This window comes from Limnohabitans sp. MMS-10A-178 (genome assembly GCF_003063375.1).
Lineage (GTDB): Bacteria > Pseudomonadota > Gammaproteobacteria > Burkholderiales > Burkholderiaceae_C > Limnohabitans_A.
On the sequence record NZ_NERY01000001.1, the window covers coordinates 1,585,931 to 1,695,647 of the forward strand.

Annotated in this window: 116 protein-coding genes, 3 tRNA genes and 3 riboswitches (2 of these 122 cut by a window edge); of the genes, 52 read left to right on the forward strand and 67 right to left on the reverse strand. The window is 52.3% G+C overall.

The genetic code is table 11. The features are described 5' to 3' along the window. A protein-coding gene (gene rsgA / locus B9Z32_RS07875) for a ribosome small subunit-dependent GTPase A (protein WP_108421079.1) crosses the window boundary here: on the forward strand, positions 1-786 show its 3' portion. The gene continues 153 nt to the left of window position 1, outside the view; the window shows 786 of its 939 coding nt (coding positions 154-939); the start codon falls outside the window, past its left edge; it ends in the stop codon at positions 784-786. 31 nt (positions 787-817) lie between these two features. Here the strand turns inward: rsgA and B9Z32_RS07880 are convergent, their stop codons facing one another. The 3 genes from B9Z32_RS07880 to B9Z32_RS07890 are packed head-to-tail and all read right to left on the reverse strand — an operon-like array spanning position 818 to position 3,400. Beyond that, entirely contained in the window at positions 818-1,783 is a 966-nt protein-coding gene (locus B9Z32_RS07880; RefSeq protein WP_108421080.1) for a CobD/CbiB family protein, read from the reverse strand. Positions 1,784-1,790: 7 nt separating this feature from the next. Continuing rightward, positions 1,791-2,537 carry a CoA pyrophosphatase gene (locus tag B9Z32_RS07885; protein WP_108420691.1) on the reverse strand — a complete coding sequence of 249 codons (747 nt, stop codon included), beginning with the start codon at positions 2,535-2,537 and terminating at the stop codon, positions 1,791-1,793. 32 nt (positions 2,538-2,569) lie between these two features. Beyond that, positions 2,570-3,400, reverse strand: coding sequence for a symmetrical bis(5'-nucleosyl)-tetraphosphatase (locus B9Z32_RS07890; RefSeq protein WP_108420692.1), 831 nt, complete (start codon positions 3,398-3,400; stop codon positions 2,570-2,572). Between the two features lie 110 nt (positions 3,401-3,510). Here B9Z32_RS07890 and B9Z32_RS07895 point away from each other — a divergent pair, with 110 nt between their 5' ends. The 3 genes from B9Z32_RS07895 to uppS all read left to right on the forward strand — a co-directional run bounded on the left by B9Z32_RS07895 (position 3,511) and on the right by uppS (position 6,024). Continuing rightward, the gene (locus B9Z32_RS07895; protein WP_108420693.1) at positions 3,511-4,815 is read left to right on the forward strand and encodes a hemolysin family protein; all 1,305 of its coding nucleotides are present in this window, start codon (positions 3,511-3,513) and stop codon (positions 4,813-4,815) included. Between the two features lie 96 nt (positions 4,816-4,911). Further along, positions 4,912-5,217, forward strand: coding sequence for an H-NS family nucleoid-associated regulatory protein (locus B9Z32_RS07900; RefSeq protein ID WP_108420694.1), 306 nt, complete (start codon positions 4,912-4,914; stop codon positions 5,215-5,217). A gap of 96 nt (positions 5,218-5,313) precedes the next feature. After that, positions 5,314-6,024 (forward strand): polyprenyl diphosphate synthase, encoded by a 711-nt coding sequence (gene uppS, locus B9Z32_RS07905; RefSeq protein ID WP_255416629.1) that lies wholly within the window; start codon positions 5,314-5,316, stop codon positions 6,022-6,024. Here uppS and B9Z32_RS07910 read toward each other — a convergent pair. After that, complete coding sequence (locus B9Z32_RS07910) at positions 6,021-7,319, reverse strand: DEAD/DEAH box helicase (RefSeq protein WP_108420695.1); 1,299 nt, start codon at positions 7,317-7,319, stop codon at positions 6,021-6,023. The two genes, uppS and B9Z32_RS07910, sit on opposite strands and share 4 nt — an antisense overlap. Before the next feature lie 60 nt (positions 7,320-7,379). Between B9Z32_RS07910 and rfbA the strand changes: the two genes are divergently transcribed. Both rfbA and rfbC read left to right on the forward strand, forming a co-directional pair. Further along, complete coding sequence (gene rfbA / locus B9Z32_RS07915; RefSeq protein WP_108420696.1) at positions 7,380-8,258, forward strand: glucose-1-phosphate thymidylyltransferase RfbA; 879 nt, start codon at positions 7,380-7,382, stop codon at positions 8,256-8,258. Further along, positions 8,258-8,815: a dTDP-4-dehydrorhamnose 3,5-epimerase gene (rfbC, locus tag B9Z32_RS07920; protein WP_108420697.1), complete on the forward strand. Its 558-nt coding sequence runs from the start codon at positions 8,258-8,260 to the stop codon at positions 8,813-8,815. Before rfbA ends, rfbC begins: the two co-directional genes overlap by 1 nt. Here the strand turns inward: rfbC and B9Z32_RS07925 are convergent, their stop codons facing one another. Next, complete coding sequence (locus tag B9Z32_RS07925; RefSeq protein WP_233248129.1) at positions 8,816-9,880, reverse strand: adenosine kinase; 1,065 nt, start codon at positions 9,878-9,880, stop codon at positions 8,816-8,818. It abuts the gene before it with no gap. 102 nt (positions 9,881-9,982) lie between these two features. On the opposite strand from B9Z32_RS07925, the gene B9Z32_RS07930 reads away from it, so the two are divergent. Continuing rightward, on the forward strand, positions 9,983-10,897 hold the full coding sequence (locus B9Z32_RS07930) for a hypothetical protein (protein ID WP_108420699.1): 915 nt from the start codon (positions 9,983-9,985) through the stop codon (positions 10,895-10,897). Positions 10,898-10,941: 44 nt separating this feature from the next. On the opposite strand, the gene B9Z32_RS14170 is transcribed toward B9Z32_RS07930, so the two are convergent. The 6 genes from B9Z32_RS14170 to B9Z32_RS07960 form a co-directional block, all read right to left on the reverse strand. After that, positions 10,942-11,310: a hypothetical protein gene (locus B9Z32_RS14170; protein ID WP_199219957.1), complete on the reverse strand. Its 369-nt coding sequence runs from the start codon at positions 11,308-11,310 to the stop codon at positions 10,942-10,944. Between the two features lie 101 nt (positions 11,311-11,411). After that, the gene (locus tag B9Z32_RS07940; RefSeq protein WP_108420700.1) at positions 11,412-11,972 is read right to left on the reverse strand and encodes a lipocalin family protein; all 561 of its coding nucleotides are present in this window, start codon (positions 11,970-11,972) and stop codon (positions 11,412-11,414) included. Further along, positions 11,969-12,976, reverse strand: coding sequence for a class 1 fructose-bisphosphatase (locus B9Z32_RS07945; RefSeq protein ID WP_108420701.1), 1,008 nt, complete (start codon positions 12,974-12,976; stop codon positions 11,969-11,971). The genes B9Z32_RS07940 and B9Z32_RS07945 overlap by 4 nt, the downstream gene beginning before the upstream one ends. A 14-nt stretch (positions 12,977-12,990) precedes the next feature. Beyond that, entirely contained in the window at positions 12,991-15,711 is a 2,721-nt protein-coding gene (pepN, locus tag B9Z32_RS07950; protein WP_108420702.1) for an aminopeptidase N, read from the reverse strand. Between the two features lie 50 nt (positions 15,712-15,761). Continuing rightward, positions 15,762-16,866 (reverse strand): peptide chain release factor 2 gene (gene prfB, locus B9Z32_RS07955; protein ID WP_108420703.1). Its coding sequence is split into 2 segments (ribosomal slippage): positions 15,762-16,784 and positions 16,786-16,866, totalling 1,104 coding nucleotides; the frame shifts between segments, so codons are not numbered across the junction. Positions 16,867-16,933: 67 nt separating this feature from the next. After that, positions 16,934-17,848, reverse strand: a complete 915-nt coding sequence (locus tag B9Z32_RS07960; RefSeq protein WP_108420704.1) for an alpha/beta fold hydrolase — start codon at positions 17,846-17,848, stop codon at positions 16,934-16,936. Positions 17,849-17,874: 26 nt separating this feature from the next. Between B9Z32_RS07960 and B9Z32_RS07965 the strand changes: the two genes are divergently transcribed. From B9Z32_RS07965 to plsY, 3 genes are read left to right on the forward strand one after another with little or no spacing between them, the layout of a single operon-like run. Further along, on the forward strand, positions 17,875-19,632 hold the full coding sequence (locus B9Z32_RS07965; protein WP_108420705.1) for an acyl-CoA synthetase: 1,758 nt from the start codon (positions 17,875-17,877) through the stop codon (positions 19,630-19,632). Positions 19,633-19,656: 24 nt separating this feature from the next. Next, on the forward strand, positions 19,657-20,718 hold the full coding sequence (locus B9Z32_RS07970) for an aldo/keto reductase (protein ID WP_108420706.1): 1,062 nt from the start codon (positions 19,657-19,659) through the stop codon (positions 20,716-20,718). Positions 20,719-20,770: 52 nt separating this feature from the next. Then, positions 20,771-21,406, forward strand: coding sequence for a glycerol-3-phosphate 1-O-acyltransferase PlsY (gene plsY / locus B9Z32_RS07975; RefSeq protein ID WP_369909734.1), 636 nt, complete (start codon positions 20,771-20,773; stop codon positions 21,404-21,406). A 48-nt stretch (positions 21,407-21,454) separates the two neighbouring features. Here the strand turns inward: plsY and B9Z32_RS07980 are convergent, their stop codons facing one another. After that, positions 21,455-21,940, reverse strand: coding sequence for a YajQ family cyclic di-GMP-binding protein (locus B9Z32_RS07980; RefSeq protein ID WP_108420708.1), 486 nt, complete (start codon positions 21,938-21,940; stop codon positions 21,455-21,457). Positions 21,941-21,980: 40 nt separating this feature from the next. Between B9Z32_RS07980 and murB the strand changes: the two genes are divergently transcribed. Next, positions 21,981-23,021, forward strand: a complete 1,041-nt coding sequence (gene murB, locus B9Z32_RS07985) for a UDP-N-acetylmuramate dehydrogenase (RefSeq protein ID WP_108421082.1) — start codon at positions 21,981-21,983, stop codon at positions 23,019-23,021. Positions 23,022-23,024: 3 nt separating this feature from the next. On the opposite strand, the gene argG is transcribed toward murB, so the two are convergent. The 4 genes from argG to B9Z32_RS08005 all read right to left on the reverse strand — a co-directional run bounded on the left by argG (position 23,025) and on the right by B9Z32_RS08005 (position 25,950). Continuing rightward, positions 23,025-24,356: an argininosuccinate synthase gene (argG, locus tag B9Z32_RS07990; RefSeq protein ID WP_108420709.1), complete on the reverse strand. Its 1,332-nt coding sequence runs from the start codon at positions 24,354-24,356 to the stop codon at positions 23,025-23,027. A 26-nt stretch (positions 24,357-24,382) separates the two neighbouring features. Continuing rightward, complete coding sequence (locus tag B9Z32_RS07995) at positions 24,383-24,700, reverse strand: pyrimidine/purine nucleoside phosphorylase (protein WP_108420710.1); 318 nt, start codon at positions 24,698-24,700, stop codon at positions 24,383-24,385. A gap of 92 nt (positions 24,701-24,792) precedes the next feature. Continuing rightward, positions 24,793-25,500 (reverse strand): glycine zipper 2TM domain-containing protein, encoded by a 708-nt coding sequence (locus B9Z32_RS08000; RefSeq protein WP_108420711.1) that lies wholly within the window; start codon positions 25,498-25,500, stop codon positions 24,793-24,795. Between the two features lie 81 nt (positions 25,501-25,581). Beyond that, the gene (locus tag B9Z32_RS08005; RefSeq protein WP_108420712.1) at positions 25,582-25,950 is read right to left on the reverse strand and encodes an arsenate reductase; all 369 of its coding nucleotides are present in this window, start codon (positions 25,948-25,950) and stop codon (positions 25,582-25,584) included. Positions 25,951-25,991: 41 nt separating this feature from the next. Here B9Z32_RS08005 and folC point away from each other — a divergent pair, with 41 nt between their 5' ends. The 12 genes from folC (at position 25,992) to B9Z32_RS08065 (ending at position 34,494) form a co-directional block, all read left to right on the forward strand. Further along, positions 25,992-27,281, forward strand: coding sequence for a bifunctional tetrahydrofolate synthase/dihydrofolate synthase (folC, locus tag B9Z32_RS08010; RefSeq protein WP_108420713.1), 1,290 nt, complete (start codon positions 25,992-25,994; stop codon positions 27,279-27,281). A gap of 11 nt (positions 27,282-27,292) precedes the next feature. Further along, positions 27,293-28,057 carry an SPOR domain-containing protein gene (locus B9Z32_RS08015; RefSeq protein WP_108420714.1) on the forward strand — a complete coding sequence of 255 codons (765 nt, stop codon included), beginning with the start codon at positions 27,293-27,295 and terminating at the stop codon, positions 28,055-28,057. Positions 28,058-28,070: 13 nt separating this feature from the next. Further along, positions 28,071-28,559, forward strand: a complete 489-nt coding sequence (locus B9Z32_RS08020) for a CvpA family protein (protein WP_108420715.1) — start codon at positions 28,071-28,073, stop codon at positions 28,557-28,559. A 12-nt stretch (positions 28,560-28,571) separates the two neighbouring features. Further along, positions 28,572-30,092 carry an amidophosphoribosyltransferase gene (gene purF / locus B9Z32_RS08025; protein ID WP_108420716.1) on the forward strand — a complete coding sequence of 507 codons (1,521 nt, stop codon included), beginning with the start codon at positions 28,572-28,574 and terminating at the stop codon, positions 30,090-30,092. A gap of 42 nt (positions 30,093-30,134) precedes the next feature. Beyond that, positions 30,135-31,346: an O-succinylhomoserine sulfhydrylase gene (locus B9Z32_RS08030; RefSeq protein WP_108420717.1), complete on the forward strand. Its 1,212-nt coding sequence runs from the start codon at positions 30,135-30,137 to the stop codon at positions 31,344-31,346. A gap of 12 nt (positions 31,347-31,358) precedes the next feature. Then, complete coding sequence (gene gltX, locus B9Z32_RS08035) at positions 31,359-32,756, forward strand: glutamate--tRNA ligase (protein WP_108420718.1); 1,398 nt, start codon at positions 31,359-31,361, stop codon at positions 32,754-32,756. A gap of 69 nt (positions 32,757-32,825) precedes the next feature. Further along, positions 32,826-32,901: transfer RNA gene (locus B9Z32_RS08040), tRNA-Ala, on the forward strand. Between the two features lie 56 nt (positions 32,902-32,957). Then, a tRNA-Glu gene (locus B9Z32_RS08045) sits at positions 32,958-33,033 on the forward strand. A gap of 58 nt (positions 33,034-33,091) precedes the next feature. Next, positions 33,092-33,168 (forward strand) — tRNA-Asp (locus B9Z32_RS08050). 158 nt (positions 33,169-33,326) lie between these two features. Beyond that, complete coding sequence (locus B9Z32_RS08055; RefSeq protein WP_108420719.1) at positions 33,327-33,608, forward strand: hypothetical protein; 282 nt, start codon at positions 33,327-33,329, stop codon at positions 33,606-33,608. Beyond that, on the forward strand, positions 33,608-34,012 hold the full coding sequence (locus B9Z32_RS08060) for a type II toxin-antitoxin system PemK/MazF family toxin (RefSeq protein WP_108420720.1): 405 nt from the start codon (positions 33,608-33,610) through the stop codon (positions 34,010-34,012). The genes B9Z32_RS08055 and B9Z32_RS08060 overlap by 1 nt, the downstream gene beginning before the upstream one ends. Then, complete coding sequence (locus B9Z32_RS08065; protein ID WP_233248136.1) at positions 34,009-34,494, forward strand: hypothetical protein; 486 nt, start codon at positions 34,009-34,011, stop codon at positions 34,492-34,494. Before B9Z32_RS08060 ends, B9Z32_RS08065 begins: the two co-directional genes overlap by 4 nt. Positions 34,495-34,512: 18 nt before the next feature. Here B9Z32_RS08065 and B9Z32_RS08070 read toward each other — a convergent pair whose 3' ends face one another. Genes B9Z32_RS08070 through B9Z32_RS08080 form a run of 3 tightly spaced genes read right to left on the reverse strand, consistent with a single transcriptional unit; the run spans position 34,513 to position 35,796 of the window. Then, on the reverse strand, positions 34,513-34,911 hold the full coding sequence (locus B9Z32_RS08070) for a PIN domain-containing protein (protein ID WP_108420721.1): 399 nt from the start codon (positions 34,909-34,911) through the stop codon (positions 34,513-34,515). A gap of 7 nt (positions 34,912-34,918) precedes the next feature. After that, entirely contained in the window at positions 34,919-35,140 is a 222-nt protein-coding gene (locus B9Z32_RS08075; RefSeq protein WP_108421084.1) for a type II toxin-antitoxin system PrlF family antitoxin, read from the reverse strand. 59 nt (positions 35,141-35,199) lie between these two features. Next, positions 35,200-35,796 carry a response regulator gene (locus tag B9Z32_RS08080; protein WP_108420722.1) on the reverse strand — a complete coding sequence of 199 codons (597 nt, stop codon included), beginning with the start codon at positions 35,794-35,796 and terminating at the stop codon, positions 35,200-35,202. Positions 35,797-36,049: 253 nt separating this feature from the next. On the opposite strand from B9Z32_RS08080, the gene B9Z32_RS08085 reads away from it, so the two are divergent. From B9Z32_RS08085 to B9Z32_RS08095, 3 genes are read left to right on the forward strand one after another with little or no spacing between them, the layout of a single operon-like run. Next, positions 36,050-37,744, forward strand: coding sequence for a long-chain fatty acid--CoA ligase (locus tag B9Z32_RS08085; protein WP_108420723.1), 1,695 nt, complete (start codon positions 36,050-36,052; stop codon positions 37,742-37,744). 40 nt (positions 37,745-37,784) lie between these two features. Then, the gene (locus B9Z32_RS08090; RefSeq protein WP_108421085.1) at positions 37,785-38,804 is read left to right on the forward strand and encodes an LLM class flavin-dependent oxidoreductase; all 1,020 of its coding nucleotides are present in this window, start codon (positions 37,785-37,787) and stop codon (positions 38,802-38,804) included. A 2-nt stretch (positions 38,805-38,806) separates the two neighbouring features. Then, positions 38,807-39,826: a methionine synthase gene (locus tag B9Z32_RS08095; protein WP_108420724.1), complete on the forward strand. Its 1,020-nt coding sequence runs from the start codon at positions 38,807-38,809 to the stop codon at positions 39,824-39,826. Between the two features lie 69 nt (positions 39,827-39,895). Here the strand turns inward: B9Z32_RS08095 and bktB are convergent, their stop codons facing one another. From bktB to B9Z32_RS08120, 5 genes are all read right to left on the reverse strand, one after another. Then, positions 39,896-41,080: a beta-ketothiolase BktB gene (bktB, locus tag B9Z32_RS08100; RefSeq protein ID WP_108420725.1), complete on the reverse strand. Its 1,185-nt coding sequence runs from the start codon at positions 41,078-41,080 to the stop codon at positions 39,896-39,898. 122 nt (positions 41,081-41,202) lie between these two features. Next, positions 41,203-41,961: an SDR family NAD(P)-dependent oxidoreductase gene (locus B9Z32_RS08105; RefSeq protein ID WP_108420726.1), complete on the reverse strand. Its 759-nt coding sequence runs from the start codon at positions 41,959-41,961 to the stop codon at positions 41,203-41,205. A gap of 12 nt (positions 41,962-41,973) precedes the next feature. Further along, complete coding sequence (locus tag B9Z32_RS08110; RefSeq protein WP_108420727.1) at positions 41,974-42,612, reverse strand: pseudouridine synthase; 639 nt, start codon at positions 42,610-42,612, stop codon at positions 41,974-41,976. A gap of 3 nt (positions 42,613-42,615) precedes the next feature. After that, positions 42,616-43,959 carry a cytochrome c gene (locus tag B9Z32_RS08115; RefSeq protein WP_108420728.1) on the reverse strand — a complete coding sequence of 448 codons (1,344 nt, stop codon included), beginning with the start codon at positions 43,957-43,959 and terminating at the stop codon, positions 42,616-42,618. Next, positions 43,956-44,645, reverse strand: a complete 690-nt coding sequence (locus B9Z32_RS08120) for a c-type cytochrome (protein WP_108421086.1) — start codon at positions 44,643-44,645, stop codon at positions 43,956-43,958. Before B9Z32_RS08120 ends, B9Z32_RS08115 begins: the two co-directional genes overlap by 4 nt. Positions 44,646-44,843: 198 nt before the next feature. Between B9Z32_RS08120 and B9Z32_RS08125 the strand changes: the two genes are divergently transcribed. Both B9Z32_RS08125 and B9Z32_RS08130 read left to right on the forward strand, forming a co-directional pair. Then, positions 44,844-45,362 carry a GNAT family N-acetyltransferase gene (locus tag B9Z32_RS08125; protein WP_108420729.1) on the forward strand — a complete coding sequence of 173 codons (519 nt, stop codon included), beginning with the start codon at positions 44,844-44,846 and terminating at the stop codon, positions 45,360-45,362. Positions 45,363-45,396: 34 nt separating this feature from the next. Continuing rightward, complete coding sequence (locus tag B9Z32_RS08130; protein ID WP_108421087.1) at positions 45,397-46,386, forward strand: tRNA-dihydrouridine synthase; 990 nt, start codon at positions 45,397-45,399, stop codon at positions 46,384-46,386. On the opposite strand, the gene B9Z32_RS14095 is transcribed toward B9Z32_RS08130, so the two are convergent. Both B9Z32_RS14095 and B9Z32_RS08135 read right to left on the reverse strand, forming a co-directional pair. Further along, positions 46,307-46,693 carry a hypothetical protein gene (locus B9Z32_RS14095; RefSeq protein WP_146179471.1) on the reverse strand — a complete coding sequence of 129 codons (387 nt, stop codon included), beginning with the start codon at positions 46,691-46,693 and terminating at the stop codon, positions 46,307-46,309. The two genes, B9Z32_RS08130 and B9Z32_RS14095, sit on opposite strands and share 80 nt — an antisense overlap. A 3-nt stretch (positions 46,694-46,696) precedes the next feature. Beyond that, positions 46,697-47,482 (reverse strand): NUDIX hydrolase, encoded by a 786-nt coding sequence (locus B9Z32_RS08135; protein ID WP_108420730.1) that lies wholly within the window; start codon positions 47,480-47,482, stop codon positions 46,697-46,699. Between the two features lie 49 nt (positions 47,483-47,531). On the opposite strand from B9Z32_RS08135, the gene B9Z32_RS08140 reads away from it, so the two are divergent. Then, entirely contained in the window at positions 47,532-48,443 is a 912-nt protein-coding gene (locus B9Z32_RS08140) for an SDR family NAD(P)-dependent oxidoreductase (RefSeq protein WP_108420731.1), read from the forward strand. Here the strand turns inward: B9Z32_RS08140 and xth are convergent. The 5 genes from xth to B9Z32_RS08165 all read right to left on the reverse strand — a co-directional run bounded on the left by xth (position 48,440) and on the right by B9Z32_RS08165 (position 52,509). Beyond that, on the reverse strand, positions 48,440-49,225 hold the full coding sequence (gene xth, locus B9Z32_RS08145) for an exodeoxyribonuclease III (RefSeq protein WP_108420732.1): 786 nt from the start codon (positions 49,223-49,225) through the stop codon (positions 48,440-48,442). The genes B9Z32_RS08140 and xth overlap by 4 nt on opposite strands. A 16-nt stretch (positions 49,226-49,241) precedes the next feature. Further along, positions 49,242-49,742, reverse strand: a complete 501-nt coding sequence (locus B9Z32_RS08150) for a dihydrofolate reductase (RefSeq protein WP_108420733.1) — start codon at positions 49,740-49,742, stop codon at positions 49,242-49,244. Further along, positions 49,742-50,575 carry a thymidylate synthase gene (locus B9Z32_RS08155; protein ID WP_108420734.1) on the reverse strand — a complete coding sequence of 278 codons (834 nt, stop codon included), beginning with the start codon at positions 50,573-50,575 and terminating at the stop codon, positions 49,742-49,744. The genes B9Z32_RS08150 and B9Z32_RS08155 overlap by 1 nt, the downstream gene beginning before the upstream one ends. 66 nt (positions 50,576-50,641) lie before the next feature. Then, on the reverse strand, positions 50,642-52,066 hold the full coding sequence (locus B9Z32_RS08160) for an FAD-binding oxidoreductase (protein ID WP_108420735.1): 1,425 nt from the start codon (positions 52,064-52,066) through the stop codon (positions 50,642-50,644). 11 nt (positions 52,067-52,077) lie between these two features. Then, entirely contained in the window at positions 52,078-52,509 is a 432-nt protein-coding gene (locus B9Z32_RS08165; protein ID WP_108420736.1) for a DUF2069 domain-containing protein, read from the reverse strand. Positions 52,510-52,530: 21 nt separating this feature from the next. On the opposite strand from B9Z32_RS08165, the gene B9Z32_RS08170 reads away from it, so the two are divergent. Continuing rightward, positions 52,531-53,754, forward strand: coding sequence for a YihY family inner membrane protein (locus B9Z32_RS08170; protein WP_108421088.1), 1,224 nt, complete (start codon positions 52,531-52,533; stop codon positions 53,752-53,754). Here the strand turns inward: B9Z32_RS08170 and B9Z32_RS08175 are convergent. Genes B9Z32_RS08175 through B9Z32_RS08190 form a run of 4 tightly spaced genes read right to left on the reverse strand, consistent with a single transcriptional unit; the run spans position 53,744 to position 57,639 of the window. After that, positions 53,744-54,082 carry a DUF962 domain-containing protein gene (locus B9Z32_RS08175; RefSeq protein ID WP_108420737.1) on the reverse strand — a complete coding sequence of 113 codons (339 nt, stop codon included), beginning with the start codon at positions 54,080-54,082 and terminating at the stop codon, positions 53,744-53,746. The genes B9Z32_RS08170 and B9Z32_RS08175 overlap by 11 nt on opposite strands. A 25-nt stretch (positions 54,083-54,107) precedes the next feature. After that, positions 54,108-55,496, reverse strand: coding sequence for a cytochrome P450 (locus tag B9Z32_RS08180; protein WP_108421089.1), 1,389 nt, complete (start codon positions 55,494-55,496; stop codon positions 54,108-54,110). Further along, a complete protein-coding gene (locus B9Z32_RS08185; RefSeq protein ID WP_108420738.1) occupies positions 55,496-56,302 on the reverse strand; it encodes an alpha/beta fold hydrolase in 807 nt (268 codons plus the stop codon). The genes B9Z32_RS08180 and B9Z32_RS08185 overlap by 1 nt, the downstream gene beginning before the upstream one ends. Next, positions 56,299-57,639, reverse strand: a complete 1,341-nt coding sequence (locus B9Z32_RS08190; protein ID WP_108420739.1) for an O-acetylhomoserine aminocarboxypropyltransferase — start codon at positions 57,637-57,639, stop codon at positions 56,299-56,301. Before B9Z32_RS08190 ends, B9Z32_RS08185 begins: the two co-directional genes overlap by 4 nt. 110 nt (positions 57,640-57,749) lie before the next feature. On the opposite strand from B9Z32_RS08190, the gene B9Z32_RS08195 reads away from it, so the two are divergent. The 4 genes from B9Z32_RS08195 to B9Z32_RS08210 are packed head-to-tail and all read left to right on the forward strand — an operon-like array spanning position 57,750 to position 61,431. After that, positions 57,750-58,220, forward strand: coding sequence for a CBS domain-containing protein (locus tag B9Z32_RS08195; protein WP_108420740.1), 471 nt, complete (start codon positions 57,750-57,752; stop codon positions 58,218-58,220). A gap of 14 nt (positions 58,221-58,234) precedes the next feature. Then, positions 58,235-59,314 carry a chorismate synthase gene (gene aroC, locus B9Z32_RS08200; protein ID WP_108420741.1) on the forward strand — a complete coding sequence of 360 codons (1,080 nt, stop codon included), beginning with the start codon at positions 58,235-58,237 and terminating at the stop codon, positions 59,312-59,314. 9 nt (positions 59,315-59,323) lie between these two features. Beyond that, on the forward strand, positions 59,324-60,514 hold the full coding sequence (locus tag B9Z32_RS08205) for an MFS transporter (protein WP_108420742.1): 1,191 nt from the start codon (positions 59,324-59,326) through the stop codon (positions 60,512-60,514). After that, on the forward strand, positions 60,511-61,431 hold the full coding sequence (locus tag B9Z32_RS08210; protein WP_233248138.1) for an alpha/beta fold hydrolase: 921 nt from the start codon (positions 60,511-60,513) through the stop codon (positions 61,429-61,431). The genes B9Z32_RS08205 and B9Z32_RS08210 overlap by 4 nt, the downstream gene beginning before the upstream one ends. Before the next feature lie 10 nt (positions 61,432-61,441). On the opposite strand, the gene aroQ is transcribed toward B9Z32_RS08210, so the two are convergent. Further along, entirely contained in the window at positions 61,442-61,885 is a 444-nt protein-coding gene (gene aroQ, locus B9Z32_RS08215; protein WP_108421091.1) for a type II 3-dehydroquinate dehydratase, read from the reverse strand. A gap of 119 nt (positions 61,886-62,004) precedes the next feature. On the opposite strand from aroQ, the gene B9Z32_RS08220 reads away from it, so the two are divergent. From B9Z32_RS08220 to B9Z32_RS08240, 5 genes are read left to right on the forward strand one after another with little or no spacing between them, the layout of a single operon-like run. Beyond that, positions 62,005-62,664, forward strand: a complete 660-nt coding sequence (locus tag B9Z32_RS08220) for a DsbA family oxidoreductase (RefSeq protein ID WP_108421092.1) — start codon at positions 62,005-62,007, stop codon at positions 62,662-62,664. A 3-nt stretch (positions 62,665-62,667) separates the two neighbouring features. After that, complete coding sequence (locus B9Z32_RS08225; protein WP_108420743.1) at positions 62,668-63,057, forward strand: thiol-disulfide oxidoreductase DCC family protein; 390 nt, start codon at positions 62,668-62,670, stop codon at positions 63,055-63,057. Then, positions 63,054-63,758, forward strand: a complete 705-nt coding sequence (locus B9Z32_RS08230) for an SDR family NAD(P)-dependent oxidoreductase (RefSeq protein ID WP_108420744.1) — start codon at positions 63,054-63,056, stop codon at positions 63,756-63,758. Before B9Z32_RS08225 ends, B9Z32_RS08230 begins: the two co-directional genes overlap by 4 nt. A 24-nt stretch (positions 63,759-63,782) precedes the next feature. Then, a complete protein-coding gene (locus tag B9Z32_RS08235) occupies positions 63,783-63,962 on the forward strand; it encodes a hypothetical protein (RefSeq protein WP_108420745.1) in 180 nt (59 codons plus the stop codon). Further along, complete coding sequence (locus B9Z32_RS08240) at positions 63,959-64,546, forward strand: histidine phosphatase family protein (RefSeq protein WP_108420746.1); 588 nt, start codon at positions 63,959-63,961, stop codon at positions 64,544-64,546. The genes B9Z32_RS08235 and B9Z32_RS08240 overlap by 4 nt, the downstream gene beginning before the upstream one ends. Positions 64,547-64,574: 28 nt before the next feature. On the opposite strand, the gene B9Z32_RS08245 is transcribed toward B9Z32_RS08240, so the two are convergent. The 6 genes from B9Z32_RS08245 to B9Z32_RS08270 all read right to left on the reverse strand — a co-directional run bounded on the left by B9Z32_RS08245 (position 64,575) and on the right by B9Z32_RS08270 (position 73,548). Continuing rightward, a complete protein-coding gene (locus B9Z32_RS08245; RefSeq protein ID WP_199219959.1) occupies positions 64,575-66,512 on the reverse strand; it encodes a radical SAM protein in 1,938 nt (645 codons plus the stop codon). A gap of 66 nt (positions 66,513-66,578) precedes the next feature. Next, positions 66,579-67,064 (reverse strand): GNAT family N-acetyltransferase, encoded by a 486-nt coding sequence (locus B9Z32_RS08250; protein WP_108420748.1) that lies wholly within the window; start codon positions 67,062-67,064, stop codon positions 66,579-66,581. Then, positions 67,061-69,964: an aminomethyl-transferring glycine dehydrogenase gene (gene gcvP / locus B9Z32_RS08255; protein ID WP_108420749.1), complete on the reverse strand. Its 2,904-nt coding sequence runs from the start codon at positions 69,962-69,964 to the stop codon at positions 67,061-67,063. The genes B9Z32_RS08250 and gcvP overlap by 4 nt, the downstream gene beginning before the upstream one ends. A gap of 10 nt (positions 69,965-69,974) precedes the next feature. Continuing rightward, entirely contained in the window at positions 69,975-70,343 is a 369-nt protein-coding gene (gcvH, locus tag B9Z32_RS08260) for a glycine cleavage system protein GcvH (RefSeq protein ID WP_108420750.1), read from the reverse strand. A gap of 48 nt (positions 70,344-70,391) precedes the next feature. Next, a complete protein-coding gene (gcvT, locus tag B9Z32_RS08265; protein WP_108420751.1) occupies positions 70,392-71,519 on the reverse strand; it encodes a glycine cleavage system aminomethyltransferase GcvT in 1,128 nt (375 codons plus the stop codon). A 45-nt stretch (positions 71,520-71,564) separates the two neighbouring features. Then, positions 71,565-71,696, reverse strand: a riboswitch (glycine riboswitch). A gap of 17 nt (positions 71,697-71,713) precedes the next feature. Beyond that, a riboswitch (glycine riboswitch) is annotated at positions 71,714-71,816 on the reverse strand. A gap of 34 nt (positions 71,817-71,850) precedes the next feature. After that, a complete protein-coding gene (locus B9Z32_RS08270; protein WP_108420752.1) occupies positions 71,851-73,548 on the reverse strand; it encodes an electron transfer flavoprotein-ubiquinone oxidoreductase in 1,698 nt (565 codons plus the stop codon). A gap of 151 nt (positions 73,549-73,699) precedes the next feature. On the opposite strand from B9Z32_RS08270, the gene B9Z32_RS08275 reads away from it, so the two are divergent. After that, a complete protein-coding gene (locus B9Z32_RS08275; protein WP_108420753.1) occupies positions 73,700-74,122 on the forward strand; it encodes a thioesterase family protein in 423 nt (140 codons plus the stop codon). 11 nt (positions 74,123-74,133) lie between these two features. On the opposite strand, the gene B9Z32_RS08280 is transcribed toward B9Z32_RS08275, so the two are convergent. Beyond that, a complete protein-coding gene (locus B9Z32_RS08280) occupies positions 74,134-74,748 on the reverse strand; it encodes a peroxidase-related enzyme (protein ID WP_108420754.1) in 615 nt (204 codons plus the stop codon). Positions 74,749-74,827: 79 nt separating this feature from the next. On the opposite strand from B9Z32_RS08280, the gene B9Z32_RS08285 reads away from it, so the two are divergent. Genes B9Z32_RS08285 through B9Z32_RS08305 form a run of 5 tightly spaced genes read left to right on the forward strand, consistent with a single transcriptional unit; the run spans position 74,828 to position 79,269 of the window. Continuing rightward, a complete protein-coding gene (locus B9Z32_RS08285; protein WP_108420755.1) occupies positions 74,828-75,535 on the forward strand; it encodes a CoA transferase subunit A in 708 nt (235 codons plus the stop codon). Positions 75,536-75,537: 2 nt separating this feature from the next. Continuing rightward, positions 75,538-76,179: a CoA transferase subunit B gene (locus tag B9Z32_RS08290; RefSeq protein WP_108420756.1), complete on the forward strand. Its 642-nt coding sequence runs from the start codon at positions 75,538-75,540 to the stop codon at positions 76,177-76,179. Further along, positions 76,179-77,246 carry a tartrate dehydrogenase gene (locus B9Z32_RS08295; RefSeq protein ID WP_199219960.1) on the forward strand — a complete coding sequence of 356 codons (1,068 nt, stop codon included), beginning with the start codon at positions 76,179-76,181 and terminating at the stop codon, positions 77,244-77,246. The genes B9Z32_RS08290 and B9Z32_RS08295 overlap by 1 nt, the downstream gene beginning before the upstream one ends. Positions 77,247-77,282: 36 nt before the next feature. Continuing rightward, on the forward strand, positions 77,283-78,260 hold the full coding sequence (locus B9Z32_RS08300) for a tripartite tricarboxylate transporter substrate binding protein (RefSeq protein WP_108420757.1): 978 nt from the start codon (positions 77,283-77,285) through the stop codon (positions 78,258-78,260). 22 nt (positions 78,261-78,282) lie between these two features. After that, on the forward strand, positions 78,283-79,269 hold the full coding sequence (locus tag B9Z32_RS08305; RefSeq protein WP_108420758.1) for a tripartite tricarboxylate transporter substrate binding protein: 987 nt from the start codon (positions 78,283-78,285) through the stop codon (positions 79,267-79,269). Between the two features lie 62 nt (positions 79,270-79,331). Here the strand turns inward: B9Z32_RS08305 and B9Z32_RS08310 are convergent, their stop codons facing one another. Both B9Z32_RS08310 and B9Z32_RS08315 read right to left on the reverse strand, forming a co-directional pair. After that, positions 79,332-80,225 (reverse strand): NAD(P)-dependent oxidoreductase, encoded by an 894-nt coding sequence (locus tag B9Z32_RS08310; protein WP_108421094.1) that lies wholly within the window; start codon positions 80,223-80,225, stop codon positions 79,332-79,334. Positions 80,226-80,274: 49 nt separating this feature from the next. Continuing rightward, positions 80,275-81,753: an NAD-dependent succinate-semialdehyde dehydrogenase gene (locus B9Z32_RS08315; RefSeq protein ID WP_108421095.1), complete on the reverse strand. Its 1,479-nt coding sequence runs from the start codon at positions 81,751-81,753 to the stop codon at positions 80,275-80,277. Positions 81,754-81,862: 109 nt separating this feature from the next. Here B9Z32_RS08315 and alaS point away from each other — a divergent pair, with 109 nt between their 5' ends. Continuing rightward, positions 81,863-84,487: an alanine--tRNA ligase gene (gene alaS, locus B9Z32_RS08320; protein ID WP_108420759.1), complete on the forward strand. Its 2,625-nt coding sequence runs from the start codon at positions 81,863-81,865 to the stop codon at positions 84,485-84,487. 274 nt (positions 84,488-84,761) lie between these two features. Further along, the gene (locus tag B9Z32_RS08330; RefSeq protein WP_108420761.1) at positions 84,762-86,009 is read left to right on the forward strand and encodes an acyl-CoA dehydrogenase family protein; all 1,248 of its coding nucleotides are present in this window, start codon (positions 84,762-84,764) and stop codon (positions 86,007-86,009) included. Positions 86,010-86,034: 25 nt separating this feature from the next. Here the strand turns inward: B9Z32_RS08330 and B9Z32_RS08335 are convergent, their stop codons facing one another. Genes B9Z32_RS08335 through B9Z32_RS08355 form a run of 5 tightly spaced genes read right to left on the reverse strand, consistent with a single transcriptional unit; the run spans position 86,035 to position 90,694 of the window. Further along, positions 86,035-87,018 (reverse strand): pseudouridine synthase, encoded by a 984-nt coding sequence (locus tag B9Z32_RS08335; RefSeq protein WP_108420762.1) that lies wholly within the window; start codon positions 87,016-87,018, stop codon positions 86,035-86,037. Then, positions 86,996-87,733, reverse strand: coding sequence for a tRNA (guanosine(46)-N7)-methyltransferase TrmB (gene trmB / locus B9Z32_RS08340; RefSeq protein ID WP_108420763.1), 738 nt, complete (start codon positions 87,731-87,733; stop codon positions 86,996-86,998). The genes B9Z32_RS08335 and trmB overlap by 23 nt, the downstream gene beginning before the upstream one ends. A gap of 9 nt (positions 87,734-87,742) precedes the next feature. Beyond that, complete coding sequence (gluQRS, locus tag B9Z32_RS08345) at positions 87,743-88,669, reverse strand: tRNA glutamyl-Q(34) synthetase GluQRS (protein ID WP_108420764.1); 927 nt, start codon at positions 88,667-88,669, stop codon at positions 87,743-87,745. A gap of 6 nt (positions 88,670-88,675) precedes the next feature. Further along, positions 88,676-89,740 (reverse strand): NAD(P)/FAD-dependent oxidoreductase, encoded by a 1,065-nt coding sequence (locus B9Z32_RS08350; protein ID WP_108420765.1) that lies wholly within the window; start codon positions 89,738-89,740, stop codon positions 88,676-88,678. A 9-nt stretch (positions 89,741-89,749) separates the two neighbouring features. Then, a complete protein-coding gene (locus tag B9Z32_RS08355) occupies positions 89,750-90,694 on the reverse strand; it encodes a LysR family transcriptional regulator (RefSeq protein WP_108420766.1) in 945 nt (314 codons plus the stop codon). Positions 90,695-90,795: 101 nt separating this feature from the next. On the opposite strand from B9Z32_RS08355, the gene B9Z32_RS08360 reads away from it, so the two are divergent. Both B9Z32_RS08360 and B9Z32_RS08365 read left to right on the forward strand, forming a co-directional pair. Continuing rightward, on the forward strand, positions 90,796-91,503 hold the full coding sequence (locus tag B9Z32_RS08360; protein ID WP_369909763.1) for a pirin family protein: 708 nt from the start codon (positions 90,796-90,798) through the stop codon (positions 91,501-91,503). 41 nt (positions 91,504-91,544) lie between these two features. Next, positions 91,545-92,078 carry a flavodoxin family protein gene (locus tag B9Z32_RS08365; RefSeq protein ID WP_108420767.1) on the forward strand — a complete coding sequence of 178 codons (534 nt, stop codon included), beginning with the start codon at positions 91,545-91,547 and terminating at the stop codon, positions 92,076-92,078. 1 nt (position 92,079) lies between these two features. On the opposite strand, the gene B9Z32_RS08370 is transcribed toward B9Z32_RS08365, so the two are convergent. Continuing rightward, on the reverse strand, positions 92,080-92,832 hold the full coding sequence (locus B9Z32_RS08370; RefSeq protein WP_108421097.1) for a sulfurtransferase: 753 nt from the start codon (positions 92,830-92,832) through the stop codon (positions 92,080-92,082). Positions 92,833-92,877: 45 nt separating this feature from the next. Here B9Z32_RS08370 and dnaE point away from each other — a divergent pair, with 45 nt between their 5' ends. After that, positions 92,878-96,366, forward strand: coding sequence for a DNA polymerase III subunit alpha (dnaE, locus tag B9Z32_RS08375; RefSeq protein ID WP_108420768.1), 3,489 nt, complete (start codon positions 92,878-92,880; stop codon positions 96,364-96,366). A 107-nt stretch (positions 96,367-96,473) separates the two neighbouring features. Here the strand turns inward: dnaE and tolA are convergent, their stop codons facing one another. The 13 genes from tolA to B9Z32_RS08440 all read right to left on the reverse strand — a co-directional run bounded on the left by tolA (position 96,474) and on the right by B9Z32_RS08440 (position 105,541). Continuing rightward, positions 96,474-97,421, reverse strand: coding sequence for a cell envelope integrity protein TolA (gene tolA, locus B9Z32_RS08380; protein ID WP_108420769.1), 948 nt, complete (start codon positions 97,419-97,421; stop codon positions 96,474-96,476). Between the two features lie 36 nt (positions 97,422-97,457). Continuing rightward, positions 97,458-97,877 (reverse strand): biopolymer transporter ExbD, encoded by a 420-nt coding sequence (locus tag B9Z32_RS08385; RefSeq protein WP_108420770.1) that lies wholly within the window; start codon positions 97,875-97,877, stop codon positions 97,458-97,460. Between the two features lie 19 nt (positions 97,878-97,896). Next, on the reverse strand, positions 97,897-98,619 hold the full coding sequence (gene tolQ / locus B9Z32_RS08390; protein ID WP_108420771.1) for a protein TolQ: 723 nt from the start codon (positions 98,617-98,619) through the stop codon (positions 97,897-97,899). Then, positions 98,616-99,026 (reverse strand): tol-pal system-associated acyl-CoA thioesterase, encoded by a 411-nt coding sequence (gene ybgC, locus B9Z32_RS08395; RefSeq protein WP_108420772.1) that lies wholly within the window; start codon positions 99,024-99,026, stop codon positions 98,616-98,618. Before ybgC ends, tolQ begins: the two co-directional genes overlap by 4 nt. Further along, positions 99,023-99,559 carry a transcription antitermination factor NusB gene (gene nusB, locus B9Z32_RS08400; RefSeq protein WP_108420773.1) on the reverse strand — a complete coding sequence of 179 codons (537 nt, stop codon included), beginning with the start codon at positions 99,557-99,559 and terminating at the stop codon, positions 99,023-99,025. The genes ybgC and nusB overlap by 4 nt, the downstream gene beginning before the upstream one ends. Next, positions 99,556-100,050, reverse strand: a complete 495-nt coding sequence (ribH, locus tag B9Z32_RS08405) for a 6,7-dimethyl-8-ribityllumazine synthase (RefSeq protein WP_108420774.1) — start codon at positions 100,048-100,050, stop codon at positions 99,556-99,558. Before ribH ends, nusB begins: the two co-directional genes overlap by 4 nt. 2 nt (positions 100,051-100,052) lie before the next feature. Beyond that, positions 100,053-101,186 carry a bifunctional 3,4-dihydroxy-2-butanone-4-phosphate synthase/GTP cyclohydrolase II gene (ribBA, locus tag B9Z32_RS08410; RefSeq protein WP_108420775.1) on the reverse strand — a complete coding sequence of 378 codons (1,134 nt, stop codon included), beginning with the start codon at positions 101,184-101,186 and terminating at the stop codon, positions 100,053-100,055. A gap of 10 nt (positions 101,187-101,196) precedes the next feature. Then, positions 101,197-101,862 carry a riboflavin synthase gene (locus tag B9Z32_RS08415; protein ID WP_108420776.1) on the reverse strand — a complete coding sequence of 222 codons (666 nt, stop codon included), beginning with the start codon at positions 101,860-101,862 and terminating at the stop codon, positions 101,197-101,199. A gap of 30 nt (positions 101,863-101,892) precedes the next feature. Continuing rightward, complete coding sequence (gene ribD / locus B9Z32_RS08420) at positions 101,893-103,026, reverse strand: bifunctional diaminohydroxyphosphoribosylaminopyrimidine deaminase/5-amino-6-(5-phosphoribosylamino)uracil reductase RibD (RefSeq protein ID WP_108420777.1); 1,134 nt, start codon at positions 103,024-103,026, stop codon at positions 101,893-101,895. Between the two features lie 62 nt (positions 103,027-103,088). Continuing rightward, entirely contained in the window at positions 103,089-103,526 is a 438-nt protein-coding gene (locus B9Z32_RS08425) for a hypothetical protein (RefSeq protein ID WP_108420778.1), read from the reverse strand. Continuing rightward, on the reverse strand, positions 103,513-104,487 hold the full coding sequence (locus B9Z32_RS08430) for a hypothetical protein (protein WP_146179472.1): 975 nt from the start codon (positions 104,485-104,487) through the stop codon (positions 103,513-103,515). Before B9Z32_RS08430 ends, B9Z32_RS08425 begins: the two co-directional genes overlap by 14 nt. Continuing rightward, the gene (locus tag B9Z32_RS08435; RefSeq protein ID WP_108420780.1) at positions 104,484-105,092 is read right to left on the reverse strand and encodes a PilW family protein; all 609 of its coding nucleotides are present in this window, start codon (positions 105,090-105,092) and stop codon (positions 104,484-104,486) included. The genes B9Z32_RS08430 and B9Z32_RS08435 overlap by 4 nt, the downstream gene beginning before the upstream one ends. Next, the gene (locus B9Z32_RS08440; RefSeq protein WP_108421098.1) at positions 105,086-105,541 is read right to left on the reverse strand and encodes a type IV pilin protein; all 456 of its coding nucleotides are present in this window, start codon (positions 105,539-105,541) and stop codon (positions 105,086-105,088) included. Before B9Z32_RS08440 ends, B9Z32_RS08435 begins: the two co-directional genes overlap by 7 nt. Before the next feature lie 110 nt (positions 105,542-105,651). Between B9Z32_RS08440 and B9Z32_RS08445 the strand changes: the two genes are divergently transcribed. Beyond that, positions 105,652-106,236 carry a GspH/FimT family pseudopilin gene (locus B9Z32_RS08445; protein ID WP_158268190.1) on the forward strand — a complete coding sequence of 195 codons (585 nt, stop codon included), beginning with the start codon at positions 105,652-105,654 and terminating at the stop codon, positions 106,234-106,236. Positions 106,237-106,246: 10 nt separating this feature from the next. Here B9Z32_RS08445 and nrdR read toward each other — a convergent pair whose 3' ends face one another. The 3 genes from nrdR to B9Z32_RS08460 all read right to left on the reverse strand — a co-directional run bounded on the left by nrdR (position 106,247) and on the right by B9Z32_RS08460 (position 108,983). After that, positions 106,247-106,696 (reverse strand): transcriptional regulator NrdR, encoded by a 450-nt coding sequence (nrdR, locus tag B9Z32_RS08450; RefSeq protein ID WP_108420782.1) that lies wholly within the window; start codon positions 106,694-106,696, stop codon positions 106,247-106,249. Continuing rightward, the gene (glyA, locus tag B9Z32_RS08455; RefSeq protein ID WP_108420783.1) at positions 106,693-107,937 is read right to left on the reverse strand and encodes a serine hydroxymethyltransferase; all 1,245 of its coding nucleotides are present in this window, start codon (positions 107,935-107,937) and stop codon (positions 106,693-106,695) included. Before glyA ends, nrdR begins: the two co-directional genes overlap by 4 nt. A gap of 58 nt (positions 107,938-107,995) precedes the next feature. Beyond that, positions 107,996-108,160: riboswitch (ZMP/ZTP riboswitch) on the reverse strand. A 67-nt stretch (positions 108,161-108,227) separates the two neighbouring features. After that, complete coding sequence (locus B9Z32_RS08460; protein ID WP_108420784.1) at positions 108,228-108,983, reverse strand: lytic transglycosylase domain-containing protein; 756 nt, start codon at positions 108,981-108,983, stop codon at positions 108,228-108,230. A 120-nt stretch (positions 108,984-109,103) separates the two neighbouring features. On the opposite strand from B9Z32_RS08460, the gene B9Z32_RS08465 reads away from it, so the two are divergent. Beyond that, positions 109,104-109,717 carry the beginning of a DUF349 domain-containing protein gene (locus tag B9Z32_RS08465; protein WP_233248140.1) on the forward strand. Its footprint extends 2,329 nt past the window's final position, so the window shows 614 of its 2,943 coding nt (coding positions 1-614); it begins with the start codon at positions 109,104-109,106; the stop codon falls past the right edge of the window.

The window sequence follows — 109,717 nt, forward strand, 5'->3', positions numbered from 1 at the left end:
ATTGAAAGTGTGCTGGAAAGAAAGAATCTTTTTTACAGACGTGATGAAGTTCGCACCAAGTCTTTTGCCGCCAATCTCGATCAGGTGTTCATCTTGTTGGCTGCCGAGCCAGAGTTCTCTGAAACGCAACTCTCGCGTGCCCTCATTGCTGCCGAGGCCGAGCACATCAAACCCTTGATCGTATTGAACAAAAGTGATTTACAAGTGCCCTTTGCGCAAGCTTGGCATCGTTTGGCTGCTTACCGAAACATGGGATACACAGTGCTGCCGCTTGAATTAAACAGCAGCCAAGCTGACAACCTATCTTTGCAACGACTGCAAACAGAATTGAATGGGAAAACGACCCTGATTTTGGGTCCTTCAGGTGCGGGTAAAAGTACCTTGGTGAATGCCTTGGTGCCCAATGCTCGGGCTTTGACTGGTGAGATTTCTCAGGCGCTTAACTCGGGCAAACACACCACCACCAGCACCTCACTGTATTGGGTTGGCGATAGGCCTGCGAGTGCAAACGATGTTGGAACCGCCATCATTGATTCGCCTGGTTTTCAAGAGTTTGGTCTGCAGCACATTCCCCAAAATCAATTGGTGTCTTGTATGCCAGATCTCAAGCAGCATGTGCAAAACTGCAAGTTTTACAACTGCACTCATTTGCATGAACCAGGTTGTGGCGTTTTGTCAGCATTGCAAATAGACGAGTCTGCTGAGTTGTTGGCGACGGAGGTAAGTCCTAGGCGACACAGAATTTACACCCAACTGTTTGAAGAGTTGGGGCAGCAGCGCTGGTAATTTTGAGGCGCCTAACTTTGTAGCCCAATTTTTAGCCCAATAAATTGGCCAAAGACAACAAAGCCACCAACACCAGCCACATGACGACCGTTCGCCAAACCAAGCCAACAACTTGGGCAAAGTGAGCTAACTCTGGTGGGCGCCCTGGGGTGCTGCTACTGCCTGGCAGTTCTGGCTGCAAAGCAGCGCCGCCGAGTTGAACGTTGATGGCCCCAGCAGTGGCTGCCAAAATAACGCCGTCGTTGTCATTTGGAAATTTTTCAGCATGATGACGCCAGCCATCCATGGCATCTTCAAAACTGCCCATGATGGCAAAACCCATGGCGGTTGCTCTTGCAGGAATCCAATCAATGGCGTGCCAAGAGTCTGTGACCACTTCTTGCAAAGAGGTGCTGGTCCAGTTGCGATGCTCAGGAAGGGTGTTGGATGCCAGAGTCGGTGTTTGTGCCCAATATCTTTTTGCAAATTCTGCAATTCTGTAGACCACTGCACCGACCGGTCCTAAGCCCACGATGGAGAGCAGGGCGTAGCTGAAAAAGACACCAAAAACGTGTCGATGCGCAGACAACACGGAGTGTTCAATGACGTGGCGAACGATTTCGTTGCGGGGCAATTCATTGACTTCAACCTGCTGCCAATCGGCCAGAAGTTGACGCGCCAATGGTTCATCACCGTCATTGAGTGCATCACGAATGCCAGTGAAGTGATGGCTGAACTGGCGAAATCCGAGGGTGACATAAAGCAAGACCACGTTCCAAGCCACAGCAAAGAACCAGCCCAAAAAATAGGCCAAGGCCCAATGAATGAGAATGGCCAGACATGCGGGCGCACCGATCAGGAGGGTCCACGCCAACCAAGCTTGTGATTTGGTGCCGCCATCGACATGCGAAGCCACCCAGTCTGCCCAACGCCTTAGCCACTGATGCAGGAAATGCGAAGAACCCAAAGGACGTGCTTGTTCTATGACCAATGCCAAAAATAGAGAGAAGAAGCTCATGACCACATCATAAAGAATTCGAAGCCAATAAGAAGCGATAAAAGTTTCTGATCATGCCCGCAGTGGCGCCCCAGATGAAATATTCTGTCTCTGGATTGGAAGCATTGGAGGCATTGGAACCATGAGATAGCTTGGTCGTTGCGGGCCGGTAGGGCATGGAGTACCACTGTCTTTGGACCCCATTATTTTCCCATTGATGAAGGCGATGATTCGCGGGGTCCATGAGGAAAGACAAGGGAACTTCAAAGGCAAACTCAACTTCATAAGCGTTGGTTTGAAGGGTGTGATTGGGGGACACCAAAGCAACCACAGGGGTAATGTGAAATGACGTGCCAGTGATATAGCTTGGAAGCTGCCCTAGAACCTCTACATGTTCTGCTGTCAGGCCGACCTCTTCTTCAGCTTCACGCAGCGCAGCATGTTCTACAGATTGATCATCTGGGTCTACTTTGCCCCCTGGAAATGCAATTTGACCTGCATGCGAGGACAGGTGTTGAGTTCTTTGGGTGAGCAAAAGATGAGGTTCATTGCCTTGCTCGCCCCTCATCACAATGGGTACCAAAACGGCCGCAGCTTGGGGAGCACGTTGTCCCAATGATGGCTCGCGTTTCACCTCTGGGGTCCAAACAGGTGGGTTTTTGAAAACCCCTCTCAGGCTCTCAGCATGGAGCGCAGCTGGCGGCAAAGCGGGCCAATGTTGATCTTGAACAGACCACGGAATATCGCGAGGGTCAAAGCCCAAGGCATGTTTCATAAGCTTAAGAAAACCATGTCAGGGATGGATGCTCAAAAAGGGGTTTGGTAAGGCGGGCATTTGATTTGAATTTTGCGCGGCTTCTCATCTGTTGAATCTCTTTGGATGGCAGTGAGGCAACCTCCCCAAACACAGCCCGTGTCTAGCGCCCAAATATCTTCTCTCTCTACTGCCCCCAAGGTTGACCAATGACCAAATGCAATTTGTGTTCCGATGGTTTTGCGATTTGGAATGTCAAACCATGGCAAAAAGCCTTTGGGTGATTTGGCGCTATTTTCTTTGGTTTTAAATTCCATGAGTCCGTTGGTAGAACAAAAACGCAGCCGAGTGAAGGCATTCAAACTGCATCGCAGTCGATCGAGTCCTTGGAGATTCGGGTCCCATTGAGCAGGCTCATTGCCATACATGTGCATGAAAAATTCAGTTGCGTCTGGACCGCGCAGTACTTTTTCAATGTCCTGGGCCAACTCCAAAGCGGTGCCAAGCGTCCACTGCGGCAAAACCCCCGCGTGAACCATCAAGACCTCGTGTTTGTAAATGGCAATGGGTTGATGCCGAAGCCAGTCGAGTAATTCTTGCTGCTTGTCGGCATTCAAAATATCGTCCAGTGTGTCGGTTTTACTTGGTTCACGAGCGCCAGCCGCAAGCGCCAATAAATGCAAGTCGTGGTTACCCAAGACACATTCAACGCTGGCGCCCAACTGGATCAAGCGCTGCAAAACAGACAGGGAAGAGGGGCCACGGTTGACCAAATCTCCCAGAACATACAAATGATCACGGCTGGGTGAAAACCCGATTTGGTCCAACAATTGGCCTAAAGGGGCATCACACCCTTGAAGGTCACCAACCCAATAAACAGACATTTACTTCCAAATTCAGTCAGAAAGCACCATTGTGGACGGTTTTTTGTCTTTTTTGAGCCGCGCAGCCAAAGGCTATTTCATTCGCATTGTGGCCTTGGCACAATGTAGGTATGGATATCTTAATGATTGTGCTTCTCACCCTGATCAATGGCGTGTTTGCCATGTCTGAACTGGCACTGGCTTCAAGCCGAAAAGCAAGACTGGCAGCCATGGAAGAGGCTGGTGACAAAGGTGCAGCAACCGCACTCAAGCTGCTTGAAAACCCCACCCAGTTTTTGTCTACGGTTCAAGTTGGCATTACGTCGATCGGGGTTATGAATGGCATTTTTGGAGAGGCTGCATTCAGCCCTGCTGTCGCCACTTGGCTCATGGGTTTTGGCCTCACTGAATCTATTGCGGGCTCCACAGCCACCGGCCTGGTGGTCACTGCAATCACCTTCACCACCATCATTTTTGGTGAGTTGGTACCTAAAAGAATTGGTCAGTTGTACCCAGAACCTGTAGCCAGAATTGTGGCCAGGCCCATGGCTTGGCTGGCCAGTGTGGCCAGACCATTTGTAGGTTTGCTCTCTATTTGTACCCATGCAGTCCTTAAGTTGTTGCGCATTGATGCCCGCGGCAACCGCGCAGTGACCGAGGAGGAAATCACGGCCAGCTTGGAAGAGGGGGTGGATGCGGGTCTGATTGAAGCGCATGAGCATCAAATGGTCAGGAATGTTTTTCATTTGGACGACAGGCCTCTGACCTCTTTGATGGTTCCACGGCTTGACATTCAATGGTTTGAAGCGGGCATGACCCGAAGCGAATGCTTGGCGCAGGTGGGTCTTGACGACGGCGCAGAGGGCCACTCTTGGTACCCGGTTTGTCGTGGGAATTTGGACGATGTGGTGGGCGTGGTCAGTGTTGCGCGCCTGGTCTCGCTGCCAGCGGAGGATGAATCTCCAGTGGAGAAATTTGTACTCCCCGCCACATTTGTGCCTGAAACCCTGAGTGGCATGACCTTGTTGGAGCAATTACGAGATAAATCAGGTCGGATTGTCTTCGTTGTTGATGAATATGGTGTGGTTCAAGGTCTGTTAACGCCCAGAGATTTACTCGAGGCGATCACGGGTGAACTTAAACCTTTCACTGTTGAAGATGCTTGGGCTTCCCGTCAAGCAGATGGCGCTTGGGTTTTGGATGGCTTGATGCCCGTCAATGAGCTGAAGTCGAGACTCGATATCAAGCAATTGAATGGCGAAGAAAGAGGAATATTTAATACATTAGGTGGATTTATTTTTGCCGAATTGGGTTATCTGCCTAAAGTAGGAGATATTGTGCAAAGTGAAGGGTGGGATTTTGAAGTTTTATCCCTTGAAGGTCGGCGAATAGACAAGGTAAATGCTAAATTTGTTAACCCAATAATGGATTTATAATTTTTATAATATTGATTCGATTGATTTTTATTTAAATTAGGTTATTATCCAAATGCTTGTTTATCAAACAAGCTTATTATCTTTATAGGGAATACGATGACTAACACATACAAAGAATTATTAATACAGCGTGAAGCCTTAGAGCAAGCAATTGCAAGCGCTCGTCAGCAAGAATTAGCTGAGGCAATTCGCAAATCGCGTGAATTGGTGGCTGAGTTTGGATTAACTGTTCAGGATATATTTCCAGCTGGCCGTGGTGCCGCAAAATCCGCAGGTAAATCAAATGGTGGCAAAGTTGCAGCCAAGTACCGCGATCCTGCCACAGGTCAATCATGGACTGGCCGAGGCAAAGCGCCAAAATGGATTGATGGAAAAGACCGCGCTCAATTCCTAATTGCTTGAAGTTTTAACTGAGAGTCCCAAAAGGCCGCTGATTGCGGCCTTTTTCACATGGCAAGAGGTTGTAGAATCAATTTGTCTTTTTATAAGTGAATTTAATTGACTTCGAACACGCTTCCAAAGCACATTGGCATCATCATGGACGGCAATCGCCGTTGGGCCAAAAAACGGCTTTTACCGGCTGCCTTGGGACATGCATCGGGTGCCAAGCGCGTTCGATCCTTGGTCGAAACCTGCATCAGAACCAATATCCCCCACCTCAGTTTGTTTGCGTTCAGCACTGAAAACTGGCGTCGCCCTCCAGAAGAGGTGTCGGTATTGATGAATCTTTTTGCGAGTTATTTGCAAAAAGAAGTTGATGACATGGAAAAAAATGGTGTCTGCTTGAAAATCGTGGGCGATCAATCCAAGTTCAGTGAAGAGTTACAAGACTTGATTTCTCGGGCTGAAAAACAAACGCAGCACAACACCAAAATCACCTTGCGAGTGGCAGCCAACTACGGTGGCCGATGGGACATGGTTCAAGCGGCGCAATCTTGGCAGCGAGCCAATCCCAATGCCTCTCTGGACAGCCTCACTGAGAATTCTCTCGCGCCTTTTTTGTGCACCGCAGATGCACCTGAAATGGACCTGCTCATTCGAACTGGTGGTGAATCTCGCGTGAGCAACTTCATGCTCTGGCAGGCGGCTTATGCCGAAATGTTTTTCATTGACACGCTTTGGCCCGATTTCACTACCAAGCAGTTCAACGAGGCGCTTGAGTGGTTCTCCAAACGCGATCGCCGTTTTGGCTCTGCCGCACCTTTTTAGTTTTCGGCTTTGCCTTTCAAGGCACTTTGCTTAGCAGCCAGTTCCCTTAACTTGTCTTTCTTACTGGGTCGTTTGCCTTTGATGCCGCCATGACTTGGGCCTTGGGGTGCCACGGGTGCAGTGGCTTCAAAGCCCATCAAAGTTTCTAGGTCGAGCTTCACGGCATGGCGTTTTTCGATGAGTGACCAGTGAGGCAAAGATTCAGGGGTGACAAAGCTGATGGCCAAACCCTCTTCGCCTGCGCGACCTGTTCGGCCAATGCGGTGGGTGTAATCGACCGCCGATCTGGGCAAGTCAAAATTGACGACAGCGGGTAATTTTTCAATGTCCAAGCCCCTCGCTGCCAAGTCGGTGGCCAATACCACCTTGACCCGTTGCGCTTTGAAGTCGGCCAAAACCTGCTGCCTTTTTCCTTGACTCAGTTGGCCATGAAAAGGCTCTGCGGCAATGCCGGCCACACGAAGTTTGGCCGCCACGATTTCACTGCTGTGTTGGGTGGCTACAAAAACCAAAGCTTGTTTGAGAGGAGTCTCTTTGATGAGGTGCTTCAAGAGTTGGGTGCGTTTGCCAACATCTGTATAAATGGCACGTTGCACAATGACAGACGGCTGCGGCGCTTCGCCTTCGATGTGAATCACCAGCGGATCTTGTAGCATCGCTTGCGCCAAGGGATACATGCTGGCTGGTTTTGTGGCAGAGAGCAACAAGGTTTGCCGATGCTTGGGCAGTTGTCGCAAAATTGTTTGAAGCTCCTCTTGAAATCCAAGCTCCAACAATTTATCGGCTTCATCCAAGACCAGGGTTTGAACCTGAGAGAGATGCAGAGCGTTGTGGGCCATCAGATCAATCAAGCGACCTGGGGTGGCGATCAAAATGTCGGTACCACCTCTAAGTCCCATCATTTGAGGGTTGATGGACACGCCCCCAAAAACGACCGTGATCTTGCAAAGTCGCCCCCATTGAGCCGTCAAACCCATGAAAGTTTGACTGACTTGAATGGCCAATTCGCGGGTGGGAACCAAAACCAAGGTTCGAATCAATTTGGTGTTTCTGACATCACCCAAAGACCTTGTTGCATGCGCATTATCAGTGGGAAATGTGCGCGCCAGCTTCTCAATGAGGGGCAAGGTGTAGGCCAAAGTTTTGCCAGAACCTGTGGGCGCGGTAACCCACGCATCTCGCCCAAGCAGAACCCCTGGGATCAGCTCAAGTTGGACTGGCGTAGGCGCAGGGTAAGTTTTGGGTTTAAGTGCTTTGAGCAACTCGGGCGAAAGGCCCAGATCTTTGAACGGCATAGTGTGCAAGCATAAGTGCTTATGGCTTGATCTGGACGCAAGTCATGGCAAAATTGCAGGATGAATACACGCAGAGGCATTATTTTGGCGGGTGGGAGTGGTACCCGCTTGTATCCCGTGACACAAGCGGTCTCCAAGCAATTGATGCCTGTCTACGACAAGCCCATGGTCTACTATCCATTGACCACACTCATGTTGGCCGGTATCAAAGATATTCTGCTCATCAGCACCCCGCAGGATACGCCTAGATTTTCAGATTTGTTGGGCGATGGCAGCCAGTGGGGGATGAACATTCAGTATGCGGTTCAGCCCAGTCCTGATGGCTTGGCGCAGGCCTTCATCATTGGCAAAGAATTTGTAGGCAATCAACCCAGTGCCTTGGTCCTTGGCGACAATATTTTTTACGGGCATGACCTCGTTAAGTTGATGCAAAGGGCAGCTTCACAAACACAGGGTGCCAGTGTGTTTGCATACCATGTGCACGATCCTGAGCGCTATGGTGTGGTGTCCTTCGACAGCCAGCAGCGTGCATTGAGCATTGAAGAAAAGCCAAAGCAACCCAAAAGCAATTTTGCTGTCACCGGACTTTATTTTTACGATCAACAGGTGTGTGACATTGCTGCCAGCATCAAGCCTTCGGCAAGGGGGGAATTGGAAATCACCGATGTGAATCGATGCTACCTAGCGCAAGAGCAGTTGAATGTCGAAATCATGGGCCGAGGCTACGCATGGTTAGACACTGGCACGCATGACAGCTTGCACGAGGCAGCAGCCTTCATTGCCACCTTGCAAAAGAGGCAAGGCCTGATGGTGGCTTGTCCAGAAGAAATTGCATTCGCCCAAAAGTGGATTGATGCATCTCAGGTGCAAAAACTGGCTCAGCCCTTGGCCAAAAATGGCTATGGCCAATATTTGTTGAGTTTATTGAAGGCGTATTGATGGCCTACACAGTGACGCCAAGCAGACTCCAAGATGTCTTGCTCTTAGAGCCCCAAATTTTTGGTGATTCAAGGGGCTTTTTTTATGAAAGTTTCAATGCCCGCGACTTCGCATTAGCCACAGGTTTGAGCGTCGAGTTTGTTCAAGACAACCACAGCATGTCCTCGCAGGGTGTATTGCGCGGATTGCATTACCAAATTCAACACGCCCAGGGAAAGTTAGTGAGAGTGGTTCGTGGCGAGGTGTTTGATGTGGCTGTAGACCTTAGAAAGAATTCCTCCACTTTTGGCCAATGGACGGGATTTCACTTGAGTGCAGAAAACGCCAAACAGGTTTGGGTTCCACCTGGCTTTGCGCATGGCTTCTTGGTTCTCAGTGAATCTGCCGAGTTTTTGTACAAAACCACCGACTATTGGTATCCAGAGTTTGAGCGCACCTTGCTCTGGAACGACCCCTCACTGGGCATTGATTGGCCCTTGCCTTCAAGCTTGACCGCGCCTTTGTTGGCAGCCAAAGACGCAGCGGGTTTGCCGCTGTCTAAGGCTGAAACTTTCTAATTATTTGTGAGCTGGCAGAGCGTAAGCCTTGATGGTGCTGAGCTGGCCAAGGGTTAAGCGGTTGCCATGCTGGCTGACCACAGCAGCTGCCGCATGGTTGCCCAAGTTGGCGGCTTGATCGGGAGAATAACCTCTTGTGATGGCATACAAAAATGCGCCTGCAAACATGTCGCCAGCGCCATTGGTATCGATGGCCTGAACCTTTTCAGCGGGAACGTGCCATGAGTTTTGCGCCGTGATGATTTCTGAACCATCAGGGCCGCGCGTGAGACACACCATTTTGGCTAATTTTTTCAAAGTCTCTTTGACCACATTCAAGTCTTGTGAGCCACACCAAACTTGGGCTTCTTCTTGATTGCAGAACAAGTAATCGACGCCATCACCCAGCATGGCATCTAGGCCCGCTTTGCAAAATTGAATCATGCTGACATCACTCAAGGTGAGTGCCAAAGCCACACCGGCTTCACGTGCAATTTGTCTGCCCTTTAAAGCGGCCGCAAGGCCGGTGGGTGAGGCCGCCAAATAGCCTTCCATGTAATAGATTTTTGATTTCTCAATGTCTTTGGGATGCAGCGCTGCATCGTCCAGTTCAGCGGAGACGCCCAAAAAGGTGCACATGCTGCGTTCTGCGTCGGGTGTCACCAAGACCAAACAACTTCCCGTTTGCCCTTCGCTTGCCCGAGTGTGGTTGAGGTTGGTGTCGACACCACGAGCTTGCAAATCTTTGACATAAAAATCACCCAAGGCATCGTGTGCCACTTTGCAAGAATAGAAAGCCTTGCCGCCAAGTTGCGCCAAGGCAACGACGGTATTGCCCGCAGAGCCACCGCCAGTTTGTCTGGGGGTGAGGGCTTTGACATGCTCAAGCAGTTGGGCTCTGCGAGGCGTGTCAATGAGAGTCATGTGTCGCTTATCGACCCCCATAGATTTGAGCTGAGCGTCGCTGACTTCGTATTCAGAATCAACCAAAGCGTTGCCAATGGCATAAAGATCGTAGTGAGACATAGAGGACTGGGTTTTGAGTTCAATAAGCCCTGAGTTTAAACCTGAGAGATGTCGGTTCATGGCTTAGGTTCGTTAAAATATCATTGGGTTCGCAGACCCGCTACGACGCAGAAGGCTCTTTAAGCCTTCTGATTAACTTATCTTAAAACCTCAAAGGCTGCGATGAAACGCGATTATTTTTCTAATTCTTCCAAAGACGGACACCGTCAACCGGCAGACCAACAAGGCGGGTCCTGCATTGCTTTGATCGACGCCAGGTTTCTGGTTTGGTTGGCGCAACATACCCAGTCTGGCCCAAAGCAAGACGCTTTGAATCGGTATGGCATTGTGCATTTTTTGACTGGCGCCTTGGCTCACGCAGGTTTGGACGTGAGCATCAAGCGCATTTACTGGTATTCGGAAGAAAATGAAAGCATGGATGTTGACGGTCAAATTGTGCGCAAAGTTTTGTCACACGACACAGACGGCGGCATCTCCTTGTTAAAGTCTCTGGGCCAAGATTTGCGACGCTTGGCAGAAAGCAGGGCTTGTGACCATGTGCTGCTGGCCACGGACGATGAACGCTTTTTAAGCGGCATTGACGATGCGCAGCTGGCTGGTTTGCAGGTTCACATTTTGGCCGACGATGCGGCCAGCAACATGCAGCAATTGCACCAAACCGATCCAGGCTGGGGGCGCTTGATGTCTCAGGCCGATCGCCGTGTCGTTGTGCAATCTAAATCGCTGGCTGAAATGTTACAAAGCGCAGCCAGCAAAGAACTACCTCAGGTCCAAGAAGACCCACAAGTTGTGAAAGATTCCATCACGGATGTCATAGTGTCGTGGTGGGATGATGAACCAGAAGATCGAAGAGACGAGCTGCGAGACGCTTTGCACATTAGCCGCGGTATTCCTCAAGAGGTTGATCGCCAACTGTTGCTGCGCATGCGCCATCGCCTGACGCGCGCATTGACATTGCCGGAAAAGAAATTGTTGCGCGAAATTTTCAGGGCCGTAGCCCTGGGAACTCATTTGCAAGATCCATCGGGCCCTGTCGATTCAGCCGCTTCTTCGTCTTTGATTGACGAGCCCAATTAAAAAAGTGAAGCCCGCGAAATGCACCTTGAGAGGTGCATTGAGTTTTATTTCTTCGGCAAAGCGCCGCCACTTTTCACACACTCATCCAATGATTTGAAGGGTGTGAATTTTTGAGTTTTCTCAAAGCTAGGGCTGTTCTTGTCGTGGCAAATGCCACTGTCAGATTTCTTCACCACAACGGCTTCTGGCGCAGCGGCGTTGGCAGGCAATCTGCCGCCACTTTTGGTGCAGGCATCGATGCTGGCAAACGCTTCAAATTTCTTAGTGGCAGCATAGCTAGAACTTGATTTGTCGTGACAAATACCTGACTCAGATTTTTTGACAGCTGGATCTGCGGTTTGTGCATGGACCATCAAGGGTGAACCCAAATACACAGATGCAAAGACCAGTGCTGTTAGAACGCGATGCTGCATAAAAGTCTCCCAAAAGTTGAACGTGCATGTCGGACATATTCTTGCAATGAAATGACAGTCCTACATTGCTGATGGCATGCTATCGCAACTGAGATGCAATTTCAATTTTGGCGTGTTTTTTCTAACTTGCTGATGTCAAAACCCATCACCTTCAAACGCAGCAGGAGGCGCTCGTATTGACTGGCAGAAACCGCAGGGGTTCGAGACAAAATCCAAAGGTAGGATCTGGTGGGGTCGCCCACCGCGGCCAGTTGGTATTCCGAGTCTAAATCTAGCACCCAGTAGGCACCCCAAACCAAAGGCAGCCAAGCCGTCCAATCGGGTGCAAATCGGACTTCCAATTGTGCAACTTGACCGCTGCTGTGAGGTCTCGCAACACCCACAGCTTTGATTTCTTCACCCGTAGCAGTGGTGCACTTGTTGGTCACTTCAATTTTCTGAGGCCCCAAAATTTTGTACTGAGCTTGGGTGCCTTGAACACATTTGCGCTGAAACCAATTGGGCAACTTGGCGATTTCGTACCAAGTTCCCATATACCTCGAAAGATCAAGATCTGCGATGGACTTGACAGGCTGCTCTGCAAAACTGGCCAAAGGAAACAGTGCTGCCCAAAGGACAACAAAGAACCCTCTGCATATTGCCAATGATGCGTTGAAGATCATTTTTCGAGGTGATATCGAGTCACACGCTCAACTTCATTCTTTGAGCCCAAAATGACACTCACACGTTCGTGCAGTTGCGTGGGTTGAATGTCCAAAATTCTTTCGCGGCCGTTGGTTGAAGCACCCCCAGCTTGTTCAATCAACCAACTCATGGGGTTGGCTTCGTACATCAAACGCAATTTGCCTGGCTTGTGGGGCTCGCGCTTGTCCCAGGGGTACATGAAAATACCGCCGCGGGTGAGGATGCGATGCACATCGGCCACCATGCTGGCAATCCAGCGCATGTTGAAATCTTTGCCACGAACGCCGTCTTTGCCCTGCAGACATTCGTCAACATAGCGCTTCACAGGGGCATCCCAATGGCGCATGTTGCTCATGTTGATGGCAAACTCTTTGGTGTCTTCGGGTACCCTCACGTTCTCTTGCGTGAGCACAAACGATCCCTGTTCGCGATCGAGAGTGAACATGGCCACGCCATCGCCCAGCGTGAGAACCAATGTGGTTTGGGGGCCATACACACAATAGCCTGCTGCCACTTGTTGGGCGCCAGACTGGAGAAAATCTTTTTCGCTGATGGCATCGCTGTCTTCGGGTTTTTTGAGGACGCTGAAGATGGTGCCAATGCTCACATTGACATCAATGTTGCTGGAGCCGTCTAGAGGGTCGAACAACAAAAGATATTCACCTTGTGGATATCGGTTGGGAACCAAGTGAATAGATTCCATTTCTTCTGATGCCATGGCTGCCAAGTGGCCGCCCCATTCGTTGGCTTCGATCAAAACTTCATTGGCAATGATGTCGAGTTTCTTTTGGACTTCGCCCTGCACATTTTCAATATCGGCACTTCCCAGTACACCCCCTAAGGCCCCTTTGTTCACAGCATGGCTGATGCTTTTACAAGCCCTTGCCACCACTTCGAGCAAAAGTCGAAGTTGTGCAGGAATGTGTCCTTTGCTTCGCTGCTGTTCTACCAAATAGCGCGAGAGCGATACTTTTTGAGTCATGTTGATCTCCAGATTTATTCGGCCAAGGCGCGCGTCACAACTTCACGCACGTCTTTGCTGAGGTCAGATTTTGCAGCCACACGTTCAATGGCTGTCTTGGCCGCTTGGCGATAGGGCTCGGCCAATTTTTTCCAGCGATCAAGGGCTCTAGCTAAGCGCGCTGCAACTTGTGGGTTGATGGCATCGAGTTCGATAACGCGTTCACTCCAATAAACGTAGCCAGCTGCGTCGGTTCGGTGGAAGCCGCCTGGGTTGGCACTGCAATAGCTGAATATCAAGCTGCGAGCGCGATTGGGGTTGCGCAAGTTGAAGTCGGGGTGCTGCATGAGCTGGCGCACGATGGGCAGGATGTTGCCACCACGATCTGGCGTGCTGGCCTGCAAGCCAAACCACTTGTCAATGACAAGAGCTTCATTTTTGAACAAGGCGTGAAATTGCGCTAGGGCTTGCGCGGCCAACTCATGACCACTGCCCACCAGTGCAACGAGCGCATTGAAGCGATCTGTCATATTGTGGGCATCTTTGAAAGCTTGCAAGGCTTTGCCAGGCCAAATGGATGTGCCGTCGTGCACTGCTGCCAAGCAAAGCATGCTCAATGCCATACCAGACAAGGCTCTCTTGCCGCTGGACTTGGCGTCTGGAGAATAAGCGCCTGTCACTTTATTTTGCGTGTAGCAAGTTTGCCATTCTGTTTGCAAAGATTGAGCCAATTGAAGCTTCATGGCTTCTCGAACGGCGTGCACTTGTTGCGGATCGACCGACTCAAGTTGCTCGGAGATATAGGTTTCAGAGGGCAAGGTGAGTACCAACTCTTTGAAGGCTGAATCTAAATCAGGATGATTTAGAACGGCCTTCATTGCTTCCAGGTAGTCTGCGCCTAAAACCGGTTCTGTTTGCGGGTTGTGATTTCCGCGAATGAAGCGAAGTGCCGCTTGAACCGCCAAGCGTTGACCCGCTTCCCAACGGTTGAATGAATCCGTGTCGTGGGCTAGCAGTGTGAGCCATTGCTCTTCCGTGAGTGCGCAGTCCAGGTTGACTGGTGCTGTGAAATTTCGAAGCAGTGACGGCGTTGGCACTGACTCTATGTTTTCAAACACAAAAGTTTGCGTAGACTCACTCAAAACCAAGGTCTTGCTAAATTCTGGATGGGCTTGCCCCTGAGTGTCACCCTGCAAGCGAACAGCCATGGGCGTACCGCTTGCATTCAGCAGACCCACTGAAACGGGAATCACGAACGGCTCTTTTATGGCTTGATCGGGCGTTGGCGCACAAGACTGAGACAAGGTGAGCGTGAAGCTTTTGTTGTCGCTGTTGTAGGCGCCCTCTGCCAGCACTCTGGGCGTACCCGCTTGGCTGTACCAGCGTTTGAATTGGGGAAGGAGTTGAGCCAAAGGGGAGCCTGGGTTGGCATCTGAGATGGCTTGCGCAAAATCGTCACAGGTAACGGCTTGTCCATCATGACGCTCAAAGTAAAGCTTCATGCCTTTTGCAAACCCTTGCTTGCCATCCTCGTCGCCTGGCGCACTGACCAAGGTTTGCATCATGCGCACCACTTCAGCACCTTTTTCGTAAATGGTAACGGTGTAGAAGTTGTTGATTTCAACGTAGCTGTCTGGCCTGACAGGATGAGCCATAGGGCCTGCATCTTCAGGGAACTGAACCGTGCGCAAGACGCGTACATCTTCAATGCGTTTGACTGCGCGCGCACTTTGAACGCCAGCCATGTCTTGGCTGAACTCTTGATCGCGAAATACGGTCAAACCCTCTTTGAGAGACAGTTGGAACCAGTCTTGGCAGGTGATGCGATTTCCCGTCCAGTTGTGGAAATATTCGTGACCTACCACGCTTTCAATGCCGGCAAAGTCATTGTCTGTGGCCGTGGCTGGATTGGCGAGAACAAATTTGGTATTGAAAATATTCAAGCCTTTGTTTTCCATGGCGCCCATGTTGAAATCGCTAGTGGCCACAATCATGAAGCGCTCAAGATCGAGCGGTAAGCCAAAGCGTGCTTCGTCCCAAGCCACACTGGCCATGAGTGAATTCATGGCGTGTTCAGTTTTGTCTAAGTCGCCGGGGCGAACAAACACTTGCAACAAATGCTCTCTGCCAGAGCGCGACACAATGCGCTGTTCGCGGGCCACCAATTGACCTGCCACCAAAGCGAACAAATAGCACGGCTTTTTGTGGGGGTCTATCCATTTGGCAAAGTGGCGTCCATCTTCGAGTTTGCCTTGCTCCAGCAAATTGCCGTTGGACAATAGGACAGGGTACTTTTGCGCATCGGCGCGCAAGGTCACGGTGTAGCTGGCCATTACATCCGGGCGGTCTAAAAAGTAGGTGATGCGCCGAAATCCTTCTGCTTCACACTGCGTGAAAAAGGAGTCGTTGCTCACATACAAACCAGAAAGCTGGGTGTTCTTGGAGGGGTCGCAAGTTGTGAAAATTTCCAAATCAAAGGCATCGTTGCCTTCCGGTAAATTTTCCAGAACCAGTTGGTTGCCGTCTATTTTGAAAGAGGTGCCACCGCCGTTGACCATGACCCGAGCCAAGTTCAACTCTTCTCCATCCAGTCGCAAAGATTGTGCAGCCACATCTGGGTTTCGGCGCACCCTCATTTTGTTGAGGACTCGTGTTTTGGTGGGGTCCAAGTCGAATGTCAAGTCGACGGTATCGATCCAAAAAGCGGGCGCTGTGTATTCAACACGGCGAATGGCTTTGGTTTGTCCTTCAAGCATCACAAAAAATCTCCATGGGTTGGTTTTGTCAAACTGGCAATGCCAGTTCTTCAGACACCTTGTTTGAGCGAGGCTTCAATGAAAGCATCCAAGTCGCCATCCAACACTTTTTGGGTGTTGGACATTTCAACGTTGGTGCGTAAATCTTTGATCCGACTTTGGTCAAGCACATAACTGCGAATTTGGTGACCCCAACCCACATCGGTTTTGGTGTCTTCCAATTTCTGCTGAGCTTCCATGCGTTTGCGCATTTCAAAGTCGTACAAGCGTGAGCGCAGGCGTTTCCACGCCACATCGCGGTTGCTGTGTTGGCTGCGTCCGTCTTGGCACTGCACCACAATGCCAGTGGGAATGTGCGTTAGGCGCACGGCAGAGTCGGTCTTGTTGATGTGCTGTCCACCCGCGCCGCTGGCACGGAAGGTGTCGGTGCGAACGTCAGAAGGATTGATGTCAATCTCAATCGAGTCGTCCACTTCGGGGTATACAAAAATACTGGCAAAGCTGGTGTGACGGCCGCCGGAAGAGTCGAACGGTGACTTGCGTACCAAGCGATGCACACCGGTTTCGGTGCGAAGCAAACCAAAAGCGTAATCACCTTCAAACTTGAGCGTGGCGCCTTTGATGCCAGCCACGTCACCCGGTGATTCGTCTTCAACAGTAATTTTGAAGCCTTTGCGCTCGGCATATTTTAAGTACTGTCGCATCAGCATGCTGGCCCAGTCACAAGCTTCAGTACCCCCGGCCCCAGCTTGAATGTCAACGAAGGCATTGCAAGAGTCGGCTTCGTTGTTGAACATGCGGCGGAACTCTAGCTGCTCTACGATGGCAGACAACTTATTGGCTTCAATTTCAATGGTGAGCAAGCCGGCTTCATCGCCTTCCTCTTTGCTCATGTCAAACAACTCACTGTTGTCTGAAAGCTCAGATGTGAGGGTGTTGAGTGTGACCACCACACCGTCGAGGGCTTTTTTTTCTTTGCCCAACTCTTGGGCTTTTTTAGGGTCGTTCCAGACCGTGGGATCTTCGAGCGATGCGTTAACGGTTCTTAGGCGTTCTGATTTGGCATCGTAGTCAAAGATACCTCCGTAAATCTTCGGTGCGGGCGGCCAGGTCGGCCAATTTCGCGCCAATTTGATTGATGTGTTCTGCTTCCATGAGGGCTTGTGTCCGAATCTGATAAAGATGGGATTTTCTCACGCTTAGGGGTCAGTTGCGAACCTCATTAGTCCAAAAAGTCTTCCAATAGCTTGGCAAGGGCCTCCGCTTGGTCATGGTGCAGCATGTGACCGGCATCTTGAGGCGTGGCTATTTTCAAATTCTCAACCGATTTCAGCCGTTCGTGAAACTCTTCAAGGGTGAATTTCCCTTTCCACCACTGTGACAAAGAATCATCGGATGCTTCAATCACCAAGCAAGGGGCTTTGATTCTTTTGTAAATTTCCAGGACCTCATCGACTCGGTAAAGGTAAGGGTTGACCACTTTGTGAGCGGCATCGCCCAAAATTCGCCATTGGCCTTGTGCGTCTGGTTTGGCCCACTGCAAAGCCAACCAGTCGGCCTTGTCTTGCGACAGTCGGTGGTTGGTTTTCATCAGCCTTTGAGCAACTGCGGCAGCGTCGGGGTAAGGTTTGAGGTTCAATTCACCTTTGTCAAAGGCTTGCAACTCGTCAAGCCATTGACCCAAACGGCCTGGGGCTTGGGAGGGGCGCGTGCTTGCCATGCCAAAACCCTCCAAATTGACCAAGCGCCGAATGCGATCGGGCCGAGCACCTGCGTACATCATGACCACATTGCCTCCCATGCTGTGGCCCACCAAGTCGATCCTTTGGGAGGGACACAACTTGTGCAGTAGGGCATCCAAGTCGCCCAAGTAGTCGGGTAGCCAGTAGCTGTCTGTGGCGGGTCCTTCGGTAAGACCGTAGCCGCGCCAGTCGGCTGCCAAAATACGGCGGTGCTGTAAAAATGAGGGGGTTAGGGCGTCAACCATGAATTGCCAAGAAGCGGCCACGTCCATCCAGCCATGCGCCAGAACCAAAGGCGGTAAATCGGATTGTGGGTTGCCCCATTCTCTGACGTGGTATCGGTGACCCCGCAAAGAGACGAAATGGCTAGTAGAGTGCTGTTGAACTTGGTACATACTTCGAGATCATAAGGAGACAGGGAATGCGTGTCAGTCACCCGAACGACGCTTACGAGGCTGTGCACCGCCAATTTGCTTGGCATGTGCCTGTGCATTTCAACATAGCTGAAGTCTGTTGCAGCCGTTGGGCGCGCGCTCGACAGCACCAAAATGCCACCGCCATTGTGGCTCATCATCCAAGCCCTCAAGCCAGTCAGTCGTGGACCTTCCGTGATTTACAAAGCGCCGCCAACCGATTGAGCCATGAACTTCAAAAACGAGGCATCAAGAAAGGCGATCGGGTGGCCATTGTCATGCCCCAGCGATTTGAAACCGCTGTGTCCTATATGGCTGTCTTGCAAATGGGCGCGGTGGCCATGCCTTTGTCAATGCTGTTTGGGCCAGATGCTTTGGCCTTCAGGGTGAACGACAGTGGTGCCAGCATGGCCCTTTGTGATGAAGCTTCAGCGCCGGTGTTGACTGAATTGCGCAAAGATTGCCGGGCTTTAAAAGTGGTGTGCCAGGTGCCTGAATTTCTGTCGCGCCCCAATGCAGAAAAACAATTGACTCACAAGTTCAAGGCTGAAAAAACACTCGCCGAAGACCCTGCTGTTTTGATTTACACCAGTGGCACCACCGGCAATCCAAAGGGCGCATTGATTCCTCACCGGGCCATGATTGGTAACCTCACCGGCTTCTTGTGCAGTCAAAATTGGTTTGGCTTTGAGCCCTTGAAAAGCAAGTCAACTTCCAAGTTGGCAAGCAGCTCGTTGCCTTCGGGTTCTGATGCCATTTTTTGGTCACCTGCCGACTGGGCTTGGACGGGTGGCCTCATGGATGCGCTGCTGCCAGCCTTGTATTTTGGGCGGCCGATTGTGGCGTTCCAAGGACGCTTCAGTCCAGAGATGGCTTTTGAAATACTCCATCAACACGCCATCACACACAGTTTTTTATTTCCAACGGCCTTGAAGGCCATGATGAAGGCAGAGGCTCAACCGCGCAAGCGATACAAGCTGGTTTTGCAAGGCTTGATGAGTGCGGGTGAGGCTGTGGGCGATGCCGTTTTTGCTTATTGCCGTGACCAACTGGGCGTTGTGGTCAATGAAATGTTTGGGCAAACAGAAATCAATTATGTAGTGGGCAATTGCCATATTTTTTGGCCTGCAAAACCGGGTAGCATGGGCAAGGGCTACCCTGGCCACCAAGTGGCTGTTATTGACGAGAAGGGTCAAATTTGCCCACCGGGTGTGCATGGCGAAGTGGCAGTGAACCGCTACGACCGGCATGGCCACCCCGATCCGGTGTTCTTTTTAGCTTACTGGAAAAATCCCAAAGCCACCCACGAAAAATACACAGGCGATTGGTGCCGAACAGGTGACGTGGCCGTTCAAGATCAAGAAGCTTATCTTTGGTACCAAGGACGAACCGATGACATGTTCAAAGCTGCGGGGTATCGAATTGGGCCGGGCGAAATAGAAAACTGCTTGATCAAACATCCAGCTGTGGTGAACGCGGCAGTCGTGCCCAAGCCAGATCCTGATCGGGGTGCCTTGGTGAAGGCCTATGTGGTGATGTCGCCAGAGTTTTTATCGCAAAAAGCTGTGTCAAAAAACGCCAACAGCTTTGACCAGAAAGTGATTGAAGATTTACAGCAGCACGTGAGAGGTTTGCTCGCGCCTTACGAATATCCCAAAGAAATTGAATTCATTGACCAATTGCCCATGACCACTACTGGTAAAGTACAACGAAGATTTTTGCGCTTGGAAGAGGAGCGACGAGCTGGCCTTTTGCGCAAATTGTGAACTTGATCATTCAATTTTGAAATCATGAAAAAAATAACATTGGGTCAATCTGATCTGCAAGTGACCCCCATTTGTTTGGGCACCATGACCTTTGGTGAGCAAGTGACAGAATCAACCGCGCATCAAATACTCAATCGTGCTCTCGATTTAGACCTGAACTTTTTGGATACGGCAGAAATGTATTCGGTCCCTGCCAAAGCAGAAACCTGTGGGGCCACAGAAACTATTTTGGGAAATTGGTTTGCCAGCCACCCTGGCGCGCGCCAAAAAGTGGTGCTGGCCACCAAAGTTGCCGGTCCTTCACGCGGAATGCCCTGGGTGCGCGAAGGCGCTGGCCTGACATCGCAAGATATATTGAAATCTTGCGATGCCAGTCTCAAGCGCTTGCAAACAGACGTGATTGATCTGTATCAAATTCATTGGCCTGAGCGCCATGTGCCTGTGTTTGGCATGATGTATTTCGATCCCAGCAAAGACAAAATCGAGACCAGCATTCACGAACAGTTGGAGGCCTTGGGCCAGTTGGTCAAGGCTGGCAAGGTTCGCCACATTGGCCTGTCCAATGAATCGCCTTATGGCATTCACGAATTCATTCGTTTGGCTGAGCAGCATGGTTTGCCGCGCGTTAGCACTGTTCAAAACCCATACTGCTTGACCAACCGAACTTTTGACAACGCCATGGACGAAAGCTGTCATCGCTTGCAGGTGTCTTTGTTGGCTTACTCACCTTTGGCCTTTGGCGCTTTAACTGGCAAGTACGATCAAACTGGCTTTGAAGGTGATGGCGCACCGGCCAATGCGCGCATTGGCAAGTACGAGTCTGTGCGCAAGCAACGTTGGGGTCGTGAGAGCTCATTGACCGCAGCCAAACTTTACAACCAACTAGCCCGCGACAATGGCATGAGCCCCACCCAAATGGCACTTGCTTTTTGCTACAAACGTTGGTGTGTGGCCAGCACCATCATCGGTGTCACTTCGGTGGCGCAGCTTGAAGAGAACGTCAAAGCTTGGGACACCACTTTGTCTGCTGAAGTTTTGGCTGCCATTGATGCCATTCGTTTGGTCCATCGCGATCCTGCAACCTGATTTCTAGCTTCAGTGCTTCGTCTTTTTTAATTTCCCAATGCCTGAAAATTCATTGAATCTCCTCTTGCACCCTATTTCGGTGGTGCTTGTTTCTTATCTGCTTGGCTCCTTGAGTTTTGCCGTCATTGTCAGCAAGTTCATGGGTCTGTCAGATCCCCGTTCCTACGGCAGTAAAAACCCAGGCGCTACCAATGTTTTGCGCTCAGGCAATAAAAAAGCCGCCGTTTTGACTTTGCTTTTCGACGCTGTGAAGGGTTGGATTCCTGTGTTTTTGATCTTGCAGCAGGGTGGGGCTTGGGGCCTGACCGAAGGTGTAGCTGCCGCGGCTGGCTTGGCTGCTTTTTTGGGCCATCTTTATCCCATCTTTTTCAAATTTGAAGGTGGCAAAGGTGTTGCAACGGCCTTGGGCGTCTTAATGGGTGTGTCTCCCGTGTTGGGCTTGGCCATTGCCCTCACCTGGATCGGTGTTGCCTGGTTCTTCAGATACTCTTCTTTGGCGGCACTTTTGGCAGCACTTTTAGCGCCAGTTTACTACGCGCTGGCATCTGACGTGCTGTGGTGGAGTTTCAATGGTCCCATCTTTGGCATGTTGTGTGTGATGGGCATCTTGTTGGTTTGGCGGCACCGCGACAATATCAACCGCTTGCTGGCGGGCACTGAATCTAAATTGGGCGCTAAAAAAAGTTAAGGCACGGGTTAGACGGGCCGTAAAAAAAAGCGCCCTTGGGCGCTTTTTTTAATCACGAAAGTTGTTGAAGCTGATTGGAATATCGGTGATGTCTTTGCGCAGCAGGGCCATGGCCGCTTGCAAGTCGTCGCGCTTGGCACCTGTCACGCGCACAGCATCGCCTTGAATTGAAGCTTGAACTTTGAGCTTGCTTTCCTTCAGTACTTTCTGAATTTTTTTGCCGTCTTCAGTGGCAATGCCATTGCGCACTTTCAAGACTTGCTTGACTTTGTCGCCGCCCATTTTTTGCACGTCGCCTTTGTCTAGGAAGCGCACATCCACACTTCGCTTGGCCAGCTTGTTGAGCAAGACTTCGTCAATTTGGGTGAGTTGAAAATCGGCATCGCCAAACAAAGTAATTTCTTTGTCTTTCAATTCAATGGCTGCCGACGTGCCTTTGAAGTCAAAGCGCGTGGCAATTTCTTTGGCGGTGGTGTCGACCGCATTTTTTACTTCAACCAGGTTGGGTTCGCAAACGGTGTCAAAAGATGGCATGGATTTTCACAATCAAGTCAGAGAATGCGACAATTCTCCCATGAACGTGACCCAAAACGTAGCCCTTCAGTCGTACAACAGCTTTGGCATTGTGGCCAAGGCCTATTCTTTGCTGCGAATTGGCTCTGTGGCAGAGGCTGTAGAGGCTCAGCAGACCCTAAAAAACCACCCAGAGGGGCACTGTATTTTGGGCGGTGGCAGCAACATAGTCTTGACGGGCGACGTGAGACCTCTCGTCCTCAAAATGGAGATTTTGGGCAAGCGCTTGGTGTCCGAGACAGACAAAGCTTGGATTGTGGAGGCGGGTGCAGGCGAGGACTGGCATGAGTTGGTCACGTGGACCTTAGACCAAGGGTGGCCCGGATTGGAAAACTTGGCTTTGATTCCAGGCTCGGTGGGCGCCTCGCCAGTGCAAAACATTGGTGCTTATGGGGTAGAGCTGCAAGACCGCTTTGATTCTCTCGATGCCCTAGATCTGGTCACTGGCCAAGTGTTCAGTTTGAATGCCGCGCAATGTGCCTTTGGCTATCGAGACTCAGTTTTCAAGCACACCAGCAGCGGGCCCAATGGCATTGGTTTGGCGGGGCGAGCTTTGATTTTGCGTGTGCGCTTTCATCTGCCCAAAAAATGGAAGCCTGTGTTGGGTTATTTGGATTTGGAAAGAAAAATGACCGAGACCGGCATTGCCCATCCCACAGCACAGCAAATTTACGATTGGGTGTGTGCCATCCGTCGTCACAAATTGCCCGATCCCAAAGTTTTAGGCAATGCGGGGAGCTTCTTTAAAAACCCCACGGTCTCCCCAGAGCAATGTGCCGACATCATTGCGCGTGACCCTAAGGTGGTTCATTACCCCATGCCCGATGGCAGCATTAAACTGGCCGCTGGCTGGTTAATCGATGCCTGTGGTTGGAAGGGCAAGAGTGTGGGCAATGCGGCTGTGTATGAAAAACAAGCCTTGGTGTTGGTCAACCGAGGTGGCGCAACGGGCGGTGAAGTGGTCACGCTGGCCAAAGCCATTCAAACCAGCGTGTACGAGCGGTTCGGCATTCGCTTGGAACCCGAACCGGTCGTGATTTAAAACTTATTTGCCACCTTCAAGCTTGAGCATTTCGGCGCCTTCGCCCAAAGACAACAAACCTGTTTGTGCATAGATGCCCAATTTGGCACGTGTGTCCACGATGTCCAAGTTGCGCATGGTAAGTTGACCGATGCGGTCGAGCGGTGTGAACATAGACTCGCCCTTTTCCATGGTCAAACGCTCGGGGTGGTACGTGAGGTTGGGCGAGGTGGTGTTCAAAATGGAGTAGTCGTTGCCACGGCGCAGTTCAATGGTGACCTCGCCTGTGATGGCGCGTGCCACCCAACGCTGGGCTGTTTCACGCAGCATCAAAGCTTGTGAGTCAAACCAACGGCCTTGGTACAACAAGCGGCCTAGCTTGCGGCCATTGTCGCGGTACTGCTCAATGGTGTCTTCGTTGTGAATGCCGGTAAGCAAGCGCTCGTAAGCAATGAACAACAAAGCCAAACCAGGCGCTTCGTAAATACCGCGGCTCTTGGCTTCAATGATGCGGTTTTCAATTTGATCGCTCATGCCCAAACCATGACGACCGCCAATGCGATTGGCTTCCAAAATGAGTTCAACAGGATCGGAAAAACTCACGCCATTCAAAGCCACGGGTTGGCCTTCTTCAAAGCGCACCGTCACTTCTTCGTGTTTGATCACACAGTCTTCACGCCAGAAGGGCACGCCCATGATGGGCTGCACAATTTTCATGCCGCTGCTCAGGTGCTCCAGGTCTTTGGCTTCGTGGGTGGCACCCAACATGTTGGAGTCAGTAGAGTAGGCTTTTTCGGCCGACATCTTGTAGCCAAAACCGTGTTGCGTCATGAACGCCGACATTTCGGCGCGGCCACCCAATTCGTCAATGAACAACTGGTCTAACCAGGGCTTGTAAATTTTGAGAGAAGGGTTGGTGAGCAAACCATAGCGGTAAAAGCGCTCAATGTCATTGCCCTTGAAGGTGCTACCGTCGCCCCAGATGTTGACGTCGTCTTCTTTCATAGCAGCCACCAACATGGTGCCAGTAACGGCGCGGCCAATGGGGGTGGTGTTGAAGTAAGTTACACCCGCTGTGGAAATGTGGAAAGCACCGCACTGCAAAGCAGCAATGCCTTCGTGGGCCAATTGTTTGCGGCAGTCAATCAGTCGAGCCAGTTCTGCACCGTATTCCTTGGCTTTGCGAGGAATTTCTTCGTAGTCTGGCTCGTCGGGTTGACCCAAATTGGCGGTGTAGGCGTAAGGCACAGCGCCTTTTTGGCGCATCCACAACAAAGCGGCACTGGTGTCTAAGCCACCAGAGAAAGCGATGCCAACTTTTTGGCCTGCAGGAATGTGTTGAAGGATGGTAGCCATGGAAGTTCTTTCAGATGCGAAGGGGATCAACCGAAATGGCAGATGTAGTGATACGGCTCGGTGACGCGAATTTCAAAACTGGATTGGCCAGGCACGTTGAATTTTTCGCCGGCTTTTGACACAAGCCACTCTGAGCTTCCCTTGAGTTTGTACTCGCAAGAACCGCCCACGCACTCCATCACCTCGGGCGCGCCTGTGTTGAAAGTGAGGGTGGAGGGCAGTACCACGCCCACTGATTTCTTGGTGCCATCCGCGAAAGTGATGTTGTGGCTGACGCACTTGCCGTCAAAGTACACGTTGGCTTGGGTGGTGACGGAAATATTGTCGATTTTTTCGGTGGTCATAGAGAAATCAAGGGTAGGGTGTCGTGGCCACACAGGGGCGGCTTATAGACTTGGCACAAAACCCATGATTTTAGGCCATTGCAGGCCCTTTTTTAACGCCAGTGGCGATGACGGGGTGCCGCCCCAATGTCCAAGTTAACGTGCGTGAACACAGGGTAGGGTGAGTAAATATTGGGACGGAAATAGGGAGAAAACACACGAACCACTTGGGGTGATGCGGTGAAAATTTGGTGCGGCACGATGGGTAAATTGGAAGTTTCTGCCATGACTGTGGCTTCAGAGCCGGGCACTTCCAAGGGGGCCGCACTGATGGGTGTGACTTGCAACTTGATAGTAGGGCCTGGGTCTTTGGGCAATTGCACGTTGTACTGTTTGCCAGCAAACTCATAGACCACGTTGTAACCCATAAGGCGGTTTTCGAAGACTTGCTGGGTGGTGCAGGTTTGTTGAGTTTGGGTTTGGGCTGCTTGAGGTCCTTCAACCTTTTCGCCAGCAATGGCGCCGCCAATCACCCCAATCATGGTGGCCAAAGCTCGGCCTTCGCCTTTGCCAATGGCATTGCCAATTGCGCCACCAGCGATAGCGCCCATTGCCGCTCCAGCACCAGAAGTCTGACCTGGCACAGTGATTTGCGTTTGGGTGCAAACTTGGCGAGGCACAGAAACTTGTTGGTAAACAGGGGTGCGGCTAATGACATTGCCAATTTCTTGGGCTTGCGCGGGCAGGCAAACAGCGAGTCCAGCCAACAAACCGCCGGAGAGCGTGGAAGTTAGTGCACGGTTAAAGACTGAGTTTGTCATGGTGTTCAATTCCGATAAAACAAAACAATGGCCAGATTTTAGAGTTTAGATTCAACAAAATTTGAAAGCCTACTTAAATACTTAACGCAGCAGCCACTGATTTGGTTGAAAGCCTATTGTGATTTCAATGCCTTTGCTGGATTGCCACTCAATAACGGGCCGTTTGACCAGGCTGGAATTGGCCAAGAGAAAAGGCCGAGCCGTAGCCGCATCGATCACGCTAAGCTGTTCTTCTGGGCTGAGTTTGCGCCAACTGGTGCCTTTCCGGTTTAAAACTGCCTCCCAGCCTGCCTCTTTTAGCCAAGAATCAAGATTTTTTTCAGGCAAGCCTTGTTTTTTGAAATCATGGAAAACATGCTCGATGCCTTGCTCGCTCAGCCAAGTACGTGCTTTTTTAACCGTATCGCAATTGGGAATACCATAAACAGTGATCAAGGTGTATTTCATCATTTGTCATTGAAAGAGCTGGACTCAGCGACAATCTTATCCTTATGAAAACATTGAGTGAATGGCTCGCACATTGCGAGAGCTTGCATCCCCATGCCATTGACATGGGTTTGGACCGGGTCCGCCTAGTTGCCCAAAAGCTGCAATTGGCCCTCAAAGTGCCTGTGATTACCGTGGCGGGCACCAACGGCAAAGGCTCAACCTGCGCCATGCTGGAGGCCATTTATTTGCAGGCTGGTTACAAAACAGGGGTCTACACATCGCCCCATTTGGTGCACTTTGAAGAGCGCTGTCGCTTGCAAGGGGAGTCGCCATCTGCTGCTGTGTTTGCAAATGCTTTTGAGCAGGTTGAAAAAGCCAGAGGGGAGATATCCCTCACTTATTTTGAATTTAGCACCTTGGCCATTTTAAAAATGATGGCAGACGCTAATTTGGATGTGGCCATTTTAGAAGTCGGTTTGGGCGGCCGCCTAGACGCCGTCAACTTGGTTGATGCCGATTGCGCCATCATCACCAGCATCGACCTAGATCACACAGCTCTTTTGGGGAACGACCGTGAAACCATCGGTTTTGAAAAAGCTGGCATTGTTCGCTCAGGCAAGTCGGTTGTTTTGAGCGACCCAGTTCCCCCCAATTCCATCATTCAGCACGCCAAGGACCTGGGCTCAGACCTTTGGTTGATGGGCCGCGACTTCAACTTTTCAGGCGATCCCTTGCAGTGGTCTTGGGCCGGCCGGGGGCGCCGCTACAGTGGTCTGGCCTATCCCGCGCTCAGGGGGGCCAACCAATTGCTCAATGCCTCTGGTGTTTTGGCAGCTTTGGAGATCATGCGACCCCAATTGCCAGTCACAGCGCAGGCCATTCGCAATGGCTTGGCCATGGTGGAATTAACGGGCCGGTTTCAAATTGTGCCGGGCGAGCCGGTGTTGGTCCTTGATGTAGCGCACAACCCGCATTCTGTGGCGGCTTTGGCGGCCAATTTGGATGCGATGGGTTTCTACCCTTGCACCCACGCGGTATTTGGGGCCATGGCCGACAAAGACCTTGCCAGCATGCTTCAAAAAATTCTGCCAATGGTTGATGCGTGGTATTTCACAGATCTGCCATTGCCCAGGGCGTCTACGGCAGCCCAACTGGAAGACGCTTGGCGGCAGATGAATACACGCCAAGACGTGAAAACCAGCCAGCACATCTCGCCTCAAAAAGCCCTCGAAGCAGCCATTACAGAAGCAAGACCCGCTGATAGAATCTTGGTCTTTGGTTCGTTCTATACGGTGGGCGGCATTTTGCACAATGGCATTCCCAAATTGCATGCCAAACACCTGAGTAATTGAGACTCCACCTCATGGCATTCTTCAAGCTACGACTTCCTGGACGACTTTCATCGGGCCCCACTGGCGCCGATGCGTTATCCAACACCCCCGCAGAAAGTGTCGAGGTTATTCGCAAGCGTGCTCGCCACAGGCTCATGGGCTCTGTGGTCTTGGTTTTGGGCGCAGTGGTTGGATTGCCGCTGTTGTTTGACAGCCAACCCAGACCTGTGGCCATCGATACACCTATCGTGATTCCCGATCGAAATCAGGTGGCGCCCTTAACGGCAGCAGTGGCCCCTAAAACAGGCACGGTCAAAGAGCCAACGCCGGTACAGGCAGAACCAGCACCTCCCGAAACTGCAACTGTTGCAAAAAGTGCAGTTGCCAATCCGGCAGGACTTGATCCTAACGAGGAAGTGGTTTCCAAGACCACCAAACCTGAGCCCAAATCTGAGCCTAAATCTGAGCCCAAACCTGAGCCCAAACCTGAGCTCAAAGTTGAAGCCAAGCCCGAGGTGAAAACAGATCCCAAGCCGGATGGCAAAGAAGCGCCTAAGTCAGAACAGCCAGTTCGTTCTGTGGTTCAAGTGGGCGCGTATGCTGAATTGGCCAAGGCCAGGGAAGTGCGTGCCAAGCTTGAAAGTGCGGGCTTTAAAACCTATACCCAGGAAGTAGAAACCAAAGACGGCAAACGAATTCGCGTTCGAGTAGGTCCTTTCCCGTCTAAGGAAGAAGCTGAAAAAACAGCTGAAAAAATTCGGAAACTGAATTTGCAGACTTCGGTGTTAAAACTTTAAGGAGGTCAAACACATGGCTTCCACCGATTGGATTCTTCTGGCCGTGCTTGCAGCATCCCTATTGTTGGGCGTATGGCGAGGCTTGGTCTACGAAGTACTGTCTGTCATAGGCTGGATTGCTGCATTTTTGCTGGCGCAGTGGTTTGCCCCCGATGTTGCAGAAAAATTGCCTATGCAGAGTTCAAGCGAAACACTTAAGTTTGCCGCTGCATTTGTGTTGGTTTTTGTAGTGAGTGTTTTTGCGGCGGGCCTCATTTCTACGCTCATGAAAAAAATCATTTCTGTGGTGGGGCTCAGGCCTGTTGACCGAATTCTGGGCGCTGTCTTTGGATTGTTTCGAGGTCTGATTTTGTTGCTGGCCTTGAGCGTTGTGGTGCACATGACGGCTTTGCAAGAGAGCGATTGGTGGCTTGAGTCCAAGGGCGCACCCATGCTCATGACCTTGCTCAAGGGCTTGAAACCGATGTTGCCTGAAAAATTTGGGGCTTTCTTGCCCAACTGACTGGACTAACTTATGTGTGGAATTGTTGGCGTTGCAAGCAACGCACCGGTGAATCAGCTGATCTATGACGCGCTGTTGCTCCTGCAGCATCGTGGGCAAGATGCTGCGGGCATCGTCACACAACTCGACCGCAAGTTTCACATGCACAAAGCCAAAGGCATGGTGAAAGATGTTTTTAGAACGCGCAACATGCGCTCTTTGCCGGGCAACTGTGGCTTGGGGCAAGTGCGCTACCCCACTGCAGGCAATGCCTTCAGCGAAGAAGAGGCGCAGCCTTTTTATGTCAATGCACCGTTTGGCTTGGTACTGGTTCACAACGGCAACTTGACCAATGCCAAAGCCTTGAAGGCTGAGCTTTTTTCGACCGACCATCGCCATATCAACACAGAGAGTGACTCTGAAGTTTTGCTCAATGTGCTGGCCCACGAGTTGGAAAAAACCACACGCGGTTTGCCTTTAACTCCCGCCGATGTTTTCAAAGCCGTGCAAGGTGTGCATCGCCGTGTGAAAGGCTCTTATGCAGTCATCGCCCTCATTGCGGGTCATGGATTGCTGGCCTTCAGAGATCCCTTTGGTATCAGGCCATTGTGCATTGGCAAAGCCAAGGACGGCACCTACATGCTGGCCAGTGAATCGGTGGCGCTAGAAGGAACTCTGCATCAGTTTGAGCGCAATGTGGCGCCAGGTGAGGCGGTGTTCATCGACATGCAAACGCAACTTCACAGTCAGCAATGTGCAGACCAACCGCAATTGAATCCTTGCATTTTTGAATACGTCTATTTGGCTAGACCAGACTCTACTTTGGACGGTATCTCTGTATACCAGGCGCGTTTGAACTTGGGTGAAACATTGGCCAAGCGGGTCATTTCAACCGTTCCCCCAAGTGACATTGACGTGGTCATTCCTATCCCTGAATCAAGCCGCCCAAGTGCTGCGCAATTGGCGCAATTGTTGGGATTGCCGTACCGTGAAGGGTTTGTGAAAAACCGCTATGTGGGCAGGACCTTCATCATGCCGGGACAGGCTGTTCGCAAGAAATCGGTCAGGCAAAAACTCAACGTCATTGCCAGCGAGTTCAAAGGTCGCAATGTGCTGTTGGTGGACGACTCCATTGTGCGAGGCACCACCAGCCGTGAAATTGTGCAGATGGCGCGAGAAGCGGGTGCACGCAAGGTTTACATGGCCAGTGCTGCGCCGCCTGTGCGTTATCCCAATGTGTATGGCATTGACATGCCCACCAAAGATGAGTTGGTGGCGCACAACCGATCGGTGGATGAGATTCGCCAAATCATTGACTGCGATGCGCTCATTTACCAAGATGTTGATGCCATGAAATTGGCCGTTGCCAATGCTGTTTTGCCAGGTTTTCCAAAGGTTCAAGGTTTCGACGCGTCTTGTTTTGACGGCGTTTATGTCACCGGCGATTTGTCTGCTGAAGACATTGTGCGCTTGAATGAAAACCGACCCTCCCAACAAGATGACTCAGAGGCCGAATCTGACCTCTCGCGTTTGGCACTGCCGAATGCATCTTGAGCACCATCGGAAAAATATTCGTGAAAAGAATTTGAGATCCATATGAGCCAGCATCCATTGCCCGACAACTTGCACATTGACACCCTGGCGGTGAGGGCGGCAGTTGACCGCAGCCAGTACGGAGAAAATTCTGAGGCCTTGTACCTTACCAGTGGCTATGTTCAGCCCGACGCAGAAACAGCCGCACGGCGTTTTGCTGGTGAGGAGGAGGGCTACACCTACGCTCGTCTTGGCAATCCCACAGTGGCCAGCATGGAGGCGCGCTTGGCAGCCCTTGAAGGCTCAGAGGCTTGCATTGCCACTTCCACCGGCATGTCGGCCATTTTGCTCATGTGCTTGGGCTTGCTCAAAAGTGGTGACCATGTCATTTGCTCCCACTCGATGTTTGGCTCCACCATCAAATTGATTGGCAGTGAGTTTGCCAAGTTTGGTGTGCAATCTACTTTTGTGTCGCAAACCCAAGTGTCTGAGTGGCAAGCGGCCATGCGGCCCAACACCCGATTGTTGTTTGCTGAAACACCGACCAACCCCTTAACGGAAGTGTGTGACATCAAAGCACTGGCCGACATTGCCCATGCAGGCAATGCATTGCTGGTGGTGGACAATTGTTTTGCAACGCCTATTTTGCAGCGACCCATTGCCATGGGCGCAGATTTGATCGTGCACTCAGGCACCAAATATCTAGATGGCCAAGGCCGCGTGATGGCAGGCGCCTTGTGCGGCTCCAAGGCATTGATTGACGATGTGTTTGGCCCCGTCATGAGAAGCGCAGGCATGACATTGGCGCCTTTCAATGCATGGGTGGTTTTAAAAGGTTTGGAAACTTTGGGCATTCGCATGAAAGCCCAATCTGAACAAGCCTTGGCCTTGGCGGAGTGGCTAGAAGCGCAAGGCCCTGTGGCGCGTGTTTATTACCCCGGCCTCAAAAGTCATCCTCAACATGAACTGGCCATGCTGCAACAATCGGGCATGGGTGGCGCGGTGTTCTCTTTTGAAGTCAAAGCCCAGTCGGCAGAACAGGGCCGCGAAAATGCATTCAAAGTGATGAACGCCATGCGCACAGTTTCTTTGTGTACCAACTTAGGTGATGTCAAAACTCTTGTGGCTCACCCGGCCAGCACCTCCCACGGCCGCCTTACGGAAGCGCAGCGTCAAGTGGCGGGTATTCAGCAAAGCTTGATCCGTGTGGCGGTAGGCCTTGAAAATCTGGAAGACTTGAAAGCTGATTTCTTGCGTGGTTTTCAGGCACTCTAATTCGAATTACAAATGTCTTCTATTCAAAAACAAGTTCGCACACGATTTGCACCATCCCCCACTGGATTCATCCACTTGGGCAACATTCGATCTGCTTTGTACCCTTGGGCCTTTGCCAAGTCACAAGGCGGCACTTTTATTTTGCGCATTGAAGATACCGATTTAGAGCGGTCGAATCAGGCGTCTGTGGATGTGATTTTGGAGGGCATGGCTTGGTTGGGCATGAACCCCGATGAAGGTCCTTTTTATCAAATGCAGCGCATGGACCGCTACAAAGAAGTGTTGGCCAAACTGCAAACCACAGGTCAGGTTTATCCCTGCTACATGAGCATTGAAGAGCTTGATGCCCTGCGTGAAAAACAAATGGCAGCCAAAGAAAAGCCGCGCTATGACGGCACTTGGCGGCCAGAGCCTGGCAAAACACTGCCGCCCATTCCAGAAGGCGTGAAGCCTGTGTTGCGATTTAAAAATCCGCTGGACGGTGTGGTGGCTTGGGACGACAAAGTGAAGGGCCGCATTGAAATTAGCAACCAAGAGCTAGACGACTTGGTCATTGCAAGACCTGACGGCACACCCACTTACAACTTCTGCGTGGTGGTGGATGACATCGACATGGCCATTACCCATGTCATTCGCGGCGACGACCATGTGAACAACACACCGCGTCAAATCAATATTTTCAAGGCCTTGGGGCACGAAGTGCCTGTGTACGCGCACCTTCCTACCGTGCTCAACGAGCAGGGCGAGAAATTGAGCAAGCGCAATGGCGCCAAGCCCGTCACGCAGTACCGTGATGAAGGCTATTTGCCTGATGCCATGGTGAACTACTTGGCGCGCTTGGGCTGGAGCCACGGCGATGATGAAATTTTTAGTCGTCAGCAGTTTTTAGATTGGTTTGACCTCGACCATTTGGGCCGAAGTGCTGCGCAGTTTGACGATGCCAAACTGCGCTGGGTGAACGCCCAACATTTGAAGGTCTCTGACGATTCGCAGCTGGCGCTTTGGGTCAAAGACATCTTGAGCCAACGAGGCATTGCCTCAGACGACCGTTTGCCAGCCATCTGCGGACTGTTCAAAGACCGATGCGACACCCTGTGCGTGTTGGCCGATTGGGTGGCCGTTTTCTATGGCGATGTAACGCCCAAAGCCGATGAAAAAGCCCAACATGTGACCGACGCAGTTAAGCCGGCATTGGCGCTGCTGGTTGAAAAACTCTCGGTATGTGACTGGGACAAGGCTGCTATTTCGTCGGTGATCAAAGAGGTTTTAACGGCACAAGGTTTGAAGATGCCGCAGTTGGCCATGCCCGTTCGGGTTCTGGTGATGGGTACGGCTCAGACCCCTTCGCTCGACGCGGTACTTGCACTTTGTGAGAAGCAAAAAGTTTTAGAACGCTTGAAAAACGCTTGAAAACCTGTCTATAATCCATATCTCGACACCAACGAGGGTTGCCTTCCAAGGCTTCACAAAGTTGCCAAGGGGGGTATAGCTCAGCTGGGAGAGCGCTTGCATGGCATGCAAGAGGTCAGCGGTTCGATCCCGCTTACCTCCACCAAAGTGTCGAAAATGTTTTGATTTGCTTGCGAAGCATTTCATAACAGTCCAGGTTATGACCCTATCGTCTAGAGGCCTAGGACATCACCCTTTCACGGTGAGTACCGGGGTTCGAATCCCCGTAGGGTCGCCAAGTTTTGTTGCACTTGGTGCTGTTGCTAGTTCAACAGTACAAAAGCTTCAAGCTACCAGGAGTGGTAGTTCAGTTGGTTAGAATACCGGCCTGTCACGCCGGGGGTCGCGGGTTCGAGTCCCGTCCACTCCGCCAAAAAAGCATGTAGAAACGCGCCTTCGGGCGCGTTTTTCATTTCTGCAATCACTTTATGTGCTCATGAAAGCAAAAGTAGTAGCCGCCAGCCCAGTTTGCTTGACAATGAATGCTCCTGTTGATATCTTAAAGATATCAATTCAATCGAGCCATTCACTATGAGTTCAGCACCTGCCCAAATTGCTTTTCGCTTCAGACCTTACGACAGTGCCAATGGCGTGACACGCATCACCACCAAAAGGTTGGCTGAGACGCTGGGTGTAGATGAAACACAAGTTATCCATTTGGCGCTTCGTGAGTTGGCAGTCAAATTGCTGCCTCAGTATGAAGCCGACGAAGGTGCTCTCACCCAGACGCAATTGAATCAAATTAAAAAGTTGGCCCCCAAAACCAAGCTGACCAAAATTCGCAGTACCCTTTTCGACAGGGAAAATGCTTGATGCAGAGGTGGCCAGAGCCTGATGCAGGAGACATTGTGTGGTGTCGTTTTCCAGACTTGATTCACGCACAACCCAAACCCATGCCTGCCCTTGTGATTGATGTACAAATGGATAACGCAGACCTTATTTTTGTGAGCGTGGCCTATGGTACGAGTCAAAAATTAAACCGGATTTACAGCGGTGAATTTCAAATCACCCAAATAGACAACCCGGCAGCCTATGCAATGGCTGGACTCAGTTTTGATACAAAATTCGATTTGAGAACCATTCTTTCTTTGCCATTCAATCAAGAATGGTTTTCCGTGCCGCCTCATGCACCTCACGGACAAAATCCCAAGCTGGGTACCTTGCATCCATCCATGGTTAAAGTTGCATCAACCGCTTACAAGGCAACAACACAATGACACTTTTTCGAACGCCATCTTTCCAAAAAATTGTTTATGTTTGCTTTGCTCTTTTAGCGCCATGTGCCGTTCTTGCAGAAACAAACTTAAGCAAGATTTGGGTGAACGCTGGGTTTTATTCAGCTCACTTCGATACCCAGAAAGGTTTGCGAAATGCCAACCCGGGTCTTGGTCTTGAGTACAAACTAGACGACACTTGGGCTCTCACAGCAGGTCGCTTTATCAACAGCAACAACGCGCACTCCAATTATTTAGGCACTTATTACCAACCGTGGCGCGAGGGCAATTTTAAATTTGGCGTGGTGGGCGGGGTGTTCAATGGCTATCCCAAAGCCTTTGACGGTGGCTGGTTTCCTGCTGTGTTGCCAGTCGTGAGCTGGGAGACTCAGCAATTGGGCCTGAATGTGATGTTGGTGCCGCCCCTGAAAGACAGGTTGTATGGTGCAGTAAGTTTTCAGCTGAAGTATCGGTTTGAAAATTAATTTTCTCAAAGACTCTGTTTATTTCAATAGCTTGGCACCAAGTACCTTGGATGCCGTTTTATCAAAAGTCCAGAGCGGAGAATGGCCAGCTCGATGAGCCAAAGAAATGTGCAAACAATCCGCAAAATCTGCGGGATGATTTCTAAAGAGCTCCAACGCAATTTCGACAGATGATTCTGATTCGAATTTCAACTCTTGAGTGGAAAGCAAATTGGACAATAGTTCAATAATTTGTGATTTGTTGAATAAAAAATTTGAGCGTAAAACCCATTCAAGCTCTAGCAGCACAGTGACAGCAATAAACAGAGTTTCACCCTCTGCCAATAATTGGTGGATAAGACTTTTTGCTAAGTGGCCCTGTTGTTCATCATCTTGAATGAGGAATCTCACAAGTACATTGGTGTCTATGGCGGCCATTCAAAAATTATTTCCAAGGATTCATATCTTGCAGGGTGATTTTTTTGCCATCTGGGAGTTTGATAGCTCCCGCTAGAGACTCGATTGACTGTGACTTAACTCTGACGATGAGTACGCCATCTGGTGTGACACACCATTTGAGTTTTGCGCCTGTTTTAAGACCTGCGGCTTCACGAATATCTTGGGGGATGGTGGTTTGCCCTTTGCTAGTGAGTGTTGAGTTAGCCATTTTCATTCCTTACTTTATAAAGTTTGGTAATGATAATGTTGGAATTTGTGTCTGTCCATCTATACCCAAGCCTGAGGCGCCAGCAAACCCAGCAGATACCCGCGCAGCCATCCCAAATCGACTGGTTTGGCAATAAATTGTGAGCCTTGGGGCGGGCCTCCTCGGCTTTGCAGTTCGTTTTCGCTAAGGGCAGAGAGGGTGAGGATTTGAAGCTTGGCGAATTTTTTTTGCTGTTGAACCCGCTTGACCAACTCCCAGCCATCGACCTCTGGCATGAGCAAATCGATCAGCATGACATGCGGATTGAACACGGGCAATTGGAGCAATGCATCGATGGCGGAGGCCATGGCACAGCAGTCGATTTGGGGGTGAACAGACAGGCAAGTATCTTGCAGCAGATGGCGGGTGACGGCATCGTCGTCGACCACCATGACGCGAAGCCTGTCGTTCATGAGGCGCTCGACAGCGGGCAACTTTTGCTGCTGTGATTGGTAAATTTGAATGGATTCGAGGGAGATGCGGCGATGACCGCCCTGCGTGACCCAGGCATGAAGGATGTTTTTGTCGACCAAACTTTGGACCGTGCCGACTGACAGTTGAAGAAGTTCAGCGGCTTTGCTGGTGCCACAGCAAGCGGGGGTGGTTTGATGTGCCATGCATATCTTCTTTGTAAAACCCCAATTTAGCGTGAATTACCTTCATGCACGCTTGCAAACGCATACATTCACTTTCATTCGAAGAATTTACAAGTTTGGCCCTAAACCGTCTCCTTAGGGACTCTGGGGATGTTCCATCCGCTCATACCCGTATAGCATCCCTTGTGCAAAATGGCTTTTGCCAATGCACTGACCTGACTTTCACCTTGCACTTGCCCATGCCCATTTAAGTATTCTGTTGGAGACACACTGAATGCCCGCCCACCATGCTTTTTGGCCTAAGAGACTGCCGAACCAACTGACGGCGCCGCAAACATCTTTGTGGATGAATTTGCAGATCAGCGCTTTGCGCTACCCGCAAAAAGTGGCTCTGGTGTTCATGGGCAGAACATGGACTTATGCGCAATTGCAGCTTGAAGCTGAAATTGTGGCATCAGCTTTGCGCAAGATGGGAGTGCAAAAGGGTGACCGTGTGGTGTTGGACATGCAAAACTGTCCCCAACTGGTGATCACGCACTTTGCTATTTTGCGACTCGATGCCGTGGTGGTGCCAGTCAACCCCATGAACCGCATAGAAGAGTTGAAGCATTACATCCTAGACCCCGATACCAAGGTGGCTGTGACCACAGCAGATTTAGCCCCAGAATTGGCGGCTGCCAGCAATGCCCTAGACCCAGCTCAGCGCCTTCAGCATTTGTTGGTGACCCAATTCTCTGATGCTTTTGACCCCGTCAACACCGGGCCCGAAGAAATGCCGGCCAATTGGCACGACTGGCTCACCACGGTGCACCCTTTGCCAGCGCTTGAAGGTGGGCAAGTGCATGCTTGGGCGTCGGCCTTAAAGGGTGAAGTGTCTCTTGGCCCCGTCACGGCCCAATCGGAAGATTTGGCTGTGTTGCCCTACACCAGCGGCACCACAGGCTTGCCTAAAGGTTGCATGCACACGCATGGCACCATCATGCACAACGCCATGTCCAGTGGCTTGTGGGCCAATGGCACACCTGAAAACAAATGCTTGTGCGTTGTGCCCATGTTTCACATTACTGGCATGGTGAGTGTCATGCATGCCACTATTTTCTTGGGCGCAACGCTCATTTTGATGCCACGCTGGGACAGAGATTTGGCTGGGCGGCTTATTTCCAAATGGAAGGTGACGCACTGGACCAACATTCCCACCATGGTCATTGACTTGTTGGGCAGCGCCAACTTGGAGCAGTTTAATTTGAGCAGCTTGCAAAACATTGGCGGCGGCGGTGCTGCCATGCCAGAAGCTGTTGCACAACGCCTGATAGAACAATTTGGCCTGCGCTACATTGAAGGCTATGGGCTCACAGAAACGGCGGCACCTTCGCACTCCAACCCGCCCGATGCACCCAAAAAACAATGTTTGGGCATTCCGTTCATGAGCGTCGATGCACGGGTGGTCGATCCAGAAACTCTGAAAGAGTTGCCGCAAGGCGAGTCGGGTGAAATTGTGATGTCGGGGCCGCAAATTTTCAAGGGTTATTGGAAGCGCCCCGAGGCAACTGCCAGTGCCTTTTTTGAGCGCGATGGCAAATCGTTCTTCCGCTCGGGCGACATGGGCCGCATCGATGAAGAAGGCTATTTCTTCATGACCGACCGCTTAAAGCGCATGATCAATGCCAGTGGTTTCAAGGTTTGGCCTGCCGAAGTGGAGGCCTTGATGTTCAAGCATCCCGCTATTCAAGAGGCCTGCATTATTTCCACCAAAGACGCCTACCGAGGTGAATCAGTCAAGGCGGTGGTGGTACTGCGCAGCACTCACAAGGGCCAAGTGAGCGAGCAAGATATCATCGACTGGTGCCGAGACACCATGGCGGTTTACAAAGTGCCGCGAGTGGTAGAGTTCATCGATGCGCTGCCCAAAAGTGGCAGTGGCAAGGTAATGTGGCGCGCATTGCAAGAAGCAGAAATGACCAAGGTTTGATGTATTGTTTGTTGATGTTGCGAAAGACGCCAGCATGGGTCTGAAGCTCACTGTGTTGGATCAATCGGTGGCCATGGCCGGCCGAGGGCAAGATGAGTCTATTCGGCAAACCTTAGCGCTTGCCATTGAGGCGGAGCGCTTGGGCTATTCGCGTTTCTGGGTCAGTGAGCATCATGCGCACCCCAGCATTGTGGGCACGGCACCTGAAGTGCTCATGGCCGCCATTGCCACCCAAACTCGCAGCATTCGCATTGGCAGTGCGGGTGTCATGCTGCCACACTACGCCGCCTTGAAAGTGGCCGAGCAATTCAGGGTGCTCGATGCTTTGGCGCCAGGACGAATAGATTTGGGTGTGGGCCGTGCGCCTGGCAGTGATGGCAAAACAGCGCAGCTCTTGAACCCCGATCGGTATGCCAGTGAAAACTTTCCCCAGCAGGTGATGGAATTGCAAGCGTGGGTCAAAGGGCAGCCTTTGCCTGCGGGTCACCCCGGACATGGTGTATTTGCATACCCACAATCATCAACATCGCCTGATGTTTGGATGCTGGGCAGTTCTGACTACGGCGCTCAATTGGCAGCACATTTGGGTCTGCCTTATGCATTTGCTTGGTTTATTACCGACGGGCAGGGTGCTGACCAAGCCATGCAAATTTACCGTGAGACTTTCAGACCCAGCGCGGGACTTGAGCGGCCCAAGGCCACCTTGTGTGTTTGGGCTTTGGCAGCAGACACTGACGAAGAAGCCTGGCATCTTTTCAAGAGCCGAGCACGTTGGCGCATGGACCGAAATTTGGGTCGCATTGGCCCCATGCTGCCCCCCGAGCAAGCAGACCGCGATTACTCACCCGCTGAACAAATGGCGCTACAGTCACTGAAGGCCAATGCCTTTGTGGGAAGCGCCAAAACAGTAGCCGAAAAGTTAAGAGCCGTTGCCACACGGCTTGAGTTGGATGAATTGGCTGTCATTACCTGGACCTATGACCCCAAGGCACAGACGCATTCTTACGCACTGTTGGCCCAAGAATTTAATTTAAAACCCTCAATATTTTCAGGAGCATAAGCATGTTTGAAACCGCAATAGCAGGCAGTTTGCCTAAACCCGAATGGCTGGCCGAGACCAACAAGCTTTGGCCCAAATGGATGGCGCAAGGCGATAGCCTGAAGCAAGCCAAAGCCGACGCCACCTTGCTTTGGATCAAGGCGCAAGAAGATGCAGGCCTCGATGTGGTGGGCGATGGCGAGCAATCGCGCCAACACTTCGTGCATGGTTTCCTAGAGCAAGTAGAAGGCATTGACTTCGAAAACAAAGTAACCATGGGCATTCGCAACAATCGCTACGACGCGCAAGTGCCGCAGGTGGTTGCACCCTTGCGCTTAAAAGGTCGTGTGCATGCCTTTGAAGCGCAACTGGCACGCGCACACACCAAGAAGAAATTGAAGTTCACCTTGCCGGGCCCCATGACCATTGTCGACACGGTGGCCGATCGCTTTTATGGCGACAAAGTCAAAATGGCCATGGCCTTTGCTGAGTTGCTGAATCAAGAAGCTTTGGCACTGCAAGCCGACGGCGTTGACATTGTTCAATTCGACGAGCCAGCTTTCAATGTTTACATGGAAGAGGCAGCCGATTGGGGTGTGAAAGCCTTGGAGCGTGCTGCGCAGGGCCTCACCTGCACCACAGCTGTTCACATTTGCTACGGCTACGGCATTCAAGCCAACATCGATTGGAAAAACTCTTTGGGCCATGAGTGGCGCCAATACGAAAAAGTATTTCCAGCCTTGGCCAAGAGCAGCATTCAACAGGTTAGCTTGGAGTGTTTCCAATCGCACGTGCCCATGGATCTGATGGCTTTGCTGGAAGGCAAAGATGTGATGGTGGGTGTGATTGATGTGGCCAGCGATGTGATTGAAACGCCCGAGCAAGTGGCAGATACCATTGGCCGCGCGCTTCAGTTTGTGCCCAAGGCTCGCATCATTCCTTGCACCAACTGCGGCTTGGCACCTATGAGCCGTGAAGTGGCTGAGAAAAAACTACAAGCTTTGGCCGAAGGTGCACGAATTGCACGTGAGCGCTATCGCTGAAAAGTTTGAAATTGCATGAATAAAAAAGGCCATCGCAAGATGGCCTTTTTGTTGAACGCACACCAGTGATTACATGCGTTCAAAAATGGCTGCAATGCCTTGCCCACCGCCAATGCACATGGTGACCAAGGCATACCGGCCCTGGATGCGTTGCAGTTCGTGCAAAGCTTTGACCGTGATCAAGGTGCCTGTGGCCCCAATGGGGTGCCCCAAAGAAATACCGGAGCCATTGGGGTTGACCTTGGCGGGATCTAAACCCAAGTCGCGTGTCACGGCGCAGGCCTGTGCTGCAAAGGCTTCGTTGGCTTCAATCACATCCAAATCGTTCACACTGAGGCCTGCTTTTTTGAGGGCCAGATGTGTGGCGGGCACTGGGCCAATGCCCATGTACTTGGGGTCTACGCCGGCATGTGCATAGGCTACCAAGCGGGCCAATGGCTTGACACCGCGCGCTTTGGCAGCGCCTGCTTCCATCAGCACCACAGCGGCGGCGGCATCGTTGATGCCTGAGGCGTTGCCAGCTGTGACGGTGCCGTTTTCTTTCAGAAACACAGGCTTGAGTTTGGCCAGCTCTTCCATGGTGCAAGCAGGGCGAAAGTGCTCATCGGTTTCGTAGGCCACTTCGCCTTTGCGAGTTTTGAGCATGACCGGCATGATTTGATCTTTGAAATAGCCGGCTTGTGTGGCCCGCTCTGCGCGGTTGTGGCTTTCAACCGCCAATTTGTCTTGGTCTTCACGCGTAATGCCCCACTTGGCTGCAATGTTCTCAGCAGTGACGCCCATGTGAATGGTGTGGAAGGGGTCGTGCAGTGCACCCAACAACATGTCAATCATTTTGGTGTCGCCCATGCGTGCGCCAAAACGGTTGCTCAAGCTGGCGTAGGGCGCACGGCTCATGTTTTCTGCACCAGCGCCAACAGCAACGTCTGCGTCGCCCAACAAGATGGACTGGCTGGCTGAGATGATGGCTTGCAAACCAGAACCACACAGACGGTTTACGTTGAATGCAGGTGTGCCTTCGGAGCAGCCCGCGTTGATGGCGGCCACTCGCGACAAGTAAAGGTCTTTGGGCTCGGTGTTGACCACATGGCCAAACACCACATGACCTACATCTTTGCCTTCTGTATTGGCACGCTTAAGGGCTTCACGCACCACTTGTGCGCCCAACTCTGTGGGCGCAATGTCTTTCAAGCTGCCACCAAATGTACCAATGGCGGTGCGCACACCGCTGACAACGACTACTTCACGGCTCATTTAATTCTCCTTCGATTTCAAAAAATAGAACCCCAAACTCTGATGAAAAATGACGACAGGGGGCTGATAAAAATTCGGTCTTAATCGTATCAAGAACGTATCAAGAACGTATCAAGCTAAATTTAAGCATCGCGAACATCGCTCACAGGGTTGCTGCCAAAGTCGGTACGCGCAATGTAATTCAAAATTCTGCTTGCGGCCTCCTCTGGGGAGGTCAGTAGACCTGTTGACTTGAGTTGCTGGAAGCCATTTTGATCTGGAAATTTTTCAGGGTCTGCACTGCGCAATTGAATTTGCATATCGGTATCAATGACGCCGGGTGCCAAGGATGTCACCTTGGCGCCATGGGGTTTAAGCGCTTCATCGAGCGCTAGGCAACGTGTGAAGTGGTCCATGCCTGCCTTGGCGGCGCAGTAGCCGGCCTGAGAAGCCATAGCGCGCCGGCCCAGACCGGAGGAAATATTCACCACTTTGCGCGGCATGATCCAGTTTTCTGTAGCGCCTAAAAAGGCAGCGCACAACTGCATGGGCGCTTCTAAGCCAACGCGCAAAGCCATGGCCAAGTTGTGAGGGTCGGCTTGACTCAATGGGCCAATATTGGGAATGACGCCCGCATTGTTAATCAGGGTGGCGCTGGCGTAAGTTTTGGCGTCTTGTGCCTCTAGCCACTTCTGCAGGGCCAAACTGGCCGTGGCACCATCGGCCAAATCGTGCGTCCATTGTTCCAAATGTGCGCCTGCTTTTTGCGCGCTTTCATGCAGGCTTGCTTGTTTGTTGCGAGAAATGCAAATGAGCGTGTTGCCCGCTTGCAGCAGCTGCTCTGCAATGGCCAAGCCCATGCCGCGAGAACCACCAGTAAGGATGTAGAGATGCTGAGACATGATTTCTTTCTTTTAAAAAGGAACGCTACTTTCGAAAGCCATCCATTTTGCCGTAACTGGGTGTTTCAATTGCAATTCACGGGCATGCAGCAGCAAGCGGGGGGCTTTGGCTATTTCTTCGGGGGAGCCGTACAAGGCATCGCCCAAAATGGCGTGCCCGATGGCCATCATATGAAGACGGAGTTGATGGGTTCGACCCGTGATGGGTTTCAACTCAACTCGGGTGGCGTGATCAAGTGGCAAATGACATTTGACGCGCCATTGCGTGTGACTTGGTTTGCCTTGTTCCCAATCCACTTTGCTTCTTGGTCGGTTGGGCCAATCGATGATCAGCGGCAATTGAATGTCGTGCCAGGTTTCTGAAACATTGGGCAAACCTGCCACGATGGCTTCATAGGTTTTGTGCACCTCTCTGAGTGCAAAAGCTTGGCTTAAAACGCGTTGAATCTCGGGGCCTCTGGCCATCACCACGAGACCCGACGTCGCCATGTCGAGGCGGTGCACGGTAAGGGCATCGGGCCATTCTTGTTGGGCTCTGGTGATCAAGCAATCTTGTTTGTCTTCGCCTCGTCCTGGCACACTCAGTAAACCTGAAGCTTTGTTCAGAACGATGATTTGATCATCCACATAAACCAAATCCAAGGCAGACACGGCTCATCGACCTTGGAGTGAGCGAATCCGATTGACTTGCAGAGGCGTGACTTCTGCCGCTTGGTTGCCCCATTGAGTTCGCAAGTGGGTAAGAACGGCTGCAATTTCACGATCGTCTAAGTCGAGGATGTAAGGCGGCATGCCATAGGGTCGTGGGTTGAGTTGGGTGGCGGCAGGGTAGCCGCCATACAAAACGCTTTGAACCAAATTGGTGGGGTCATTCAAGAGAATGGCGCGGTTGTTGGCGAGTGCAGGATAGGCGCCAGGAACGCCTTGCCCTTGGGCTTGGTGGCACTGCTCACAATGCTGTTCGTAAATTTTGGCGCCCTGGCTCAACACTCTGGCTGAAGTGCTTGGTTTCTTCATTGATTCGGAGGAGGCCTTGAGTGCAATTTGCGGCGCTTTGCTGGCCATGTCTTTGAGGTAGGTGGCTACCGCATTCAGGTCTGAATCGAGCCAGTACTGCGTGCTGTGCTGCACCACCTCCGCCATGGGGCCACTTGCGATAGCTTGGTCGTTTTGCCCTGCCTTTAAAAAAAGTGCAATGTCTGCCACACTTTGGCTTGCCAAGCCAGTTTCTTTGGCGCTTGTGAGCGAAGGCGCATACCAATTGAGTACTGGCAAAAGCCCGCCTGAAAAATCATTGACTGCGCTCAATGCGCCCCATGAATTGCGTTCGCTGTGGCAGGCTGCGCAATGTGCCAAACCTTGCGCAATGTAAGCACCGCGGTTCCATTCAGCGCTCTGACGAGACTCTGGCACATAGGTGCCAGGTGTGAAAAACAAACTCCGCCACACAGCAATGGCCACAGCGGTGCCGTAGGGCCAATCTAAAGTCTCTGAAGGTTTAGGAATGGGTTTGGCATTGGCTGCAGCGGGCAATTTTTTCAAAGCTGCCAGCAGGGCATCACTGTCTTCGCGCGTGATGAGGGTGGTGTGTTGGTATGGAAAAACGGGCGTGAGCAATCGTCCATCTTTGGATTTGCCGTGGTGCAATGCACGCCAAAAATCTTGGGTGTCCCATTGACCGATTCCGTGCTGTGAATCGGCGGTGATGTTGCTGCTGTAGACCTTGCCAAAAGGCGTCTCAAACGCACGACCGCCTGCCCCAGGTGCTGCGCCTCGATCTGTATGGCACGCAATGCAATTGCCAAGAATTAAAAGCTCTTGGCCTTTGGCAACCAGCGCGACCTCACTGAGGTCGCTGCTGCTGATGTTGCTTTTGGGTGTTGTGGCGCTTGTCCAAATGTCTTGGTGGTTGTCGAGCAAGATGGCGGTGCCCAAGAGCCCCACAATGGCCACCCACAGGATGGCAAAGTTTCGCCAAAAATGAGCTGGAAACATCATGGCTGCACCTTTGAGAGTTCAGGGGCGCTGCCGCAACGCCAAGGTGCTTTGAGTGGCTCTGCCATTTTGAGGGCAGGTGAAGAATTCAAGGGCATGTTTTGCGTGGACAGCCAAGTGGCAACAGCCACCAAATCTTCTGAATTAAGTTGCTTGACAATGTCGCGCATGCAATCGGGAGATGCGGCTTTGCGCTGAAGGGTTTGCCAAGCGCCGAGTTGGGCGTTTAAATAATCGAGTGGCAAACCCAAGAGGCCTGGCACATTGGCTTGCACGCCTGTGAGTTGGGCACCGTGACAAGTGTTGCAAGCCGGCACGCCGCGGCTGCTGTCGCCTTCTAAGGCCAATTTTTTACCTTGCTGCAAGACGCGATCCGATGCGCGTTCTTTGGGTTGCACGGCTGGCGGATAAGGCAACTTGAGGTTGGCAAAATAAACCGCCATTTCTTGCAGGTAGGCATCTGACAGGGGGTCGACCAGGCGGGTCATGAGGTTGTAGTGGCGCCTGCCTTCTTGAAAGTTTTTCAGTTGGTTGAACAAGTACCCCGCAGGCTTGCCAGCAAGCCGAGGGTAATAACCATCGGGGCCTGCGCGGCCCTGTTCGCCATGGCAGGCCGTACAGGCTCGGGTTCGTTCTGCCATGTCGTCTTTGAAAGATTTGCCCTGAGCGAAAGCAGTTTGGGCAAGCATAAAAAGAAGGACTGCTAAGAAACCCAAGAACAAGACCTTGGGTATTTTTGGCAGGTGCCAAGAGAGAAATGCAAAATTCAAGGACATGCCTAAAGATACCCTGAAAAGAGCCCTCTAATGGCTCTGCCTCGATTGAAATCCAGAGATTTTCAGTTCAGGCGACAATCTAGGGTTTTGTGACTCTTTATTTCATTGCTTATGTCTGATTTTGAAGTTCGATTTGCCACCAAAAAAGAGGCGGCTGAAGTTGCGAACCTGCATTTGATCGCCAGTCGTGCCGCCTATGCAGGCCGGGTACCTGATGCACACTGGGATGCCACGCCCATGGCCAAGCGGGTGTCTTACTGGAAAGAGGCCATTGAATATGGTGAGCCTCAAGTGTTGGTGGCCTTGGAAGGCGACAGCATTGTGGGTTTTGTGGGATACGACCGCTCGCGCGATCCCAAATCTAAAAACACCACTGGCGAAATTTGGGCTATTTACGCCGACCCCGATCGTTTGGGTGAAGGTGTGGGCTTGGCTTTGTGGGATGCTGCTCGCGAAGGTTTGCTCGAAGAAGATTGCACCGATGTAACCATTTGGGTGCCTTTACTGAACGAACGCACAGTGCGCTTTCATGAACTGGCCGGTTTCAAGCGTGAGATGAACACTGCACGCACTGTGCCCATGGGCACGGTCAAGGTCGAAGAAGTTCGAATGAAGCGTTCGTTGACATAAAACCTGGGCCGCTGTGAAAATTTTGCTGGCTCCCATGGAAGGGCTGTTGGACCACAGCCTGCGAGACACGCTCACGCGTGTGGGCGGCATAGATTTGTGCGTGTCTGAATTCATCCGTGTGACCGATGCGGTGCTTCCGAGAAGGGCCTTTTACCGAGTGGTGCCAGAGTTGTTGAATGAAGGCAAAACTCACGCGGGTGTTCCTGTTAGAGCGCAATTGTTGGGCTCTGAGCCTGAAGTCTTGGCTGCCAACGCAGCGCGCTTGGCCAAGCTCAACCCTGCAGGCATTGATCTCAACTTTGGCTGCCCGGCCAAAACTGTCAATCGTCATCGCGGGGGCGCTGTGTTGTTGGACGAACCCGAGCTGATAGGTCAAATTGTGGCGGCGGTGCGTCGTGCTGTGCCGCCCCATGTGCCTGTCTCGGCCAAAATGCGTTTGGGTTTTAACGACGACTTGCGTGCTGAAGATTGTGCCCAAGCCATTGAGGCTGCCGGTGCCGATCAGTTGGTGGTGCATGCACGCACCAAGGCCCACGGTTACCGTCCGCCAGCGTATTGGGATCGCATTGCCGATTTGAGGCAGTGCGTCAAATTGCCCATGGTGGCCAACGGCGAAATTTGGACAGTGGCAGATGCAATACGCTGCCGTGAGGTGACAGGTTGTAATGACATCATGATTGGCCGCGGCATGGTGAACAACCCAGGGCTGGCGCTAGAAATTAAATTTCACGATGCCCAAGCTCAGGGTCTGTCTGTGTCCGACATGGCGCAAAGGTTTTCTTGGGAACAGCTGTGGCCTTTGATGAGTATTTTTTGGCGGCGAATGAGCTTGCATGTTGCACCTCGACATCGCGCTGGACGACTCAAGCAATGGCTGAATTACTTAAGACGACATTACCCTGAAGCGCAGCAGGCATTTGACACACTCAGGCTGATTCAAGACCCTAAGGTGATGGAGGCTTGGTTGTTGCGGCCGCTGCCAACATTTGCGCCGCAACCTCCGCTTGAAGTGCTCTCAAGCTAGTTTGCAAAGTGGCACTGGCATGCAGTGCCGCAAGCCTTTCTTCTGGCGCTTGAATTTGTTTGCAAAGCAACTCTGTTTGCGCAATTTCTTCGATCAATGATTCTTGGCAAAACACCGGGGCAAAGCCTTTGAGTTGATGCCATATCTTTTGCAACACATCAAATTGACTCGATGCAATGGCGCTGGATATCTCGGGTTCATCGCGAAGAAGGGTGCTGTTGAGCGTGTTCAAGAGTTGATGCGCACTTTGGACATCGCCCAAGTAGGCAATGGCTTTTGACATCGATAAATAGCGATGTGCCGTCATGCGCTACAACTTGCCATGAAGAAACTCTGACAACCCACCCTCAGGCTCAAAGCGATCGTTTCTGAAGTGCAGCCGAGACGGCCCTGGAAGTGCTCTCACCTGAACCGAGTGTCTTGGATCGCCAGGGTAGCAAATAACCCGCATGCCCTCGACATCAAAGGACTCTGGTTGGATCACGGGGGGTGTTCTTTGCGCAGCATCCTCGAGCGCATGGTCGACACCTTGGTAAAGACTCAAGTGAGACAAACTCATAATTTGAGGCGGCGCTAACAGAATGTCTCCCGCCCAATATTGCATCAAAGCTTGCCGCGGGCTTGCCCACAGAATTTCTGTTGTCTCGTGATTGTCTTGAATCGCAATTTGTGCGCTTGGGGCTCTTGCCAAAAAGAATCGTGTGTCGAAACGTTTGGACATCATGGCTGGCCTACGAGGCGTGATCCAACGTGACCAGGGCCTCAAGTCTGTGCAGCGCAGTTGCAGGCCGCATTCCTCTTGTGCTTCTCGCAAGGCCGCAACAAACAAACTGCCAGCATGCTCAGGCGCGATGTCGGGTTCTCCCAATTGAGCATGCAAAGCAGACAGGGGTTGATCTAAGCTGGCCAAGGCACTTGGGCTGGCATCTGCATCATCGCGTTTGCCGCCCGGAAATACAAAAGCGCCTCCCAAGTCCTTGGAGTCGGTATGCCGTTTGAGGAGTAAAACTTCCAAGCCCGATGAGCCTTCACGCAGCATCAATACGGTGGCGGCATCGCGCGGCGGGGTGTCAATGATTTTGGAGGAGATTTCCATGGCGCTTTAAATTGAGTAACATTGCAAGGCTATCAGATTGAGGTAAAAAATGAGCATTGATTTTCAAGGACGTGTCGCCATTGTCACAGGTGCAGGTGGTGGATTGGGCAAGCAACATGCGCTGGCGCTGGCCAAGCGAGGCGCTAAAGTGCTGGTGAATGACCTGGGCGGCAATGTGCATGGTGAGGGCGGCTCGGTCAGTGCGGCGCAGGCCGTGGTGGACGAAATTATCAAGGCAGGCGGCGAAGCCATTGCCAACGGCGCATCTGTAACCGACTATGAGGCGGTGCAGGCCATGGTCAAACAAGCCATGGACAAATGGGGCCGCGTTGACATTTTGGTCAACAACGCTGGCATTCTGCGCGATAAAAGTTTTTCCAAAATGGAAATTTCAGATTTTCGTTTGGTGATGGAAGTTCATGTGATGGGGGCCGTTCATTGCACCAAAGCAGTTTGGCCCATCATGCAGGCGCAAAACTATGGCCGCATTGTGATGACCACTTCTTCCAGCGGTTTGTACGGCAACTTTGGGCAGGCCAATTACGGTGCAGCCAAAATGGCATTGGCCGGCATGATGCAAACGCTTTCCATTGAGGGCGAGAAATACAACATCCGCGTCAATTCCTTGGCGCCCACTGCAGCCACGCGCATGACCGAGGGCTTGATGCCCGAAGCCGTCTTGAAAGCACTTGAGCCCCAGGCCGTGGTGCCCGCCATGTTGGTCATGGCGTGTGAAGACGCGCCCAACAGAACCATCATTTGCGCAGGTGCGGGCAGCTTTGAGGTGGCCAACATCACGCTCACGCAAGGCGTACATTTGGGCATGTCAGAAGACACACCCGAGCAGCTGTTGGCCGCTATGGCTCAAGTGAAAGACCGCCAAGGTGAGTTGGTGCCAGGATCAGGTTCAGGGCAAGGCAGTTTGGAAGTGGGCAAGGCCATGGCCGCCCACAAGGCTTAACTGAGCGTGAGCACCACGGGCGTGTGATCGCTGGGCCGCTCGTTTTTGCGAGGCAGTTTGTCGATCACACACGCTGAGGCGCGGGCTTTCAATGCAGTGCTGATGAGAATGTGATCGATGCGCATGCCTCTGTTGCGCTTGAAACCAAAGTCGCGATAGTCCCACCAACTGAAACTTTTCTCTGCTTGTTCAAACAATCGGAAACTGTCGTGCAAGCCTAAATCAATCAGGCCTTGAAGGTGCTCGCGTTCTTCGGGGGTGCAGTGAATGGTTCCGGCCAAATCCACAGGATCCCACACATCGAGATCATCAAAGGTGATGTTGTAGTCGCCCATCAGCACCAAATTTTCGTGCTTGGCCATGTCTTCTTTGACCCATTGTCTCAAGGCAGTTAGCCAGCGCATCTTATAAATAAACTTGTCGCTGTCGGGGGCCTGGCCGTTGGGGAAGTAAGCGCCAATCACGCGCACATCATCATAAGTGGCTGCAATGACGCGCGACATGTCGTCTTCAAAGCCAGGAATGTTTTTGACAATGTGAGTGCCTTCTTGTCTTGAAATGAGGGCCACGCCGTTGTAGGTCTTTTGTCCAAACCATTGAGAGTGGTAGCCAGCTTCCGTGAATGCAGCGTGCGGAAACTTGTCGTCCGTCATTTTGAGTTCTTGCAAAGCAAGCACATCGATGGCGTGCTCTGGACCCAGAGACTCTTGTGCTTTCAACCAGTCGATCACCTGTGGTAGTCGTACCGTGAGAGAGTTGACATTCCAAGTAGCAAGTTTCATGAGAATCGACTGACTTTCAAGCAGCGCGTTGGTAGCAGACAAAACTGAATTTCAAGCCAGACGCTGCAGTGTGTGACTCGCGCGATGTTTCATGCCAAGAAGCACCCAGCTTGGGCGCAAAGGCATCGCCTTCAAAGTCCTGCTCAATTTCTGTGACTATGGCTTCGTCGGCGATGGCTGCAGCTTGGGCATAAATGTCTGCGCCACCCATGACCCACAAGTCTTTGTCAGTGGGGCAATGTGCCAGTGCCAAAGTGATGCCTTCCTCCAAAGAGTGGACCACCAGAGCGCCTTCGGCATGCCAATTTGTTTGACGCGTCAAAACCAAATTGGCCCTGCCAGGTAGGGGTCTGAATTTGGCGGGAATTGATTCCCAGGTTTTTCGGCCCATGAGCACAGGCGAGCCCAGTGTGGTGCGTTTGAAATGGGCCAAGTCTTCAGGCAGGTGCCATGGCATTTGGTTGTTCAAGCCAATGACGCCATTGGCAGCTCTGGCGTAAATGAGCTTGAGCTTCATCAGACGGCTACCGGTGCTTTGATGGCGGCGTGGCACTCATAGTCCAAAACCTCGAAGTCTTCGTATTCGTATTCGAAGATAGACGCGGGTTTGCGCTTGATGTTCAAAGTGGGGTAAGCATAAGGCGTGCGGCTTAGCTGAAGCGCAACTTGTTCTTTGTGATTGCTGTAAATGTGGCAATCGCCACCCGTCCAAATAAAGTCACCCACTTCCAAATCGCACTGCTGCGCCATCATGTGGGTGAGCAAAGCGTAGCTGGCAATGTTGAAGGGCACACCCAAGAAAATATCGGCACTGCGTTGGTAAAGCTGGCAGCTGAGTTTGCCTTTGCCACCCGCCTCTTGAGGGGGCGCCACATAAAACTGAAAGAAGGCATGGCAAGGCATGAGTGCCATTTTGGACAGCTCGGCCACATTCCAGGCGCTCACAATGATGCGGCGTGAATCCGGATTGGTTTTCAGCGTGCGAATGACATCGCTGATTTGATCAATGTGACCGCCGTCTGGGGTGGGCCAGCTGCGCCACTGCACGCCATACACAGGGCCAAGATCGCCGTCTTCACGCGCCCATTCGTCCCAAATGGTGACGCCGCGTTCGCGCAACCAGTTGTTGTTGCTAGAACCCGTGAGGAACCACAACAGCTCTTGGATGATGGAGCGCAAATGCACTTTCTTGGTGGTGACCAGTGGAAAGCCTTCATTCAAATCAAAGCGCATTTGGTGCCCAAACACGCTGGTGGTGCCAGTGCCTGTGCGATCGGCCTTGAAGACACCATGGTCGTTCACGTGGCGCATGAAATCTTCGTATTGCGAGCGTATGGGGCGTGTTGTCATGGGCGTGTGGTCATGGGCTGATCAATGGGTTTGTTCGGGAGCTACAAATGCAATCTGGCTCAAAGGCTAAATTTTAATCACTCGGCCAGGGTTCATGATGTTTTGGGGATCTAGGGCCAATTTGATGGCCTTCATCATGGCCAAGGCCGTAGGATCTTTGTAGTGGGGGAGTTTGTCAGCTTTGAGGCTACCCACCCCATGTTCTGCGCTGATAGAACCGTTAAAAGCTTTGACTTGGTCAAACACCCAAGTGTTGACTTCGTCTTCATGCTCACGCAAAAAAACTGCGCCATCTGCACCTTGCGGTGCTTGCACGTTGTAGTGCAAATTGCCATCGCCCAAATGGCCAAAATTGACCAAACGGATGCCAGGAATTTTGGTTTGCAGCAAGGCATCGGTTTCAGCCACAAATTGTGGAATGAGCGAGACAGGGATGCTGATGTCGTGTTTGATGTTCAAGCCTTCATCGGCTTGAGCCAGAGGAATGGTTTCGCGAATTTGCCAGAGCACTTTGGCTTGCGCCAAACTTTCAGCCACCACCGCATCGCTTACCCAGCCATTCTCCATGGCTGCTTCCATCAAGGCCTCAAAGCCTTCTCGGGCATGCGCCTCTGACTCGTGGTCGGAGTTCTCAAGCAACACGCACCAAGGCGTGTCTTTGAACAAGGGAACCCGAAGGTGCGGGTGGTGTTTGTCAACCAAACCCAGTGCAAATTGGCCCATCACTTCAAAGCCAGTGAGGCCAGCCCCCAACCGCTCGTGCGCCAAGCCTAAAAGAGACACAGCTGCTTCCATGCTGGGCACGGCAGCCCATGCTGTGAGTTGTGCAGCGGGCTGAGGATAAAGCTTCATGCAGGCCGCGGTGATGATGCCCAAGGTGCCTTCACTGCCAATCATGAGATTGCGCAAATCGTAGCCCGTATTGTCTTTTCGCAAACCCGACAATCCGTGCCAAATTTCTCCTTGGGCAGTAACTACTTCTAGGCCCAAGCAAAGCTCACGCGTATTGCCAAATCGAACCACTTGAGTGCCACCCGCGTTGGTGCCCAAATTGCCACCCAAGGTGCAGCTGCCCTCGGCGGCCAAGCTCAGCGGAAACAAATAGCCTGCTTTTTCAACATGGTCTTGAACCGTTTGCAAAATACAACCCGCCTCGGCCACCACGGTGAGATTGGCAGCATCCAAAGAGCGCACTTTGTTCATTCTTTGCAAGCTCAACACCACTTGCTGACCAGATTCATCGGGCACCGACCCAACCACCAAACCGGTGTTGCCACCTTGCGGCACGATGCTCACTGTTTCTTTGGCGCAGGCCTTCACCACATCCGCTACCTCTTGCACGTTGGCAGGCCGCACAACCGCCAAGGCCTTGCCATGAGAGCGTTTTCGCCAGTCTTGTTCCCAAGCGCTGAGATCGGTTTGGGGATCGTCGTGCGTTAGCACGTTGGCATGGCCACAAATGCGGCGCAAGGTTTCTAGCAAAGCACTCATTTTTTCAAATCTCAGGCTGAGGGTTTGGAATCTTCAGTTTGTTCTGTATTGGTATTTTCGCGTGCCATTTGAAAGCGCCACCGCACATGCAAAGCGCAAGCTGCAAACAAGACAACGCAAAGCATGGTTTGAGTCAGGGCCAAACCTGAAGACCATCCTTTGTCGCCCCAAGCTCGCACCACACCTTCTGTGAAATAAAGCCAAATCATGAGGCTCACCCAGCGGTAGGTGTACATCCGATTTTTAAGCAAACCCGCCAGTGGCCAGCACAAGGGCAGCACTTTCAGGGCCCACCATGACCCACCTTCACGCAAAGGCGCTAGCCACAATTCCCAGAGCAAACCCACCAAAATGAGCGCCAGCAGGCTTGCCACCGCAATCCATCGGGTGGTTTCGATGGTCTTTGGGGTCAGAAATGGGGTTTGATGTGTAGAGTTGTTCATGGCGATGGCATCATACCGGTCATGAAGCCAATTGAATCCCTCCAAGCCACTTTGAACGACATTCTGCAGTTCCCGTGGCGTCAAATGCTGCGCATGCTGTGGCAACGTTTTCGGGAAGTGCGATTGGGCATGACAGCCAGTTCTTTGACTTTCACCACTGTTTTGGCCTTGGTGCCCCTGTTTACGCTGGCTTTGGCCATTTTCACGGTTTTTCCCATCTTTGCTCAGGTGCAAGACCAGCTGCAGCGCTGGCTCTTTGAAAGCTTGGTTCCAGAAAGCATTTCCCGTCAGGTTTTGGGGTCTTTGACACAGTTTTCCCGCAAGGCCAGCCGACTGGGATTGGTAGGTTTGATTGCAGTGGTGGTCACTTCTTTGGCCTTGTTGGTCACCATTGACCGCACTTTGGGTCAAATTTGGCGCGTCAATCGGCAACGCCCTTGGGGCCAGCGCGTTCTTCTTTATTGGGCTGGCCTCACATTGGGGCCGTTTCTGTTGGGGGGAAGCCTTGCCATCTCCTCCTATTTGTTCACCGGATACTTGTCTGGCTTGGGTGACTGGTTGCCCGTATCGGTGCGCAATTTGCTGGATGTGGTGGAGTTTTGTATGTTGGTCGCCTGCGTCACAGGCTTGTATTACTACCTGCCCAACACCCGCGTCGATTGGCGGCATGCCCTCACCGGTGGCGTCGTGGTGGCATTGGGCTTGGAGTTGGCCAAGAAATTACTGGCGGTTTATTTGGCACAAATGCCAAGCTACTCAACGATCTACGGCGCCTTTTCTGCTGTGCCCATTTTGTTGGTCTGGATTTATGTGGCCTGGGTGGTCGTGCTTTTGGGTGCTGTGGTCACAGCCAGCCTGCCTGAAATGGGCCGACAGGCCAAACGGCAAGCAGATGGCCCGGGTTGGTCATTTAGATTGGCTTTGGAAGTCTTGCAAAGTTTGTCGCTTGCGCGCTTGAGTTCACCTCAGGGGCTTGGTATCGCGGCCATTGCCAACGAGCTTCACATCGAGCAGCGCCATGCGCAGCCTGTGTTGGAGGCCTTGCAAGAGTTGAATTGGGTGGGGCGCTTGGAACAGGCCAGTACCCTGCAAGAGAGTGCGTGGGTTTTGTTGGTCGACATGGACAGCACGCCGCTTGAGCCTTTGGTTCAAAAACTTTGTCTGCATGCCTCAGATGCTACGACCTTGCTTTGGGAAAAAGCCCAATTGAGCCAGCTCAAGCTGGCCGATGTGATCAAAACTTGATCTTGCCCGTCCACATGTCTTTGTACATCACCCAATCGCCCATGAAGCTGTAAAGCGGGCGTTTGAAGCTGGCAGGTTTGTTTTTCTCAAAAACGAAATGGCCAATCCAAGCGCAGCCATAACCGCACAACAAGCCGTATAAAAAGTATTGTGGCTTCCCAGTGATCGCCAACATGGCCAAGCAAATGAGAGACAAAGTTGAGCCTAAAAAGTGAAGGCGACGGCAAGTGGTGTTGCTGTGCTCTTTCAAATAAAAAGCGTAAAAGGTTTCAAAGCTGGTGAAGCTTTTTGCATCGGGTGCAATGTTCAGTTCTTCGGTGCTGTTCATGTGGGCTCCAGTCAGTCGAACAAGTTCAAAGAGGGCTCGTTTGGAACGGCGCTTTTAAAAAGCCTCTAAACCGAGCCCTGCCGCCCCTCACTGGGGCATCGCTCAGATCATAGTTCGGAAACCGGTCTAAGAAACGACCAATGGCAATCCTGCCTTCCAGTCTAGCCAGACTCAGCCCAGCACATTGATGCACACCAAAGCCAAAGGACAGATGCTTATTGGGGGTTCGTCTTAAATCAAGTTGTTCAGAATTGCTGAATTGAAGAGGATCGCGGTTGGCAGCGCCAATGCACAAGGTGACCAGCGCACCTTCTGGTAAATCGATGCCGCCAATCTGAGTTGCTTTCACGGCGCGTCGATTGCTCAGCTGATTAGAGGCTTCAAATCGCAAAAATTCATCCACGGCCACATTGAGAATGTGCGTGGCTTGTTCGCTTTGCGAATTGGCTTGTGCGCTTTTGAGGTCAGACCTTAATTGCGCATGTTGCGAGGGATGTTCTATCAAACTGATCAATGCATTGCCAATTAAATTGGTGGTGGTTTCATGGCCTGCATTCAAAAGGAAAACGCAGTTTTGCAGCAATTCAACTTCACTCAAACTTTCAGCATTGTGTGAGTTTGATGGCGTGTCTGGGTCCCCCAAAATCAAGCGCGTTAAAACATCTTGTTCTGGATTGCCAGGGTGCTTGCGGCGATCGGCCACCAATTCACGCAAATAGCTCAGAAACTCTTGCACGCTTCGATGGCCCAACGCTTCTTGCTCTGGTGTGAGGCGAGGTTCTAAGGCGCCCAGAATGGCCAAAGACCAAGCCCGAAGTGGGCCGCGGTCGGCATGCGGCACATTGAGCAAATTGCCAATCACTTCAACAGGTATGGCAGACGCAAAGTCTTCAATCAAATCGCCTTTTTGCTGATCTTCCAGTTTGTCTAGAAGCTTGTCGACCAGTTCTATCAAACCTGTTTCCATGGCGTCGATGGCGCGACGCGTGAGGGCTCCCATGATGAGTTTGCGAACACGGGTGTGCCTAGGCGCATCATTGAACACCAGACTGTTGGTGTGATGTTCGTAAAGTGGGGCATCTTGTCCGGGTAAGGCGAAGGGTGCTTGGTTGAATGGTGCGTGGTTGTATTTGGGTGCAAATTCAACACGCTTGTCTGAGCTGAAAGTTGCGGCATCTCTGTAGACCGCAGCCAAATCTTCGTGCCGGGTTAAAAAGTAAGAGCCATCGGGCATGCGTTTGATGGGCTCGTTCTGGCGCAGTGCCGCATAGACGGGATAGGGATTGGCCAAAAAATCTGCGGGCAAATTGCGCAGATCAAAATGGCTGCAAATTTCTTGTACACGCTGCGCTGAGAGCGCAGGTGTGATCAGTGAAGGCGGAATGCGTGAAGACAGAAGGCGAGAAGCACTCATCATTTTTTGCAAAATGCCAGCATGGCGCTCAAGCATTCTTCTGGCGCTTCGACCATGAGCTGATGCCCTGCGTTGACCATGGCCACGTGGCCATCTTGGGCCAATTTGATCAAGCCCTGTGCTGCTTTGGGCTGTGTCATTTGATCTTTTTTGCCTAGCAAAAACAAAGTGGGGCAAGTCACTTTGCGCATTGAAACTTCACCCTGGTCATAGCTGTCGCAAGCTTTGAAACCGATGTTGAAAATATTTTCATGCGGATTGCTGGCCAAGACGCGGCGCATGAGTGCTTTGCTGCCACCCAGTAACCATGTGCCAGGCCCCAAAGCGCTGGGGGGTGGTGCCAAGGTGGAGTGAGAAAACACATTGACCATCTGAATGGCTTTTTGCGGATCGTTCAATGAGCTTTCGAGCAGAGCAGGAGAGACGCGCATGGGGTAGGCGGTGCCCACCATCATCAATTGCGAGACTCGACCAGGATTTTCGGCAGTGGCATGCAGCGCAATGAGTGAGCCAAAGCTGTGGCCGATTAACACGGCTTCGGCAACGCCAGCTGCATCCAACAAGGCCATGATGCTTTGCGCTGCCTCTTGCACTGACGCCGGTGCTTTGCCGCCGCTTCTGCCGTGTCCGGGCAGATCGACAGCCATGACGTTCCAGCCATGGTTTGCAAAGTAACGCGTTTGCAGAATCCAAACACTGTGATCGTTGAGTACGCCATGAATGAACACCGCGGTGGGCTTGGTTGGATCAAAGGTTTTGCCGCCGGTGTAAACATAAAGTGGGGCGCCTTGAACGTCGTAAATCATGCGGCACCTCCATTTTGGGTAGCGGCTTTATCTGCGGCTTTCTCGGCTGCTTTCAAAGCCCGTTTCAAGTCTTCCACCAAATCGTCAGGGTCTTCCAAACCAATCGAGAGGCGCACAGTGCCAGGACCGATGCCAGAGGCCTTCAGGGTTTCGTCGTCGACCCTAAAGTGTGTTGTGCTTGCGGGATGTATGACCAAAGATCGGCAATCGCCCACATTGGCCAAATGACTGAAAACTTGCAGGGCTTCAATGAAGGCCTTGCCTTGCTCGCGCGTGCCTTGAATGTCAAAGCTGAACACAGAGCCTGCACCGCGTGGCAATAATTGTTGTGCCAATGCGTGGCTCGGATGAGTCTCTAGCATGGGGTGGCCCACGCGGCTCACCATGGGATGTGCCGCCAAGAAATTCACCACCTTTTCGGTGTTGCTCACATGGCGTGCCATGCGCAGCGGCAAGGTTTCGATGCCTTGCAAAATGAGCCAAGCCGTGTGGGGGCTCATGCATGCGCCAAAGTCGCGCAGGCCTTCGCGGCGGGCGCGAAGAAGGAAAGCCCCAACGGTGCTTTCTTCCGTGAACACCATGTTGTGAAAACCTTCGTAGGCTTGTGTGAGCTCGGCGAATTTGCCTTGTGTGTTGGGGCCTGACCAGTCAAAGCTGCCACCGTCCACCACCAATCCGCCAATCACGGTGCCATGCCCCGATAAGAATTTGGTGGCAGAGTGAACGATCAAATCTGCGCCATGTTCTAAGGGTTTCATGAGCCACGGCGAGGTGAGGGTGGCATCGACCAACAGCGGCACGCCCGCAGCATGCGCAATTTGACTGACTGCCGGTAAATCGAGCACATCCATGCCCGGGTTGCCGACGGTTTCACCAAAGAACAATTTGGTGTTGGGTTTGACAGCAGCTCGCCACGCATTTAAGTCGCCTGGCTTGACGAATGTGGTTTCTATGCCAAACCGGCTCAGGGTGTAATGCAGTAAATTGTGTGAGCCGCCATAAAGGGCGGAAGAAGCCACAATGTGCGAGCCAGCGCCCATGAGAGTGGTAATGGCCAAGTGCAAGGCGGCTTGGCCACTGGCCGTTGCAATGGCCCCAATACCGCCCTCTAAAGCCGCAATGCGTTGCTCCAAAACTGCATTGGTGGGGTTGCTGATGCGGCTGTAGACGTGGCCTGCTCGCTCTAAATTGAAAAGCGAGGCAGCTTGATCGCTCGATTCAAAGACAAACGAGGTGGTGAGATGGATGGGGACTGCGCGCGCACCTGTGGTGGGGTCGGGGGCTGCGCCTGCATGCAAAGCAAGGGTGTCAAAACCAGGGTCTGAGTAGCCGGGCATAGGTTCTCTCCGAAGAAAAGACTGAAAGTTTCGGGCAAGAGCTTAGGGTAAGCTTTTACTATTCTTTGCCAACATTGTGGGCTATATTAAGTGCTCATTAGGAGAATCTCATGAAAGTCAGTGACATCCTTCGCGTCAAGGGTCATAGCCTGATCACCGTCACCCCCGACGAAAGTCTGGCCACAGCCGTTCAAATCATGTCTGAAAAAGACATCGGTTCTTTGGTGGTCATGGCTCACGGTGATTTGGTGGGCATGCTCACATTCCGAGAAGTGATGCAAAGTTTGGCTCAAAACGGAGGTTCCATCAGCAACTTATCAGTTCGCAAATCGATGGACGATGCCCCCGTCACATGCACCAGTGAAACCGAAATGGACGAGGTCAGGCGCATGATGCTCAATCACCATACGCGCTACATGCCCGTCATGGACAAACGCATGCTCATGGGCGTCATTAGCTTCTATGATGTGGCCAAAGCGGTGGTTGACAGCCAGAATTTTGAAAACAAAATGCTCAAAGCCTATATTCGCGACTGGCCAGATGGCTCTGAGAAAGATCAGAAAGATGCGCCCACCCTCTGAGATAATGGGTGCCTATGATCGGCAATACCTTCGGCACCCTATTTTCGGTCACCAACTTTGGTGAATCCCACGGCCCAGCCATTGGCTGCGTGATTGATGGATGCCCGCCAGGCATGCCCTTGTCAGAGGCAGACATTCAGCCAGACCTTGATCGCCGCCGCCCTGGCACCTCCAAATTTGTCACTCAACGCAACGAGCCCGATACCGTTCAAATTTTGTCGGGCGTCTATCAAGGTCTGACAACAGGTACGCCCATTGCCTTGCTCATTCAAAACACCGACCATCGCAGCAAAGACTACGGCGACATTGTTCAAACCTTTCGCCCAGGCCATGCCGACTTCACTTACTTGCGCAAGTACGGCTTGCGAGATCCTCGCGGCGGTGGTCGTTCGTCTGCGCGTTTAACTGCGCCCATGGTTGCGGCAGGTGCCGTGGCCAAAAAATGGTTGGCAACCCACCTGGGCACAACCTTCAAGGGTTGCATGACGCAAATTGGCGAACTGCCCATTGGCTTTGAGAGCTGGGAACACGTTCATCACAACCCGTTTTTTGCGCCTGTGGCCGACGTCTCGGCGCTTGAGGATTACATGAATGCTCTGCGCAAGTCAGGCGATTCATGTGGCGCTCGATTGCGAGTGGTGGCTCAGGGCATGCCTGTTGGCTTGGGCCAGCCTTTGTTTGACAAATTGGATGCCGACATCGCTTACGCCATGATGGGCATCAACGCGGTCAAAGGTGTCGAAATTGGTGCAGGCTTTGCATGCGTCACTCAAAAGGGCAGTGAGCATGGCGACCCTCTTACGCCCTCAGGCTTTGTGGGGAACAATGCTGGCGGTGTGCTGGGCGGTATCAGCACAGGCCAAGACCTTGAAGTGTCTATTGCCATCAAACCCACCAGCTCCATCCTAATTCCTCGGCCCTCTGTAGATATCCAAGGCAATCCTGTTGAAGTGCTTACCAAAGGCAGGCACGACCCTTGTGTGGGCATTCGTGCCACGCCCATTGCTGAAGCCATGTTGGCATTGGTGGTCATTGACCATGTCATGCTACACAGAGCCCAGTGCGGCGACGTTGTTCAACCTGCCAAGACCTAAGGGCCTTCGATGCCCAATGCTGCAGCGGCCAACCGCCGTCAATTGATTCCCTTTGCGGCTGTTTCTGCCAGCTACTTTGCGCACATCGGATTTTTCAATCCCTATCTGCCGCTCTGGTTGAAAGAATTGGGATTTGGTTTGGTGGCCATCAGTATTTTGACCTCTGTGCAGGCGGCGACACGTTTGTTTGCACCCTATGCTTGGGGTTGGCTCAGCGATCACACAGGCGAGAGGGTAACTTTACTTCGATACGGCGCCACCGCCGCCATGCTGTGTGCATGTATTTTGTTTTTTGATTTAGGCCCCATCGGCTTGGGCTTGGTGCTGTTGGTCATGTTCACGCACACCAGTTCCATGATGCCCATGAGCGAGGCGGCCATGGCCCATTTGGTCAGTCAGGGGGGCGCCTTTGATGCCAAACGTTATGGCCGTGTGCGTTTGTTTGGCTCGATTGGGTTTTTGTTAACGGTGTTTTTGGCGGGTGCCTGGTTTGAGCATTTCGGCATGCACCATTTTCCTGGTTGGACCGTCCTGAGTTTGGCGGCTGTCACGGTCAGTGTTTGGATGTTGCCTAATTTGAAGGAGGCCGTGTCCTTGCAAGAAACCAAGGTGGCTGTTTGGCCAGTACTGCGTCAAAAGCCTGTGAAGTGGTTCTTCATTGCGGCGTTTTTTCATGTGTTGTCGCACATGGGCGTGTATGTTTTCTTCTCCCTGTATTTGGACTCCTTGGGTTACAGCAAAGTTTGGATTGGCATGCTGTGGGCGGTCTCAGTCATTGTTGAAATTGGCTGGTTTTTTACCCAAGCCAAATGGATGCCCAAGCTGTCCTTGACCGCATGGTTGGTGGTTTGTTCAGTCGCCATGGTCTTGCGCATGGGCATGACTGCGCAGTGGGCCGATGTACTTTGGGTCTTGCTGCTGGCGCAAGCCATTCATGCGCTCACATTTGCAGCTCACCACACTGCGTGCATTGCCTTGTTGTCACACCATTTTCCGGGTCGCTTGAGAGGTCGAGGTCAAGCGCTTTACACCGTGGTTGCTTATGGCTTTCCTGGCGTACTGGGTGGCTTGGCGGGGGGCTTGTTAAGTGATCGATTTGGTTTGCAAAGTGTCTTCTGGCTTTCCTTGATTGCAGCCCTGGTTGCCACTGCGGCAGCCTACCGGGTTTGGCGTTTAAGGTCTCCTCAGAGTTTGTCATGAACCTGCTTCAACAACCTATTCAACAACCCATTCAAATAGCGCCCGAAGTCTTGAGATGTTTGCCGCCTCAAGTGGCAGCCTCTTTGTTGTCTGGCTGTCGACTGCAGTTGCCAGGGCCCATGGTTTGGCATGAGTGGGGCCGTGAGTGTTTAGACCAAGGCGCTTCCACACTGGTGTTGCTGCATGGGGGCAGTGGCAGTTGGATGCATTGGATTCGCAATATTGCACCGCTGGTGGCAGATGGCTTTCATGTGTTGGCTGTCGACTTGCCAGGCTTTGGCGACTCGGCTTTGCCCGAGCAGGGTATCGATGTGGATGCTCTCATTGAGCCTTTGCATGCAGCTTGGCAAGCGACCGTACAAGGGGCTTTTCAATTGCCGCGATCATCTAAACAGGTGAGCTTCATTGGCTTCTCCTTTGGCGGCATGGCTGCCGCACTGTGGTTAGCGGCTTACCCTCAGGATGCAACAAACTTGGTCTTGGTGGGATCTCCTGGCCTAGGCATTCAATCGCCCCACAGAGTGCCCTTGAAGGGTTGGCGGCACTTGGCAACAGAAGATTTGCAAGATCAAGCGCACAGGCACAACCTTTTAACCTTGATGCTGCACGATGAGCGCAAGCTCGATGATTTGGCCATGTCAGTACACCGATTGAATGTGGCGCGCGACCGAATGCCTCGCAGGCGCTTATCGAGCACGCCCATTGTGGCCAACGCCCTGCCTCGCATTGAATGCCCTGTGCATGTCATTTATGGTGAGTGGGATGCCCTCTACCAAGCTTGCATGTCAGAGGTGGAGAAACTTTTCAAAAACACCACGCCTCGCTTGGCTTCTTGGCAGTTGGTTGAGGGCGCAGGGCATTGGGTGCAGTTTGAAGCAGCAGAGGCTTTTCAGCTTGCCTTGAAAAAAACCTTGTAGTTGTCTTGGTTCAGGCCTTGGTTTGAACTGCAGAAATTGCAGCCCTTAAACCCAACAAGTAACTGTCGACGCCAAAACCTGCAAATTGGCCTTTGGCAATTTCTGCAATGACCGATTGGTGCCGAAAAGCTTCTCGTGCATGGATATTGGACATGTGGACTTCGATGATGGGGCACTTCAAAATGGCCAAGGCATCGCGAATGCCGTAGTTGTAGTGCGTCCATGCACCCGCATTGATCATCACGGCGTCAATGCCATCGGTATGTGCTTTGTGAATTTTTTCAACCATGTCTCCTTCGAAGTTGGTTTGAAAGCATTCCACATCGGCCCCTAATTCTTGTCCGAGTTGTTTCACTTGTGCGTCAATTTCAGCCAAGGTGATGGTGCCATATTGGGCAGGATCACGTTTGCCAAACATGTTCAAGTTGATGCCGTTCAAACACAAAATTTTCATGATCATCCTCAAAGGTGGGGCTTGGAAAGATCCCTAGTGGAATCATGGAATCTGGGCCCATTAAGCCGATTTTCCAATATTTGAGGCAATATCACGCCTTTATTCCAAAAACTTTTGCCATGTCTGCTACTTTAAAAATCGATTTTGTCTCTGACATTGCCTGCCCATGGTGTGCGGTGGGCTTAGGCGCACTAGAGCAGGCCTTGAGCAGGCTCGAGGGTGAGGTGACCGCAGATTTGCATTTTCAGCCCTTTGAATTGAATCCCAACATGGGCCCCGGCGGCCAGGATTTAAGTGAACACCTGACTGCAAAATACGGTTCAACCCCCGAGCAGCAAGCCCAGATTCGCGCCAACATTTCAGCGCGAGGCGAAGAGGTGGGCTTCAAATTCAACCCGGCTGGCCGCGGTCGTGTTTACAACACCTTCAATGCACACCGCTTGCTCCATTGGGCTGGCGTCAAAGGGCCAGCGGGAAGTCAGCACGCTTTGAAGAAAGCCTTGCTCGAGGCGTATCAGGGCCGTGCAGAGCGTGTTGAATCAGATGAGGTTTTGTTGAATGTGGTGGCTTCGGTCGGATTGGATGTGACGGAAGCAAAAGGTATTTTGGCCTCTGACACCTATGGCCAAGAAGTGCGCGAGGTCGAGCAGTTTTACCAACAAGCAGGCATTCATTCTGTGCCTGCCGTCATCATCAATGACAAGCATCTGATTTCGGGCGGTCAACCTGCAGAAGTGTTTGAGCAGGCCCTCCGAAAAATCGCTGCTGGTGAAGTTTGAAACATGCCTGCACTGACTGTTTACTACGATGGCAGCTGCCCGCTGTGCCGGCGTGAGATTGCCTTTTACCAAGGCAATCCAGATGCGGCTCAACTGGCTTGGCACGACGTCAGTGTGAACTTTCAGGCCAACGACGATTCAAGCCTTGGAGATGGCCTCAGTTGCCAAAGAGCCATGGCCTTTTTTCATGTGCGCGATGCGCAAGGCAACTTGTTTGAAGGCGGTGCGGCATTTGCCCGACTTTGGTTAGAGTTGCGTGGTTGGCGCTTGGCCGGTCGGGTGTTTTCGGTGTGGCCGTTCAGTTGGGCCATCAATGTGGGCTACAAAATGTTTTTGCCCATCAGGCCCACTGTGCAAAAGTATTTGCTCAAATGGGATGCACGTCATTCATGAGCCAATACCAAGCCTTGGTTCTGGGTGCAAGTGGCGCTATTGGCAACGCCTTTGTTTCGCACTTCCAACAAGACCCTGATTGCGCCTTGGTGGTGGGCTTGTCCCGCCAAAGCGAGTTGCATTTTGAATTGGAAAACGAAGCCAGCATGGCCCATTGCGCTGCGCAATTGCAAAGTCCAACGGGGCCTTATGGTGTTTGCCAGTTCAAGTGGATCATCGATGCAACAGGCGCATTGACCATTGATGCCCAAGGGCCCGAAAAGCGAATCGAAGCATTGAATGCCCAGCAACTTTTGAGGCAGTTTGAGGTCAATGCGGTAGGTCCGGCTTTGCTGATGAAGCATTTTTTCCCATTGCTCCTTAGCCAAGAGCCATCATGCTTTGCTACTTTGTCAGCACGCGTTGGCAGCATTGAAGACAATCACAAGGGTGGTTGGTATGGCTACCGTGCAGCCAAGGCCGCTAGAAACATGTTGCTGCAAACTGCAGCCATTGAAGTGTCTCGGAAAAAGCCACTCTGTGTTTTTGCAGCCTTGCAACCTGGCACAGTTCAGTCCAAACTGTCTTCCAATTTTGTGGCAGCCCCAGATGCCATGGCGCCAGAAGAGTCAGTGTCCAAGTTAATGGCTGTTTTGTCAGGCCTAAAGCCCAACGGTCGTGCACAATTTGTCGACCACGCTGGGCAAGTGATTCCATGGTGATAAATTGAATAGGAGGGGAGAAATATGAGCGAAGATCCAAGATGTTGTGGCACCGGTACTTGCATCATTGACCCTGAGGGTCGTTGTTGGTGCGGTCAGCAATGGGACGGCGAGAAAATGGCCATGCCCAAACTAGAACTTTCGGCAGATGATGCACAAAAGCCGCCGCCTAAGCAAAATCAATCTTCTGCACCATCCCAATGATTCAGGCACTTAAAACCGGCTTTTTCAAACTCTTGTTGATTGGCCTCACATTCACGGGCGGCTTTCAAGCTACTGCCAGTGAACTGTCTGATTTGCTCAAAAATCCAGACCATGTGTTACTCATGAGACATGCTAATGCCCCTGGCGTTGGTGACCCTGCTGGCTACAAACTTCAAGACTGCAAGACGCAGAGAAATCTAGATGCCAGAGGCCGCGAGCAAGCGCAAAAAACAGGTCAATGGTTGAGAAGCCAAGGTGTTGGCAATGCACTTGTGTTTAGCAGTGCTTGGTGTCGTTGCAAAGAAACAGCTGAAAACTTAGCCTTTGGCACGCCAGTGCCAGAAGCTTCTTTGAATTCATTTTTTGACAATATGCGTCAAGGCCCGCAAAGCAATTTGAATTTGCAAAAATTCATTGCCACTCAGCTTAAAACCAAAGGTGACAAGGCTTTGGTTTTGGTCACACACCAAGTCAACATTACCGAGTTCACGGGTGAAACCGTAGGATCTGGCGACATGGTTTTGGCCAAAGTGAATGCAGCTGGAAAAATGCTGTCATTCAAGGTCTATCCTAGCCCCAATTGATGTTCAGGGGCATTCAGCCAAGCACCTCTTATCGGTTCAAGGCCTTTTCAATTTTGTGTCTCGGCACGGTACTTTTTGGAATTTTGAAAGCAGGGCTTTTGCCACCCGCATGCTCAATCAGGGCGTCCTGAAACCACGAGCGCACATCCTCTTCAAGGCCAATGCCGTGCATGAAGTTGTAGATGGCTTTTTTCAAACCCAATCCTAAGAGATCGTGATCGACACCTGTGGGATCTGTGAAAGCAATGTCGTTTTTGCCAAAGCTCACGGGCGGTAAAGGAATGAGTTTGATGCCATATTCTTCGGGGTTCAAGCCCACTGGCGAGTGAACCGTGCAGGCAAATCTGTGGAAGAAGCCACTTTGAATGCACCCGTTTTCAAATAGCTGGCGCACGTATTCAAGTGCGTCAACGGTGTCTTGTACGGTTTGTGTGGGGAAGCCATACATGAGGTAGGCATGCACCAAGATGCCCGCTTCAGAAAAGCCTTTGGTCACTTGCGCCACTTGCTCTACCGACACCCCTTTTTTCATCAGCTTGAGCAGGCGGTCGGAGGCCACTTCAAGGCCGCCCGACATGGCAATGCAGCCACTTTCGGCCAGCAGCTCTGCCAATTCTGGCGTGAAGGTTTTTTCAAAGCGAATATTGCCCCACCATGAGATGTGCACATTCCTGCGAATGAGCTCTTCCGCCAATGCCTTGAGAGCCTTAGGCGGTGCGGCTTCATCCACAAAGTGAAAACCAGTTTGGCCCGTCTCTTTCACAATCTGTTCAATGCGATCGACCAGCAAAGAAGCAGAAGCAGTCTCGTAACGCGAGATGTAATCGAGGCTCACATCGCAGAAGCTGCATTTTTTCCAGTAACAGCCGTGCGCAACGGTGAGTTTGTTCCAGCGGCCATCGCTCCACAATCGGTGCATGGGGTTGAGCATGTCCAGCAAAGACAGGTAGTCCTGCAAAGGCAGGCCGTCCCATGTGGCAGTTCCCACTTCTTCAAATGGCACATCGGGTTCGGACCAATTGATGAGTTGAACGCGCTGCGAATTGCTCGGCGCATTGCCACTTTGAATTGAATCGGCCGATTTGCGAATGAAAGTTCTGACCAAACGAGAAGCAGATCTTTTGCCTTCTAAGTGCTCGAGCAAGGCAAGTAGCGGCCGCTCGCCTGAGTCGAGTGTGACGAAATCAACATAATCAAAAACACGAGGTTCGGTCAGTTCACGCAGTTCGGTGTTGACAAAGCCGCCGCCCAGCGCAATCTGAATGTGCGGATGATGCAATTTGATGTACTGCGCAATTCTGAATGCTGCATAGACGGCGCCAGGGAAGGGGACAGAAAGCAAAACCAAGGTGGGTTGGTGCTTTTCGATGGCTTCGAGCGTTAGAACTTTGAGCTTTTCATCCATCAAGGTGTGTGGTGCAGCGAGTGCTTGCGCCAAGGGCTCAAAGGTGGCTTGGCTACCCGCCAAGGATTCTCCGTATCGCACAAATTCAAACCGTGAGTCGACTGCATCGCGAAGCACATCGGCCAAATCGTTCAAATACAAAGTGGCTAAATGGCGCGCCCGATCTTGCTGACCCAAAGCGCCAAAGGCCCATGAAAGTGGGTCACCCGACTCGCTGTCGTCGTAGGCGTCTAAAGCAGCGAAGCGTGGGCCTTCAGGCAGAAATCCGCGACCTGCAATGCGGTGACTCAGAGTGCTGTCCTTGCCTTGCAAAAAAGCAATGGTGGGTTCGATGGTGTGCTCGTATCGCGGGAAAAAATCGAGAAAGAAGTTAACGCTGGCACTGCGTTCCACTTCAGGCCATTGAAGTGCACGAGCCTGGATCTCTTTCAAACCCTGGGCTGTGAACAAACTCAACACCAGTTTGAGCGCCAAATCTTCTTGAACTGCAGAGACCCCACGTGAGCGCAAAAAGCCCGTCAGGTAGGCCGTGGACGGGTAGGGTGTGTTGAGTTGCGTCATTGGCGGAATGACGCTTAAGACTCTCAAAGGTAATAATTTGGAGCTGGGGTTCATGCACCCCTGACTTTACAGCCACTTTTGCATGAATTGCGCTTGTCCTGCCGCAGGATCGAGTTCGTATTGGGCAAATCCAAAGCGTTTGTAGCTGGCCATGGCCTGAGCGTTGCCGCTCAGCACCTCGAGTGTGAGCTTGCAGCAGCCGCGAGACTGCGCGTAGTCTTCTGCAGCCTTCAGGAGAGCTTGACCCACGCCTTGGCCACGATGGCCCGCTAGCACGGCAATGTCATGCACATTGAGCAAGGGCTTGGCCTTGAAGGTGGAGTAGCCTTCAAAACAGTTGATCAGCCCCACCGGTTTGCCTTCAAGCCAAGCAATGAAGCTGGCGGCGCCAGCAATGCGGGCCATGTCGCTGCACAAGCGGGCTGAATTCTCTGGGTTCAGTGCCTCACCACCGCCCATGGGGTCTTGGGCGTAGGCATCTAGCAAAAAAACCAGCGCTTGTGCATCTTGCGTGTTCAAATAATCAACGCGCTTGATTTGCAACGCGCTCATGAAGCGTAATCACTCAGAGGCACGCAACTGCAGAACAAATTGCGATCGCCATAGACGTTGTCAACGCGGCCTACTTGGGGCCAGTACTTCACGCTGCTCAAGGGACGACCCGCTTGCGCAGCACCCACTTCACGTGAATAAGGGCGATCCCAATCTGCTGCCATCAAACTGGCTGCGGTATGCGGCGCATGCTTCAAAGGATTGTTGTCTTGCGGCCAAACACCGTTTTCAATTTGACGCACCTCTTCGCGAATGGCAATCATGGCATCGATGAATCGGTCAAGCTCTGCCAATGTCTCGCTTTCGGTAGGCTCCACCATGAGCGTGTTGACCACGGGGAAGGACAAAGTAGGCGCATGGAAACCATAATCCATGAGACGTTTGGCCACGTCTTCGGCCATCACCCCACTGCTGTCTTTGAGGCCACGCAAATCCAAAATGCATTCGTGAGCCACATGACCGGCTTTGCCATCTGCGCCCACGCTGGCATACAGCGTGGGATAGTGATCGGCCAAGCGATGGCTGATGTAATTGGCCGCCAGAATGGCTGCCTCGGTAGCGTGTTTCAAACCCTCGGCGCCCATCATGCGGCAATACATCCAGCTGATAGGCAATACGGCGGCATTGCCCAAGGGCGCTGCTGATACAGCACCCACGCCGTTCACTTTCAAACCGCCGGTGGCATGTCCTGGCAAGTAAGGCACCAAATCTTCCACCACGCAAACAGGGCCAACACCTGGGCCGCCACCGCCGTGCGGAATGCAGAAGGTTTTGTGCAAATTGAGGTGACTCACATCGCCGCCAAATTCACCGGGCGCAGCCACGCCCACCAAAGCATTCATGTTGGCACCGTCGACATACACACGACCGCCATGTTGGTGCACCAGTTCGCACAATGCTTTCACTTGTGTTTCAAACACACCATGCGTGCTGGGGTAGGTAATCATGACTGCTGCCAAATTGGCGCTGTGTTGTTCACACTTGGCTTTCAGATCGGCCATGTCCACATTGCCTTGCGCATCGCAAGCCGTGACCACCACTTGCATGCCCACCATTTGCGCACTGGCAGGATTGGTGCCGTGTGCGCTAGAAGGAATGAGACAAATGTTGCGATGGCCTTGGCCCTTGGCTTCATGGAATGCTTTGATGACCAAGAGGCCTGCGTACTCGCCCTGCGAACCTGCGTTGGGTTGCAAACTAATGCCTGCATAGCCTGTAGCTTGGCACAACCACTCGCGCAGTTGTTCATCGAGCATGGCGTAGCCCTTGAGCTGGTCTGCGGGTGCAAAGGGGTGCATGTTGGCAAACTCAGGCCAGGTGATGGGAATCATCTCACTGGTGGCGTTGAGTTTCATGGTGCATGAGCCCAGTGGAATCATGCTTCTGTCGAGTGCCAAATCTTTGTCGCTCAGTTGGCGAATGTAGCGCAGCATGCCCGTTTCGGAGTGGTAGCGATTGAAGACGGGATGTGCCAGAAAGTTGCTGGTACGACGCAAGCCTGAAGGAATGAGGGAGTCGCGGCCTTTTTCAAAAGGCGTCCAATCTGGCAGGGCTTGGCTGCTTTGGGCAAAGCAAGACCAGAGGGCTTCGATATCTTCGCGCAGAGTGGTTTCATCGAGAGAGACGCCAATGCTGTTAGCACTTAACTTGCGCAAGTTCAAGCCTTTGTGCAATGCATTTTGCATGATGGCATCGGTGCGATCGCCGGTGATCACTTGCAAAGTATCAAAGGCAGATTTGTGAGCCAGTTTGCAACCGAGTTGTTCCAAGCCTTCGGCCAAGATGGCGGTGAAGCTGGCCACGCGTTGTGCAATGCGCTTCAAACCCACAGGGCCGTGATAGACCGCATACATGCTGGCCACGACGGCTGGCAACACTTGTGCGGTGCAAATGTTGGAGGTTGCTTTTTCGCGGCGAATGTGTTGCTCGCGGGTTTGCAAGGCCAAGCGATAAGCGGGGTTGCCATGTGCATCCACGCTGACGCCTACCAAACGACCAGGCATGGAGCGCTTGTATTCGTCGCGGCAAGCAAGGTAGGCGGCGTGCGGGCCACCAGCACCCATGGGCATGCCAAAACGCTGGGTGGTACCCACCACAATGTCGGCATCGTATTCGCCAGGTGGCGTAAGCAGCGTCAATGCCAGCAAATCGGCGGCCACAATGAACGCGGCTTGAACGGCATGGGCTTGCGCGATGACATCTTTCAAATCGTGCGTCATGCCGGAGGTAGATGGGTACTGCGCTACCACCGCAAAGTAGTCGTTTTGCTTCATGAGTTCGGGGGCAAAACCGACCAATACATTCAAGCCCAAAGGCGCGGCCCGCGTTTGAATGACTTCAATGGTTTGCGGATGGCAATCGCCCGCCACAATGATGTTGTTGCTTTTTGATTTGACAGAGCGCTTGGCCAAGGTCATGGCTTCGGCCGCAGCAGTGGCCTCGTCCAACATGGAAGCGTTGGCAATGGGCATGGCCGTCAAATCGCAAATCATGGTTTGGAAATTAACCAAGGCTTCCATTCGGCCTTGGCTGATTTCAGCTTGGTAAGGCGTGTAGGCGGTATACCAAGCGGGGTTTTCCAAAATGTTGCGCAAAATCACACCCGGTGTGTGATTGCCATAGTAGCCCTGACCAATGAAACTTTTGAGAATTTTGTTTTGCTGCGCCATGGCCTTGAGTTCTGCCAACGCCCCTGCCTCAGTGACGGCTGCGGGCAACTTCATGGCCTGACTGCGTGCAATAGAAGCGGGCACGATGCTCTCAATCAGAGCACGCCTTGAAGCCAGACCTATGACCGACAGCATGTGCTGCTCATCTGTTTCACTGATGCCAATGTGGCGTGCAATGAACTCGCTTTCGTTTTCGAGTTGGCTCAAGGGGGTAGCGGAGGACATCAACATGGAGTGGCCTTTAAGATGCAGAAAAAGCTGTGTAAGCGGTCTCATCCAACAATGCATTCACTTGGGAAGCATCAGACAGTTTCACTTTAAAAAACCAACCGGCACCCATGGGATCGGTGTTGGCCAGTGAAGGATCATCCCGCAGGGCTTCATTGACTTCCGTAATTTCGCCACTGATGGGCATGTAAACATCGGCAGCGGCCTTCACAGACTCCACCACGCCCGCCACCGCCTTTTGTTCAAAACTGCTGCCCACGGCAGGCAGTTCGACAAACACCACATCCCCCAACGCGTCCTGCGCATGGTGTGTGATGCCCACAGTGGCCACATCGCCCTCAACCAAAATCCATTCATGCTCTTCGGTGTACTTCAAACTCATTTTTATCTCCTAATTAATTGGGGTCAGATCAGAATTGTTTTGCTTGCTTTAGCCGCGGTAATAGCGATTGGGCACAAAAGGCATAGCGCTGACGGTCATGGGCACGGCTTTGCCTCGAACCATGGCGTGGATCACGGTGCCTAGCGCAGCGCTGGCAACATCCACGTAGCCCATGGCAACGGGAATGTTGGTACTGGGCCCGAGCAAGCCACTGGTCACCTCGCCAATTTTGACGCCTTGTGTGTTTTGCAATTCAACATGTTCACGCACAGGCACGCGCTCTTGCGCAATGAGACCAACGCGTTTGCGCATGAGGGCATGGGTACCATCCATTTGACCCAACACAATGTGTGCGCCAGGAAACCCACCTGCACGCAAGCCACCTGTGCGGCGAACTTTTTGAATGGCCCAGTTCAAGCCAGCTTCTATGGGTGTGGTGGTGGTATCAATGTCGTTGCCATACAAACACAAGCCAGCTTCTAAGCGCAAGGAATTGCGTGCACCCAAACCAATCGGTTTGACTTCTGATTGCGCCAACAAGGCGCGGGCAAATGCATCAACATGCTGGTTGCCCACAGAAATTTCAAAGCCATCTTCACCGGTGTAGCCAGAGCGCGTGATAAACAAATCGGTGCCTTGCCATTCATAAGAAGCACCTGTCATGAATACCAATTTTTCAACCCCTGGCACCATGCGAGCCAAAGCATCAACAGCTTTAGGCCCTTGCAATGCCAAGAGGGCAAGCTCTGGCATGGGTATCACTTGGCAACGCAAACCAATGCGCGCTTGAATGTGCGCTATGTCATTGACTTTGCATGCGCCATTCACAATCACAAAAATATCGGTACCGCGGTTGATAAACATCAAATCGTCGATGATGGTGCCTTCATCTGTTAACAGCAAACCATAGCGCTGCTTGCCCACAGGCAAATCAATCACGTCAACGGGCATCAAGGATTCAAATGCTGCAGCGGCATCGGGGCCGACCAAGCGCAACTGGCCCATGTGTGACACATCAAACAAACCAGCTTCAGCGCGGGTATGGTGATGCTCTGCCATCAAACCCATGGGGTATTGCACGGGCATGCTGTAACCTGCAAAGGGCACCATGCGAGCGCCAAGCTCAATGTGCAAAGCGTTGAGGGGTGTGTTAAGCAAAACGGTATCAGCAGACAATTGAAATCTCCAAGGGCAATATAAACACCATGACCGAAATCATGGCTTGCCCTCGCTGTCCGCTTTACCTGAGCGATTCGCCGGTTGAGACTTTCAAACAGAAAGACCCAGTGCGGGTTGCGCCTTCGGTGGAGGGTTCGACCGGATGGTCCGCCCTCTCTCTCCAGTGAGGAAGCGCCAAAAACAAATGCTGATGGCGTTTGTCAGTCCTGGGTACCTGAGCGTTCAGAAACTTTGACATTTCCTGCGCCTTCGGTGGCGGGCTAATTGAAGTCCGCGCTCTCCTGACGAGTCAAATTATAAACAGGTCTTGAAGACCCCAAAGCACTATTTACATGCCTGAATAGTTAGGACCACCGCCGCCCTCTGGTGTGACCCAGACAATGTTTTGGGTGGGGTCTTTGATGTCGCATGTTTTGCAATGGACGCAGTTTTGCGCATTGATTTGCAGACGATCACTTTGGTCTTCATTTTTGACATATTCGTAAACACCGGCAGGGCAGTAACGTGCCTCTGGTCCTGCGAATTTGGCCAAGTTGATGCCCACGGGAACGCTGGCATCCTTCAAGGTGAGGTGAGCCGGTTGGTTCTCTTCGTGGTTGGTGTTGCTGATGAACACACTCGACAAACGATCGAAAGTGAGCTTGCCATCGGGCTTGGGATATTGAATGGGTTGGCACTCAGCTGCAGGCTTGAGGTAAGTGTGGTCTGCCGCTGCACGGCGCAGGGTCCATGGCACATGGCCACGCAACACGAATTGCTCGACACCCGTCATGAGGGTACCCACGGTGCGGCCTTTTTTAAACCACTGCTTGAAGTTGCGTGCCTTGTTGAGCTCGGTGTGCAACCAGCTGTTTTCAAAAGCTTCTGGATAAGCGCTGAGCTCATCATGCGAACGGCCAGTTTGCAATGCGTCAAAAGCGGCTTCAGCAGCCAACATGCCCGTTTTGATGGCGGCATGGCTCCCTTTAATGCGGCTGGCATTGAGGTAGCCGGCCTCACAACCGACCAGTGCGCCACCTGGGAACACGGTTTTAGGGAGCGACAACAAGCCGCCTGCCGTAATGGCGCGTGCACCATAAGAAATGCGTTTGCCTGGCGCAATGCCCTTGGCCTCATCGCCTTCAAAGTACCAGCGAATGTTGGGGTGTGTTTTGAAGCGTTGGAATTCTTCAAAGGGGCTGAGGTAGGGGTTGGTGTAGTCCAAGCCCACCACAAAACCCACGACCACTTTGTTGTCTTCCATGTGGTACAGAAAAGAGCCGCCGTAGGTGTTCTCGTCCAATGGCCAGCCCGCACTGTGCAAAGCCAACCCTGCTTTGTGACGTGCAGGGTCAATTTCCCAAAGTTCTTTGATGCCGATGCCGTAGCTTTGCGGATCTTTGCCTTGGTCTAGTTTGAATTTGGCAATGACTTGTTTGCCCAAATGGCCGCGTGCGCCTTCTGCAAAAACGGTGTACTTGGCGTGCAGTTCCATGCCCAGCTGGAAGCTGTCAGTGGGTTCGCCATCTTTGCCAATGCCCATGTTGCCTGTGGCCACGCCTTTGACAGAGCCGTTGTCGTTGTACAAAACTTCTGCAGCTGTAAAGCCTGGAAAAATTTCAACACCCAAGGCTTCGGCTTGCTCACCCAACCATCGAGTGAAGTTGCCTAAGCTGATGATGTAATTGCCATCGTTGTGAAAGCAGGGGGGGAGTGCGAAATTGGGTACGCGTGTTGCGCCGTTTTCGGTGGTCATCAAGAAGATGTCATCCGTAACCGGTTGATTCAGTGGCGCGCCCATTTCTTTCCAATTTGGAAAGAGTTCAGTGAGGGCGATGGGATCCATGATGGCGCCCGACAAGATGTGTGCGCCGGGCTCGGACCCTTTTTCCAACACCACCACGGAAACGTCGGTGCCTTTTTCTTGGGCCAGTTGTTTCAGGCGAATGGCCGTAGACAAGCCTGCAGGACCGCCGCCCACAACGACGACGTCGTATTCCATCGATTCGCGAGGGCCGTGGGTGCTCAAAATTTCTTCGGGTGTCATGGGTGACTCATCTCAAGTTGAAATTCAGGGTGCCAAATGTTGGACTGTTGGAGCATTTTAAGCTCGGAACAGGCAGAATCCGTCATGGTGCAGCCAATGAAGGCCCTCAGCAAATTTGTCGCTGATTGCCAAAAAATCAAAGTCAGAACCCATGAAGATTGAAATACCTGAAATCAAGAAAAAAGTTCACGAACTGATCATCCCCATTCGCTGGGGCGACATGGATGCCATGGGGCACGTGAACAACACTGTTTATTTCAGGTACCTCGAAACGGTGCGCATTGATTATTTTCAATCGATTGGCTGCGAGCCCAACCCTAAGGGTCAGGGGCCCGTGATCGTGAATGCCTTTTGTAATTTTTACAAACAGCTTGAGTACCCAGGCGATGTGTTGGCCAAAATGTATGTCAGCGACCCTGGGCGCACCACCTTTGAGAGTTGGTGCACCTTGGAATTGGTTACTCAGCCTGGGGTGATTTACGCCGCGGGAGGCGCCACAACCATATGGGTAGATTTCCCAATGCAAAAGGCGGTGTCCTTGCCGGACAATATCAGAGCCTTGGTCTCGCCCTAAGGCCTATCAAATTACTTTTGCTTTGGCACTCTGCCCATGAGATAAAACTCTGGATTGGGCATCATGTTGCTGAAACTGGCCATGCGGTTGGAGAGGCCAAAAAACGCCGTGATGGCTGCAATGTCCCAGATGTCTTCGTCGTTCAAACCATGCGCATGCAAAGGTGCAAAGTCGCCATCTTCAATTTGGTCGCTGCGCAAACAAACTTTCATGGCGAAATCGAGCATGGCGCGCTGGCGCGGTGAAATATCGGCTTTGCGGTAATTGATGGCCACTTGGTCTGCCACCAAGGGCTTTTTCTCATAAATTCGCAAGATGGCCCCGTGAGCCACAACACAATACAAGCAATTGTTGGCTGCACTGGTGGTGGTTACGATCATTTCGCGGTCGGCTTTGGTCAGATTGCTGGTGCGACCGACCGATTCGGGCAGCATGAGGGCGTCATGGTAGGCAAAAAAGGAGCGCCACTCGGCTGGGCGCCTGGCTAAAGCCAAAAAAACTTGGGGTACGAAACCCGCTTTCTCTTGAACTTCCAGAATCTTGGCCCGAATGTCTTCTGGCACGTCTTTGATCTCTGGCGCAGGGTAGCGCGTTGCTTTGGTGCTGGAGGTTTCGGGATTGTTCATGGGAGTCCTTGTGAGTTCACAGATTCTAATCACCTATTACACTATTACTTTTTGAGAATTTCCCTCTTAGGAGAGCCCTGTGAACAAGATTTTTCCCTCTGCAGCTGAAGCGCTAAAAGGTGTTGTGGCTGATGGTCAATTGATGGCGGTCGGTGGCTTTGGCCTCTGCGGCATTCCTGAAGCCCTCATTGATGCACTGCGCGACTCTGGTGTTAAGAATCTCACCGCCATTTCCAACAACGCAGGCGTTGATGGCTTTGGTCTGGGCAAGTTGCTTGAAACACGTCAAATCAAAAAAATGATTTCGTCTTATGTGGGTGAAAACAAAGAGTTTGAACGTCAATTTTTGGCAGGCGAGTTGGAGTTGGAATTCACACCCCAAGGCACCTTGGCAGAGAAGCTTCGCGCTGGCGGTTCAGGCATTCCTGCCTTCTTCACCAAAACCGGTGTGGGCACAGTGGTGGCCGATGGCAAAGAGCTGCGTGAGTTCGATGGCGAGACCTATGTCATGGAGCGTGCATTGGTCCCCGATGTTTCTTTGGTCAAAGCTTGGCGCGCCGACAAATCGGGCAACTTGCAATTCCGCCTCACAGCTCGCAACTTCAACCCCGCTGTGGCCATGGCTGGCAAGGTTTGCATTGTGGAGGTGGAAGAGATTGTTGAAACAGGCGACATGATTCCCGATCAAATTCATTTGCCAGGCATTTACGTTCACCGCTTGGTGCTCAACAAGCACCCCGAAAAACGCATTGAGAAACGCACCATCACAGAGAAAGCAGGAGTCTAAGCATGAGCTGGAATCAAGATCAAATGGCAGCACGCGCTGCGCACGAATTGCAAGACGGTTTCTATGTGAACTTGGGCATTGGCATTCCCACTTTGGTGGCCAACCATGTGCCCAGCAACATTGAAGTGTGGTTGCAATCTGAAAACGGCATGCTGGGCATTGGCCCATTTCCCACAGAAGATGAAGTCGATGCCGACCTGATCAATGCTGGCAAGCAAACTGTGACCACCATCAAAGGTACCTCCATTTTTGGCAGCCACGACAGCTTCGCCATGATTCGCGGCGGCAAAATCAATCTGTCCATTTTGGGCGCCATGCAAGTGAGCGAAAAAGGCGATCTGGCCAACTGGATGATTCCAGGCAAGATGGTTAAAGGCATGGGCGGCGCCATGGATTTGGTGGCGGGCGTGAAGCGCGTGATTATTTTGATGGAACATGTGGCCAAGAAGAAAGATGGCACCGAAGATTTGAAAATCTTGAAGCAGTGCAATTTGCCATTGACAGGGGTGGGCGTTGTCGACCGCATCATCACAGACCTTGCTGTGATGGATGTGGTGCCTGAGGGCTTGAAAGTGATTGAGTTGGCGCCTGGCGTGACGCAAGAATTTTTGCAAAGTAAAACAGGTTGCCAGCTGATCTTCTGATGAAAAAATTTAAAATTGCATGCATTCCCGGCGATGGCATTGGGAAAGAAGTAATCCCTGCATCTCAAGTGGTTCTGGAGGCGCTGGCTCAAGGACAAAATGAGTTTGGTTTTGAATTCACTTTATTCGATTGGGGTGGTGATTACTACCGAAAACACGGGATCATGATGCCTGCAGACGGACTGGATGCGCTGCGGCCCATGGATGCCATTTTGTTTGGCTCTGCGGGCGATCCGCAAATTCCTGATCACATCACCCTTTGGGGCTTGCGTCTGAAAATTTGCCAAGGCTTTGACCAGTACGCCAACGTACGCCCAACCCGCATCTTGCCCGGCATTGACGCGCCCTTAAAGCGCTGCACGCCAGAGCAACTCAATTGGGTCATTGTTCGCGAAAATTCCGAAGGTGAGTATGCGGGTGTAGGCGGCAGGGCCCATCAAGGTCACCCCATAGAGGTGGCCACCGATGTATCCATGATGACCCGCGTTGGCGTTCAGCGCATCATGCGCTATGCCTTCAAGCTGGCCCAATCTAGGCCGCGCAAGTTGCTCACCGTGGTCACTAAATCCAATGCGCAGCGCCATGCCATGGTCATGTGGGATGAAATTGCCAAAGAGGTGAGCGCCGAGTTTCCCGATGTGCATTGGGACAAAGAGTTGGTCGATGCTTGCACGGCGCGCATGGTCAATCGGCCTGCAACGCTAGACACCTTGGTGGCAACCAACTTGCATGCCGATATTTTGAGTGATTTGGCTGCCGCTTTGGCTGGCAGCTTGGGCATTGCTCCCACGGGTAACATTGATCCAGAACGTCGATATCCCTCTATGTTTGAACCTATTCACGGTTCTGCCTTTGACATTATGGGAAAAGGTCTCGCAAACCCTATTGGCAGTTTTTGGAGTTGTGTGATGATGTTGGAACACATCGGTTTGGACCAGCAAGCACAGCGCTTGATGCAGGCCATTGAGGCTGTAACCGCCAACCCCAAATTGCACACGCGCGATCTGGGTGGCGAGGCCAATATGCAGCAAGTGACCGAGGCGGTGTGTCAGATGCTTCGGCATTGAATTTTTTAACACCATTGCCAAGATGCAGGAGACAAAATGAAAAAGAAAACAAAGTTTTGGTTGAGTGCAGTGGGACTCAGTTTGGCAAGTTTGTTGCCGCAGCAAGCAGCTGCGCAAGCCATGCCTGCTTGTCCCGAGAAAAACGTCATGTATTGGCAGGCGTTTCCGCCCGGTGGAGAATCAGATTTGTCCGCCAGACACCAGCAGATGGTGCTGAAAAAGAGATGCGCCGCCATTGACACCATCATTCAATACAAAGCTGGCGCGGGTGGTGGCCTCATGTGGGCCCAAATGAACAACCTGCCCGGCGATGGCCTCAATGTGGTGGGCATCAATTTGCCGCACATTGTGTTTCAGCCTATTGAAGGTGAAGTTCAATACAAAACCGCCGACATCACGCCCGTTTTTTGGTTCCACTACACCCCCGATGTGTTGGTGGTGCCTGAAAGCAGTCCCATCAAAAATTTTGCTGAGTTCATTGCAGCGGCCAAACAGTCGCCCGGCAAAATGAATTTGGGTGGCTCCGGTTTGAACTCTGCCAACCATGCCGCCCATGAACGTTTGAATGCAGCCTTTGGCATCAAGAGCACTTATGTTCCCTACAAAGGAACAGGCGACATGTCGTTGGCCGTGGTGGGTGCGCAAATTGATGGCGCTGTCACTTACACGCCCTTTGCCATTGCCAATCGCGGCAAAGTTCGTGCCTTGGCTGTGGCCATGGAAAGACGCCACCCGCTCTTGCCCAATGTGCCCACCTTCAGAGAGTTGGGTGTCGATTGGATTGACGGCGCCTACCGCGGTGTGGGTGTGCCAAGGTCAACCTCGCCCGAGGCCCGCAAGAGACTGTCTGACATGTGGATGGCTTTGAACAATGATCCAGAAATGAAAGAGCTGGCTGCAAAAAGTGGCTTTGAGCTGGTCAACATTGGCACCGATCAAATGGACGCCTTCATGAAAGAGCGCATTGCTTTGTACATTGAAGGCGCTAAGCGTTTGGGTTTGGGTAAAAAATAAAGCTGTATATCAAGGAGATACTATGCGTTCTGTTATTTCGAAGTTGAAACAAGTTTGCACTGTCACAGTGCTCGCCATGGCATTGCCACTCAGTGCTATGGCACAAGCCTACCCGTCCAAGCCCATCAAAATGATTGTGCCGTTTCCAGCAGGCGGCACCACTGACATCGTGGCCCGCATCATTGCTCAAAAGATGACGGAGTCGATGGGGCAACCCGTGACTGTTGACAACAGGGGCGGTGCGGGTGGCAACATCGGTGCAGACCTCATGGCCAAAGCGCCGCCCGATGGTTACACCATCATGATGCACAACCTGTCTTTTCCATTGGCGGCGGTAGCTCAAGCGCTGGCAAACCGTTCCCCCTTCAATGTCGACACCGATTTTGCGGGTGTGTCTATTGCGGTGTATGTGCCTTTCATTTGGACATCTAGCCCATCCGTACCAGCCAAAGACCTCAAGGAACTTGCCAACCTTTTGAAGAGCAACAAGTCTTTGCAATACAACTATGGTTCAACTGGGCCAGGCTCTACCATGCACGTGCTGGGTGAAGCCTACAAAAAAGAAGCAGGCATCAACATGGAGCACATTCCCTTCAAAGGTGCTGCGCCTCTGAAGCAAGAGCTTTTGGCAGGCAGGTTGCAAGTGGGCGGTGATCAGTTGTCTTCTTCCTTGGCAGAAGTGAAGGCAGGCACCTTGAAAGCCTTGGCCACAACAGCTTCCAAGCGCATTCCTGGTTTGCCCGATGTGCCTACTGTGAAAGAGTTGGGTTTTCCCAATTTGGAATTAGAAGGCTGGAATGGTGTGTTTGCTCCCGCCAAAACACCCAAAGACATCATTGACCGCTTGAACAAAGAAATCATTGCGGCAGTGAGGCACCCCGATGTGGTGAAGCGGCTCAATGAATTGGGTGCTGAAGGTGTGGGCTCAACACCTGCTGCGCAAGATGCCATGTTGCGCAAGCAGATGGATCAATTCCGAGGCATCATTCGTGAGATGAAGCTCGACTAAATCTCAACTAAGCTTCAATTCAGCTTTAACTAAGCTTCAACTAAGCTTCATCCTCCAAGGCGTCACTTAGAGTGACCGCCTTGGCCAAGCCACCACACTGGCAATTGTGTGCAGTCTTTGCCATCCAGGCCCGATTCAGCGGCTTGGTTGAACTTCTCCAAAGCAATGCTGGTCAAAGGCAACTCTCTGCGGTTTGATTGACCCAAAGCAAGCATGGTTCGCATGTCTTTGCGCATGGTGGCAACGTCCACCGTGACTGTGTCATTGCCCTGATGACCTAAGGCTTGTACCAGCAGGGGGCCGCGCACCTTCAGCATGTTGGGGCCGCCTGAGCTTTCAGACAAAATGTCGACCACCCTTTGCGGGTCAAGTTTAAGGTGATCAATTAAAGACAGCGCCTCGCCCAAGGTTTGCCAGTAAACCATGAGTGGCAAATTGACGGCCATCTTCATGGTCGAACCAGCCCCGTAGGTGCCTACGTGTTCAACCCGTTTGCACATTTGGTCGAGCAAAGATTGAACCTTGGCCAGATCGGCTGCAGCGCCTCCCACAAATCCCAGCAATTTGCCTTCCTTGGCCGGCCCGATACTGCCGCCCACAGGACACTCCAAATAGGCGGCACCAACCGCTTGCACTCGCAAAGCCAACTCAGGCGGTTTTGTGGGGCTGACGGTGCTCATGTCAATGAAGGTGACGTGTTTGATGGCACCAGACAAAAGGCCGTCTGTGCCTGCATAAACATCATCGATGGCCGCTTCGTTGGTAAGCAGTGTGATGACGGTGTCAACAGACTCGGCCAACAATTTGGGAGAACTGGCCCATTGCGCGCCTGCATTCAGTAGTGCGCTGGCTTTGTCTGCCGATCGATTCCACACCGTGACCGAATAACCCAGGCCCAACAGACGTGAACCAATGGCATTGCCCATTTTGCCAATACCAGCGATGCCAATTTTCATTCTGCGCTCCATTGAATTTTAAAAAAGATTGAAAACAAGTAGGCAGGATTTATTTCAGGATATCGCCCATGCACAAGTACTTCATTTCAAGGTACTCATCCATGCCGTGGCGCGAGCCTTCGCGGCCCAAGCCCGATTGCTTCACGCCGCCAAAGGGAACGTGCTCGGTGGCGATGATGCCCACATTGATACCGACCATGCCGTATTCCAAACCTTCACTGACGCGGAAAATTCGGCCAACATCGCGGCTGTAAAAATAACTGGCCAAACCAAACTCTGTGTTGTTGGCGGCATCGATGGCTTCTTTTTCGGTTTTGAACTTGAACACAGGTGCGAAGGGACCAAAGGTTTCCTCGCGTGCGCACAGCATGTCTGAAGTGGCATTGCCAATGACTGTGGGTTCGAAGAACTGGCCATTCAAGGCCTTGCCGCCGGCCAACACCACACCACCCTTGGCTTTGGCATCTTCCACGTGGCGTGTGACTTTGTCAATGGCGGCGGGCTCAATGAGCGGGCCTTGCACCACACCGTCTTCAAAGCCATTGCCCACTTTCAAGGCCTTCACTTTGGCTGCAAACTTTTGCACAAATGCGTCATACACAGACTCTTGCACATAGATGCGGTTGGCGCACACGCAGGTCTGGCCGGCGTTGCGGTACTTGCTGGCCATGGCGCCTTCAACGGCGCTGTCGATGTCGGCATCGTCAAACACAATGAAAGGAGCATTGCCGCCTAGTTCGAGGGACAGTTTCTTCACGGTGGGTGCTGATTGCGCCATCAAAATTCGGCCCACTTCGGTGCTGCCCGTGAAGCTGATGTGGCGAACGATGTCGCTAGAGCAGAACACTTTGCCTGCGGCAATGCTGTTGTCTGAATCGGCGGTGAGCATGTTAATGACGCCAGCAGGAATGCCAGCGCGAATGGCCAATTCGGCTGCAGCCAAAGCGGTAAGGGGTGTGAGCTCAGCAGGCTTGATGACCACAGTGCAGCCAGCCGCCAAAGCGGGGGCTACTTTGCGCGTGATCATGGCCAAGGGGAAATTCCAAGGCGTGATTGCCGCACAAACACCAATGGGCTGCTTGACGACCATAAGGCGACGTGTGTTGTCAAACTGGGGCAAGGTTTCGCCATTGACGCGTTTGGCTTCCTCGGCATACCACTCGACAAAGCTGGCGCCGTACATCACTTCACCTTTGGCTTCCGCATAAGGCTTGCCTTGCTCGGCGGTCATGAGGCGGCCTAAATCGTCGACGTTGGCCAACAACAAGTCGTACCATTTGCGAAGCAAGATGCTGCGCTCTTTGCTGGTTTTGCCGCGCCAAGCGGGCAGGGCGGCGTTGGCGGCTGCAATGGCAGCTTCTGCTTCGGGCGCGCCTAAATTGGCAACATCGGCCAATTTAATGCCTGTTGCTGGGTCACTCACATCAAAACGGCTTGAGCCCTTGACCCATTGGCCATTGATGAGGGCATCTGTCTTGAGAAGGCTGGGGTCTTTGAGCAGCGCCAAAGGTGATGTTTTCATGTCCATGAGGGTCTCCTTGATGGGAATCTGTTGTTGGTTGGGCCTATTTTGCACTTTCCGCAATCTTATAATGGAAAGTTGAGCCCCGTTTGGCTTTCACAAAGATACCCCTGCCATGAGCACACCTGTTATTTCTGTTGCTGATATTCGCAAAACCTTTCTCGACTTTTTTGCGTCCAAAGGTCATACCGTGGTGGCGTCCAGCCCCCTGGTACCAGGCAACGATCCCACATTGATGTTTACCAACTCTGGCATGGTTCAGTTCAAGGATGTGTTCTTGGGCACGGACAAGCGCAGTTATGTAAGAGCAGCCTCGGTTCAAGCCTGTTTGCGCGCTGGCGGCAAACACAATGATTTGGAAAACGTGGGGTACACCGCGCGCCACCACACCTTCTTTGAAATGTTGGGCAACTGGAGTTTTGGCGACTATTTCAAGCGCGACAGTTTGAAGTGGGCCTTTGAATTGCTCACACAAGTTTACAAGTTGCCTGCCGACAAACTGTGGGCCACCGTTTACATCGAAGACGACGAAGCCTACGACATCTGGACCAAAGAGATTGGCCTGCCCCCCGAGCGCGTGGTGCGCATTGGCGACAACAAAGGCGGACGCTACATGTCCGACAATTTCTGGATGATGGCCGACACCGGCCCATGCGGTCCTTGCTCTGAAATTTTTTACGACCACGGCCCCGAAGTGGCAGGTGGCCCGCCCGGTAGCCCCGAGCAAGATGGCGACCGTTACATTGAAATTTGGAACAACGTGTTCATGCAGTTCGACATGCAGCCCGATGGCAGCTTGAACAACTTGCCCGCACCTTGCGTTGACACGGGCATGGGCCTTGAGCGTTTGGCGGCCATTTTGCAGCACGTGCACAGCAATTATGAAATTGATATTTTTGATTCACTGATTAAAGCGGCTGCTCGAGAAACAGGCTGCGCCGATTTGCAAAACAAATCACTGCGCGTCATTGCCGATCACATTCGCGCTACCGCATTCTTGGTGAGCGATGGCGTCGTGCCCAGCAACGAAGGCCGAGGCTACGTGCAGCGCCGCATTGTGCGTCGCGCCATTCGCCATGGTTACAAGCTGGGCAAAAAGACACCGTTTTTCCACAAGCTGGTGCCTGATCTTGTGAAGTTGATGGGCGATGCTTATCCTAATTTGGCATCCCAAGAAAAGCGCATCACCGACATTTTGAAAGCCGAAGAAGAGCGCTTTTTTGAAACACTGGAAGTGGGCATGCAAATTTTGGATGCCGCGCTTGAAGGGGGTGTCAAAGTGTTGCCCGGTGAAGTGGCTTTCAAATTGCATGATACCTATGGCTTCCCATTGGACTTGTCTGCAGACGTTTGCCGCGAGCGCGATTTGAGTGTGGATGAGGCTGGTTTTGCAGCGGCCATGGAACGCCAAAAAGCCCAAGCGCGTGCGGCAGGCAAATTCAAAATGGACCGCGCCCTGGAATACACCGGTGCTGGTAACACCTTTGTGGGCTACGACGAACTGCAAGCCACTGCCAAAGTATTGGCCTTGTACGTCGACGGCACACCCGCCACAGAACTCAAAGCTGGTCAAAACGGTGTGGTGGTGCTGGACACCACGCCCTTCTATGCAGAGTCAGGCGGCCAAGTCGGCGATCAAGGCTTGTTGCAAACGGCTGGTGCCAAATTTGAAGTGGAAGACACTTTGAAAATCAAAGCCGATGTGTTTGGACACCACGGTGTTTTGACAGAGGGCAGTTTGAAAGTGGGTGACGCTGTGCAAGCGCAGGTCAACACCGAGATGCGGACCGCTACCGTGCGCAATCATTCCGCTACCCACTTGATGCACAAAGCTTTGCGTGAAGTATTGGGCGACCATGTGCAACAAAAAGGTTCTCTGGTCAACGCCGAACGCACCCGTTTTGACTTTGCACACAACGCTCCCATCACAGATGAGCAAATCTTGGCCATTGAAGCCAAAGTGAATCAAGAAATTTGGGCCAACCCCGCGACGCAAGCGCGCGTGATGGACATTGAGTCTGCGCAAAAAACCGGCGCCATGATGTTGTTTGGTGAAAAGTATGGCGAGACCGTGCGTGTGCTCGATATCGGCTCTAGCCGTGAATTGTGCGGCGGCGTTCATGTGCATCGCACCGGCGACATTGGCTTGTTCAAAGTGGTGGCCGAAAGTGGCGTGGCTGCGGGTGTGCGCCGCATTGAAGCGGTGACAGGTGGCAACGCCTTGGCTTACTTGCAATCTTTAGAAGCGACTGTTTCGAAGGCGGCCGGCAGCTTGAAAGCATCACCCTCAGAGCTGAATAGTCGCATTGCCCAAGTCTTGGACCAAGTGAAAACTTTGGAAAAAGAAATGGCTGCGTTCAAAGGCAAATTGGCTTCTTCACATGGTGATGAACTGATCACGCAGGCGATCGATGTGAAAGGTGTCAAAGTACTGGCCGCATTGCTACCAGGTGCTGATGCCAAAACATTGCGTGACACGATGGACAAGTTGAAAGACAAACTGAAAACCGCCGCCATTGTGTTGGCGGCTGTCGACGGCAACAAAGTGCAACTGGCTGCAGGCGTCACGGCTGACACCACAGGCAAAGTCAAAGCCGGTGAGTTGGTTAACTTTGTGGCTCAGCAAGTGGGCGGCAAGGGCGGCGGCAAGCCCGACATGGCCATGGCCGGAGGGACGGATGCGACGAACCTCCATGCAGCATTGACCAGTGTGCAGGTTTGGGTGACTGAGCGTTTGTAAGTGGCCATAAGCCGACGAGTGCACTCGCGCTTAGGTGGCCTTACCAAAGACAAAGTTTCGGTCAACGACGGTCAAAGATAATTTTTTTTGATCCTAATTTTCACTGGCTGGACATCCAAGAAGTTCCAAAAGCCTTCGCCAAAAAAAACGGCCGCGTGCATTCGGTTGGCGCAGAAGGCAATGTTCGGGTGTCTCTTGTGCGATATCATTTTTTTCTGAAGTTGGTCTAATCCAAGCTTGACGTGTAATTTCGTGCGCGTATAAAAGGATTGGAATGTTTGCAGATTTGTCCCCAAAATCACAAGACTTGGTCGACCGCTTGAAGGTGTTTTTTGACACCTATATCTACCCCAACGAAGAGAGACATCATCATGAAATGGCAGAGATGCGTCGTGAGGGAAACCCATGGCGCCCTGTGCCGCTGGTAGAAGAGCTCAAAGTGATTGCCAAATCACAAGGCCTTTGGAACATGTTTCTGCCCCATCCCTATGAAGGGCAAGGCGGTATCTCCAATCTGGACTATTCGCCATTGTGCGAAATCATGGGGCGTGTTTCATGGTCTGGCGAAGTCTTTAATTGCTCTGCCCCCGACACTGGAAATATGGAAACCATTGAGCGATATGGTACGGCCGAGCAAAAGAAGGCCTGGCTGGAGCCTCTTCTGGAAGGCAAAATTCGCTCTGCATTTTTGATGACTGAGCCAGCAGTGGCATCTTCTGATGCCACCAACATTCAAACTTCGATTCGCCGCGAAGGTGACGAATATGTGATCAATGGTCGCAAGTGGTACTCGTCAGGCGCTGGTAGCTCTAGTTGCAAAATTTTCATTGTCATGGGCAAAACAGACGTGACTGCGGCAAGACACGCTCAACAATCGATGGTGCTTGTACCGCGTGATACCCCTGGTGTCACGGTCATTCGTCCTTTGTCAGTTTTGGGCTATGACGATGCGCCGCATGGCCACATGGAAGTTCTTTTGGAAAATGTGCGTGTGCCGGTTTCCAACGTTTTGTTGGGTGAAGGCCGAGGTTTTGAAATTGCACAAGGCCGCTTAGGCCCAGGTCGCATTCACCATTGCATGCGATCCATTGGCGCAGCAGAGCGCGCACTGGAAATGATGTGCGATCGTCTGCAGAGCCGCGTCGCTTTTGGAAAGCCACTTTCTGAACAATCTGTTTGGCACGAGCGTATTGCTGAATCTCGGTGCATGATTGATCAAGCACGACTTTTGACTTTCAATGCAGCTTGGAAAATGGACACTGTTGGCAACAAAGATGCCAAAGCTGAGATTGCCATGATCAAAGTCGTTGCGCCCAACGTGTCTTGCAAAGTAGTTGATTGGGCAATTCAGGCCTTTGGTGCTGCCGGTGTCAGCCAAGATTTTTGGCTGGCTGAAGCCTATGCACACCAGCGGACAGTTCGCTTGGTGGATGGCCCAGATGAGGTCCACCGTAACGCCATTGCCAAGTTGGAGTTGGCCAAGAGAGCCAAACTCTCAATTGCCAAGGCTGGCGCAAACTAAGTTGAGGGATTTCATTTCGAATTCATCAATGCTGGAGTTTCAACTCACTTTTAAATTCTCTAGTTTGGCCTGTGAGTGGATCTAAAAAAGCAATGGATTTAGCGAGCAACTGCAAGGGCTGCTCGAAATCGTCTTCTTCCGTGGTCAGTTTTTTCACAGTTGGATAAAACTGATCATGCAAGATGGGCAAGCCTAATGCATTCATGTGCACGCGCAATTGATGTCGCTGGCCGGTGACCGGCTTCATAATGTACTTGGCCAAAGACTTCAGTGATTGCTTGCTTGCTGATGAGGCAGAGACATCAGGTTCAAGGGACTCAACGCAGTCAATCCAAGTCTCGCTGTTAAATGGATTCGATGGATCGCACTCGGTCGCAGCCAACTCACGCATCTTGAAAAACTGCGCGTCAGTCACCATCATGCTTCTGTAAGTGATGGGAAATTGAAGTTTCTGCTTTGAGGACGCTGGCGCATCTGCGATCGCTTCATAGGTTTTTTGAACTTGCCTCAATCTAAACTGTTCTTGATAGGCGTTTCGATCTTGCGCCCGAACACTGAATAGCACTAAGCCTGCCGTTTCTCGGTCAATTCGGTGCAAGGGCGAGAGATCCGGTAAATTCAATTCTTGTTTTAATTGAACCAATAAACTTTGCTGCAAATATTTCCCGCCGGGTGTCACTGGCATGAAGTGCGGCTTGTCGGCCACCACCAAGTAGTCATCTCGATAAATCACGTTTGCCTTGAAGGGCAAAGCGGGTTCATCAGCCACATGCCTAAAGTACAGCAAGTGGGTCTCGTCAAGAAGACAGTGCTCTGGGCCCAGCTTGCGACCCAATGCATTGAAGACACTGCCTTCTAGAAAGCGCTGAAGCCAGACCTCACGTGAAATAGCTGGAAATCGATGCGCTAGAAATTCAAGGGCTGTGGTGTCTGTTTTTGCAGGAACGCCCACCTTGCTGGGGCTCACGCCATTGCGCAGCAAAGGCTTAGATGCGCTTGAAGACGACATCCCACACACCGTGTCCCAGTTTCAAGCCGCGATTTTCAAACTTCGTCAGCGGGCGGTAGTCTGGTTTGATGGCATAGCCGCCTTGATCGTTGGAGGCCGTGTTTTGTAGCAAAGGTTCAGCACGCAGTACTTCCAAAATTTGAACGGCGTAAGGTTCCCAATCGGTGGCACAGTGAATGTATGCGCCAGGCTTGAGGCGTGCTGCCAGCTTGGCAATCAGAGGCGTTTGAATCAGCCGACGTTTGTTGTGCCGCGACTTGTGCCACGGATCTGGAAAAAATATGTGCACACCATCCAGCGATGCCAAGGGCAACATGTTGTCAATCACTTCCACCGCATCGTGCTGCAAAATGCGGATGTTGTGAATGTCTTGTTCGCCAATGCGCTTGAGCAATGCACCCACGCCAGGTTCGTGAACTTCGCAACACAAGAAGTGATCAGTGGGGCGTACCTTGGCAATGTGGGCGGTGGCTTCGCCCATGCCAAAGCCAATTTCTAAAATGACTGGGGCAGGGGCAGCGTCTTTTCCATCCAAGGCAAACGCTTTGGCCATGTTCAAGGGCTCTGGCGCATAGGTCAATAAAAATTGTGGCCCCCACACCTCAAAGGCTTTGGCTTGACCCGTGGTGGTGCGGCCGGCTCGCTTGACAAAGCTTTTGATGTTTTTGGGAAAAGCGACCGTAGCCGGTGCTTGGTTGGATGCGTCAGAAGTCATTCGCTGATTTTAAGGGCTGGCAGCTGGGTACTTCTTTGCCCATTCTTGAGTCCATGCCGCAAGGGCCGCTTGAACGCTGATGTGATTGTTTTCAACGGGCTGTGTCAGTCTGCTCAAGCCCAGTGCGCTTGCGGCCGCCTGCAAGGCCACCCAAACGCTACTGGCGGAACTTAAATCAAGAGCCTGAGCACCGTTTTGCTTGGACAACTTTTCACCGTTGGCACCCAATACCAAAGGTGTGTGAAGATACTGAGGTGGCTCCAAACCTAGCGCTTCTTGGAGCAAGCGCTGCCTGGCCGTGTTGTCCGCTAGGTCTTCACCGCGCACCACATGCGTGATACCTTGCGCTGCATCGTCGACCACCACGGTCAGTTGGTATGCCCACAAGCCATCGGCACGCTTTAAAACAAAGTCACCGACTTCTTCTAAGACGTTTTGTGACTGAGGGCCAAGACGCCTGTCCTGCCAATGCACGTGGGCACTCCCTCGCAGTGCACTCCATTGTGAAACGTTAAAGCGCCAGGCCCTGGCCTCTTTGCCGTTCAAACCGTTGCGACAAGTGCCAGGATACACAGCGGCTTTGTGTCTTTCTAGACTCAAGCCCATCGCAGCTTGTTGTTCTTCAATTTCTTTGCGCGTACAAGCGCACGGGTAAGCCAAACCCTTGGCCACCAATTGGTCTAAGGTTTGCTGATACAGCCTCGTTCGATGCGATTGAAACACCACTTCGCCGTAGGCATGCAGGCCGCACAAAGCAAGCTGGTTCAAGATATTGGCGGCTGCACCTTCAATGCATCGAGGCCCGTCGACATCTTCAATCCGCACCAACCATTGGCCTTGGAGAGCGCTTGCATCTAAGCAACTGGCAAGTGCCGCTACCAAGGAGCCTGCGTGCAAAGCACCCGTAGGTGAGGGTGCAAATCTTCCGCGATTCATCCCAAATTAAAGTGCGTCCAGCGCCAGTTCCAAGCCAGAAATAAACGCATCTTCAACACGGTGACCCAGACACCAGTCGCCACACAAACCAATGCCTTGTTTTTTACTCAGCATGTGCGTGGCACCCAAGGGCTGTAATGTTTTGGCATAGCGCCAGCGATGCACTTCTGCGTGCGCAGGCGTGGCACGGATGCCAGTGATTTCAGAAAACGCCTTGAGCAATTTGGCTTGAGCGCGTTCGGGTGCGTCTTCCAAATGTTCTTGTGACCAAGCTGCACTGGCTTGAACGGTCCAGCGTTCAATGTGACCCCGGCCAGGTTTGGAGGACTCGCGCGCTAACCATGCCACGCGGTGGTGCACACTTCGAGCCGCATTCCATTGCGGGCCCAAGGTAATGAGCCCAGGCTGCGCAGCATTGGGGAAGGCGACCATCAGAGTCCAGCAAGGGGCGACTTGAACTTTGTTGAGAGCCGCAGCTTTTTCCATGTTGATGTTGGAGTTGCGCAGCAAGTCGATGGCTTGGTCTGAGGGAATGGCCAACAACACTTGGTCAAAACCGCTGAACACCGATTGAGCACCTTCGGGCTCTTCGCTGTGCAGTTGCCAGAGCGATGGCTGCAGTGTGTCGCGTTCAATTTTGAAGACCTTCGATTCAAAGTGAATGCTGTCGGTTTGCACCAAAGGCTGTGCCCAAGCTTTGACCAAGGCATTCATGCCGGGTGTGGCTACCCAGTGCTTGTCCTCTGAGTGTCGCGCGGCTTCCAAGACGCGGCCCATGGCATCGAGAACGCGGACCGCATTGGCACTCCAGGGTTTGCAAATGTTGGGGGTGGTAGCCAATGCTTGTTCAAATCGGGCGTCGCGCACCGTGAAGTACTGTGCGCCATGGTCAAAGGTGCCAAATGCTGAGGTGCGTGTTGACATGCGGCCGCTGGTGCCTCTGCTTTTTTCAAAGACAGTAACGCGGTGGCCAGCTTGCATGAGGGTTCTGGCGCAAGCAATGCCTGCCATGCCAGCACCGATGATGGCAAATTTTTGAACAGGTTTTGTTGTTGTGTTGGTTTGGTTCATAGGGCTACTCTACACGCGATGGTGGGGTTGGAGCAATGCTTCTTGTGTTCGCGGTTGTTTTAACTGAGACAGCCACCAACTTAATGCATGGCCCACACTTTGGCCATGGGGATTACGCCATGCATATTCAACTTGGCTGATGCGTTGTATTCGACTCACTTTTTTGGCCACCAACCTGCCGCTTTCTAAATAGGGCTGGGCCAAGCTTTCTGGCAAAAATCCACCCCCCAGACCTCTCAATTGAGCCTCCAGTTTGCTGGGCATGTCGGGTACAGTGAAAACGTCTTGACCTCCCAGCAGGCCAATGGTGAGTCCCTCGCCGCGCGGCACAGAGTCGGCTACTGCCACGGCGCGGTATTTTTGTAGAACCGCATCGCTTAGGGGCTCGGGGGCATTGGCCAAAGGGTGATGAGGCGCTACGGCATAAACAAAACTGACCTCACCTAGCGTTTCGTGCAACAACTCGGCGTGGCTTGATGGCGAAATAAAAACACCAATGGCCAAGTCGGCCTGACCTGACTTGAGAGCGGCCAAGGTCCCCGAAAGCGTTTCGTAGCGGATGCGCAAGCGGGTGGGTGGGTTGAGTGCCAAAAAGCCTTCGCAGAGTTCCATCACCACCGACCTGGCAATGATGCTGTCGACGGCCACTGTCAAGACGGCTTCCCAGCCGGTGGCCACTCGCTTCACGCGATTGGCCAAAGCATCCACGTCTTGCAGCAAGCGTTTGGCCTCGCGCAGCAACTCTTTGCCGGCTTCTGTAGGCTTGGCTTGGCGGCTGCTGCGGTCAAACAACAAGACGTCGAGGGCATCCTCAATTTGTCGGACCCGGTAGGTGAGGGCGCTGGGCACCAGGCCACGTTGCCTGGCAGCCGCGGCAAAACTGCCTGTTGCCTCAATGGCCAGAAGCATACTGAGGGCATCAGGTGTGAGAAGGTCGCTGGCGGCGTTGGACATTTTGAATATTCAAATAATTTGAATGATAGCGTCAAATTTCGTGCATGAAATTGAAATGATTGCAATATAAAGTTACTTCATTGTGTTGACCTAAGTAGGAGATGTTTGTGATTCAAATTCGCCGTTCCGCAGAACGTGGCTATGCCGACCATGGCTGGCTCAAATCGTTTCACAGTTTTTCATTTGCTGGCTACTACGACCCTGCATTCATGGGTTGGGGCAATTTGCGCGTGATCAACGAAGACCGCATTGCGCCTGGCACCGGCTTTGGTACCCATGGTCACAAGGACATGGAAATCATCAGCTATGTGTTGTCGGGCAACTTGGCTCACAAAGACAGCATGGGCAATGTGAAAGGCATTCCGCCTGGGGATATTCAGCGAATGAGCGCTGGCAAAGGCGTGATGCACAGTGAGTTCAACCATGCCGAAGGTCAGAGCACGCACTTTTTCCAAATTTGGATTGAGCCCAATGTCATGGGCATTGCACCCAGTTATGAACAAAAGACGGTGCCAGCGGCTACCAAACGCGGTGCCTTGAAAGTGGTTGCATCGCCCCAAGGTGAAGGCAATGCTGTGCAAATTTCTGCAGATGCCACTTTGTATGCGGGTTTGTTGGATGGCTCAGAACAAGCTGAATTGACTTTGAACCCTGCGCGCAAAGCCTATGTGCACCTTATTCGAGGTGAGTTGCAGGTGAATGGACAAGTTTTGAAAGGCGGCGATGCGGCGCTTATACAGGCGGAATCGAACCTTGAACTGACACATGGCAAAGATGCCGAGGTCTTGGTTTTTGACTTGGCTTCTTAATTTTTTACACATATTTTTTTAATTTCTACAGGAGAATTTTCATGGCTCAAACAGTTGTTATTTATCACTCAGGTTACGGTCACACACAGCGCGTGGCGCAATTTGTGGCGCAAGGCGCCAATGCGGCATTGATCGCCATTGATGCCGAAGGCAATATCTCCGATGCCGATTGGGCTGCATTGGACGGCGCTGACGCCATCATCTTTGGTTCACCCACTTACATGGGCATGGCTTCTTGGCAGTTTAAGAAATTTGCAGATGCATCGTCCAAGCGTTGGTTCAGCGGCGCTTGGAAGGACAAAGTGGCTGGTGGTTTCACCATTTCCGCCAGCCCCAGCGGCGACAAGCTGTCGACCCTGCAATACTTCATCACATTGTCTATGCAGCAAGGCATGATTTGGGTGGGTCAGCCAGCCATGAACGATGGCACGACCAATCGCATTGGCTCCAACTCTGGCGTGATGGCGCAAGTGGGTCCAACCAGCCCCGCAGAAGACATTCCACAAGGCGACTTGGACACTGCCAAAGCTTATGGTGCGCGTGTGGCGGCAATCGCTGCCAAATTGCGCGGTTAATTTAAACAAGCCCTTCGGTGGGCTTGACTGTTTCTAATTCCAGATCTACAGCGCGGCGTTCGTCGAACACGAAGCAGCCGCCCTGGTAGTGCGAGCCGTCGGTTTCTTCAAAGTATTTCAAAATGCCGCCTTCTAACTGGTAAGTGTGGGGCAAGCCATTTTGTTGCATGAAGATGGCGGCTTTTTCACAGCGAATGCCGCCTGTGCAAAAACTGATGATAGTTTTGTCTTGCAGCTCATCTTTGTGCGCCCTCAAGGCATCGGGAAACTCCGTGAATTTGGTGAGGCGCCAATCGATAGCGCCCTTGAAAGTGCCTTCGTCCACTTCGTAATCGTTGCGGGTGTCCAAAATGACCACGGGGCGTCCGTTGTCGTCAAAGCCTTGGTCTAGCCATCTTTTGGCCGTGGCAGGCGTGACAGCGGGGGCGCGCCCTTCCGCGGGTCGAATGGTGGGGTGGTTCATGCGAATGATTTCGCCCTTCACCTTGACCAGCATTTTTTTAAAAGGCACCTTATCCGACCAACTTTCTTTGGGGTGGATGTCGGAAAACCTTGGATCTGTCTGGAGTTCAGCCACAAAACCTCGTACGGCCTCGGCGGGGCCTGCCAAAAATAAATTAATGCCTTCCTCGGCCAGCAAAATCGTGCCTTTCAGGTCGCGCGCCTGGCAGCGTTCTAAGAACAAAGGACGCAGTTCTGCCGCATCGGGCACTGGCACAAACTTGTAAGAAGAAATATTCAAAATATTGTTCACCCCCGTATTGTAGAAAACATCTGTAGCAGCTTCTACAATGGCTCCATGTTTGTTCATTTGCGCCTTCACACCGAGTTTTCCATTGTCGATTCCACCTGCCGCATTGACGATGTGGTGCAGGTGGCGGCAGACGATCAGCAACCTGCTTTGGCCATCACCGACCTCAGCAATTTGTTTGGTGCCATCAAGTTTTACAAAGCTGCGCGCGGCAAGGGCGTCCAACCCATTTTGGGCGCAGAGATTTTTTTGGAAGGTTTGGGTGCCGATCCGCTGGCTTTGTCGCGCGTCATGTTGCTGGTGCAAAGTTCGCAAGGCTATTTGAACCTGTCTGAATTGCTGGCGCGTGCCTGGACGCAAAACATGGTGAAGACCAACGCTGTGGTCAAGCTGGCGTGGCTGCAGGAGTTGTCTGAAGGTTTGATTCTTCTGTCTGGTGCCCAAGCCGGACCCGTGGGGCAAGCCTTGGTGCAGGGTGACACGTCGCGTGCCGCCGAAATTGCCTTGCAATTGGCGTCCATTTTCACGCACCGTTTCTATTTGGAAATTCAACGCGCAGGTCGCCCTGAAGACAATGCGCATGTGGTGGCGGCCGTTAAGTTGGCATCGCGCTTGAGCTTGCCCGTGGTGGCCACGCATCCCGTTCAGTTTTTGAAGCAAGACGACTACGAATCGCACGAAGCACGCGTGTGTATTTCTGAAGGCGAAATTTTGGGCAACCAACGCCGTGTTCGCAAGTTCACGGAGGATCAATACTTCAAGACAAGCGCTGAAATGCAGGCCCTGTTTGCCGATGTGCCCAGTGCCTTGGCCAACTCGGTTGAAATTGCCAAGCGCTGTAACCTGTCATTGGTCTTGGGCAAACCGCAATTGCCCAATTACCCCACGCCCCTCACCGATGGCAAACCCATGCCCATCGCAGATTATTTTCGTTTGTTGTCGGTGGAAGGCTTGGAAGAGCGCTTGGTGCACTTGTACCCCGATGCCGCCAAGCGCGAAATCGAGCGTCCGCGCTATGCCGAGCGTTTGGAATTTGAGATCAACACCATTTTGAAAATGGGCTTCCCCGGTTACTTCTTAATCGTGGGTGATTTCATCAACTGGGCGAAGAAAAATGGCTGTCCAGTGGGTCCCGGTCGAGGTTCAGGCGCGGGCTCCTTGGTGGCTTATTCTTTGAGAATCACTGACCTTGACCCCCTGCAATACAACTTGCTATTTGAGCGATTTTTAAATCCAGAGCGGGTTTCCATGCCTGACTTTGACATTGACTTTTGCCAAGCCAATCGCGATCGCGTGATTGACTATGTCAAAGACAAATACGGTCGCGATGCGGTGAGTCAAATTGTCACCTTTGGCACCATGGCGGCGCGTGCAGCCATTCGCGACGTGGGTCGTGTGCTCGATATGAGTTACACGTTCTGCGATGGCATCAGCAAGCTCATTCCCAATAAACCTGGCCAGCACATCACCATCGATGGCGCCATCAAGGTCGAGCCTGTTTTGGCCGAGCGTCTGGACAAAGAAGACGAAGTCAAAACTTTGCTGGCGCTGGCGCAAAAACTCGAAGGCATGACCCGCAATGTGGGCATGCACGCCGGCGGTGTGCTCATTGCGCCTGGCAAGCTTACCGATTTTTGTCCTTTGTACCAACAACCTGGCAGCACATCGGCTGTCAGTCAGTACGACAAAGACGACGTGGAAGCCATTGGTCTGGTGAAGTTTGACTTCTTAGGTCTGGCCACCTTGACCATTTTGGAATTGGCGCGCGAGATGATTGTGAAGCGCCACAAGGGTCAAGAGAATTTTGCATTTGAGAATATTCCGCTTGACGATGTGGCTACCTACAAGTTGTTTGCAGATGGTCGTACCGAGTCTGTTTTCCAGTTTGAAAGTCGCGGCATGCAAGGCATGTTGAAAGATGCGCGGCCTTCTCGCTTGGAAGACTTGATTGCCTTAAATGCCTTGTACCGACCCGGCCCGATGGATTTGATTCCAAGTTTCGTAGCGCGCAAGCATGGCCGGGAGGTAATTGAGTATCCTCACCCTTTGGTAGAAAACGTGCTGTCCGAAACCTACGGCATCATGGTGTACCAAGAACAGGTGATGCAAACTGCACAGGTCTTGGGCGGTTACAGCTTGGGCGGCGCCGACTTGTTGCGCCGTGCCATGGGTAAGAAAAAAGCGGAAGAAATGGCGGAGCACCGCGAAATTTTCCGCAAAGGTGCAGTTGTCAATGGCTTGTCGGAAGCCAAAGCTGACGAAGTTTTTGACTTGATGGAAAGGTTTGCAGGTTACGGTTTCAACAAATCGCACGCTGCAGCTTATTCTTTGTTGGCGTACCACACGGGTTGGTTGAAAGTTCATTTCACAGCAGAGTTTTTCTGCGCCAACATGACCATCGAAATGGACGATACCGACAAGCTCAAGGTCTTGTTTGAAGATGCCTTGAAGTTTGGCATGAGCTTCGATCCCCCGGATGTCAATCGCGGCACGCACCGTTTTGAACCTGTTTCTGACAAAGTCATTCGATATGGTTTGGGCGCTATCAAGGGCACGGGTCAACAAGCCATTGATGCCATTGTGAAAGCTCGTGAGGAGGGCGGCCCCTTCACCAGCCTGTTTGACTTTTGTGTGCGTGTCGACCGGAGTCGCTTGAACAAACGAACTGTCGAGGCATTGGTCAAGGCGGGCGCGTTTGATTCCTTGCAACGCAATCGCGCGTCTTTGGCAGCTTCTATTGACCGCGCTTTTGATTTCTCTACGGCCACAGCCGCCAATGCCAATCAGGGTGGCCTGTTTGACATGATGGGCGACGATGCCCATGGCTCTAGCACGCAAGAACCCGATTTGGTGGACGTCTTGCCATGGGGTGTGAAAGAGCAACTCACCAACGAAAAAACAGCGCTTGGTTTTTACTTGTCAGGTCATTTGTTTGACGCGGTAGAGCGCGAAGTTCGCTTGTTTGCCAAACGCAAAATTGACGATTTGATTGACAACCGCGAACCACAGTTGTTGGCCGGCATTGTGAGCGACTTTCGCGTTATCAATGGCCAACGCGGCAAGATGGCCCTCTTTAAGCTAGACGACAAAAGTGCGATGATGGAAGCCACGGCCGACGAGGCCATGATCAACGCCAACCGTCATCTTTTCAAAGACGATGAACTCATCATCGTGATGGCCAAGATGCAAGTCGACAGATTTGCAGGTGGTTATCGTTTGGCAATCCAACAAGTCTGGGATTTGCCTTCAGCGCGTTGTCGCTTCGGCAAGTACTTGCGCGTAGCGGTAAATGGCCGTGCGCCTGAAGTGGCCAAACTCGTCAAAGCCTTTCCGCCGCAACGTGAAATCACAGAGCAGGGCGAGTTGCTCAGGGGCTTGCCAGTTCGCTTGAAACTAGAGCGCAAGGCCGACAATGTGGCTGCCTCTGCAGAACTGCTGTTGGGCGAACAGGCTAAATTTTTCCCAAGTGATGCGGCCTTGTCCAGCTGGATAGCCCAAGCCGACCAAGGCAAAGCAGAGATCGTTTACGAAATTTAATTGAAGTCAAACAATTGGGGTCAGATCAACATTAATTTACTTAGCGCATAGTTCGCTGTGAATCACAAAAAATTAATGTTGATCTGACCCCAATTGTTTGACCCCAATTAATCTTTGGGGCGGAAGCTAATCTCTAGAACCGGCGGTACACGGCCATCTTCGTCGCGGGGGAGGGTGGCGGTTTTGTCGATGGCTTTGAGGACGGCCTCGTCCCAGGCTTTGTTGCCACTGCTAGACAAGAGTTTGCGGCTGAGGATGGTGCCATCGGTAGAGGTGCGAACTTCAACTTCGGCTTTGGGGTTGCCGGCTACATCTTCCGTGAAAGTGATGTTGGGTTTGATGCGTGCACGAATGCGGCCCGCATAGCTGGCTGAGGGGCCCGAGGATTTCAGGGCTGCGCCTTTGGCCTTTTCATCACCCGATGCACCGGCCATGCCTTGCATGCGTTTGAGATTTTCGTTGCGAAGCGCCTCGGTGCGCTTTTCTTCGGCAGCCGCTTTCTTGGCTTCTTCTTTGGCCTTGGCGGCAGCCTCAGCCTTCTTCAGTGCTTCTTCTTTTTTCTTCTTCTCGAGTTCCTTGGCTTTTTCTTTTTCTCTCTCTTTTTCTTTCTCTTTCGCCTTCTCTTTATCTAATTTTTCTTTTTCGAGTTTGTCTTTTTCCAGTTTCTTTTTCTTTTCCAGCTCAGCTTCTTTTTTCTCTTCTAGTTTCTTTTTTTCGAGTTCTTTTTTGAGTGCAATGTCGGCCGCTTCACGCTCAGCCGCTGCGTTGATCTTGGGCGCTGCGGGTGGTGGTGGAGGCGGTTCTGGTTTCTGTTCAACAGCTTTCACAGGCTCGGGCGGCGGTGGCTCCGGCTCATTGGCTGCGGGTGCAGCCTCTACGGGTACGGCAGACCATAGTTCTGCAGATGCTGACAAGTTGTTGGGTTCGGTTTTCCATTGAACGCTAAAGGCAATTGCCACCAGCAGTAGCAAGTGCATGAACAAGGCAAAAGACAAGGAGCGACCAAACCCGCCAACAGGTGGTGGTGCAAACTCGTTGTGTGCGATGGCGTTCATGCGCAGTGAGTGATCTTCATGAGAAGGCCTGCGAGGTCAAGGCGCAAGCTGAACAGACAAGCCAACACGCTGAATGCCTGCGCGTTGAAGGGTGTCCATTACCTTCACCACGGTTTCATATTTCACATTGCGATCGGCACTGATCACCACCGCAGAATTGGCTTGGCCTGTTTGCGCCTGCAGCACCAAGTTGGCCAAATTCTCAAGCTTGGTTTTTTGTGTTTTGCTGTCGTTCACCATTTCAAGACTGTCGTCTTTCTGAACCACAATTTGAATCACTTGATCGGGCTGTTTGGCGGCTTTGCCCACACTGGGCAAGTCGATCACGCTGGGTGAAATCATGGGCGCTGTGACCATGAAAATAATGAGCAGCACCAGCATCACATCGATGAAGGGTACCATGTTGATTTCATTGATGGTGCGGCGTCCACGACCGCGAGAGGAAACAGCAGGCATGAGTGTGCTCCCTAGAGAATCAGTGACCAGAAGCTGAGAGGCCCGATCCAGAAGATCCTGCGCCCGCAGAACCCCCCAAACTTCTTTGCAAAATATTGGAGAACTCTTCAATGAAGGTTTCTAATTTAATGGCCACACGATCAATGTCGCGGGCGAAACGGTTGTAGGCCACCACGGCAGGAATGGCCGCAAACAAGCCAATAGCAGTGGCCACCAGGGCCTCCGCAATGCCGGGCGCGACGGTGGCCAATGTTACTTGTTGCATGCTGGCCAAGCCTGTGAAGGCGTGCATGATGCCCCACACGGTGCCAAACAAACCCACATAAGGAGAAACTGAACCCACGGAAGCTAAAAAAGACAATTGAGCTTCGGCCACATCCATCTCGCGCTGAAAACTAGCCCGCATGGCACGGCGGGCGCCATCGAGCAAAGTACCTGGGTCGGAAATGCGGCGCTCACGCAACTTTTGATACTCGCGCATGCCACTGGCAAAAATACGTTCCATGGGGCCAGCCAATTTAGAGTTTTGAACGGCTGCCGCAAACAAATCATTCAAGGAAGTACCCGACCAAAACTGCTGTTCAAACTCTTCGTTCAAAGTTTGAATGCGTTTGATGGCGGTGAGTTTGCGCACAATGGCGGCCCAGCTTGCAATGGAGATGGCCATGAGAATTAGCATGACCAGTTGCACCACAAAGCTGGCATGCAACACAAGTTGAATGATGGACATGTCTTGGTTCATTGAAGTGCTTCCAATATTTGGGCCGGAATGCGGCCGGGTTTCATGGTTTGGGTGTCTACCCAGCCAATTCGGATGGTGCCCTCAGCCAAAAGTTTACGCTGACCATTGTCCAAATGCCAAGCTTGTTGAAACAGCACCAAGCTAGCTCGGCCAGCCTCTGAGGTTTGCGCTGTGACCTCAAGCAAATCATCAAGCCGTGCAGGAGAGAAATACTTGATTTGAGTTTCGCTCACCACAAACATGCCGCCACTCTTGTCTTTCAAAGATCGTTGTTCAACCCCCAAAGATCGAAGCCACTCGGTGCGCGCACGTTCAAAAAATTTCAAGTAATTGGCGTAGAAAACAATGCCACCGGCGTCGGTGTCTTCCCAGTAAATTCGAATTGGAAATGTGAAGGTGGCTTTCATGCGCGGGCGCGACCGGCTTGCCTGTCGGCTTGAACTTCATGAGGGCGCAGCTGGGGTGCTAGGCCCTCCAACACTGCGTTGACATACTTGTGACCATCGGTGCCACCGAATTCTTTGGCCAACTCAATGCACTCATTGAGGCTGACGCGCCATGGCACATCAAGACAATGCTTCATCTCAAAAACACCAATCCACATGGTGGCGCGTTCAATGGGTGAAATTTCAGCCATGCTGCGATCGAGCAAGGGGAGAATGAGTTTGTCCAATTCAGAGGCCTGCTCGGCACAGCCATACAGCAAGGCATCGTAATGGGCAGAATCGGCTTTGTGAAAGCCAGACAAATCGCGCGTGAACACATCGATGTCTGCGGCCTCATTTTTGCCAACCAACACTTGATAGAGTGCTTGAAGCGCAAATTCGCGCGCTCGGCTTCGAGCCGATTTGCTGGCGGACTTGCCAGGTTTTCGGCTTGCAGCTTTGCTGGGTTTGACTGCCTGACCCAAAGCTGCAGAGTTTTCTGGCAACTCACTCATGCCAGTTCCTCGCCGTCCAATTCATCGTCACCCACAGACAAGTCCTCCAACAGCATGGCCATTTCGACGGCAACACGAGCAGCATCACGCCCCTTCTCTGTTTGTCGGGCAATGGCTTGCTCTAAATTTTCGGTGGTCAAAATGGCGTTGGCAATGGGCACGTTGTAGTCGAGGGCAATTCGGCTCACGCCAGCGCCCGATTCATTGGCCACCAATTCGAAATGATAAGTTTCACCGCGAATGATGCAGCCCAAGGCAATCAAGGCGTCGTACTCGCCTCGCTCGGCCATGGCTTGCAAGGCAATGGGGACTTCCAAGGCGCCTGGCACCAACACATGATCGATGTCGTGCACACCCAAGGCTTCCAGTTCCTGAATGCAAGCCACAGCCAGTGCATTGGTGATGCCATCGTTAAAGCGGGCTTGAACAATGCCAATGTGCAGACCTAAGCCGTCCAACTCTTGTTCAATACCTTTGTCTGCGCCTTGCATATTTATTCCTTAGGGATATAACCGGTCACTTCAACGCCATAACCCGCCATGCTGGGCATGCGTCGGGGTTGGCCCATGAGTTTCATTTTCTGAACACCGCACTCGCGCACGATTTGAATGCCCACACCGTAGGTGCGCAAATCCATTTTGCTTCTGTTGGGCGCTTGTGCCGAACGAGCTCGACCTTCAAACTGCGCGAGCAATTGGTTTGCGCTTTCTCCACAATTGAGGAGAACAGCCACACCGTGCCCTTGCTTGTTGATGTAGTTCAAACTGTTTTCCAAGCTCCAGGAGTGCATGCTGCGACCCACTTCTAAAACATCGAACACAGAAAGGGGTTCATGCACGCGAACAGGCACTTCTGAATCTGCTTGCCATTTGCCTTTGACCAAGGCCAAGTGCAAAGATTGGCTGGGTTTGTCTTTGAAAGCATGCGCTGTGAACTCGCCGTGGGCAGTTTGCAAAATGCGCGTGCCTACTTTTTCCACCAATGACTCGGTGCGACTGCGGTATGCAATGAGGTCGGCTATGGTGCCAATTTTGAGGCCGTGCTCTGCAGCAAAAATTTGCAGGTCGGGCAAGCGCGCCATGGTGCCGTCGTCCTTCATGATTTCGCAAATCACGGAAGAGGCACTGCAGCCAGCCATGGTGCCCAAATCGCAACCAGCTTCGGTATGGCCTGCGCGCATCAACACACCGCCGTCCACCGCTTGCAATGGAAAAATATGGCCTGGTTGAACCAAGTCTTTGGCGGTGGCATTGGCAGCCACAGCCGCCTTGACAGTCAGTGCACGATCGGCGGCTGAAATACCTGTGGTTACGCCTTCGGCCGCTTCAATCGAAACCGTAAAAGCCGTGCTGTAGACAGTGCCATTGCTGGTGGCCATGGGTGGCAATTTGAGGTGTTCGCAACGCTCGCGGGTAAGGGTGAGACAAATGAGGCCTCGACCAAAGCGGGCCATGAAGTTGATGGCCTCTGCTGTGATGTGGTCTGAGGCAATGAGCAAGTCGCCTTCGTTTTCGCGGTCTTCGTCGTCCACCATGATGACAATGCGACCCGCGCGCAGGTCAGCGACGATGTCTTCTACCGGAGAAATTTGCACAGGCGTCACGGGACTGCCAGAATTCGTCGTCATGTCACAACTTTCAAGAGGACTTGCCAGCCTGCAGGGCTGGCGAAACTGAGTGGTTGGCCGCATCGTTGCTGAGCATGCGCTCCACATAACGTGCGATCAGGTCGATTTCCAAATTCACGCGGCTGCCTTTTTCCAAAGTACCCAAGGCCGTGTTCTCGATGGTGTGCGGAATGAGGTTGATGCTGAACTCGCAGCCTTCGGCCGTATCGGCCACTTTGTTCACTGTGAGGCTCACGCCATTGATGGTGATGGAGCCTTTGTAGGCCAAGTATTTGCCCATGCCAACAGGCGCTTGAATGCGCAGTTCCCAGCTCTCGCCCACTTGCGCAAAGTGCGTGACGTGGCCAATGCCATCGACGTGCCCCGACACGATGTGACCGCCGAGGCGGTCGTGGGCGCGCAAAGCTTTTTCTAGGTTGACTTTGCCAAGCTCAGTGAGGCCGCAGGTTTTGTCGAGCGACTCGGCTGACACATCGATGGTGAATTGATGCGTGGCGAGGTCGAAGGAGGTGACGGTCATGCAGGCGCCGTTGATGGCGATGCTGTCGCCCAAGCCGACGTCGTCCAGGTAGCCCGCGGGCACCTCGAGAGTGAGTCGCTTGCCATGGCTTAAAGAGCTGCCCAGGTCGTGGAGGGCGGCGATACGCCCCACGCCGGTGATGATTCCGGTAAACATGGAGCGTATTTTCGCAGGGATTGGGCCCGTTTAGGCCTGTACCCTGGCTAAAACCCGCAAATCTTTTCCAATTAACTGTGTTTCGGTGAAGACCAGCGACAGGCCTTGTGACAAGTCTTGCAGTGGTCCCCAGTGGGCCATGCCTTGGCCCATACCGAGCATTTTGGGCGCCAAATAAACCAAAAATTCATCGACGCAAGCCTCTCGAATGAGCGACCCATTGAGTTTGTGACCCGCCTCGACGTGCAGCTCATTCACCTCTCGCCGCGCCAGATCTGTCATGAGGGCTGGCAGATCCACTTTGCCTTGAGGGTTGGGAAGCAAGGTGACGTGAGCGCCCAACGCCTCGAGAGCTTGCCTTTTTTCAGGGTGGTCTTTGGCGGCATAAATCCAGACTTTTCTGGGGGTCTTGGCCCCAGCTTGGCTGTGTTGGAACAATTTGGCAGACGGAGGCGTTTCCAATTGGCTGTCCACAATGACCAAATGTGGCATGCGGGGTGTTAGGTCTGGGTGGGGGCACAGGCGCAGGTCTAGCAGCGGATCGTCTTCCAGCACCGTGCCAATGCCCGTGAGAATGGCGCAGGCCCGAGCACGCCAAGCATGACCGTCCGAGCGAGCTTCAGAGCTGGTGATCCACTGGCTTTGGCCGTTTTGCAGGGCTGTTTGGCCATCCAAGGAGGCCGCTATTTTCAGGCGCACCCAAGGTTTTTGTCGCTTCATGCGACTCAAAAAACCTGGGTTTTGTTGTTCTGCAAGTGTTGCACCCTGGCCCACTTCAACGTCAATGCCTGCGGCTTTCAAGCGGTCAAAGCCTTGGCCTGCAACCAAGGGGTTGGGGTCGGCCAGAGCCGCCACCACTTTGCCCAGTTTGGCCTTGATGAGCGCATCGCAGCAAGGCGCAGTGCGGCCATGGTGAGAGCAGGGCTCAAGGGTGACATAGGCCGTGGCGCCTTCAACACGGTGGCCGCGACTTTCTGCATCGTGCAAGGCCACAATTTCGGCATGTGGCCCACCCGCTTGTTGCGTATGTCCCTGTCCCAAAATTTGGCCTTGGGCATCCACAATGACACAACCCACCCTCGGATTGGGTGAAGTGATGCGCAGGGCCTTGTCTGCCAGGCTTAGGGCTTGCAGCATGAAGGGGCTGACGGTGATGGGGCTCATTGAGGGTAAAGAAAAATGCCAAGGATCAAATGTCCATCCTAAAAGTCCAAGGATACGACAAGTTAAAGGCCAACCCAAGTAGGGGTGCTGGCGCGTCGAATGTGCCAATGCAATTCGGCAGAGCTGTCAGGCTTGTCTTGGTGTGGCCATTTCACAGTAATTTGCAAAGTTTGTAGCAGCTGGGGGTTTTGGCTTTGGGTTGAGATGCTTTTGATGAGCCAACTTCTTTCAAATTGAACGCCGGCTTCGTTGCTCAATGCATCGGCCTGTTGGGAGCCTTGAAACATAGAAAGGCAAATGTTGGTGCGCACTTGCCAACATTCTGCAAGGTCTTGTGCCAAGCCGCTGGCAAATGCCAAATTTCTTTGATGTTGGTTGGCGGCCATGCTGACAACACTGAGTTGGAAGACTCCCGACAGACCCATGGCCAAAATGGCACTGGCAAAGACGGCCTCCAACACCGTGAAGCCGTGCGGAGCAACTTGCCTAGAGCCCCGCATTTTTCCAAGAGCCAGAAACCCGTTGCACACGCGATGCATCAATGCCCGATGGCCACTCAAAACGCGCCGCCTCAGCTTGAACGAAAAGCTGCGGCACGGGGTTCTGGCATGCATTGGCGCTTTGAAAATAAACCAAGCCAGTGATGGCGGCCTGATTGGCAATTTCAGGGCATTGCACAGCGCAAGCCAGGCTTGAAAAAATCAAAACCACAGGCTCGCTTTGGGTGCCCAAACTTTGCGTCCAACTGAGCGGGCTGTCGACCCAATAGACAGATCGACTGGGCTTTGTTTGGCTGCTCAAAGCACTTTGAGTTTGAGCTTCTGAAATGGCTTTCAGTTGAGCGGGCGTGGTGCTGCCAAAAAACTTGGCCCACGCCACAGGAGCGCATGGCTTGGCGTTAGTTTGAGACTGAGACATTGCTTCTAAATTGGGTGCCACCCAAGGTGAGCTGATGGGAATGTAAACACTTTGCTGAACCGTGGCACGACTACCCGCACCTGTCTGCTCTGCATTCAAGCTCACTTGAACCCAAATTTTGATTTTGTGCGGCGCCAATTTCACGTCCCTTATAAACAGCATAAATGAATCGGAGGTGTCGACCGAATCTGGCCAGGGCAATGCGGCAATGCCCTTGCCCAATGTGCTCAGCCCTTCAGCCGACCACTTCAAGCACTGCCATTGTGCCGAGGCATGCTTGGAGGGGCATTGGCTTTGAGAGGCATTGCGCCAAAAGGCTGTGTCAATGGCCATGTCTTGCCCCGAGTAGGTGCTGTCTATGAGTGCGATGCTGGTTTCTAAAAGCGACTCACTGACGGCGAGTGCTTGAGCAGCGTGCAGCTGGTGCTGGCTTCGCTTGGTTTCTGACATCACAGACTGCAGCGTCATCCACGCAAGCAAGCTTGTGATGAAGACCAAACAACTGGCTGTCCAAAGGGTGGCCATGCCACGATTTGACGTCATGAATCAGCGCTCAGGCAAGATGACCCAAGGTGGCGGGCGCGTGTGCTTGCATTGCGCAACCTGACCTGTCGTTGCCATGTCATGGCAGTTGTGTCGGAGCTCAATTGCTTGCGAATTGCCATGGTCAAATTAACCACTTGGCTGAGTGAGGCAGGATCGCATTGCAGCTGAATTTCAAACGCCAAAATGTGCCAATTTTGAAACTTGGTGAGTGCTGTCCAAACCACAGGTTTGCAGGCGGTTTTCATTTGAACTTGATTGGCATAGAAGCGAAAACCGCTGCACTCATTGTTTTCTTTGATGCCGTTTTCATTGCGATCTACACTGAACAGTATTTGCTGCTCAGACACCTGAAAATCTTCAAGTGCGCCACAAAATTGACTAGGACAATGAGCGTCTTGCGAGCCATTGTTGACCAAGCTGCTGCTGTGAAAATGGGCACGTCGTAAATCATGCACCAGGGTGTCCATAAGGGCGCTGCTTTCTTGTTGCGCGCGACTCTTTTGCAAAATTTCTTTGCTGTGTTGCCATTGAAAATTAACCCAAAACGTGGCAGCACTCAACACACTCAAACCAATGGCAATGCCAACTAACAGATTCACCATTTCCAGCAGCCGCCAATATCGCTCAAGACCGATGCATTGCTGGTGCGCAGCAATTGGGCGTTGGCTGAAACGTGAAGACTCAGTGAACTGCAAGCGGTGTCCCGACTTTGCGTGCCAACTGCTGTGGCGTGCAGAACGTAGCCTTGCGAATGGCTGCTTTGGAGATCTAAGAGGTAATGCTGTGACAGGGAATGCGAGCTTGGCCAATTGAGCTCCGTCAAAGAGCTGGCATATTCGGGGTTCAAGCCTCGCCATTGCAATTGGCGCAAATGCAATTGCAGCAGAGAGTTTTGAGCGTCTTGTCGTCTGCTTGTTTGCCACTGCAGCTCGAGCTGAGGCAAAGCAATGCCCATCAAAATGCCAATGAGCGCAATGCTCACAAGCGATTCAATCAGGGTAAAGCCTGCGGTGTTGCAGCAGGGGAATGGCGGATTGTTTACAGCTTTCATGGGCAGAGCATGTCATGCCAAACCAAGTAAACAGTGGCATTGACTTGCAATCGCTTCAAAGTGACAGGCAATGTGAGAGTCCCGGTGTTGCAACAGTGAAAACTCTTGACATGACAAATTCTTGGCGTGTTCTTGGCTTCAGTTTGATCGAAACACTTTTTGTGCTGTTGGTTTTGGCCATTCTCTGTGGCACGGCAGTTTCTTCATTTCAGTCATTGCAAGTTCGCGCTCAAGTGCAAGCGGCTTCGCAAGCATTGTTAAGTGACGTGTTGAGCGCCAGAACCGAAGCGCTGCGCCGTGAAAGGCGCGTTACGCTGTGCGCCGCAGCCCTTGATTCAGGCGCAAGAGCAACACCGCCCACAGCTTGTGCCGCAAGCGGCGGCGCATCCGCTTGGCATCAAGGTTGGCTGGTGTTTGAAGATGTCAACAGCAATGGATTGTGGGACCACGGTGAGGCCTTGCTGCAACAGCGAGCGCGCTTGCACGCCAGTGTCTCGGCCACGGGCAATGCCACAGTGGCCAGGTATGTGTCGTTTGGGCCCAGTGGCCGAAGCTTGACTTTGAATGGTGCGTTTCAAGCTGGAACCATCACGCTGTGTGCGCGCGGAGCAAGCGGGGAAGAGGCATGGTTGTTGGTGGTCAATGCGGTGGGTCGATCCCGTTTAGACAAAGGGCAAATGGCGCTCTGCCCTTGATGCAATGAACTTACTTGCTCACTTCATCCACCAGCAATTTGAAGTCGTCAATGTCTTCAAAGCTTCGGTACACGCTAGCAAAGCGAACGTAGGCCACCTTGTCGAGCTTTTTAAGCTCGCGCATGACCAGCTCACCTATTTTGTTGGAAGCCACTTCGCGTTGGGCCAAGTTGAGCAACTTCTCTTCGATGCGCTCAATGGCTGAGTCGACTTGCTCTGTGCTCACGGGTCGTTTGCGCAAAGCCAAGTTCATACTAGCGCGCAGTTTGATGCGTTCGTAATCAATGCGCCTGCCATCTTTTTTGACGATGGCCGGAAAATTGACCTCTGGCCGCTCGTAAGTCGTGAAGCGTTTTTCGCACGCCGCACATTGACGGCGGCGGCGAATCAAATCGCCGTCTTCAGCCAGACGTGTTTCCACCACTTGGGTGTCGGTATGGCTGCAGAAGGGACACTTCATTTGTAAACAGGGAAACGTGCGGTCAGGGCGTTAACTTTGGCGCGCACGGCTTCAATGTTGGCTGGGTCGTTGGGGTTGTCGAGCACATCGGCAATGAGGTTGGCTGTGATGCGCGCCTCTTCGTCCTTGAAGCCACGGGTGGTCATGGCGGGGGTGCCAATGCGCACGCCGCTGGTGACCATGGGTTTCTCGGGGTCGTTGGGGATTGAGTTTTTGTTGATGGTCATGTGCGCCTGGCCCAAAGCAGCTTCAGCTACTTTGCCCGTAATGCCTTTGGATCGCAGGTCGACCAACATCACATGGCTTTGCGTGCCGCCACTCACAATGCGCAAGCCGCGTTGGGTGAGTGTTTCCGCCATGATCTGAGCGTTTTTAATCACTTGTTGTTGGTAGGCTTTGAACTCAGGTGCCATGGCTTCTTTGAAAGCAACTGCCTTGGCCGCAATGACGTGCATGAGCGGGCCGCCTTGCAGACCTGGGAAGATGGCGCTGTTGATGGCTTTTTCGTGTTCGGCCTTCATCAATATGATGCCGCCGCGGGGGCCGCGCAAACTCTTGTGGGTGGTGGATGTGACCACGTCGGCGTGGGGCACTGGGTTGGGGTAGACGCCGGCAGCAATGAGGCCAGCGTAATGGGCCATGTCGACCAAGAAAATAGCGCCCACATCTTTGGCCACCTTGGCAAAGCGTGCAAAGTCGATGTGCAAGCTGTAGGCAGATGCGCCGGCAATGATCAGCTTGGGCTTGGATTCGTGCGCCTTCTTTTCCATGGCGTCGTAGTCGATGGCTTCATTGGCATCGAGGCCATAGCTGACCACATTGAACCACTTGCCACTCATGTTGAGGGGCATGCCGTGCGTGAGGTGGCCGCCTTCGGCCAAGCTCATGCCCATGATGGTGTCGCCGGGCTTCAAGAAAGCCAAGAACACGGCTTCGTTGGCAGATGCGCCGCAATGGGGCTGCACGTTGGCTGCATCGGCACCAAAAATTTGTTTGATACGGTCAATGGCCAGCTGTTCAGCAATATCGACAAACTCACAACCACCGTAATAGCGTTTGCCAGGATAGCCTTCGGCGTATTTGTTGGTGAGTTGCGAGCCTTGTGCGGCCAAGACAGCAGGGGATGCATAGTTTTCGCTGGCGATCAACTCAATGTGATGCTCTTGGCGTGCGTTTTCTGCCTGAATGGCAGCAAAAATTTCGGGATCGGTTTGTTCAATCAGAATATTTCTTGAATACATGGCAGGCCTTCAAAGGATGGTTCCTTGCTTAAAAGAGGCAAAAAAGCCGCAATTTAGCAAGGGCTGCCCAGGCGAACGGCTGAAACCTTGCGCCAACATGCGCTGGTCAAGGTGCACGCTTCCCAGTGGTTGAGGATGACGCAAGGGTCATCCATTTCCACGTCAGGGCTTGGTGTGCTGATTGAGCAAGACCAGACCCCTATCGCCAGTTGCGTACGCCTCAAGTGTAGCCGAGGCGGGGGTTAAAGTTTTTAAAGGACTCAATAAAAGAGGTGGCTTGTGGGGTCAACTTATGGGGTCAGCTTAGGAAGCGCATCCCTCAGGCGTGTTTGTTCGACCAGCACTCGGGTGATGTAGTCTTTTTCGGTGGCAATCGACTCCGAGCCAGCCTTGTAAAGGCGCAGCCCCTCTTCAACACTGCCAGTTAGAGTGATGCATTCCTTGAGAATTTTCACGCCAATGCGCAGATTGGTTTTCGGGTCAAAAATGGCCATCGCCCCGCCATAGGGGGTAAATTGTTCGGAATGCACTTCTTGTAAAACCTGCATCAGACCCTTGGCACCAGAGGAGCTGTTGGCGAAGGGGTTGTAGTTGGACTCCACACCAATCACGGCCAAAATGAGTGTGGGGTCGAGTGCCGACCGATCGGTCAGGTCAAATACCTCCAACATCAAGGCATTCATGGGCTCTGGCGCTATTCGGTACTTGCTTCGCACAGCTTGAACCAAGGCCAATTGTGTGGGGTTGAGGTCGGTTGAGGGGGCCGCAAAACTTCTGAGCAACACTTGCTGTTGCTCATCCTCAGCTTCTGTGATGTGCAGGCGTGTGAAGAGCCATCCTTGGACGCTTTGAATGGTCAGGGTTCGAACTTCGGGTCGAGCCAGAGCTAGCATGCACAAGATCAAAGCCATCAACCCCAAGAGCGCAAAACTGTGGTGCGAGATGTTCACAAAGCCCCGCGCAATGTCGCCTGAAAACGTCTGAATGCCTCGCCAAAGACGAACAGTCCATTGGCTTGCAGTTTCGTGAAGAACGGGTTGGGACACGGTGAAAGTTGATGAGGCAGAACTGGATATTATAAAAATAATCGAAAATAGATGCTTCTGGCATATCGAGCTTGGCCATCCTCGGTGAAAATAGCTTCTTTATCTTTTTGTGTTGTGACTGTGACTCCTTCATCTCCTAAACCCTCCGACGTTCAAGCTTTAGACAACTTGACGGGAGGCGCTTTTGTCGCTCAAACATCGGGCGAGCGCGCTGCCAAATTACGCGAATGGCTCTTGACCCATCCTTCACAAGAAGATTTGCAGTTGGTCTACAAAGAAATCTCGACCCGCGACAAAGGTGCTGCCAAAGTTCTGCGCGAAAAGTTAGACGAGCTCAAGCGCTCACACGGACAAGACGTGCTGGCAGCTGAGTGGGCAGAGCGTGCCAACGCCATGCTGACCGCTTCGCGCCTGAACATTGCAGATGCCATGGCATGGCAGCGAGATGCCGCCAAAGCGGGTGCCCCTTTGTCGCGTGAACCCCTTGCCAGTCTGAAGTTGCAGTTGAATGAAAAAATCAAAGCGGTAGAAGATTTGCAACACCAAGTCATGGTGCAGCGCGAAACCGCTGTGTTGTTGGCGCAGCGCATTGAAGTCTTGTCCACCAAAAGCTTGAAAGAGGCAGACGCTGCCAACGACTTGCTGCAGTCTGATGTGGCCAACTGGCAGCAACAAGCTCAGGCCCTCACTCATGACGCCTCATGGCACAGTGTTGATTTGAAATTTCCACCCCA

What these genes read in the sequence shown, in the direction of transcription:
- B9Z32_RS08055 (WP_108420719.1), top strand. Translation starts at nt 33,327, where the DNA reads ATGAGTTCAGCACCTGCCCAAATTGCTTTTCGCTTCAGACCTTACGAC.
- B9Z32_RS08365 (WP_108420767.1), top strand. Translation starts at nt 91,545, where the DNA reads ATGGCTCAAACAGTTGTTATTTATCACTCAGGTTACGGTCACACACAG.
- B9Z32_RS08225 (WP_108420743.1), top strand. Translation starts at nt 62,668, where the DNA reads ATGCCTGCACTGACTGTTTACTACGATGGCAGCTGCCCGCTGTGCCGG.
- B9Z32_RS08060 (WP_108420720.1), top strand. Translation starts at nt 33,608, where the DNA reads ATGCAGAGGTGGCCAGAGCCTGATGCAGGAGACATTGTGTGGTGTCGT.
- B9Z32_RS07965 (WP_108420705.1), top strand. Translation starts at nt 17,875, where the DNA reads ATGCGTGTCAGTCACCCGAACGACGCTTACGAGGCTGTGCACCGCCAA.
- B9Z32_RS07995 (WP_108420710.1), bottom strand. Translation starts at nt 24,700, where the DNA reads ATGACCACCGAAAAAATCGACAATATTTCCGTCACCACCCAAGCCAAC.
- purF (WP_108420716.1), top strand. Translation starts at nt 28,572, where the DNA reads ATGTGTGGAATTGTTGGCGTTGCAAGCAACGCACCGGTGAATCAGCTG.
- B9Z32_RS08250 (WP_108420748.1), bottom strand. Translation starts at nt 67,064, where the DNA reads ATGAGCGCGTTGCAAATCAAGCGCGTTGATTATTTGAACACGCAAGAT.
- B9Z32_RS07910 (WP_108420695.1), bottom strand. Translation starts at nt 7,319, where the DNA reads ATGCCGTTCAAAGATCTGGGCCTTTCGCCCGAGTTGCTCAAAGCACTT.
- B9Z32_RS08240 (WP_108420746.1), top strand. Translation starts at nt 63,959, where the DNA reads ATGATTCAGGCACTTAAAACCGGCTTTTTCAAACTCTTGTTGATTGGC.
- B9Z32_RS07970 (WP_108420706.1), top strand. Translation starts at nt 19,657, where the DNA reads ATGAAAAAAATAACATTGGGTCAATCTGATCTGCAAGTGACCCCCATT.
- B9Z32_RS08435 (WP_108420780.1), bottom strand. Translation starts at nt 105,092, where the DNA reads ATGGTGAATCTGTTAGTTGGCATTGCCATTGGTTTGAGTGTGTTGAGT.
- murB (WP_108421082.1), top strand. Translation starts at nt 21,981, where the DNA reads ATGAACGTGACCCAAAACGTAGCCCTTCAGTCGTACAACAGCTTTGGC.
- pepN (WP_108420702.1), bottom strand. Translation starts at nt 15,711, where the DNA reads ATGCTTGAAGGACAAACCAAAGCCATTCGCCGTGTTGAATACACAGCG.
- B9Z32_RS08085 (WP_108420723.1), top strand. Translation starts at nt 36,050, where the DNA reads ATGCCCGCCCACCATGCTTTTTGGCCTAAGAGACTGCCGAACCAACTG.
- xth (WP_108420732.1), bottom strand. Translation starts at nt 49,225, where the DNA reads ATGAAACTTGCTACTTGGAATGTCAACTCTCTCACGGTACGACTACCA.
- nusB (WP_108420773.1), bottom strand. Translation starts at nt 99,559, where the DNA reads ATGAGTGAGTTGCCAGAAAACTCTGCAGCTTTGGGTCAGGCAGTCAAA.
- B9Z32_RS08440 (WP_108421098.1), bottom strand. Translation starts at nt 105,541, where the DNA reads ATGAAAGCTGTAAACAATCCGCCATTCCCCTGCTGCAACACCGCAGGC.
- B9Z32_RS08075 (WP_108421084.1), bottom strand. Translation starts at nt 35,140, where the DNA reads ATGGCTAACTCAACACTCACTAGCAAAGGGCAAACCACCATCCCCCAA.
- B9Z32_RS08310 (WP_108421094.1), bottom strand. Translation starts at nt 80,225, where the DNA reads ATGAAAATTGGCATCGCTGGTATTGGCAAAATGGGCAATGCCATTGGT.
- B9Z32_RS14170 (WP_199219957.1), bottom strand. Translation starts at nt 11,310, where the DNA reads ATGCAGCATCGCGTTCTAACAGCACTGGTCTTTGCATCTGTGTATTTG.
- B9Z32_RS08360 (WP_369909763.1), top strand. Translation starts at nt 90,796, where the DNA reads ATGTTTGTGATTCAAATTCGCCGTTCCGCAGAACGTGGCTATGCCGAC.
- B9Z32_RS08105 (WP_108420726.1), bottom strand. Translation starts at nt 41,961, where the DNA reads ATGTCTCAGCATCTCTACATCCTTACTGGTGGTTCTCGCGGCATGGGC.
- B9Z32_RS08070 (WP_108420721.1), bottom strand. Translation starts at nt 34,911, where the DNA reads ATGGCCGCCATAGACACCAATGTACTTGTGAGATTCCTCATTCAAGAT.
- B9Z32_RS08245 (WP_199219959.1), bottom strand. Translation starts at nt 66,512, where the DNA reads ATGACGCAACTCAACACACCCTACCCGTCCACGGCCTACCTGACGGGC.
- B9Z32_RS08330 (WP_108420761.1), top strand. Translation starts at nt 84,762, where the DNA reads ATGTTTGCAGATTTGTCCCCAAAATCACAAGACTTGGTCGACCGCTTG.
- B9Z32_RS08430 (WP_146179472.1), bottom strand. Translation starts at nt 104,487, where the DNA reads ATGACGTCAAATCGTGGCATGGCCACCCTTTGGACAGCCAGTTGTTTG.
- B9Z32_RS07900 (WP_108420694.1), top strand. Translation starts at nt 4,912, where the DNA reads ATGACTAACACATACAAAGAATTATTAATACAGCGTGAAGCCTTAGAG.
- B9Z32_RS08140 (WP_108420731.1), top strand. Translation starts at nt 47,532, where the DNA reads ATGAGCATTGATTTTCAAGGACGTGTCGCCATTGTCACAGGTGCAGGT.
- B9Z32_RS08270 (WP_108420752.1), bottom strand. Translation starts at nt 73,548, where the DNA reads ATGACACCCGAAGAAATTTTGAGCACCCACGGCCCTCGCGAATCGATG.
- tolQ (WP_108420771.1), bottom strand. Translation starts at nt 98,619, where the DNA reads ATGAACCAAGACATGTCCATCATTCAACTTGTGTTGCATGCCAGCTTT.
- B9Z32_RS08185 (WP_108420738.1), bottom strand. Translation starts at nt 56,302, where the DNA reads ATGATTTACGACGTTCAAGGCGCCCCACTTTATGTTTACACCGGCGGC.
- alaS (WP_108420759.1), top strand. Translation starts at nt 81,863, where the DNA reads ATGAGCACACCTGTTATTTCTGTTGCTGATATTCGCAAAACCTTTCTC.
- B9Z32_RS08180 (WP_108421089.1), bottom strand. Translation starts at nt 55,496, where the DNA reads ATGAGTGCTTCTCGCCTTCTGTCTTCACGCATTCCGCCTTCACTGATC.
- B9Z32_RS08205 (WP_108420742.1), top strand. Translation starts at nt 59,324, where the DNA reads ATGCCCAATGCTGCAGCGGCCAACCGCCGTCAATTGATTCCCTTTGCG.
- B9Z32_RS08195 (WP_108420740.1), top strand. Translation starts at nt 57,750, where the DNA reads ATGAAAGTCAGTGACATCCTTCGCGTCAAGGGTCATAGCCTGATCACC.
- dnaE (WP_108420768.1), top strand. Translation starts at nt 92,878, where the DNA reads ATGTTTGTTCATTTGCGCCTTCACACCGAGTTTTCCATTGTCGATTCC.
- B9Z32_RS08120 (WP_108421086.1), bottom strand. Translation starts at nt 44,645, where the DNA reads ATGCTTGCCCAAACTGCTTTCGCTCAGGGCAAATCTTTCAAAGACGAC.
- B9Z32_RS08000 (WP_108420711.1), bottom strand. Translation starts at nt 25,500, where the DNA reads ATGACAAACTCAGTCTTTAACCGTGCACTAACTTCCACGCTCTCCGGC.
- B9Z32_RS08130 (WP_108421087.1), top strand. Translation starts at nt 45,397, where the DNA reads ATGGAAGGGCTGTTGGACCACAGCCTGCGAGACACGCTCACGCGTGTG.
- B9Z32_RS07885 (WP_108420691.1), bottom strand. Translation starts at nt 2,537, where the DNA reads ATGAAACATGCCTTGGGCTTTGACCCTCGCGATATTCCGTGGTCTGTT.
- aroC (WP_108420741.1), top strand. Translation starts at nt 58,235, where the DNA reads ATGATCGGCAATACCTTCGGCACCCTATTTTCGGTCACCAACTTTGGT.
- B9Z32_RS07960 (WP_108420704.1), bottom strand. Translation starts at nt 17,848, where the DNA reads ATGTACCAAGTTCAACAGCACTCTACTAGCCATTTCGTCTCTTTGCGG.
- B9Z32_RS08020 (WP_108420715.1), top strand. Translation starts at nt 28,071, where the DNA reads ATGGCTTCCACCGATTGGATTCTTCTGGCCGTGCTTGCAGCATCCCTA.
- B9Z32_RS08280 (WP_108420754.1), bottom strand. Translation starts at nt 74,748, where the DNA reads ATGAACAATCCCGAAACCTCCAGCACCAAAGCAACGCGCTACCCTGCG.
- B9Z32_RS08295 (WP_199219960.1), top strand. Translation starts at nt 76,179, where the DNA reads ATGAAAAAATTTAAAATTGCATGCATTCCCGGCGATGGCATTGGGAAA.
- ribH (WP_108420774.1), bottom strand. Translation starts at nt 100,050, where the DNA reads ATGCAAGGCGCAGACAAAGGTATTGAACAAGAGTTGGACGGCTTAGGT.
- B9Z32_RS08065 (WP_233248136.1), top strand. Translation starts at nt 34,009, where the DNA reads ATGACACTTTTTCGAACGCCATCTTTCCAAAAAATTGTTTATGTTTGC.
- B9Z32_RS08235 (WP_108420745.1), top strand. Translation starts at nt 63,783, where the DNA reads ATGAGCGAAGATCCAAGATGTTGTGGCACCGGTACTTGCATCATTGAC.
- B9Z32_RS08210 (WP_233248138.1), top strand. Translation starts at nt 60,511, where the DNA reads ATGAACCTGCTTCAACAACCTATTCAACAACCCATTCAAATAGCGCCC.
- B9Z32_RS07925 (WP_233248129.1), bottom strand. Translation starts at nt 9,880, where the DNA reads ATGAACCGACATCTCTCAGGTTTAAACTCAGGGCTTATTGAACTCAAA.
- B9Z32_RS08300 (WP_108420757.1), top strand. Translation starts at nt 77,283, where the DNA reads ATGAAAAAGAAAACAAAGTTTTGGTTGAGTGCAGTGGGACTCAGTTTG.
- gcvH (WP_108420750.1), bottom strand. Translation starts at nt 70,343, where the DNA reads ATGAGTTTGAAGTACACCGAAGAGCATGAATGGATTTTGGTTGAGGGC.
- B9Z32_RS08290 (WP_108420756.1), top strand. Translation starts at nt 75,538, where the DNA reads ATGAGCTGGAATCAAGATCAAATGGCAGCACGCGCTGCGCACGAATTG.
- B9Z32_RS08125 (WP_108420729.1), top strand. Translation starts at nt 44,844, where the DNA reads ATGTCTGATTTTGAAGTTCGATTTGCCACCAAAAAAGAGGCGGCTGAA.
- B9Z32_RS08305 (WP_108420758.1), top strand. Translation starts at nt 78,283, where the DNA reads ATGCGTTCTGTTATTTCGAAGTTGAAACAAGTTTGCACTGTCACAGTG.
- B9Z32_RS07895 (WP_108420693.1), top strand. Translation starts at nt 3,511, where the DNA reads ATGGATATCTTAATGATTGTGCTTCTCACCCTGATCAATGGCGTGTTT.
- B9Z32_RS08275 (WP_108420753.1), top strand. Translation starts at nt 73,700, where the DNA reads ATGAAGATTGAAATACCTGAAATCAAGAAAAAAGTTCACGAACTGATC.
- B9Z32_RS08190 (WP_108420739.1), bottom strand. Translation starts at nt 57,639, where the DNA reads ATGCCCGGCTACTCAGACCCTGGTTTTGACACCCTTGCTTTGCATGCA.
- B9Z32_RS08230 (WP_108420744.1), top strand. Translation starts at nt 63,054, where the DNA reads ATGAGCCAATACCAAGCCTTGGTTCTGGGTGCAAGTGGCGCTATTGGC.
- B9Z32_RS08165 (WP_108420736.1), bottom strand. Translation starts at nt 52,509, where the DNA reads ATGAACAACTCTACACATCAAACCCCATTTCTGACCCCAAAGACCATC.
- B9Z32_RS08080 (WP_108420722.1), bottom strand. Translation starts at nt 35,796, where the DNA reads ATGGCACATCAAACCACCCCCGCTTGCTGTGGCACCAGCAAAGCCGCT.
- B9Z32_RS07890 (WP_108420692.1), bottom strand. Translation starts at nt 3,400, where the DNA reads ATGTCTGTTTATTGGGTTGGTGACCTTCAAGGGTGTGATGCCCCTTTA.
- B9Z32_RS08385 (WP_108420770.1), bottom strand. Translation starts at nt 97,877, where the DNA reads ATGCCTGCTGTTTCCTCTCGCGGTCGTGGACGCCGCACCATCAATGAA.
- tolA (WP_108420769.1), bottom strand. Translation starts at nt 97,421, where the DNA reads ATGAACGCCATCGCACACAACGAGTTTGCACCACCACCTGTTGGCGGG.
- B9Z32_RS08160 (WP_108420735.1), bottom strand. Translation starts at nt 52,066, where the DNA reads ATGAGTGCTTTGCTAGAAACCTTGCGCCGCATTTGTGGCCATGCCAAC.
- gcvP (WP_108420749.1), bottom strand. Translation starts at nt 69,964, where the DNA reads ATGTTGATGTCCTCCGCTACCCCCTTGAGCCAACTCGAAAACGAAAGC.
- B9Z32_RS08135 (WP_108420730.1), bottom strand. Translation starts at nt 47,482, where the DNA reads ATGGAAATCTCCTCCAAAATCATTGACACCCCGCCGCGCGATGCCGCC.
- B9Z32_RS08170 (WP_108421088.1), top strand. Translation starts at nt 52,531, where the DNA reads ATGAAGCCAATTGAATCCCTCCAAGCCACTTTGAACGACATTCTGCAG.
- B9Z32_RS07930 (WP_108420699.1), top strand. Translation starts at nt 9,983, where the DNA reads ATGAAACGCGATTATTTTTCTAATTCTTCCAAAGACGGACACCGTCAA.
- ribD (WP_108420777.1), bottom strand. Translation starts at nt 103,026, where the DNA reads ATGAGCCCCATCACCGTCAGCCCCTTCATGCTGCAAGCCCTAAGCCTG.
- trmB (WP_108420763.1), bottom strand. Translation starts at nt 87,733, where the DNA reads ATGACTTCTGACGCATCCAACCAAGCACCGGCTACGGTCGCTTTTCCC.
- ybgC (WP_108420772.1), bottom strand. Translation starts at nt 99,026, where the DNA reads ATGAAAGCCACCTTCACATTTCCAATTCGAATTTACTGGGAAGACACC.
- B9Z32_RS08315 (WP_108421095.1), bottom strand. Translation starts at nt 81,753, where the DNA reads ATGGACATGAAAACATCACCTTTGGCGCTGCTCAAAGACCCCAGCCTT.
- B9Z32_RS07880 (WP_108421080.1), bottom strand. Translation starts at nt 1,783, where the DNA reads ATGAGCTTCTTCTCTCTATTTTTGGCATTGGTCATAGAACAAGCACGT.
- rfbA (WP_108420696.1), top strand. Translation starts at nt 7,380, where the DNA reads ATGAATACACGCAGAGGCATTATTTTGGCGGGTGGGAGTGGTACCCGC.
- bktB (WP_108420725.1), bottom strand. Translation starts at nt 41,080, where the DNA reads ATGAGCCGTGAAGTAGTCGTTGTCAGCGGTGTGCGCACCGCCATTGGT.
- B9Z32_RS08415 (WP_108420776.1), bottom strand. Translation starts at nt 101,862, where the DNA reads ATGTTTACCGGAATCATCACCGGCGTGGGGCGTATCGCCGCCCTCCAC.
- nrdR (WP_108420782.1), bottom strand. Translation starts at nt 106,696, where the DNA reads ATGAAGTGTCCCTTCTGCAGCCATACCGACACCCAAGTGGTGGAAACA.
- B9Z32_RS08425 (WP_108420778.1), bottom strand. Translation starts at nt 103,526, where the DNA reads ATGCGGGGCTCTAGGCAAGTTGCTCCGCACGGCTTCACGGTGTTGGAG.
- ribBA (WP_108420775.1), bottom strand. Translation starts at nt 101,186, where the DNA reads ATGACGACGAATTCTGGCAGTCCCGTGACGCCTGTGCAAATTTCTCCG.
- B9Z32_RS07980 (WP_108420708.1), bottom strand. Translation starts at nt 21,940, where the DNA reads ATGCCATCTTTTGACACCGTTTGCGAACCCAACCTGGTTGAAGTAAAA.
- glyA (WP_108420783.1), bottom strand. Translation starts at nt 107,937, where the DNA reads ATGTATTCAAGAAATATTCTGATTGAACAAACCGATCCCGAAATTTTT.
- B9Z32_RS14095 (WP_146179471.1), bottom strand. Translation starts at nt 46,693, where the DNA reads ATGACGGCACATCGCTATTTATCGATGTCAAAAGCCATTGCCTACTTG.
- gltX (WP_108420718.1), top strand. Translation starts at nt 31,359, where the DNA reads ATGTCTTCTATTCAAAAACAAGTTCGCACACGATTTGCACCATCCCCC.
- gluQRS (WP_108420764.1), bottom strand. Translation starts at nt 88,669, where the DNA reads ATGAATCGCGGAAGATTTGCACCCTCACCTACGGGTGCTTTGCACGCA.
- B9Z32_RS08175 (WP_108420737.1), bottom strand. Translation starts at nt 54,082, where the DNA reads ATGAACAGCACCGAAGAACTGAACATTGCACCCGATGCAAAAAGCTTC.
- B9Z32_RS08355 (WP_108420766.1), bottom strand. Translation starts at nt 90,694, where the DNA reads ATGTCCAACGCCGCCAGCGACCTTCTCACACCTGATGCCCTCAGTATG.
- B9Z32_RS08350 (WP_108420765.1), bottom strand. Translation starts at nt 89,740, where the DNA reads ATGAACCAAACCAACACAACAACAAAACCTGTTCAAAAATTTGCCATC.
- B9Z32_RS08115 (WP_108420728.1), bottom strand. Translation starts at nt 43,959, where the DNA reads ATGATGTTTCCAGCTCATTTTTGGCGAAACTTTGCCATCCTGTGGGTG.
- B9Z32_RS08445 (WP_158268190.1), top strand. Translation starts at nt 105,652, where the DNA reads ATGACAAATTCTTGGCGTGTTCTTGGCTTCAGTTTGATCGAAACACTT.
- B9Z32_RS08030 (WP_108420717.1), top strand. Translation starts at nt 30,135, where the DNA reads ATGAGCCAGCATCCATTGCCCGACAACTTGCACATTGACACCCTGGCG.
- B9Z32_RS08335 (WP_108420762.1), bottom strand. Translation starts at nt 87,018, where the DNA reads ATGTCGTCTTCAAGCGCATCTAAGCCTTTGCTGCGCAATGGCGTGAGC.
- B9Z32_RS08015 (WP_108420714.1), top strand. Translation starts at nt 27,293, where the DNA reads ATGGCATTCTTCAAGCTACGACTTCCTGGACGACTTTCATCGGGCCCC.
- B9Z32_RS08220 (WP_108421092.1), top strand. Translation starts at nt 62,005, where the DNA reads ATGTCTGCTACTTTAAAAATCGATTTTGTCTCTGACATTGCCTGCCCA.
- B9Z32_RS07945 (WP_108420701.1), bottom strand. Translation starts at nt 12,976, where the DNA reads ATGACTCAAAAAGTATCGCTCTCGCGCTATTTGGTAGAACAGCAGCGA.
- B9Z32_RS08155 (WP_108420734.1), bottom strand. Translation starts at nt 50,575, where the DNA reads ATGACAACACGCCCCATACGCTCGCAATACGAAGATTTCATGCGCCAC.
- B9Z32_RS08005 (WP_108420712.1), bottom strand. Translation starts at nt 25,950, where the DNA reads ATGATGAAATACACCTTGATCACTGTTTATGGTATTCCCAATTGCGAT.
- folC (WP_108420713.1), top strand. Translation starts at nt 25,992, where the DNA reads ATGAAAACATTGAGTGAATGGCTCGCACATTGCGAGAGCTTGCATCCC.
- rfbC (WP_108420697.1), top strand. Translation starts at nt 8,258, where the DNA reads ATGGCCTACACAGTGACGCCAAGCAGACTCCAAGATGTCTTGCTCTTA.
- B9Z32_RS07940 (WP_108420700.1), bottom strand. Translation starts at nt 11,972, where the DNA reads ATGATCTTCAACGCATCATTGGCAATATGCAGAGGGTTCTTTGTTGTC.
- B9Z32_RS08095 (WP_108420724.1), top strand. Translation starts at nt 38,807, where the DNA reads ATGTTTGAAACCGCAATAGCAGGCAGTTTGCCTAAACCCGAATGGCTG.
- aroQ (WP_108421091.1), bottom strand. Translation starts at nt 61,885, where the DNA reads ATGAAAATTTTGTGTTTGAACGGCATCAACTTGAACATGTTTGGCAAA.
- argG (WP_108420709.1), bottom strand. Translation starts at nt 24,356, where the DNA reads ATGGCTACCATCCTTCAACACATTCCTGCAGGCCAAAAAGTTGGCATC.
- B9Z32_RS08150 (WP_108420733.1), bottom strand. Translation starts at nt 49,742, where the DNA reads ATGAAGCTCAAGCTCATTTACGCCAGAGCTGCCAATGGCGTCATTGGC.